This is a genomic window from Klebsiella sp. K47, from assembly GCF_051858335.1.
Classification (GTDB): Bacteria; Pseudomonadota; Gammaproteobacteria; order Enterobacterales; family Enterobacteriaceae; genus Klebsiella; species Klebsiella pneumoniae.
This window is the reverse complement of the sequence record NZ_JBPYUI010000007.1, coordinates 112,561-227,903: the sequence shown is the minus strand read 5'-3', so window position 1 is coordinate 227,903 and position 115,343 is coordinate 112,561. Positions and strand designations below refer to the sequence as shown.

105 protein-coding genes and 3 pseudogenes (2 of these 108 only partly in view) are annotated in these 115,343 nt (G+C 59.3%); 31 read left to right on the top strand and 77 right to left on the bottom strand.

Annotated features, from left to right (window positions below):
* Together narX and narL are read left to right on the top strand one after the other, a co-directional pair.
* A protein-coding gene (narX, locus tag RRF55_RS09510) for a nitrate/nitrite two-component system sensor histidine kinase NarX (protein ID WP_087791187.1) crosses the window boundary here: on the top strand, positions 1–52 show its end. The gene continues 1,727 nt to the left of window position 1, outside the view; 52 of the gene's 1,779 nt are visible here — the last part of the coding sequence; its start codon lies beyond the left edge, outside the window; it ends in the stop codon at positions 50–52.
* 10 nt (positions 53–62) lie between these two features.
* Positions 63–713: a two-component system response regulator NarL gene (gene narL / locus RRF55_RS09505; RefSeq protein WP_032438267.1), complete on the top strand. Its 651-nt coding sequence runs from the start codon at positions 63–65 to the stop codon at positions 711–713.
* On the opposite strand, the gene RRF55_RS09500 is transcribed toward narL, so the two are convergent.
* From RRF55_RS09500 to nasR, 7 genes are all read right to left on the bottom strand, one after another.
* Positions 710–2,092 (bottom strand): YchO/YchP family invasin, encoded by a 1,383-nt coding sequence (locus RRF55_RS09500; RefSeq protein ID WP_002910201.1) that lies wholly within the window; start codon positions 2,090–2,092, stop codon positions 710–712. The genes narL and RRF55_RS09500 overlap by 4 nt on opposite strands.
* 151 nt (positions 2,093–2,243) lie before the next feature.
* Positions 2,244–4,844 carry a nitrate reductase gene (locus RRF55_RS09495; RefSeq protein WP_032415127.1) on the bottom strand — a complete coding sequence of 867 codons (2,601 nt, stop codon included), beginning with the start codon at positions 4,842–4,844 and terminating at the stop codon, positions 2,244–2,246.
* On the bottom strand, positions 4,844–8,911 hold the full coding sequence (nirB, locus tag RRF55_RS09490; protein WP_077254435.1) for a nitrite reductase large subunit NirB: 4,068 nt from the start codon (positions 8,909–8,911) through the stop codon (positions 4,844–4,846). The genes RRF55_RS09495 and nirB overlap by 1 nt, the downstream gene beginning before the upstream one ends.
* A gap of 10 nt (positions 8,912–8,921) precedes the next feature.
* Positions 8,922–9,710, bottom strand: a complete 789-nt coding sequence (locus RRF55_RS09485) for an ABC transporter ATP-binding protein (RefSeq protein ID WP_004145418.1) — start codon at positions 9,708–9,710, stop codon at positions 8,922–8,924.
* 9 nt (positions 9,711–9,719) lie between these two features.
* Positions 9,720–10,604 carry a nitrate ABC transporter permease gene (gene ntrB, locus RRF55_RS09480; RefSeq protein ID WP_004152255.1) on the bottom strand — a complete coding sequence of 295 codons (885 nt, stop codon included), beginning with the start codon at positions 10,602–10,604 and terminating at the stop codon, positions 9,720–9,722.
* A gap of 1 nt (position 10,605) precedes the next feature.
* Positions 10,606–11,862: a CmpA/NrtA family ABC transporter substrate-binding protein gene (locus RRF55_RS09475; protein ID WP_004175561.1), complete on the bottom strand. Its 1,257-nt coding sequence runs from the start codon at positions 11,860–11,862 to the stop codon at positions 10,606–10,608.
* Between the two features lie 242 nt (positions 11,863–12,104).
* Positions 12,105–13,286, bottom strand: a complete 1,182-nt coding sequence (gene nasR / locus RRF55_RS09470) for a nitrate regulatory protein NasR (protein ID WP_032415128.1) — start codon at positions 13,284–13,286, stop codon at positions 12,105–12,107.
* A 67-nt stretch (positions 13,287–13,353) separates the two neighbouring features.
* On the opposite strand from nasR, the gene RRF55_RS09465 reads away from it, so the two are divergent.
* Positions 13,354–13,707: a DsrE/DsrF/TusD sulfur relay family protein gene (locus RRF55_RS09465; RefSeq protein WP_002910380.1), complete on the top strand. Its 354-nt coding sequence runs from the start codon at positions 13,354–13,356 to the stop codon at positions 13,705–13,707.
* A gap of 237 nt (positions 13,708–13,944) precedes the next feature.
* Complete coding sequence (locus tag RRF55_RS09460; protein WP_002910387.1) at positions 13,945–14,187, top strand: DUF1883 domain-containing protein; 243 nt, start codon at positions 13,945–13,947, stop codon at positions 14,185–14,187.
* A 217-nt stretch (positions 14,188–14,404) separates the two neighbouring features.
* Here RRF55_RS09460 and RRF55_RS09455 read toward each other — a convergent pair whose 3' ends face one another.
* Both RRF55_RS09455 and chaB read right to left on the bottom strand, forming a co-directional pair.
* Positions 14,405–15,085: a gamma-glutamylcyclotransferase gene (locus RRF55_RS09455; RefSeq protein ID WP_023280258.1), complete on the bottom strand. Its 681-nt coding sequence runs from the start codon at positions 15,083–15,085 to the stop codon at positions 14,405–14,407.
* A gap of 136 nt (positions 15,086–15,221) precedes the next feature.
* Positions 15,222–15,452, bottom strand: coding sequence for a putative cation transport regulator ChaB (gene chaB / locus RRF55_RS09450; RefSeq protein ID WP_002910389.1), 231 nt, complete (start codon positions 15,450–15,452; stop codon positions 15,222–15,224).
* Between the two features lie 263 nt (positions 15,453–15,715).
* Here chaB and chaA point away from each other — a divergent pair, with 263 nt between their 5' ends.
* Positions 15,716–16,816, top strand: a complete 1,101-nt coding sequence (gene chaA / locus RRF55_RS09445; protein ID WP_002910392.1) for a sodium-potassium/proton antiporter ChaA — start codon at positions 15,716–15,718, stop codon at positions 16,814–16,816.
* An 86-nt stretch (positions 16,817–16,902) separates the two neighbouring features.
* Here chaA and kdsA read toward each other — a convergent pair whose 3' ends face one another.
* Genes kdsA through hemA form a run of 6 tightly spaced genes read right to left on the bottom strand, consistent with a single transcriptional unit; the run spans position 16,903 to position 22,234 of the window.
* The gene (gene kdsA, locus RRF55_RS09440; protein WP_002910393.1) at positions 16,903–17,757 is read right to left on the bottom strand and encodes a 3-deoxy-8-phosphooctulonate synthase; all 855 of its coding nucleotides are present in this window, start codon (positions 17,755–17,757) and stop codon (positions 16,903–16,905) included.
* A 39-nt stretch (positions 17,758–17,796) separates the two neighbouring features.
* Entirely contained in the window at positions 17,797–18,609 is an 813-nt protein-coding gene (sirB1, locus tag RRF55_RS09435; RefSeq protein ID WP_002910395.1) for an invasion regulator SirB1, read from the bottom strand.
* 3 nt (positions 18,610–18,612) lie between these two features.
* A complete protein-coding gene (gene sirB2 / locus RRF55_RS09430) occupies positions 18,613–19,005 on the bottom strand; it encodes an invasion regulator SirB2 (protein WP_004145428.1) in 393 nt (130 codons plus the stop codon).
* On the bottom strand, positions 19,005–19,853 hold the full coding sequence (gene prmC / locus RRF55_RS09425; RefSeq protein ID WP_004215201.1) for a peptide chain release factor N(5)-glutamine methyltransferase: 849 nt from the start codon (positions 19,851–19,853) through the stop codon (positions 19,005–19,007). Before prmC ends, sirB2 begins: the two co-directional genes overlap by 1 nt.
* Positions 19,853–20,935, bottom strand: a complete 1,083-nt coding sequence (prfA, locus tag RRF55_RS09420) for a peptide chain release factor 1 (protein ID WP_002910403.1) — start codon at positions 20,933–20,935, stop codon at positions 19,853–19,855. Before prfA ends, prmC begins: the two co-directional genes overlap by 1 nt.
* 42 nt (positions 20,936–20,977) lie before the next feature.
* Positions 20,978–22,234 carry a glutamyl-tRNA reductase gene (gene hemA, locus RRF55_RS09415; protein WP_002910404.1) on the bottom strand — a complete coding sequence of 419 codons (1,257 nt, stop codon included), beginning with the start codon at positions 22,232–22,234 and terminating at the stop codon, positions 20,978–20,980.
* Positions 22,235–22,504: 270 nt separating this feature from the next.
* On the opposite strand from hemA, the gene lolB reads away from it, so the two are divergent.
* The 4 genes from lolB (at position 22,505) to dauA (ending at position 26,899) form a co-directional block, all read left to right on the top strand.
* Positions 22,505–23,116 (top strand): lipoprotein insertase outer membrane protein LolB, encoded by a 612-nt coding sequence (gene lolB, locus RRF55_RS09410; protein WP_002910405.1) that lies wholly within the window; start codon positions 22,505–22,507, stop codon positions 23,114–23,116.
* Complete coding sequence (gene ispE, locus RRF55_RS09405; protein ID WP_004898981.1) at positions 23,116–23,964, top strand: 4-(cytidine 5'-diphospho)-2-C-methyl-D-erythritol kinase; 849 nt, start codon at positions 23,116–23,118, stop codon at positions 23,962–23,964. The genes lolB and ispE overlap by 1 nt, the downstream gene beginning before the upstream one ends.
* Positions 23,965–24,147: 183 nt before the next feature.
* Complete coding sequence (gene prs, locus RRF55_RS09400) at positions 24,148–25,095, top strand: ribose-phosphate diphosphokinase (protein WP_002910407.1); 948 nt, start codon at positions 24,148–24,150, stop codon at positions 25,093–25,095.
* 124 nt (positions 25,096–25,219) lie between these two features.
* Positions 25,220–26,899: a C4-dicarboxylic acid transporter DauA gene (dauA, locus tag RRF55_RS09395; protein WP_064152596.1), complete on the top strand. Its 1,680-nt coding sequence runs from the start codon at positions 25,220–25,222 to the stop codon at positions 26,897–26,899.
* Here dauA and RRF55_RS09390 read toward each other — a convergent pair whose 3' ends face one another.
* Positions 26,900–27,946, bottom strand: a complete 1,047-nt coding sequence (locus RRF55_RS09390; RefSeq protein ID WP_004175547.1) for a MerR family transcriptional regulator — start codon at positions 27,944–27,946, stop codon at positions 26,900–26,902.
* Positions 27,947–28,168: 222 nt separating this feature from the next.
* Entirely contained in the window at positions 28,169–28,444 is a 276-nt protein-coding gene (ychH, locus tag RRF55_RS09385) for a stress-induced protein YchH (RefSeq protein ID WP_002910437.1), read from the bottom strand.
* 272 nt (positions 28,445–28,716) lie between these two features.
* On the opposite strand from ychH, the gene pth reads away from it, so the two are divergent.
* Both pth and ychF read left to right on the top strand, forming a co-directional pair.
* The gene (gene pth, locus RRF55_RS09380) at positions 28,717–29,301 is read left to right on the top strand and encodes an aminoacyl-tRNA hydrolase (RefSeq protein ID WP_040225724.1); all 585 of its coding nucleotides are present in this window, start codon (positions 28,717–28,719) and stop codon (positions 29,299–29,301) included.
* Between the two features lie 117 nt (positions 29,302–29,418).
* Positions 29,419–30,510 (top strand): redox-regulated ATPase YchF, encoded by a 1,092-nt coding sequence (gene ychF, locus RRF55_RS09375; RefSeq protein ID WP_002910443.1) that lies wholly within the window; start codon positions 29,419–29,421, stop codon positions 30,508–30,510.
* Positions 30,511–30,592: 82 nt separating this feature from the next.
* On the opposite strand, the gene RRF55_RS09370 is transcribed toward ychF, so the two are convergent.
* The 24 genes and pseudogenes from RRF55_RS09370 to RRF55_RS09255 form a co-directional block, all read right to left on the bottom strand.
* Positions 30,593–30,922 (bottom strand): DUF1869 domain-containing protein, encoded by a 330-nt coding sequence (locus RRF55_RS09370; RefSeq protein ID WP_016530916.1) that lies wholly within the window; start codon positions 30,920–30,922, stop codon positions 30,593–30,595.
* An 84-nt stretch (positions 30,923–31,006) separates the two neighbouring features.
* The gene (locus RRF55_RS09365) at positions 31,007–31,921 is read right to left on the bottom strand and encodes a sugar ABC transporter substrate-binding protein (RefSeq protein ID WP_032415129.1); all 915 of its coding nucleotides are present in this window, start codon (positions 31,919–31,921) and stop codon (positions 31,007–31,009) included.
* Between the two features lie 131 nt (positions 31,922–32,052).
* A complete protein-coding gene (locus RRF55_RS09360) occupies positions 32,053–33,468 on the bottom strand; it encodes a VasL domain-containing protein (protein ID WP_021314025.1) in 1,416 nt (471 codons plus the stop codon).
* A gap of 19 nt (positions 33,469–33,487) precedes the next feature.
* Positions 33,488–33,931, bottom strand: a complete 444-nt coding sequence (tssE, locus tag RRF55_RS09355) for a type VI secretion system baseplate subunit TssE (protein ID WP_004152261.1) — start codon at positions 33,929–33,931, stop codon at positions 33,488–33,490.
* Positions 33,932–33,933: 2 nt separating this feature from the next.
* Positions 33,934–34,470 carry a type VI secretion system lipoprotein TssJ gene (gene tssJ / locus RRF55_RS09350; RefSeq protein WP_020806091.1) on the bottom strand — a complete coding sequence of 179 codons (537 nt, stop codon included), beginning with the start codon at positions 34,468–34,470 and terminating at the stop codon, positions 33,934–33,936.
* A complete protein-coding gene (gene tssG / locus RRF55_RS09345) occupies positions 34,451–35,467 on the bottom strand; it encodes a type VI secretion system baseplate subunit TssG (RefSeq protein ID WP_074184326.1) in 1,017 nt (338 codons plus the stop codon). Before tssG ends, tssJ begins: the two co-directional genes overlap by 20 nt.
* 29 nt (positions 35,468–35,496) lie before the next feature.
* Positions 35,497–37,260: a type VI secretion system baseplate subunit TssF gene (tssF, locus tag RRF55_RS09340; protein ID WP_021314028.1), complete on the bottom strand. Its 1,764-nt coding sequence runs from the start codon at positions 37,258–37,260 to the stop codon at positions 35,497–35,499.
* Positions 37,261–37,393: 133 nt separating this feature from the next.
* Positions 37,394–40,789, bottom strand: a complete 3,396-nt coding sequence (locus RRF55_RS09335; protein WP_064153508.1) for an ImcF-related family protein — start codon at positions 40,787–40,789, stop codon at positions 37,394–37,396.
* A gap of 105 nt (positions 40,790–40,894) precedes the next feature.
* Positions 40,895–42,040 (bottom strand): hypothetical protein, encoded by a 1,146-nt coding sequence (locus RRF55_RS09330; protein ID WP_021314030.1) that lies wholly within the window; start codon positions 42,038–42,040, stop codon positions 40,895–40,897.
* A gap of 119 nt (positions 42,041–42,159) precedes the next feature.
* On the bottom strand, positions 42,160–42,423 hold the full coding sequence (locus tag RRF55_RS09325; RefSeq protein WP_004216433.1) for a PAAR domain-containing protein: 264 nt from the start codon (positions 42,421–42,423) through the stop codon (positions 42,160–42,162).
* An 87-nt stretch (positions 42,424–42,510) separates the two neighbouring features.
* On the bottom strand, positions 42,511–43,488 hold the full coding sequence (locus tag RRF55_RS09320) for a hypothetical protein (RefSeq protein ID WP_021314031.1): 978 nt from the start codon (positions 43,486–43,488) through the stop codon (positions 42,511–42,513).
* Positions 43,489–43,702: 214 nt separating this feature from the next.
* Positions 43,703–44,767 (bottom strand): SEL1-like repeat protein, encoded by a 1,065-nt coding sequence (locus tag RRF55_RS09315; RefSeq protein ID WP_032415133.1) that lies wholly within the window; start codon positions 44,765–44,767, stop codon positions 43,703–43,705.
* A gap of 37 nt (positions 44,768–44,804) precedes the next feature.
* On the bottom strand, positions 44,805–46,001 hold the full coding sequence (locus RRF55_RS09310) for an SEL1-like repeat protein (protein ID WP_021314033.1): 1,197 nt from the start codon (positions 45,999–46,001) through the stop codon (positions 44,805–44,807).
* Positions 46,002–46,075: 74 nt separating this feature from the next.
* A complete protein-coding gene (locus RRF55_RS09305; protein WP_048332882.1) occupies positions 46,076–47,947 on the bottom strand; it encodes a phospholipase in 1,872 nt (623 codons plus the stop codon).
* A 169-nt stretch (positions 47,948–48,116) separates the two neighbouring features.
* Positions 48,117–49,184, bottom strand: a complete 1,068-nt coding sequence (locus RRF55_RS09300; protein WP_021314035.1) for an SEL1-like repeat protein — start codon at positions 49,182–49,184, stop codon at positions 48,117–48,119.
* 37 nt (positions 49,185–49,221) lie between these two features.
* On the bottom strand, positions 49,222–50,502 hold the full coding sequence (locus RRF55_RS09295; RefSeq protein WP_032415136.1) for an SEL1-like repeat protein: 1,281 nt from the start codon (positions 50,500–50,502) through the stop codon (positions 49,222–49,224).
* 37 nt (positions 50,503–50,539) lie between these two features.
* Complete coding sequence (locus RRF55_RS09290) at positions 50,540–51,736, bottom strand: SEL1-like repeat protein (protein WP_223411784.1); 1,197 nt, start codon at positions 51,734–51,736, stop codon at positions 50,540–50,542.
* A 77-nt stretch (positions 51,737–51,813) separates the two neighbouring features.
* The gene (locus tag RRF55_RS09285; RefSeq protein ID WP_032415138.1) at positions 51,814–53,691 is read right to left on the bottom strand and encodes a phospholipase D-like domain-containing protein; all 1,878 of its coding nucleotides are present in this window, start codon (positions 53,689–53,691) and stop codon (positions 51,814–51,816) included.
* Positions 53,688–56,387, bottom strand: a complete 2,700-nt coding sequence (locus RRF55_RS09280) for a type VI secretion system Vgr family protein (protein WP_439419120.1) — start codon at positions 56,385–56,387, stop codon at positions 53,688–53,690. The genes RRF55_RS09285 and RRF55_RS09280 overlap by 4 nt, the downstream gene beginning before the upstream one ends.
* Before the next feature lie 150 nt (positions 56,388–56,537).
* Positions 56,538–56,662: pseudogene (locus RRF55_RS09275) on the bottom strand (hypothetical protein).
* Positions 56,663–56,848: 186 nt separating this feature from the next.
* A complete protein-coding gene (locus RRF55_RS09270; protein WP_064153302.1) occupies positions 56,849–58,546 on the bottom strand; it encodes an OmpA family protein in 1,698 nt (565 codons plus the stop codon).
* Positions 58,547–58,549: 3 nt separating this feature from the next.
* Complete coding sequence (gene tssL, locus RRF55_RS09265) at positions 58,550–59,203, bottom strand: type VI secretion system protein TssL, short form (RefSeq protein WP_032415141.1); 654 nt, start codon at positions 59,201–59,203, stop codon at positions 58,550–58,552.
* Entirely contained in the window at positions 59,200–60,540 is a 1,341-nt protein-coding gene (gene tssK, locus RRF55_RS09260) for a type VI secretion system baseplate subunit TssK (RefSeq protein ID WP_032415142.1), read from the bottom strand. Before tssK ends, tssL begins: the two co-directional genes overlap by 4 nt.
* Positions 60,541–60,777: 237 nt before the next feature.
* Positions 60,778–61,022, bottom strand: a pseudogene (locus RRF55_RS09255) (hypothetical protein).
* Between the two features lie 86 nt (positions 61,023–61,108).
* Between RRF55_RS09255 and RRF55_RS09250 the strand changes: the two are divergent.
* Both RRF55_RS09250 and RRF55_RS09245 read left to right on the top strand, forming a co-directional pair.
* Positions 61,109–61,438, top strand: coding sequence for a gamma-glutamylcyclotransferase family protein (locus RRF55_RS09250; protein ID WP_040089289.1), 330 nt, complete (start codon positions 61,109–61,111; stop codon positions 61,436–61,438).
* Between the two features lie 114 nt (positions 61,439–61,552).
* The gene (locus RRF55_RS09245; protein WP_002910652.1) at positions 61,553–62,092 is read left to right on the top strand and encodes a DUF2058 domain-containing protein; all 540 of its coding nucleotides are present in this window, start codon (positions 61,553–61,555) and stop codon (positions 62,090–62,092) included.
* Between the two features lie 25 nt (positions 62,093–62,117).
* Here RRF55_RS09245 and RRF55_RS09240 read toward each other — a convergent pair whose 3' ends face one another.
* Complete coding sequence (locus RRF55_RS09240; RefSeq protein WP_016530143.1) at positions 62,118–62,816, bottom strand: RluA family pseudouridine synthase; 699 nt, start codon at positions 62,814–62,816, stop codon at positions 62,118–62,120.
* Positions 62,817–63,006: 190 nt separating this feature from the next.
* Between RRF55_RS09240 and RRF55_RS09235 the strand changes: the two genes are divergently transcribed.
* Both RRF55_RS09235 and RRF55_RS09230 read left to right on the top strand, forming a co-directional pair.
* Positions 63,007–63,489, top strand: coding sequence for a cold-shock protein (locus tag RRF55_RS09235; protein WP_002910657.1), 483 nt, complete (start codon positions 63,007–63,009; stop codon positions 63,487–63,489).
* A 109-nt stretch (positions 63,490–63,598) separates the two neighbouring features.
* A complete protein-coding gene (locus RRF55_RS09230) occupies positions 63,599–64,498 on the top strand; it encodes a LysR family transcriptional regulator (protein ID WP_004152315.1) in 900 nt (299 codons plus the stop codon).
* On the opposite strand, the gene RRF55_RS09225 is transcribed toward RRF55_RS09230, so the two are convergent.
* From RRF55_RS09225 to RRF55_RS09215, 3 genes are all read right to left on the bottom strand, one after another.
* Positions 64,473–65,282 carry a substrate-binding domain-containing protein gene (locus RRF55_RS09225; RefSeq protein ID WP_004899032.1) on the bottom strand — a complete coding sequence of 270 codons (810 nt, stop codon included), beginning with the start codon at positions 65,280–65,282 and terminating at the stop codon, positions 64,473–64,475. The two genes, RRF55_RS09230 and RRF55_RS09225, sit on opposite strands and share 26 nt — an antisense overlap.
* Positions 65,283–65,293: 11 nt before the next feature.
* The gene (locus RRF55_RS09220; protein ID WP_004152313.1) at positions 65,294–66,589 is read right to left on the bottom strand and encodes an MFS transporter; all 1,296 of its coding nucleotides are present in this window, start codon (positions 66,587–66,589) and stop codon (positions 65,294–65,296) included.
* 303 nt (positions 66,590–66,892) lie between these two features.
* Positions 66,893–67,819, bottom strand: a complete 927-nt coding sequence (locus tag RRF55_RS09215; protein ID WP_002910715.1) for a LysR family transcriptional regulator — start codon at positions 67,817–67,819, stop codon at positions 66,893–66,895.
* A gap of 98 nt (positions 67,820–67,917) precedes the next feature.
* On the opposite strand from RRF55_RS09215, the gene RRF55_RS09210 reads away from it, so the two are divergent.
* Positions 67,918–68,394: a GNAT family N-acetyltransferase gene (locus tag RRF55_RS09210; protein ID WP_004189338.1), complete on the top strand. Its 477-nt coding sequence runs from the start codon at positions 67,918–67,920 to the stop codon at positions 68,392–68,394.
* A gap of 49 nt (positions 68,395–68,443) precedes the next feature.
* Here the strand turns inward: RRF55_RS09210 and pckA are convergent, their stop codons facing one another.
* A complete protein-coding gene (gene pckA / locus RRF55_RS09205) occupies positions 68,444–70,087 on the bottom strand; it encodes a phosphoenolpyruvate carboxykinase (ATP) (protein ID WP_004148802.1) in 1,644 nt (547 codons plus the stop codon).
* A 283-nt stretch (positions 70,088–70,370) separates the two neighbouring features.
* Between pckA and RRF55_RS09200 the strand changes: the two genes are divergently transcribed.
* Positions 70,371–71,264 carry a LysR substrate-binding domain-containing protein gene (locus tag RRF55_RS09200; protein ID WP_002910720.1) on the top strand — a complete coding sequence of 298 codons (894 nt, stop codon included), beginning with the start codon at positions 70,371–70,373 and terminating at the stop codon, positions 71,262–71,264.
* Positions 71,265–71,269: 5 nt separating this feature from the next.
* On the opposite strand, the gene RRF55_RS09195 is transcribed toward RRF55_RS09200, so the two are convergent.
* From RRF55_RS09195 to RRF55_RS09175, 5 genes are all read right to left on the bottom strand, one after another.
* Positions 71,270–71,989, bottom strand: coding sequence for an ABC transporter ATP-binding protein (locus RRF55_RS09195; RefSeq protein ID WP_004175491.1), 720 nt, complete (start codon positions 71,987–71,989; stop codon positions 71,270–71,272).
* Positions 71,986–72,861: an ABC transporter ATP-binding protein gene (locus RRF55_RS09190; protein ID WP_004148803.1), complete on the bottom strand. Its 876-nt coding sequence runs from the start codon at positions 72,859–72,861 to the stop codon at positions 71,986–71,988. The genes RRF55_RS09195 and RRF55_RS09190 overlap by 4 nt, the downstream gene beginning before the upstream one ends.
* Entirely contained in the window at positions 72,858–74,144 is a 1,287-nt protein-coding gene (gene livM / locus RRF55_RS09185) for a high-affinity branched-chain amino acid ABC transporter permease LivM (RefSeq protein WP_021440350.1), read from the bottom strand. Before livM ends, RRF55_RS09190 begins: the two co-directional genes overlap by 4 nt.
* Before the next feature lie 9 nt (positions 74,145–74,153).
* Entirely contained in the window at positions 74,154–75,068 is a 915-nt protein-coding gene (locus RRF55_RS09180) for an ABC transporter permease subunit (protein ID WP_004175489.1), read from the bottom strand.
* A gap of 109 nt (positions 75,069–75,177) precedes the next feature.
* Positions 75,178–76,236 (bottom strand): branched-chain amino acid ABC transporter substrate-binding protein, encoded by a 1,059-nt coding sequence (locus RRF55_RS09175; protein ID WP_004189329.1) that lies wholly within the window; start codon positions 76,234–76,236, stop codon positions 75,178–75,180.
* 289 nt (positions 76,237–76,525) lie between these two features.
* Between RRF55_RS09175 and RRF55_RS09170 the strand changes: the two genes are divergently transcribed.
* Positions 76,526–76,672, top strand: coding sequence for a hypothetical protein (locus RRF55_RS09170; protein ID WP_004225356.1), 147 nt, complete (start codon positions 76,526–76,528; stop codon positions 76,670–76,672).
* A gap of 51 nt (positions 76,673–76,723) precedes the next feature.
* Here the strand turns inward: RRF55_RS09170 and pflB are convergent, their stop codons facing one another.
* The 5 genes from pflB to tdcA form a co-directional block, all read right to left on the bottom strand.
* Positions 76,724–79,018: a formate C-acetyltransferase gene (gene pflB / locus RRF55_RS09165; RefSeq protein ID WP_064153304.1), complete on the bottom strand. Its 2,295-nt coding sequence runs from the start codon at positions 79,016–79,018 to the stop codon at positions 76,724–76,726.
* Positions 79,019–79,046: 28 nt separating this feature from the next.
* Positions 79,047–80,255, bottom strand: a complete 1,209-nt coding sequence (tdcD, locus tag RRF55_RS09160; protein ID WP_002910759.1) for a propionate kinase — start codon at positions 80,253–80,255, stop codon at positions 79,047–79,049.
* A 27-nt stretch (positions 80,256–80,282) separates the two neighbouring features.
* Entirely contained in the window at positions 80,283–81,614 is a 1,332-nt protein-coding gene (gene tdcC / locus RRF55_RS09155) for a threonine/serine transporter TdcC (protein WP_004145486.1), read from the bottom strand.
* 25 nt (positions 81,615–81,639) lie between these two features.
* Positions 81,640–82,629, bottom strand: a complete 990-nt coding sequence (gene tdcB / locus RRF55_RS09150; protein WP_002910762.1) for a bifunctional threonine ammonia-lyase/L-serine ammonia-lyase TdcB — start codon at positions 82,627–82,629, stop codon at positions 81,640–81,642.
* A 93-nt stretch (positions 82,630–82,722) separates the two neighbouring features.
* On the bottom strand, positions 82,723–83,664 hold the full coding sequence (tdcA, locus tag RRF55_RS09145) for a transcriptional regulator TdcA (RefSeq protein ID WP_002910764.1): 942 nt from the start codon (positions 83,662–83,664) through the stop codon (positions 82,723–82,725).
* 176 nt (positions 83,665–83,840) lie between these two features.
* Here tdcA and RRF55_RS09140 point away from each other — a divergent pair, with 176 nt between their 5' ends.
* Both RRF55_RS09140 and RRF55_RS09135 read left to right on the top strand, forming a co-directional pair.
* Positions 83,841–83,984 (top strand): hypothetical protein, encoded by a 144-nt coding sequence (locus tag RRF55_RS09140; RefSeq protein ID WP_004219597.1) that lies wholly within the window; start codon positions 83,841–83,843, stop codon positions 83,982–83,984.
* Positions 83,985–84,281: 297 nt separating this feature from the next.
* The gene (locus tag RRF55_RS09135) at positions 84,282–84,404 is read left to right on the top strand and encodes a nitrilotriacetate monooxygenase (protein ID WP_004145488.1); all 123 of its coding nucleotides are present in this window, start codon (positions 84,282–84,284) and stop codon (positions 84,402–84,404) included.
* Positions 84,405–84,441: 37 nt separating this feature from the next.
* Here the strand turns inward: RRF55_RS09135 and RRF55_RS09130 are convergent, their stop codons facing one another.
* From RRF55_RS09130 to RRF55_RS09100, 7 genes and pseudogenes are all read right to left on the bottom strand, one after another.
* On the bottom strand, positions 84,442–85,242 hold the full coding sequence (locus RRF55_RS09130; RefSeq protein ID WP_016531139.1) for a phosphate/phosphite/phosphonate ABC transporter substrate-binding protein: 801 nt from the start codon (positions 85,240–85,242) through the stop codon (positions 84,442–84,444).
* Positions 85,235–86,221, bottom strand: coding sequence for a fatty acid desaturase (locus tag RRF55_RS09125; RefSeq protein WP_439419119.1), 987 nt, complete (start codon positions 86,219–86,221; stop codon positions 85,235–85,237). Before RRF55_RS09125 ends, RRF55_RS09130 begins: the two co-directional genes overlap by 8 nt.
* Before the next feature lie 438 nt (positions 86,222–86,659).
* A complete protein-coding gene (locus RRF55_RS09120) occupies positions 86,660–87,406 on the bottom strand; it encodes a proteasome-type protease (protein WP_032415180.1) in 747 nt (248 codons plus the stop codon).
* A 16-nt stretch (positions 87,407–87,422) separates the two neighbouring features.
* Entirely contained in the window at positions 87,423–88,238 is an 816-nt protein-coding gene (locus RRF55_RS09115; RefSeq protein WP_004145495.1) for a transglutaminase family protein, read from the bottom strand.
* Entirely contained in the window at positions 88,235–89,164 is a 930-nt protein-coding gene (locus RRF55_RS09110; RefSeq protein ID WP_004184646.1) for an alpha-E domain-containing protein, read from the bottom strand. Before RRF55_RS09110 ends, RRF55_RS09115 begins: the two co-directional genes overlap by 4 nt.
* The gene (locus RRF55_RS09105) at positions 89,158–90,597 is read right to left on the bottom strand and encodes a circularly permuted type 2 ATP-grasp protein (RefSeq protein WP_004180417.1); all 1,440 of its coding nucleotides are present in this window, start codon (positions 90,595–90,597) and stop codon (positions 89,158–89,160) included. The genes RRF55_RS09110 and RRF55_RS09105 overlap by 7 nt, the downstream gene beginning before the upstream one ends.
* A 71-nt stretch (positions 90,598–90,668) precedes the next feature.
* Positions 90,669–90,797 (bottom strand): annotated as a pseudogene (locus RRF55_RS09100) (biopolymer transporter TonB); the annotation flags it as partial.
* Between the two features lie 184 nt (positions 90,798–90,981).
* On the opposite strand from RRF55_RS09100, the gene RRF55_RS09095 reads away from it, so the two are divergent.
* Complete coding sequence (locus RRF55_RS09095) at positions 90,982–92,727, top strand: alpha,alpha-trehalase (RefSeq protein ID WP_032438235.1); 1,746 nt, start codon at positions 90,982–90,984, stop codon at positions 92,725–92,727.
* 251 nt (positions 92,728–92,978) lie between these two features.
* A complete protein-coding gene (locus RRF55_RS09090) occupies positions 92,979–95,099 on the top strand; it encodes a TonB-dependent siderophore receptor (protein WP_064153307.1) in 2,121 nt (706 codons plus the stop codon).
* Between the two features lie 41 nt (positions 95,100–95,140).
* Here the strand turns inward: RRF55_RS09090 and emtA are convergent, their stop codons facing one another.
* Positions 95,141–95,752, bottom strand: a complete 612-nt coding sequence (gene emtA / locus RRF55_RS09085; RefSeq protein ID WP_002910846.1) for a membrane-bound lytic murein transglycosylase EmtA — start codon at positions 95,750–95,752, stop codon at positions 95,141–95,143.
* A gap of 175 nt (positions 95,753–95,927) precedes the next feature.
* Here emtA and ldcA point away from each other — a divergent pair, with 175 nt between their 5' ends.
* Positions 95,928–96,842, top strand: coding sequence for a muramoyltetrapeptide carboxypeptidase (ldcA, locus tag RRF55_RS09080; protein WP_009484352.1), 915 nt, complete (start codon positions 95,928–95,930; stop codon positions 96,840–96,842).
* A 92-nt stretch (positions 96,843–96,934) separates the two neighbouring features.
* Complete coding sequence (locus RRF55_RS09075) at positions 96,935–98,668, top strand: potassium/proton antiporter (protein ID WP_002910885.1); 1,734 nt, start codon at positions 96,935–96,937, stop codon at positions 98,666–98,668.
* Positions 98,669–98,684: 16 nt separating this feature from the next.
* On the opposite strand, the gene dadX is transcribed toward RRF55_RS09075, so the two are convergent.
* The 3 genes from dadX to RRF55_RS09060 all read right to left on the bottom strand — a co-directional run bounded on the left by dadX (position 98,685) and on the right by RRF55_RS09060 (position 101,308).
* Positions 98,685–99,755: a catabolic alanine racemase DadX gene (gene dadX, locus RRF55_RS09070; RefSeq protein ID WP_002910887.1), complete on the bottom strand. Its 1,071-nt coding sequence runs from the start codon at positions 99,753–99,755 to the stop codon at positions 98,685–98,687.
* A gap of 9 nt (positions 99,756–99,764) precedes the next feature.
* Positions 99,765–101,063: a D-amino acid dehydrogenase gene (locus tag RRF55_RS09065; protein WP_064153309.1), complete on the bottom strand. Its 1,299-nt coding sequence runs from the start codon at positions 101,061–101,063 to the stop codon at positions 99,765–99,767.
* Between the two features lie 98 nt (positions 101,064–101,161).
* Entirely contained in the window at positions 101,162–101,308 is a 147-nt protein-coding gene (locus RRF55_RS09060; protein ID WP_064153333.1) for a hypothetical protein, read from the bottom strand.
* 76 nt (positions 101,309–101,384) lie between these two features.
* On the opposite strand from RRF55_RS09060, the gene RRF55_RS09055 reads away from it, so the two are divergent.
* Positions 101,385–102,917 carry a SpoVR family protein gene (locus RRF55_RS09055; RefSeq protein ID WP_002910889.1) on the top strand — a complete coding sequence of 511 codons (1,533 nt, stop codon included), beginning with the start codon at positions 101,385–101,387 and terminating at the stop codon, positions 102,915–102,917.
* Between the two features lie 74 nt (positions 102,918–102,991).
* Here RRF55_RS09055 and fadR read toward each other — a convergent pair whose 3' ends face one another.
* Together fadR and RRF55_RS09045 are read right to left on the bottom strand one after the other, a co-directional pair.
* Positions 102,992–103,711 (bottom strand): fatty acid metabolism transcriptional regulator FadR, encoded by a 720-nt coding sequence (fadR, locus tag RRF55_RS09050; protein ID WP_002910890.1) that lies wholly within the window; start codon positions 103,709–103,711, stop codon positions 102,992–102,994.
* Positions 103,712–103,791: 80 nt separating this feature from the next.
* On the bottom strand, positions 103,792–103,923 hold the full coding sequence (locus RRF55_RS09045) for a hypothetical protein (RefSeq protein WP_004163532.1): 132 nt from the start codon (positions 103,921–103,923) through the stop codon (positions 103,792–103,794).
* Positions 103,924–103,959: 36 nt separating this feature from the next.
* On the opposite strand from RRF55_RS09045, the gene nhaB reads away from it, so the two are divergent.
* The 3 genes from nhaB (at position 103,960) to RRF55_RS09030 (ending at position 106,677) form a co-directional block, all read left to right on the top strand.
* Positions 103,960–105,510 carry a sodium/proton antiporter NhaB gene (nhaB, locus tag RRF55_RS09040; RefSeq protein ID WP_004151442.1) on the top strand — a complete coding sequence of 517 codons (1,551 nt, stop codon included), beginning with the start codon at positions 103,960–103,962 and terminating at the stop codon, positions 105,508–105,510.
* A 128-nt stretch (positions 105,511–105,638) separates the two neighbouring features.
* Positions 105,639–106,169, top strand: coding sequence for a disulfide bond formation protein DsbB (gene dsbB / locus RRF55_RS09035; RefSeq protein ID WP_002910894.1), 531 nt, complete (start codon positions 105,639–105,641; stop codon positions 106,167–106,169).
* Positions 106,170–106,332: 163 nt separating this feature from the next.
* The gene (locus RRF55_RS09030) at positions 106,333–106,677 is read left to right on the top strand and encodes a DUF1971 domain-containing protein (protein ID WP_002910895.1); all 345 of its coding nucleotides are present in this window, start codon (positions 106,333–106,335) and stop codon (positions 106,675–106,677) included.
* Between the two features lie 6 nt (positions 106,678–106,683).
* Here RRF55_RS09030 and RRF55_RS09025 read toward each other — a convergent pair whose 3' ends face one another.
* The 3 genes from RRF55_RS09025 to RRF55_RS09015 form a co-directional block, all read right to left on the bottom strand.
* Positions 106,684–107,130 carry a YcgN family cysteine cluster protein gene (locus RRF55_RS09025; RefSeq protein WP_002910896.1) on the bottom strand — a complete coding sequence of 149 codons (447 nt, stop codon included), beginning with the start codon at positions 107,128–107,130 and terminating at the stop codon, positions 106,684–106,686.
* Between the two features lie 94 nt (positions 107,131–107,224).
* Positions 107,225–107,884 carry a fumarylacetoacetate hydrolase family protein gene (locus RRF55_RS09020; protein ID WP_004189297.1) on the bottom strand — a complete coding sequence of 220 codons (660 nt, stop codon included), beginning with the start codon at positions 107,882–107,884 and terminating at the stop codon, positions 107,225–107,227.
* A 16-nt stretch (positions 107,885–107,900) separates the two neighbouring features.
* Entirely contained in the window at positions 107,901–108,182 is a 282-nt protein-coding gene (locus RRF55_RS09015; protein ID WP_002910898.1) for a YcgL domain-containing protein, read from the bottom strand.
* 126 nt (positions 108,183–108,308) lie between these two features.
* On the opposite strand from RRF55_RS09015, the gene minC reads away from it, so the two are divergent.
* Genes minC through minE form a run of 3 tightly spaced genes read left to right on the top strand, consistent with a single transcriptional unit; the run spans position 108,309 to position 110,116 of the window.
* Positions 108,309–109,007 (top strand): septum site-determining protein MinC, encoded by a 699-nt coding sequence (minC, locus tag RRF55_RS09010; RefSeq protein WP_002910899.1) that lies wholly within the window; start codon positions 108,309–108,311, stop codon positions 109,005–109,007.
* A gap of 23 nt (positions 109,008–109,030) precedes the next feature.
* The gene (gene minD, locus RRF55_RS09005) at positions 109,031–109,843 is read left to right on the top strand and encodes a septum site-determining protein MinD (RefSeq protein ID WP_002910900.1); all 813 of its coding nucleotides are present in this window, start codon (positions 109,031–109,033) and stop codon (positions 109,841–109,843) included.
* A gap of 3 nt (positions 109,844–109,846) precedes the next feature.
* Complete coding sequence (minE, locus tag RRF55_RS09000) at positions 109,847–110,116, top strand: cell division topological specificity factor MinE (protein ID WP_002910902.1); 270 nt, start codon at positions 109,847–109,849, stop codon at positions 110,114–110,116.
* Positions 110,117–110,193: 77 nt separating this feature from the next.
* Here minE and rnd read toward each other — a convergent pair whose 3' ends face one another.
* The 5 genes from rnd to RRF55_RS08975 all read right to left on the bottom strand — a co-directional run.
* Positions 110,194–111,309, bottom strand: a complete 1,116-nt coding sequence (rnd, locus tag RRF55_RS08995) for a ribonuclease D (RefSeq protein WP_004148826.1) — start codon at positions 111,307–111,309, stop codon at positions 110,194–110,196.
* A gap of 81 nt (positions 111,310–111,390) precedes the next feature.
* Positions 111,391–113,076, bottom strand: a complete 1,686-nt coding sequence (fadD, locus tag RRF55_RS08990; RefSeq protein ID WP_064153335.1) for a long-chain-fatty-acid--CoA ligase FadD — start codon at positions 113,074–113,076, stop codon at positions 111,391–111,393.
* A 205-nt stretch (positions 113,077–113,281) separates the two neighbouring features.
* The gene (locus RRF55_RS08985; RefSeq protein ID WP_002910905.1) at positions 113,282–113,863 is read right to left on the bottom strand and encodes a Slp family lipoprotein; all 582 of its coding nucleotides are present in this window, start codon (positions 113,861–113,863) and stop codon (positions 113,282–113,284) included.
* Positions 113,864–113,901: 38 nt separating this feature from the next.
* Entirely contained in the window at positions 113,902–114,597 is a 696-nt protein-coding gene (gene tsaB / locus RRF55_RS08980) for a tRNA (adenosine(37)-N6)-threonylcarbamoyltransferase complex dimerization subunit type 1 TsaB (RefSeq protein WP_004151443.1), read from the bottom strand.
* Positions 114,598–114,742: 145 nt separating this feature from the next.
* Positions 114,743–115,343, bottom strand: partial view of an ATP-dependent DNA helicase gene (locus RRF55_RS08975; RefSeq protein WP_004175456.1) — the 3' end only. Its footprint extends 1,310 nt past the window's final position; the window shows 601 of its 1,911 coding nt (coding positions 1,311–1,911); its start codon lies beyond the right edge, outside the window; it ends in the stop codon at positions 114,743–114,745.

The following is a 115,343-nucleotide window of genomic DNA, read 5'->3' as shown; positions in this document are numbered from 1 at the left end:
AACCGAAGTGATCGTCACGTTTATCCCGGAAAAAACGTTTTCCATCCAATAAGGAGACCCTCATGAGTCAACAGGAACGGGCAACTATCCTTCTCATTGACGACCATCCGATGCTGCGCACCGGCGTGAAACAGTTGATCAGCATGGCGCCGGACATCCAGGTGATTGGCGAGGCCAGCAATGGCGCGCAAGGTATTGAGCTGGCCGAGTCACTGGATCCTGACCTGATCCTGCTGGACCTTAATATGCCGGGCATGAACGGTCTGGAGACTCTGGATAAGCTGCGTGAGAAATCCCTTTCTGGCCGGGTAGTGGTCTTCAGCGTCTCCAACCATGAAGAGGACGTTGTCACCGCCCTGAAGCGCGGCGCCGATGGCTATTTGCTGAAGGACATGGAACCGGAAGATCTGCTGAAAGCGCTGCAGCAGGCGGCCGCCGGAGAGATGGTATTAAGCGAAGCGTTAACGCCGGTGCTGGCCGCCAGCCTGCGCGCCAACCGCGCCACCTCCGATCGGGACATCGGCCAGCTGACCCCGCGCGAGCGCGACATTCTCAAGCTGATAGCCCAGGGACTGCCGAACAAAATGATCGCCCGTCGCCTGGATATCACCGAAAGCACCGTCAAAGTACACGTGAAGCACATGCTGAAGAAAATGAAGCTCAAATCCCGCGTGGAAGCGGCGGTATGGGTCCACCAGGAGCGAATCTTCTAAGGCGAGTCCGTCCAGGAGACGCCTGGCGTGGTAAACTTGACCAGCGGCTCGGTCAGCGCCAGGGCGATCTCATTGGAGGAGACGCGCTGCCCCTGTTTATCCTCCACCACCACCGACAGGCGCCAGCGGTTCGCGGCGCCCGGTTCACTGTTCCACACCGGCATAATGATGCTCCAGCCATCGGGGCTGCTGGCATCTACCGGCGGCGTCAGGCTGAGGGCCTGGGTGTCTCCCTGCCAGTGCAGCGCCTTGATGCCATGCAGACTATGGATCTGCAGCTTCAACTGCACCGTCTCCCCGGACTGCAGATCCCAGGGCGGCGTGGCCAGATAGACCGTCAGATTTTTGCGCTGACGATACTCCACCACCGGCAGATTATCCCGCTCCGGACTATCGAAGCGGCTCCCGCGCAGCGAGTTGCTGATCGCCACCTCGTCTGCCGCAAGCTGCTGCTTAAGGGGTACGCCAAAGCGATAGTTTAGCTTCAGTCCCACATTGTTCTGGCTGACGCCATTTTCCCCCTGCTTATGCTTAGCGGTCACCGTGACCAGCGGGACCGGGGTGTAATTGAGCCCAACGGAGACGGCCACCGGATTATGGTAGCCGGTGCCGGAGTGAAACAGATCGACGCTATCGCCGAAATACTGTTCGACGCTGACGCTGGTGTTGATGTGCTGGTAGAACGGCAGCCGCGCCTGGGCGGTGACGTCATACCCTGCGGCCATCCGCTGCTCCTGAGTCTGATTATCGCGTAGCTGCCAGTCGCCCAGCGGATGGTAATAGTTTGCCGACAGGCGGAGATATTCTCCCCACGCTTCGGCGCCAACGCTGCCGCGCGCCAGGCTTTCGCTCAGCACTTTATCGTAAAACGAGTTATAGCCCAGCAGCCAACCGCCAACCCGCCAACGCTGGCCAAGCCCGATGTTGCCCACCAGATCGTGCTCGCGCCGGGTCACCGAGTACTGGTTCCACGTCAGATAACGGTCGTTATCCTGCAACGGCACGAACCAGCTCCCTTTACTGCCGGTGAATTTCCCCTCTTTATCGACCAGCAGGTCGACATTGGCGTTGCCCCACGGCGAGAGCCAACTCTCCAGCTGATGACTCACTTCATTGCCGATTTTACTGATGGCAAACAGCTGCGCCTGTTCACCCGCCGTCAGACCATTGTCGCTCATGCTGGCCTCGCCAAACTTCTTCGCCACTTCGGCAAAGTGCCGGGCGTCGTCATCAACCTGGGGAGCAATCCCCATATCGGGCAGCGGATCTTGCGCTTGCGCAGGGCGGGTGGTGTCGCTGGCGGTCAGCGCCCAGACGGGAACGCCCGGCAACAGCAGGAGAAAGGTCAACGTTGGCAACAAACGGAACGACACAGGCATTAACAGAGTTTGCGCAAGCTCACAAAAATGGATAGAAGTGTTAGTTTATCGTTTTTTCCCTGCTCCCGCAGCCCTGTGGGCAATTCCAGGAATAAGCTGAAACCGGTTGGGTAAGGTGCCGCCCAACCGGAGGCGTCGCTGCGCGCCACCGTTACGCCCGGGTTCGTTGCGCCGCCAGCAGCGCGTTGAGCTCCGGCACGCAAGAGCCGCAGTTGGTCCCGCATTTCAGCTTCCCACCCAGCGCCCCGACGCTGGCGCAGCCGCTGGCGATGGCCTCGTTAATTGACCATTCCCCCACCCCAAAGCAGCTGCAGACGATCCGCCCCCGCGGCGCGACTGCGGCGCCCGGTCGGCCGCTAAGCAAGGCATGTCGTTGGGCAGCATCGGACGGCGGCGCGGCAAAGGCAGCGCTTATCCATGCGCAATCCACCGCCGGCTCGCGCGCATCGCTCCACCAGCCGAGCATCAGCCTTCCCTGATGCCAGGCCAGCAGGTTCCACACCGCGCCGCCGTCAGCCACCTGTAACTGCCAGCCGCGCCGGGCGCACCACGCGCTGAGCCACTGTCGGGCAGATGCCTCCCCGGCCAGCGAGTAGTGCAGCACGCCTGGCGCCGCCCGCCGCCGCCAGTGCCAGGTCGCAGGAAATGGTAGCGGTTCGCGGCAAAAAAGCTCGCTGTGCCAGGCCGGTTGCCAGGCGGCAATCGCCACCGCCGCCTGTTTACTTTCCGGCTGGCCGGAATACGGGTCCGTGACGGCGGCCAGCAGGTTATTCACCCGCCCCTGACGGGCAAACTGGTTGTTCCAGTGCATCGGAACAAACAGCGAGCCGGGGCGCTGCCCTTCGCTGATCGCCACTTTCGCCACCATCACCCCATGCCGCGACCAGATCCGCGCCAGCCCGTCAGCGGGAAGCTGATAGCGAACGGCATCCTGCGGCGCCACCTCCACCATTGGCTCCGCGATATGCTGCATCAGCCGCGGCACTGCGCCGGTACGGGTCATGGTGTGCCACTGATCGCGGATCCGCCCGCTGTTGAGGATCAGCGGATAAAAGGCATCGGTTGTCGCCCGGGTCGGTTGAGGCGTCACCGGCACCATCCGCAGCCTGCCATCGCCATGCCAGCCGCGCGTGATATCCCAGGCGGCCTCGCTGCGGCTGACCGGCCAGCGCACAGGCGGCATGGCGTCCCACGCCTCACGGCTGAGATCCGCCAGCGCGCCGATATCAAACGCCCGCTGGCCGTCGTTTTCGAAACCGGACAGCGCCGCATGCTCGCGGAAGACGTCATGCGGATGCTGCCAGGCAAACGCCTCGCGATACCCCAGCGCCTGGCCCACTCTGGCGATGATCCACCAGTCCGCTTTCGCCTCCCCCGGCGGCGGCAGAAAGCTGCGCTGACGGGATATCCGCCGCTCCGAGTTGGTGACCGTGCCATTCTTCTCGCCCCAGGCCAGCGCTGGAAAGCGGATGTGGGCGAAACGTCCGGTATCGGTCTGGGCGGCGACATCTGAGACGATCACCAGCGGACAGGCGGCCAGCGCCTGGCTCACCGCGTGGCTGTCAGGGAGCGACACCACCGGGTTGGTACCCATGATCCAGACCGCTTTGACCTCGCCGCGGCCAATGGCGGCAAACAGCTCCACGGCGGTCAGCCCGGGGGTCTGCGCCAGCCGTTCCGTCCCCCAGAAGCGGGCCAGCCGCTGCAGATCGTCTGGCACAAAATCCATGTGCGCCGCCAGCATCGTCGCCAGCCCGCCGACTTCGCGGCCGCCCATGGCGTTGGGTTGACCGGTCAGCGAAAAGGGGCCGCAGCCGCGGCGGCCATACTTCCCGCTGGCCAGATGGACGTTGATGATGGCGTTACATTTGTCGCTGCCGCTGGCGGATTGATTGATTCCCATGGTGTAGAGGGTGATCGCCCGCGGGGCGGCGATGAACTCGCGATAGAATCCCGCCACCTCATCGGCAGGCAGACCGCAAAAGGCCGCCACCCTCGCCACGTCCCAGCCGCGGGCGGCGGCCAGCGCCTGCGGGCCGTCGCGAAAGCCATCGACGCAGGCTCCTGCCTCAGCCAGGGCGTTAAGCAGCCCCACAAACAACCCGCCGTCGCTTCCCGGGGCCAGCGCCAGATGGCGGTCGGCGATCTCGCAGGTAGCGGTGCGTCGGGGGTCGATCGCCACGATCCGCAATCGGGGATTATCCCGCTTCGCCTGCGCCAGCCGCTGGAACAGCACCGGATGCGCCCAAGCGGCGTTCGAGCCGACCAGCACCACCAGATCGCTGTTTTCCACATCATCGTAGCTGCAGGGCACCACGTCGGCGCCAAAGGCCCGCTTGTAGCCAGTGACCGCTGACGACATGCACAGCCGTGAATTGGTATCGATGTTCGCCGCGCCGATAAACCCTTTCATCAGCTTATTGGCGGCATAGTAATCCTCGGTTAACAGCTGGCCGGAGGCGTAAAAGGCCACCGCTTGCGGTCCGTGCTGGTCGATGATCTGTCGCAGGCGCGCAGCGGTTTCCGCCAGCGCCTGAGGCCAGGCTACCTGCTGGCCGTCGACCTCCGGCGTCAGCAGCCGCCCCGCCAGGCCCGTGGTCTCCCCTAAGGCGGCCCCTTTGACGCACAGACGGCCGAGGTTCGCCGGGTGCTGATCGTCGCCACGCACGCTCACCTGCCCCGCGTCGTCCACGCTCGCCAGCACCCCGCAGCCTACGCCGCAGTAGGGGCAGGTCGTTCGGATGGTATTCATCAGGAGGCCTCCGCGCGGGCCAGCAGCTGCTGGTTACCCACCCACACTTTGCCGTTTTCTACTTTCACCGGCCAGGCGCGTACCGCCTGTTCGTCGCCGTCGCACGGCCAGCCGTCGCGCAGGCGTATCCGCTGTTTGTACAGCGGGGAGATCACCACCGGCTCGCCGCCGACGTCCCCTAACAGCCCACGCGACAGCACGTTGGCCGCGCTGCCCGGCTCGCGGTTGTCGAGGGCGTAGACCCGCTCGCCGAAGCGGAACAGGGCAATCTGCCGCTCCCCTAAGCGGGCGCCGATCCCCGCCTGCGCCGGAATGGCGTCAAGGTCGCATACCGCCTGCCACGGTCGGGATGGGAGTTCGCCTTCGGGCAACGTCTCAGTCAGCAGCGGCTGCGGCTGACCGCGCAGATCGCGGCGCTGCACAGCCTCGTCGGGCTGGTCGCTATTAACGAAGGAGCGGAACAGCGCCAGACGCTGCGGATCGTTGAGGGTGGTCTGCCACTCGCACTGGTAGCTGTCGACGATCCGGGCCATCTCCTGCTCCAGCTCCTCGCCAATGCCAAGACTATCCTCCAGCACCACCTGCCGCAGATAGGTGACGCCGCCCTCCAGGTTATCCATCCAGGTGCTGGTTCGCTGCAGGCGATCGGCGGTACGGATATAGAACATCAGCAGACGATCGATGCTGCGGATCAACGTCGCTTCGTCGAGATCGCTGGCAAACAGGTCGGCGTGACGCGGTTTCATCCCGCCGTTGCCGCAGACGTACAGATTCCAGCCTTTGTCGGTGGCAATCACCCCGATATCTTTCCCCTGGGCTTCAGCGCATTCGCGGGTGCAGCCGGAGACCGCCATCTTGATTTTGTGCGGGGCGCGTAGCCCTTTATAGCGATGCTCGAGCCGTACCGCGAGCCCGGTGGAGTCTTGCACGCCGTAGCGACACCAGGTTGAGCCGACGCAGGATTTCACCGTGCGCAGCGACTTGCCGTAGGCGTGGCCGGTTTCAAACCCGGCGTCGGCCAGCTCGCGCCAGATAGCCGGCAGCTGTTCCAGCCGCGCGCCAAACAGGTCGATGCGCTGGCCGCCGGTCACTTTGCTGTAGAGCTGGTAACGTTTGGCGATCTGCCCGATGGCGATCAGTCCGTCCGGCGTCACTTCCCCTGCCGCCATCCGCGGCACCACCGAATAGCTCCCGTCCTTCTGGATATTGGCGAAATAGCGGTCGTTGGTATCCTGCAGCGGCAGGTGCGCCGGCTTCAGCAGGTACTCGTTCCAGCAGGAGGCCAGCACCGAGGCCACCAGCGGTTTGCAGACATCGCAGCCGTGCCCCTGGCCGTAGCGGCTAATCAACTGCTCGAAGGTATGGATATGGTTAACCCGCACCAGGTGGTAGATCTCCTGGCGCGACCACGGGAAATGTTCGCAGACGTCTTTTTTCACTTCGACGCCCTGCTCCGCCAGCTGATACTCCATCACCTGTTTCACCAGCGCGCTGCAGCCGCCGCAGCCGGTAGCCGCTCTGGTGCAGCTTTTTATCGCCGACATATCCCTCGCCCCATTGTTCACCGCCTGGCAGATATCGCCTTTGCTGACGTTATGGCAGGAGCAGATCGGCGCGCTGTCCGGCAGCGCCGCGACGCCGAGCGCCTTCGGCGCGGCTCCCTCCAGCGCGGGCAGGATCAGACTCTCCGGACGCGGCGGCAGCGCCATGCCGTTCAGCATCATCTGCAGCAGCGTGGCATAGTCGCTGGCATCCCCCACCAGCACGCCGCCAAGCAGGGCTTTGCCGTCCTGACTGACGACGATTTTTTTGTAAATCTGCTGCGGACCGTCGGTCCATTGATAGCTCTGACAGCCCGGCGTGCGCCCCTGCGCATCGCCAAACGAGGCCACGTCGACCCCCAGCAGCTTCAGTTTGGTGCTCATGTCGGCGCCGCTAAAGCAGGCGTCCTCTCCTGCGAGAGTAGCCGCGGCGATGCGCGCCATCTGATAGCCCGGCGCCACCAGACCGTAAATTTTATTGTCCCACAGGGCGCATTCGCCTATCGCCAGCACGTCCGGGTCAGAGGTGCGGCACTGGCCGTCGATGTGAATTCCCCCGCGTTCGCCCACCTGCAGTGCGCAGCCGCGGGCCAGCGCGTCCTGCGGGCGGATCCCCGCCGAGAAGACCACCATGTCGGTCCGCAACGCGCCGCCGTCGGCAAAGTTCAGCCGCAGGCCGTCGGCCTCGCGCACGATGGCGGTGGTCGCTTTGCTGGTATGCACCCCCACGCCGAGGGCGACAATCTTCTCCCGGAGCATCGCCGCCCCGCCGTTATCCAGCTGGACGGCCATCAGGTTCGGGGCAAACTCCACCACCTGCGTCTCCAGCCCCAGCTGTTTCAGGGCGTTGGCCGCCTCCAGCCCGAGCAGCCCGCCGCCGATAACCACCCCGCTCTTCGCCGCGGCGGCATGGGCGGCGATACGGTCGAGATCGTCAAGAGTGCGGTAGACAAAGCACCCCGCGAGATCGTTACCGGGGATTGGCGGAACAAAGGGATACGAGCCGGTCGCCAGCACCAGTTTATCCCAGTGGATTTCATGCCCCTCGGCGTCCCGTACCAGCCGTGCTTCGCGGTCGATGGTCGCCACCGCCTCGCCGAGGCGGAGTTCAATACCATGTTCAATAAAGAAGTCCCCGGCCGCCAGCGACAGCGACTCGGCGCTGCGTCCGGCAAAATACTCGGAGAGATGTACCCGGTCGTAGGCGGGATAACGCTCTTCGCCAAACACCACGATTCGATATTGCTGATGCAGATTGCGGCTCACGCATTGCTCGAGAAAATGGTGGCCGACCATGCCATGTCCCACCAGCACTAATACAGGTTTCGTCATCGTCATTATTCCTGCAGCCTGCGGCTGCGTTGAAGAGGGGTCAAAAAGCCAGTCCACGGTGACAGGCTCATCGCTTTCCAGGCGCGCGGTAAGCGCGGCGGCGGCGGTGCAGTCGCCCATCAGCAGCACGCCGCGCAGGCGGCCATCGCGCAGCAGCAGGCGACGATAGTGGCGGTCGATGGGGTCCCAGCTGGTATAAATGTCATCCTGTTCGCCGGGCTGCTGCTCGCCAGCGCTAAAGAGTTCAATGCCGGTGACCTTCAGGCGGGTCCCGGCATCCTGCCAGACAAAGCCCTCGCCGGGGGCGCCGCACAGGCGATCCGCCAGCACCTCGGCCTGACGCAGGCAGGGAGCCACCAGCCCCCAGGTCTGGCCGTCAATTTCGCAACATTCGCCGATGGCGCTGATCCCCGGCAGCGAGGAGGCCATCTGACGGTCGACCACGATCCCCCGCTGGCACAGCACGCCGGACTGCGCCGCCAGACGGCTGTCGGGCTGCACGCCGGTAGCCAGCACCACTCTGGCGGCGCGGAATACGCGCCCGTCCGCCAGCCGCACGCCATCGGCGTCGATGGCGGCGATGCGGCACTCCAGCACGCAGCGAATGCCGCGCGCTTCAAGCTGCTGCCTGAGCTCATCGGCGGCAAAAGCGTCGGTCAGCGGCGCCATTAATCCGCTGCCGCGATGCAGAAGAGTGACCTCTCCGCCGTGACGACGCAGCGCCGCCGCCGCTTCCACCCCCAGCACCCCGCCGCCAATCACCACCGCCGGGCCGGGTATCGCCAGAATACGTTCCACGTCCGCCAGGGTGCGGAAGGGCATAACCTGCGGACGATCAATGCCCGGCAGCGGCGGGATAAAGGGCCGCGAACCGGTGGCGAACACCAGTTCATCCCACGGCAGCCAGGTTTCCGCGATGCGCAGCCGCCGTTGCTGAATATCGACTTCATCGACCGCCTCGCCAGACCGCAGGCACACCCCGTGCCGGGTATACCACTCCGCCGGCAGCAACGGGATCTGCGCCGCCGTTTTTTCACCTGCCAGCAGCGGCGAGAGCTGAATGCGGTTATAGGCCGGGTGCGGCTCGTCGCCGACGACGGTAATGGCAAACCGCGCGGGGTCGCGCTCAACCAGCCGCTGCACCAGCCGGGTGGCCGCCATGCCGTTACCGATCACCACCAGTCGCCGCGTCATGACCGCCTCCTTACGCCGCTTTCGGCTGTTTTTCATACAGGAAATGGAGGATCTGCTGGCGCAGATGGTGATACCGGCTGTCGTCCGCCAGCTGAACGCGGTGGCGCGGACGCGGCAGATCGACCGCGAGGATCTCGCCGACCGTCGCCGCCGGACCGTTGGTCATCATCAGCACCCGATCCGAGAGCAGCACCGCTTCATCAACGTCGTGGGTGATCATGACGATGGTGGTATTGAGCTCCTGCTGGATATGCATCACCGTGTCCTGGAGGTGGGCGCGGGTCAGCGCATCCAGGGCGCCGAAGGGCTCATCAAGCAGCAACACTTTCGGCTTCATCGCCAGCGCCCGGGCGATACCCACCCGCTGCTTCATGCCGCCGGAGATCTCCCCGGGACGTTTGTGCAGCGCATGACCCATCTGTACGCGCGCCAGGTTGTGTTCGATCCACTCCCGGCGCTCACTCTTGCTCATGGTGCGACGGAACACCTGATCCACCGCCAGCGCCACATTGTCGAAACAGCTCAGCCACGGCAGCAGCGAGTGGTTCTGGAAAACCACCGCCCGCTCCGGCCCGGGACCGGCGATTTCCCGGTTATCACACAGTAGTCCGCCCTCGGTAGGGGTGGTGATCCCGGCGATCAGGTTTAGCAGGGTCGATTTTCCGCAACCCGAGTGGCCGATCAGGCTAATGGTCTCCCCTTCGACGATATCGAAGGAGACATTCTGCAGCGCCAGGAACTCGCCGCTGGCGGTGTTGAAGCGTTGGCTGACGGCCTGCACCTGAATTAATGGTTTCATGTTGGCTCCTTATTTTTCCTGCCAGCTAAAGCGGCGAGCGAGCAGCATCAGGCCCTGCTCCAGCAGCAGGCCGACGACGCCGATAATGACGATGGCGATGATGATGTTTTCCACATTGAGGTTGTTCCACTCGTTCCAGATCCAGAAGCCGATCCCCAGCCCGCCGGTAAGCATTTCCGCCGCCACGATCACCAGCCAGGCGATGCCGATGGAGAGGCGCACGCCGGTAAGCACCGCCGGCAGCACCGCCGGAAAGAGGATTTTGCGCATCACCGTCCACTCCGAGAGCTGGAGGACGCGGGCGACGTTGAGATAGTCCTGCGGGATCCGCCGCACACCCTCCGCGGTGTTGATCACCATCGGCCAGATGGAGCAGATAAAAATGGTCCAGCTGGAAGCCGGCTCCGCCTTCTGGAACAGCAGCAGGCCAATCGGCAGCCAGGCCAGCGGGCTGACCGGGCGCAGCAGAGCAATCAGCGGATTAAACATGCGGGCGAAGAACAGCGAACGGCCGATCAAAAACCCCAGCGGAATGCCCGCCAGCGCCGCCAGGCCGAAGCCCACCGCCACGCGCTGCAGGGAGGCCAGCACGTTCCAGCCGATGCCCATGTCATTGGGCCCGTCCTGATAGAACGGATCGGCAAACAGGGTCAGCGCCGAGTCCAGCGTGCTCAGCGGCGTGGGAAAGCCTTTGCTATGCATCGCCGCCAGCTGCCAGGCCAGCAGCAGCACACCCAGCCCCAACAGCGGGGGCAGCAGGCGCTGGGTGAGCTCACGCAGCCAGCGCGTGACGGTCGGCGTGGTGCGCCGGACCTGCACCGGCGGCAGGATAATCACTTCGCCAGGCGCGTTGTCCACGCTGACGACCGGTTGCTTACGTTGTGCCTGCTTCATCTCATGCCCCCTTACGTTGAATAGAGAAATGACGGGCGTAGCCTTCCGGGTCGGACCCGTTCCAGACCGTCCCGTCCATTAGTGTGCTGCTGCGCATCCTGGCTGCCGGCGCGCTGATCCCTCCTACCGCCTGGGCGGCAGCCTGCCAGACATCGATGCGGTTAATGCGCGACGCCACCGCGAGGTAATCCGGAGCCTGCTTCAGCAACCCCCAGCGGCGGAACTGGGTGAGGAACCACATCCCGTCCGACAGCCACGGGAAACTCACCTCGCCCCCGGCCCAGAAGCGCATCGGATGGGCATCCTGCCAGCGGCGGCCAAGGCCGTTGTCATACTCTCCAAGCATCCGGCCGGTGAGGTATTGCTCCTTGGTATTGAGCCAGCCGCGTCTGGCGAGCAGGCGGGCCGTCTCCCGGGTGTTCTCCGGCGAGGCGGCGATCCAGCGCTGCGCCTCCATCAGGGCCGCCACCAGCGCGCGGGCGGTGTTCGGGTTGCGTTCCACCCAGTCGCGACGGGTGCCCAGCACCTTTTCCGGATGCTCGGGCCAGATATCCTGGGAAGTGGCCGCGGTGAAGCCGATACGGTCGTTAATAGCGCGGGCGTTCCACGGCTCGCCGACACAAAAGCCGCTCATATTGCCGATGCGCATGTTCATCACCATCTGCGGCGGCGGCACCACGACGGTGCGCACATCGTTGAAGGGATCGATGCCGGCGCTCGCCAGCCAGTAGTAAAGCCACATGGCATGGGTGCCGGTAGGAAAGGTATGGGCGAAGGTGTAACTGCCCGGCGCGCTGCGGTCGATCAGCCGCTTCAGCCCGCCGAGGTCGGTCACCCCTTTCTCCTGCAGCTCGCTGGAGAGGGTAATCGCCTGCCCATTGCGGTTGAGGGTCATCAAATTGGCCATCGCCTGCGGCTTGCTGGCGATCCCCAGTTCGAGGCCGTACAGCAGGCCATAGAGAATATGCGCCGCGTCGAGCTCGCCGGCCACCAGCTTGTCGCGCACCGCCGCCCAGCTGGCTTCCTTACTCGCCACCAGGGTGATGCCATATTTTTGGTCAAACCCCTTCGCCGCGGCGATGGCCAGCGGCGCGCAATCGGTCAGCGGAATAAATCCGACCCGCACGCGGGTTTGCTCCGGTTTGTCCGAGCCGCCGGCCCAGGCGGCCTGCATCACGCCCGGCAGCAGCATCGCGCCGCCCAGCGCGGCCCCTGCCTGCAGCAAGCGCCGCCGGGAAATTGAAAATTTGTCGCCCATATCCGCTCCACCATGCGCAAAAAAAAAGCGCCCGACAGTGCATACGCACTGCAGGACGCCTTTATCCACGGGCCCCCGAACCGCCATTGGTTCGTTGCCCGGACTTTTATTCACTTAATAAGTAATGCAAACGGGATGCCAGCTTTGGCAATAGCGCGCTGGCGGGCTTTTTCCCAACGCTGGCCGGTTTTTCACCTAAAAGTGCACCGCCGGCAGGCAAAGAATGCCCATCGATTGTGCATCTACTCCTTTGGTGTTAGCGGCCAAATCGCCTTCACCATCAGCAGCGCGCGGGCTATCTCAACCATGCGCTGATTTTTGTCCATGGCCATCTTGCGCAGCGTCTGCCAGGCCTGCTCCTCCTGCATTCCCTGGTGCGTCATCAGCAGACTTTTCGCTTTTTCGATCAGCTTGCGCTCTTCGAGCGCGTCTTTCAGCGAGGCCAGCTGGCTGGAGAGCTGCTGCAGCTCATAGGCCTGCTGGCGCACCAGCGGCAGTAGCTGTTTATCGAGCCGTAGCGTCACGCTATCGTCTTCCTCTCCGGCCTGCCAGCCAGGCGCGTCGTCTGCTAACAGCGCGTCGGTGGCATCCAGCAGATCGTCGATCAGTTGCTCTTCCACTTCGCGCAGTTGCTCAAGCCGTTGGGTTTGCAGACCAAACCAGCGCAGCGCCGTTTCCCCGCCGTCGGCAGCCGGCTGGCGGGTACAGGCGATCCGCCGCAGCTGTTCAATATCCAGACCGGCGTGGCACTGGGTTCTGAACAACTGGACGGTCGCCGGGCTGCCCAGCGCCTGAAAGCTGTCGAAGCAGGGCTGCTGACCGTCAATACGGTCCACCAGCTGCTGGCGCAGGCTGTCGCTGAACTCGCCGCGGGTAAAGCCCAATGCTCCCAGCGCGCGCTCCTGGCCCACCAGCTCTTTTCCCTGCATAAAGCTGTACAGGGCGACCATCCGACCAGCCACCGGCGGATCGTCAATGCTGTCATTGAGCTGCGGGGCGATGTTCAGCAGATGGCGGATGACGCGGCTGAACTGCTCCGTCGCGGCTTCAGCGGCAATTTGCCGGCGGCCGATCTGCGCGCGTAGCGCCGGGAGCTGCGCCAGCTCGTCAACCGCTCTGGCGATACGCCAGCACAGCGCGCTGCCGGCTACCGCGCGCGCCCGTTCGAGGCTGGCATAAAACAGGGCTAGCCGCTCGTCAACCAGCGCCCCTCCCGCCCGACACTCCGCTGTATACAGCAAGCCGCCCGAGCAAAGATAGATATTTGACGCCCCGCGCTCACACTGCAGCATATGCACCAGCGCGCTGAGCTGGCTGGCCAGTTCCCCCAGTTGGCTAAACTGCTGAAGCTGTTGTTTTTGCAGGCGACGCGCCAGCTGCAGCCAGGCCGTCGCATCGTGCGCATGACCAGTCGTATTATTCATACCCCTCCTCCGGGTTAACGCTTTATACTGCCTAAAGCAATAACCGTGCCTTTAAGAAGGAGTTTGTATGCAACGTATTGTGATCATCGCCAACGGCGCCGCCTACGGCAGCGAATCCCTGTTCAACAGCCTGCGCCTGGCCATTGCCCTGCGCGAGCAGCAGTCCGACCTCGATCTCAAGCTGTTTCTGATGTCCGACGCCGTCACCGCCGGGCTGCGGGGGCAGAAGCCGGCAGAAGGGTATAATGTGCAGCAGATGCTGGAGATCCTCACCGCCCAGCAGGTTCCCGTGAAGCTGTGTAAAACCTGCGCGGACGGCCGCGGGGTCAGCGCACTGCCGCTGGTTGACGGCGTGGAGGTTGGCACTCTCGTTGAGCTGGCCCAGTGGACCCTGGCGGCAGATAAAGTGCTGACCTTCTGAATCTGGGGCGCCAAACGGCAGGAAATATCAGGTTTCGCCGCCTGCAGAGGTAAAAAAAACGTTAGCTGAATGCTTTCAGGAACAACGTCATTTTTGTTTAATCTTTATCCCTTTTTTTGATCAAAATCAGCATCCCGACCCGCGCCGTTTGGTGTGATGCACAGAGCAAAGTGTGAACAATATCACGCGAGGACTGGGTGGGCAGGATGCTGTAGCGGGACAGAAACGGGGTATAAAATGGCGATGGTTAAAGCAAGTTTGACGTTATTTGGTGGTGACACGCTGGTGGTGCGGTGCTCAGAGCGCTGCCATATTCATCTGATGAGCGCGAAGGTCCCGGGCGACAGTCATGCGGATATTCTGAGCGTGCAGGATCGGGACAGCGCCTATCTGACGGTGCCCTACAGCGGCACCTGGAACGTGCTTATCGACAGTCACAGCCAGTCGCTGGAGCACTCCATCAGCTACGTGCCGGCCTGACCGTCACTGCCAGAACACACGCCCGGTCATGCCGGGCGTGGGATTCATGACAAACCTCATGCAATCATTGTACTTGCAGATTGCACCAGAAAAATAACAAGGAAAATCAATTTATTGATTTTCGGCTGATAACCACCAGTAAGGAAAAACCACGCTTTTTCCTTACTGGTCAGCAATCGGACGCCCGGTCATGCCGGGCGTTTTCTTTTGCGCGCGCTCAGGCCAGGCCCGGCGTCGGACTCTCGCCCAACAGCGCGCGGACGCTGGCCACCAGGTCATCGAGACTGGCATCGTGCATGCCCAGCTTGCGCAGCGCCTGCTCAAGCGAAAACAGATACTGGGCGTTGGTGCCGAGCGGCCCGCTGGCCCGGGCGATCAGCGGGGCGATAACCTTGGCACTGGTATCCGGTTCAAACAGTGGATGGCGCGGATCCATAATAAACACCAGGGCATTCACCGTCCGTCCGTCGTCCAGCTCCAGCTTGCACCAGGTGGGCAGATAGCAGCCGGTGATCATCTCCCGCTTCCACAGCAGGGTCAGCTCCTCCTCCAGCGTGTCGTCAGGCAGACGATAGGCGACGCCGGTGGTTCGGCCGCCCTCTTTGAGAGCCAGCATGCGTCCCGGCTGGCAGGCACTACCGCGCCCGGCGGTCAACCGCAGGCAAAACGCGCGGTGCCAGCCCGGCAGCGTGCCGGTGCAGGACTCGCGATAATTGAGCGCCGGGTTCCAGATAAGCGAACCGTAGCCAAAGATCCATACTGAGCCATCATCCGGGCGGCAGGCCAGCGTCGCCGCCAGCGAGGCTGCACGTTGTTCTGCCGACCAGAGTAGCGATTCCTCAATAGCGCCAAACGCTGTCTTACAATCCGCATTCATTAAGAAATCACGAGTTAACACTGTTTACTACCTCCGCCACTGCCCGCTTCCCGGCGTTCGTCTCATGCATCCGTCAATATTGCTGAAATATTATCCAGCTTTATCTTTCAATAAGCAATCAGCGGGGCGCTGGCAAGCGAAAAAGCGGCGTCAGCGATTATTTTTTCTTATGCCACTTATCATCATCGCCTTTCTCATAGCTGTTCTTCACCGCCGCCCAGGCGACTTTGTGCGCCGTCTCTTCGCGGCTGGCGTCATCGCGCCGCTCGTCTTTATCTTTATATTGATCCCAGGCGCTGTTAAACGCTTCTTTATAAATTTCCTGCGCATGGGCAGGCAGTACATGCTGAACGCTGTCGGGGAGTTCTTGTTTACTGCGATAGGGCATACTGACCTCCTGTTTGAGCATTAAGTTTAAGTCTGGTACGCAGTCGGCTGGCTATCAAGGTTAAAATGAGTAGAAAAATTATTTTAGTAATTATCTGAATAATAAGAACTAAATATAAGTAAACATAAATTATAATAAACTAATCAAGATATCCCTCGATACCCGTAAATTTAAGTAAAAAACCAGCGGTAATTTAGCAAGATCTGTTACTTTACCGCCCTACGTTTTTATAATTATAACACCTGCATAAATGGAGATGGTTCATGACCCATGCACATGAGGCGGTAAAAACCCGCCATAAGGAGTCTTCCCTCGTCTTTCCGGTGCTGGCGCTGGCGGTGCTGTTTTTCTGGGGCAGCAGCCAGTCACTGCCAGTGGTTATCGCGATCAATATCCTCGCGCTGGTCGGCATTTTGAGCAGCGCCTTCAGCGTGGTCCGCCACGCCGACGTCCTCGCCCACCGCCTGGGCGAACCCTATGGCTCCCTGATTTTAAGCCTGTCGGTGGTTATCCTTGAGGTCAGTTTGATCTCTGCCTTAATGGCCACCGGCGACGCCGCGCCGACCTTGATGCGGGATACCCTCTACTCCATTATTATGATCGTCACCGGCGGTCTGGTCGGTTTCTCTCTGCTGCTGGGCGGGCGTAAATTCGCCACCCAATATATGAATCTGTTCGGCATTAAGCAGTATCTTATCGCCCTGTTTCCGCTAGCGATTATCGTGCTGGTCTTTCCGATGGCGCTGCCGGGCGCGAACTTCAGCACCGGGCAATCGCTGCTGGTGGCGGTAATTTCGGCGGCCATGTACGGCGTTTTCCTGCTTATTCAGACCAAAACCCATCAGAGCCTGTTTGTTTATGAGCATGAAGACGACAGCGACGATGACGACCCGCACCACGGTAAACCGTCCGCCCACAGCAGCGGGTGGCATACCGCCTGGCTGCTGGTGCACCTGGTGGCAGTGATCGCGGTTACCAAAATGAACGCTAACCCGCTGGAAACGCTGTTGACCAGCATGAATGCCCCGGTGGCCTTTACCGGCTTCCTGGTGGCTCTGCTGATCCTGTCGCCGGAAGGCCTTGGCGCCCTGAAAGCGGTGCTCAACAATCAGGTTCAGCGGGCGATGAATCTGTTTTTCGGCTCCGTGCTGGCCACCATCTCGCTGACGGTCCCGGTGGTCACCCTCATCGCCTTCCTGACCGGCAATGAGCTGCGCTTTGGCCTTGGCGCCCCGGAGATGGTGGTGATGGTCGCCTCGCTGGTGCTGTGCCATATCTCCTTCTCCACCGGACGCACCAATGTGCTGAACGGCGCGGCCCACATGGCGCTGTTCGCCGCCTATCTGATGACCATTTTCGCCTGACCCCGTTTTCCCACCCGGCGGAGTCCGGGCGAAAAAAAGCCTGCCGGTTTTGACGCCGGCAGGCTTTTTTACTGATGCAGTCAGGCTTACTTGCTGGTATCCAGCTCGTCGAAGCTTTTCACCAGATCGTCAATCGCTTTCATCTGTTTGAGGAACGGCTCCAGTTTATCCAGCGGCAGCGCGGACGGGCCGTCGCATTTCGCGTGGTCCGGATCCGGATGCGCTTCAATAAACAGACCGGCGATACCTACCGCCATACCGGCGCGGGCCAGCTCGCTCACCTGCGCACGACGACCGCCGGAGGCTGCGCCAAACGGGTCGCGGCACTGCAGCGCGTGGGTGACGTCGAAAATGACCGGCGAGTTGTTGGAGGCTTTCTTCATCACGCCGAAGCCGAGCATATCCACGACCAGGTTGTCGTAACCGAAGTTAGCGCCGCGGTCGCAGAGGATTACTTTGTCGTTACCCCCTTCGATAAACTTATCGACGATGTTGCCCATCTGACCCGGGCTGACGAACTGCGGCTTCTTGACGTTGATCACCGCCCCGGTCTTCGCCATCGCTTCCACCAGGTCAGTCTGGCGCGCGAGGAAAGCCGGAAGCTGGATCACGTCCACCACGTCAGCTACCGGCTGCGCCTGGCTGGCTTCATGAACGTCGGTGATGATTTTCACGCCAAAGGTCTGCTTCAGCTCCTGGAAAATCTTCATCCCTTCTTCCAGACCCGGCCCACGATAGGAGTGGATGGAGGAACGGTTGGCTTTATCAAAGGAGGCTTTGAAGACGTAGGGAATACCAAGCTTCTGCGTAACGGTGACATAATGTTCGCAGATACGCATCGCCAGGTCGCGCGACTCCAGCACGTTCATCCCGCCGAACAGCACGAACGGCAGGTCGTTCGCTACGTTGATATCACCAATGCTAACCACTTTTTGTTTCATAAGTTCGCCTTATCAGGGTGTAACCGGAATGGTTCCAGACTAATGCAATGTAATTTGTTTATGCGAAATCGTGTTGATCTGCGCGCGGATCATCTCGCTGATCGGATCCTCCGGGCACTGCTCAACGAAATAGCTCAGATCCAACAGCGCCACGTGATCGCAGTCCAGCTGGGCGTATATCAGCCCGCGGTCGCGGATCTCATACGGATCTTCCGGATTAAACTGCAGCAGCGCTTCGCTGGCGCGCAGGGCCAGCTCCATCTGCCGCTCTTCCATCAGCGCCGACTTCAGGGTGTCCAGCAGCTTGCGGATCACCTCGGCGTTATCCGCTTCGTCGAGATCTTCATTAAACAGTTCCGCCACCGGCCCGATGTTGCCCTTCAGCCATACCTCCAGGGTATGCTCGTCGAGGGTCTCGCCGTTAAACGGATTAATCAGCCACATCTCTTCGCTGGTTTCCGGGTCCGCACGCAGCAGCATCTGGGTCGGGAAGATCACCGGCACCACCGGCAGCGCCAGGCGCTGGGCGATCCACAGCAGGATCGCGCCTAACGACACCGCGCTCCCCTGGCGGTTAACCAGCACTTTATCCAGCCATAGCGCGTCGGAAAGACGATACACGCCCTGCGAGGCGCCAAAGCCCCACTCGTCATAAAACAGCTCCAGCAATCGTTCTATCTGGCGCTCCTGGTCCCACGACGGCGCAATCTCCTCCTGCGCGAGGCGCAGCAATCGCTGCAGCTCTTCCTCGACAAAACGCGACGGAAAATCGTCGCGGACCTGTTCAGAAATGAGGACCATGCCATCACACAATGGCGCTTTGTTAAATTCGAAATCCGCTAATGACCCCATGACCTACCCCAGTATCGGTATTCTTGTGATGGCGAGTTGAATGATGATAAACAACACCACCAGCGCCAGCAGGAACGCGATAAAACGGCTCTGCTGGCTGCGCGGACGACGACGGCCCAACGCGATAAAACCTAATGCGATGTAAATGATAACGCCAAACAGCTTTTCAGTCAGCCATGCGCCGTCTTCTGTGAACGGCAGGTAGTGCGTTATCGCCATTAACCCTGCGCCGCTGAGAAATAGCAGCGTATCGCTGCAGTGCGGCGCAATTCGCACCCACCGCTGGTTCAGCAGCGGGCTCTGGTGATACATCCACCAGTAACGTAAAACGAACAATCCTACCGACACCGCCACTGTGGCAATGTGCAGGTAGAGGACAGCCGTGAATAAGTTCATCAGCCAACATTCTCCATGTCGGGTAAACGTCCGAGGGTCAGACGCTCATTGTCGCCATAGTCGCGACAGGTCGCGACGTCCAGATAGCCCGCTTCGCGGAACAGCGCGCGAACCGCCTCGCCCTGAGTCCAGCCATGCTCCAGCAGCATCCAACCGCCGGGCTGCAGATACTGCCGTCCCTCGCGGATGATATGCGCCAGATCGGCCAGCCCCTGGTCGCCTGCGACCAGCGCCGTCAACGGCTCAAAGCGCACATCGCCTTCGGCGAGATGCGGGTCGGCGGCGTCGATATAGGGGGGATTGCTGACGATCGTGGCGAAGCGCTGCCCGTCCAGCGCGCTAAACCAGTCGCTTTGACTTATCGTCACGTTAGCGATGCCCAGATGTTCGGCATTGCGCAACGCCAGCGCCACGGCGTCCGGCATCACGTCCACCGCGGTGACCTCACAGTCCGGACGTTCGCTGGCCAGCGCCAGGGCAATGGCGCCGGTCCCGGTGCCGAGGTCGAGAATACGGCACGGCGCGGTTGGCAGACGCGCCAGCGCCTGCTCTACCAGACATTCGGTATCCGGGCGGGGGATCAGCGTCGCCGGGGAGACGAACAGCGGCAGCGACCAAAACTCGCGCTGCCCGACCAGATGAGCAATAGGTTCCCCGCGCTGGCGTCGCACCAGGAGCGCCTCCAGCCTCGCCGCCTCGTCAGCAGAAAGCGTCGTTTCACCGAAGGCCAAAATCCAGGTTCGCGCCCGGCCGGTAACGTGTCCCAGCAAGATCTCGGCGTCGCGTCGCGGGCTGTCGCTCTCCGCCAGGCGGGCGATCGCCTGCTGCAGCCAGGCCTGAAAGGTCATCATTCCTGCTCGGACAGCGCCGCCAGCTGATCGGCCTGATGTTCCTGGACAATCGGCTCAATCAGCATGTCGAGTTTGCCCTCCATCGCCTCATCCAGACGGTAGAGCGTCAGGTTGATGCGGTGGTCGGTCACGCGGCCCTGCGGGAAGTTATAGGTGCGATTGCGGTCGCTGCGGTCGCCGCTGCCCAGCAGGTTGCGGCGCGTGGAGGCTTCCGCCTGCTGACGTTTGGCCACTTCGGCGGCGCGGATGCGCGCGCCCAGCACCGACAGCGCCTTGGCTTTGTTTTTATGCTGAGAACGCTCGTCCTGGCACTCCACCACGATGCCGGTGGGCAGGTGGGTAATGCGGATAGCCGAGTCGGTGGTGTTAACGTGCTGACCGCCTGCCCCGGAGGAACGGAAGGTATCGATGCGCAGATCCGCCGGGTTAATGTCCGGCATTTCGGCTTCCGGCAGCTCCGGCATCACCGCCACCGTACAGGCGGAGGTGTGGATCCGCCCCTGCGATTCGGTGGCCGGCACACGCTGCACGCGATGGCCGCCGGATTCAAATTTCAGCCGACCGTAAACGCCGTCGCCGCTGATCTTGGCGATCACCTCTTTAAAGCCGCCGTGCTCACCTTCGTTGGCGCTGAGGATCTCTACCTGCCAGCGGCGCGATTCTGCGTAACGGGTGTACATGCGGAATAGATCGCCGGCAAACAGCGCTGCTTCGTCGCCGCCGGTCCCGGCGCGCACTTCCACGAAGGCGTTACGCTCGTCATCAGGATCTTTCGGCAGGAGGAGAACCTGCAGCTGTTGCTCCAGCTGGTCGCCTTTTTCTTTGGCGTCACGCAGCTCTTCCTGCGCCATTTCGCGCATTTCCGGATCGTCGAGCATCATCTGCGCGGTTTCAATATCCTCCTGCACCTGACGCCAGTCGGTATAGCAGCGCGCCACATCGCTCAGTTGAGCATACTCCCGCGACAGCGCGCGGAATTTATCCTGATCGGCAATCGTCGCGGCATCGCCGAGCAGCGCCTGCACTTCTTCATGGCGCTCGTACAACGCTTCCAGTTTGGCAACAATAGAAGACTTCATAGGCGTGAATTCACCCTGTCCTGAAAATAAGAGAAAGGTGCGCTATTCCAGCCCGAGGCTGTTGCGCAGAATATGCAGACGTTCGTCGTCCCCGTCACGGGCGGCCTGCTGAAGAGATTTGGTTGGCGCGTGGATCAGGCGGTTAGTGAGCTTGCGCGCCAGATCCTGCATAATTTCCTGGGCATCACCGCCCTGCTCCAGCGCGGCCAGCGCTTTCGCCGTCAGCTCCTCACGGACCTGCTCAGACTGAGAACGGTATTCGCGAATGGTCTCGCTGGCGCTCTGCGCGCGCAGCCAGGCCATAAATTCGCTGGTTTCCTGCTCGACGATCGATTCCGCCTGCACCGCGGCAGCCTTACGCTGCGCCAAGTTATGCTGAATAATGTTTTGCAAATCGTCGACGCTGTAGAGGTAGGCGTTAGCCAGTTTGCCGACCTCTGGTTCAACGTCGCGCGGGACGGCGATATCCACCAGCAGCATCGGCTGGTTACGCCGCGCCTTAAGCGCACGCTCCACCATGCCTTTGCCGATGATCGGCAGCGGGCTGGCGGTGGAGCTGATAATGATGTCGGCCTCTTTCAGCCGTTCGTCGATATCGCTGAGGGCTATCACCTCGGCGCCCACTTCCTCCGCCAGCGCCTGGGCGCGTTCACGGGTGCGGTTGGCGATCACCATTTTGCGCACGTGATGTTCGCGAAGATGGCGCGCTACCAGCTCAATGGTTTCCCCGGCGCCGACCAGTAACACGGTGACGCTGGAGAGCGATTCAAAGATTTGCCGCGCCAGGGTACAGGCGGCGAAAGCCACAGAGACCGCGCTGGCGCCGATATCGGTTTCGGTACGCACGCGCTTAGCCACTGAAAAGGATTTCTGGAACATCCGCTCCAGCTCGCTGACGTTAAGATGGCCGCGGCTGGAGTCGGCGAAGGCTTTTTTCACCTGGCCGAGGATCTGCGGCTCGCCCAGCACCAGCGAATCGAGGCCGCTGGCGACGCGCATCAGATGGCTGACGGCGTCATTATCCTGATGCCAGTAAAGGCTTTTTCGCAGGTCTTCTTCGTTGAGGCCGTGGTAGTTGCACAGCCAGCGGATCAGCGCTTCCTGCAGGTTATCCTGCTCTTCGACGCTGAGATAGAGTTCCGTGCGGTTGCAGGTCGACAGCACCACCCCACCCTGCACCATCGGCTGAGCCAGCAAGCTCTCCAGCGCCTTATCGAGCGTTTCCGGCGAAAACGTGACGCGTTCTCGCAGGGCGACCGGAGCTGTTTTGTGATTGATGCCAAGAGCTAAAAGGGTCATTGTGAGGGAGTAGTACCAGCGTTGCTAAGGTTAGTCTGAGTGCATCATACAGGATGCGCGTAATCAATAAAAGAGAGGCTCCCCTTTTGGAGTAATAGTTAAAGCAAGACCGCCATTAAGGTTAATTTTTTGATTTCAGACAACTTGAACGTAGACGCTATCGCCCGGCGACGCTAGCATTAAGGGTTATAAATGTAACCTGCTACACAAATCGGCCCGCTGTTCCCTGTCGCCGTTTTTCCCTGTAGACATCAAGGATTTGTCATCATTATGAATCGACTGTTCCGCCTGCTGCCGCTGGCCAGCCTCGTCCTCACCGCCTGTTCTCTTCATACGCCGCAAGGGCCTGGCAAAAGCCCGGATTCGCCGCAGTGGCGTCAGCACCAGCAGGCTGTCCGCAGCCTCAATCAGTTCCAGACCCGCGGGGCGTTTGCCTATCTTTCCGATGAGCAAAAAGTCTATGCCCGCTTCTTCTGGCAGCAAACCGGCCAGGACCGCTATCGCCTGCTGCTGACCAACCCGCTGGGCAGCACCGAGCTGTCGCTGACCGCGCAGCCGGGCAGCGTGCAGCTGATCGATAACAAAGGCCAGACCTATACCGCCACTGATGCCGAAGAGATGATTGGCCGTCTGACCGGGATGCCGATCCCGTTGAACAGCCTGCGCCAGTGGATCATCGGCCTACCGGGCGACGCCACCGACTATTCGCTGGACGATCGGTACCGTCTGCGTGAACTGAACTATACGCAAAACGGCAAAACCTGGCACGTGACCTACGGCGGCTACACCAGCGATACCCAGCCAGCCCTACCGTCCAATGTCGAGCTGAACAATGGCGCTCAGCGCATCAAGCTGAAGATGGATAACTGGATCGTGAAATGATGACCCGCTGGCCCTCTCCTGCAAAACTGAATCTGTTTTTATATATCACCGGCCAGCGGGCCGATGGTTACCATACCCTGCAAACGCTGTTTCAGTTTCTCGATTACGGCGATACGTTGACCATCGAACCGCGTACTGACGGCCAACTGCGCCTGCTGACGCCGGTGGCCGGCGTGCCGGACGAGGAGAATCTGATCGTTCGCGCCGCGCGTCTGCTGATGCATGCCGCCAGCGAAAGCGATCGCCTGCCGGCGGGCAGCGGCGCCGATATCAGTATCGATAAGCGCCTGCCGATGGGCGGCGGCCTGGGCGGTGGCTCCTCCAATGCTGCCACCGTGCTGGTGGCGCTCAACCATCTGTGGGGCTGCGGTCTCTCGGAAGATGAGCTGGCGACTCTTGGCCTTCAGCTGGGGGCCGATGTGCCGGTTTTCGTGCGCGGCCATGCCGCCTTCGCCGAGGGGGTGGGTGAAATACTGACGCCGGTAGAACCCGAGGAAAAATGGTACCTGGTGGCCCACCCGGGGGTCAGTATTCCGACGCCGATCATTTTTCGCGATCCTGAGCTACCACGAAATACCCCGCGCCGGTCAATTAATACGTTATTAAATTGTGAATTCAGCAACGATTGCGAGCTTATCGCAAGAAAACGTTTTCGCGAGGTTGATGCCGCGCTTTCCTGGCTGTTAGAATATGCGCCGTCACGCCTGACCGGCACAGGAGCCTGTGTGTTTGCTGAATTTAACACCGAATCCGCTGCCCGTCAGGTGCTGGACACTGCCCCGGCATGGCTAAATGGCTTTGTGGCGCGCGGAGTTAACCTTTCGCCGCTCAAGCAGGCCCTGCTCTGAATCCTGCGCCGTGATGGCACATTGATAATGAGTCAGCCGGGGAAATTGAGTTACGGTGACAACGTCACCCTGTTCCAGACGTTGCATCGTGCTCTTTAAATACACCGACTGGATCGAATGGCGCCATCCCGCACATTATTGGCCCATTCATCCACCACTGGACGCATGCCTGAGGTTCTTCTCGTGCCTGATATGAAGCTTTTTGCTGGTAACGCCACCCCGGAACTAGCACAACGTATTGCCAACCGCCTGTACACTTCTCTTGGCGACGCCGCTGTAGGTCGTTTTAGCGACGGCGAAGTCAGCGTACAAATCAATGAAAACGTACGCGGTGGTGATATTTTCATCATCCAGTCCACTTGTGCTCCCACCAATGACAACCTGATGGAACTGGTTGTTATGGTTGATGCTCTGCGTCGTGCTTCGGCAGGTCGTATCACCGCCGTTATCCCTTACTTCGGTTATGCTCGTCAGGACCGTCGTGTTCGTTCTGCTCGTGTGCCAATCACCGCGAAAGTGGTGGCGGATTTTCTGTCCAGCGTCGGCGTTGACCGCGTGCTGACCGTTGACCTGCACGCAGAACAGATCCAGGGCTTCTTCGATGTGCCAGTCGATAACGTGTTCGGCAGCCCAATCCTGCTGGAAGATATGCTGCAGCTGAACCTGGACAACCCGATTGTGGTTTCTCCGGACATCGGCGGCGTCGTGCGTGCCCGCGCTATCGCTAAACTGCTGAATGATACCGATATGGCTATCATCGACAAGCGCCGTCCGCGCGCCAACGTCTCCCAGGTGATGCACATCATCGGCGACGTTGCCGGTCGTGACTGCGTGATGGTCGACGATATGATCGACACCGGCGGCACCCTGTGTAAAGCGGCAGAAGCGCTGAAAGAGCGTGGCGCGAAACGCGTATTCGCTTACGCAACGCACCCAATCTTCTCCGGCAACGCTATCCAGAACATCAAAAACTCTGTCATTGATGAATTTGTCGTCTGCGATACCATTCCGCTGGCACCAGAAATTAAAGCGCTGGATAAAGTGCGTACTCTGACGCTCTCCGGTATGCTGGCTGAAGCTATTCGCCGTATCAGCAATGAAGAATCTATCTCTGCTATGTTCGAACATTAATCGAGCCCAGCACAAAAACCCGCTGCGGCGGGTTTTTTTGTCTCCGCACCTTATTTGTATGATCAATGCCTCCTTCACCTGCCATTTAGTTGACAGATGATGCGCTCATGGATGAAACATTATTGTGAACAGATTATTTTCCTCACATGTGATGCCTTTCCGCGCCCTCATCGACGCTTGTTGGAAAGAAAAGTACACCTCCGCCCGCTTCACGCGTGACCTGATCGCCGGGATCACCGTCGGGATCATTGCGATTCCGCTGGCGATGGCGCTGGCGATTGGCAGCGGTGTGCCGCCGCAGTACGGCCTCTATACCTCAGCGGTGGCAGGGATTGTGATCGCCTTGACCGGCGGGTCACGCTTTAGCGTTTCCGGTCCGACCGCCGCCTTTGTGGTGATCCTCTATCCGGTTTCCCAGCAGTTTGGTCTGGCGGGACTGCTGGTGGCGACGCTGATGTCGGGGATCTTTTTAATCCTCTTTGGCCTGGCGCGCTTTGGCCGCCTGATCGAATATATCCCGCTGTCAGTCACCCTCGGCTTCACCTCGGGGATCGGTATCACCATCGGCACCATGCAGATTAAAGATTTCCTCGGCCTGCAGATGCCCCATGTGCCAGAGCATTATCTGCAGAAAGTGGCGGCGCTGGCGATGGCCCTACCGACCATTAACGTTGGCAATGCCGCCATCGGCGTCGTTACTCTTGGCATTCTGATCCTCTGGCCGCGGCTGGGTATCCGCCTGCCGGGCCACCTCCCGGCGCTGCTAGGCGGCTGCGCGGTCATGCTGGTGGTCAACTTGCTCGGCGGCGATGTCGCGACGATCGGCTCACAGTTCCATTATCAGCTGGCGGACGGCACTCAGGGCAATGGCATTCCGCAGCTGCTGCCGCAGCTGGTATTGCCCTGGGATATGCCGGGCTCAAACTTTACCCTGAGCTGGGCCTCGCTGCAGGCTTTGCTGCCTGCCGCCTTCTCAATGGCGATGCTCGGCGCCATTGAATCTCTGCTGTGCGCGGTGGTGCTTGATGGCATGACCGGCACCAAGCACAAAGCCAATAGCGAGCTGATTGGCCAGGGGCTGGGCAACATTGTCGCGCCGTTCTTCGGCGGGATCACTGCCACCGCGGCGATTGCCCGCTCGGCGGCGAACGTCCGCGCCGGCGCCACATCGCCGGTTGCCGCCGTGATCCACGCCCTGCTGGTGATCCTGGCGCTGCTGATCCTCGCCCCACTGCTCTCCTGGCTGCCGCTGTCGGCGATGGCCGCCCTGCTGCTGATGGTGGCATGGAATATGAGCGAGGCGCATAAAGTCATCAATCTGCTGCGCCACGCGCCGAAGGACGACATCGTGGTGATGCTGATGTGCATGTCGCTAACGGTGCTGTTTGACATGGTGATCGCTATCAGCGTCGGGATCGTGCTGGCTTCGCTGTTGTTTATGCGCCGTATCGCACGCATGACTCATCTGGCGCCGGTCAACGTCGAGGTGCCAGACGATGTGCTGGTGCTGCGGGTAATTGGGCCGCTGTTCTTTGCCGCCGCCGAAGGCTTGTTCAACGATCTGGAGACCCGGATCGCCGGCAAGCGCATCGTGGTGCTGAAATGGGACGCGGTGCCGGTTCTCGACGCCGGTGGTCTGGATGCCTTCCAGCGCTTTGTGAACAAGCTGCCGGAAGGCTGTGAATTGCGCGTATCTAACCTCGAGTTTCAGCCGCTACGCACGCTAGCGCGCGCCGGCGTCAAGCCGCTGCCCGGACGCCTGAGCTTCTACCCCGATCGTCAGGCCGCGCTGGCTGACCTGTGATCACCCGGCGGCAGGTCCCTGCGCCTGCCGCATCAAGGATCCGGTCGCCTGCTGCAGCCAGCTCAGCACTGCCGGCGTCATCCAGGTGCCCTTCATCAAATGCGGCTCCTGCTCCATTGCCCGACGAAACTTCTGCAACGTCTGCGGCCGGGTACCGGCGTAGGACTGAAACAGTTCAAGCCACGCACGGGCCAGCGCCTGACCCGACGCCGAGTCCGGCGCTACGCCCTCCCGGCACGCCTGATGCAGCTTAGCCACCAGCGCAGGCCACTCCTGTAGCCGGTCAAAATAGTGCTGGCGGGTGAACGCCATCTCTTCTTCGTCAAGGTACCGCGCCCAGATGGCCAGTTTGCTTTCGGCAAAGGCCTCGGTGATATAAGCGATGATTGCCGGCGTGACGCCGGTCTGTTCAACCATCTGCGGCTCGGCGGCATGCATCTCGTTCAGGCGGGTCAGAAACTCCGGACGCCCGGCCGTATCCTGCTCCAGGCGCTCCATCCAGCGCGTCGCCAGACGCATCGCCTGCGGACTGTCCGTCGGGCAGCCGCTCGCCATCAGCGTCTGCACCTCCTCCGTTAGCTCGCGCCACGCCTGCGCCCGCTGTTCATCCTGTGCCGCAAACGGCAGCGCGGCTAACTCCTGTTGACTAAACCAACGATCGTACATTTTCATTAACTCCAGCGTCTGTAGCCAGGACTCCAGATCGGGTTCATTGCCGCTCGCCAGCGCCTCGCGCAGCACCAATAGTCGGTCGCGCAGCCTGCCAACATCGCGTAGCTGGGCGTTGAGCATATCTATCTGCTGCGTCAGCAGCTCGGGCAGCGACAGCGTTTGCCGATCGAGATAGTCCTTGATTGTGGCGAGCGTTAGCCCGGCCTGCGCCAGCGCCTTTATCATATGCAGGCGCTGAACCGCGGACAGGTTATAGAGCCGATAGCCCGCCTCGCTTCTGGCCGAAGGCGTTAACAGCCCCGTCTGTTCATAATGATGCAGCGTACGTACCGTCAGTCCGGCACGCTTCGCCAGCTCTCCCACCTGAATTAACATGACTGCTCCTCTCTGTGGCCAGGTCCGCTACTCTGCAGCCTGACGTAACGTCAGGGTCAAGCAAAAACCGCGCTTGCTATTCATTTTATGCTGGCAACCATAGCAGCACGAAGGCCAGGACGGAATGGGGGCGTAATATGGCGGGAAAAAGAGGAAGAGATAAAGTGAGACACAGAAAAGCGCATCGGCCTTCAGCGGCCGATGCGGGAAATCATGCTACGGTTAGCTGTGACGATGCTGGTTACGACGGCAGCGTTTATCGTAGTGGCGCACCCACCAGTAGCGGTCGCTGACCTGCTCGTGGCCGCCAATACGGGCACCGGCCAGCCAGAGCACTGCGCCAACGAAGATGCTTAGGATTGCGCCATGCGCAAAGAACTGTGGCAGGTTAAGCTGCGGAAGCTGGTTCAGAATGGAGTAACCTACCCCCACAACCATCACCACCAACCCTAACCCCATGAGTACGTTACCGAGTAACGAAGCGTTTTTGCGTTTCATGTGTCACCTCCGGACTTTGGGTTGCCAGGGAATGTCCCCAAATCTTATAGGTGTAGTATAGACAAGGTCTCTTCTGCGGAGTGCGTCCACGATCACATTAGTGAACAGCGAATAGACAAAAATTTACAAATAAGTCTATGAACCATATCAAATTCTAATGATTTAGTGAGTAAATCATCAATGCGGGTATTGTCTAATAGCCAGAATTTTGTCAAGCGCGCCCGCAGACAGTACACTACGCGGCAGAGAATGCCCCATGCAGGATAGAAAACGTGACCATTAAACTAATTGTCGGCCTGGCCAACCCCGGTGCGGAATATTCCGCCACCCGGCACAACGCTGGCGCCTGGTATGTGGATTTACTGGCGGATCGCCATCGTGCGCCGCTGCGCGAAGAGAGCAAATTCTTCGGCTACACCTCGCGCATCAACCTGGCGGGCGAGGACGTCCGCCTGCTGGTCCCCACTACCTTTATGAACCTCAGCGGTAAAGCCGTGGCCGCGATGGCGACCTTTTATCGCATCAACCCGGATGAAATTCTGGTCGCCCATGACGAGCTGGATTTACCGCCGGGCGTGGCGAAATTTAAGCTTGGCGGTGGCCATGGCGGCCACAATGGCCTGAAGGATATCATCAGTAAGCTCGGCAATAACCCGAACTTTCACCGTTTACGCGTCGGAATCGGCCATCCGGGTGACAAAAACAAGGTTGTCGGCTTTGTGCTTGGCAAACCACCGGCCAGCGAGCAGAAACTGATCGATGACGCTGTCGACGAAGCGGCGCGCTGTACCGAAATCTGGTTAAAGGACGGGCTGACCAAAGCGACCAACCGTTTGCACGCCTTTAAGGCGCAATAAGCCGTTGTCGTGCGGCATTTTTGCCGCGCACCGTGTATAATAGGCAAAGCTATTCAATTTTCTGCAATCTGTTCCTTGTAACAGATTGATTATCCAAAGATTAAGGTGATTTAAATCATGGGATTCAAATGCGGTATCGTCGGTTTGCCCAACGTCGGCAAATCCACCCTGTTCAATGCGCTCACCAAAGCGGGTATTGAAGCGGCCAACTTCCCCTTCTGTACCATTGAGCCGAACACCGGTGTCGTACCGATGCCCGATCCGCGTCTGGACAAGCTGGCTGAAATCGTCAAACCGCAGCGCATCCTGCCGACCACCATGGAGTTCGTGGATATCGCGGGGCTGGTGAAAGGCGCGTCCAAAGGTGAAGGTCTTGGCAACCAGTTTCTGACCAACATCCGTGAAACCGAAGCCATCGGCCATGTGGTTCGCTGCTTTGAAAACGATAATATTATTCACGTCGCGGGGAAAGTGAACCCGGCGGAAGATATCGACGTTATCAATACCGAACTGGCGCTGTCTGACCTTGATACCTGCGAACGCGCGATTCACCGCGTCTCCAAAAAAGCCAAAGGCGGCGATAAAGACGCGAAGGTTGAGCTGGCCGCGCTGGAAAAATGCCTGCCGCAGCTGGAAAACGCCGGTATGCTGCGTGCGCTGGATCTGACCAAAGAAGAGAAAGAGGCCATCCGCTATCTGAGCTTCCTGACCCTGAAGCCGACCATGTACATCGCGAACGTCAATGAAGACGGTTTCGAGAACAACCCGTACCTCGATCAGGTTCGCGCCATCGCCGAGCAGGAAGGGTCTGTGGTGGTGCCGGTGTGCGCCGCCGTTGAAGCGGACATCGCCGAGCTGGACGATGAAGAGCGTGACGAGTTCATGGCTGAGCTGGGCCTCGAAGAGCCGGGCCTGAACCGCGTGATCCGCGCCGGTTACGCTCTGCTGAACCTGCAGACCTACTTCACCGCGGGCGTGAAAGAAGTTCGCGCATGGACCATCCCGGTGGGAGCGACCGCGCCGCAGGCAGCCGGTAAGATCCACACCGACTTCGAAAAAGGCTTTATCCGCGCGCAGACCATCGCTTATGAAGACTTCATTGCCTACAAAGGCGAACAGGGCGCGAAAGAAGCCGGTAAAATGCGTGCTGAAGGTAAAGACTACATCGTGAAAGATGGCGATGTGATGAACTTCCTGTTCAACGTCTAATCCCGCTGGCTGGCGTTTTCGCCGCCACCGCGCAAAAAAAATCCACGCAGCGGCGTGGATTTTTTTTTCCCCAGGCGACACGCTACTCCACAATATGGGTATCTTCTGCCGCCTCGTAGCCATCAACGATCTGCACAATTTTCTTTAACTCAGCCTCAATAAAAGCCGGGGTGGCGCTTTCCCCAGAGGCCGGGTGATGAAGCTCCACCGAGATGCCGCTGGCGGCATTGGTCAGCGACAGGCTGATCTCCAGCTGGCCCCGCGAGGACGAAGAACGCCCGATATGCTGCATGATAGCCGTCGCCGCCGCGCGCGTATCAACGTCTGCGAGATGCCCCCATCTCATTTCAACATGCCCCTGCTGTCCTGCCTTTATCACCTGCAGCGTATAGCCGCTTCTTGCCGTTGCCATGCCTTTTTCCTCCGATTTAGTTGCCCGGGCGTCGCATTATCAGCCCGGTTTTATCAGCCAGGTTCGCGCACCTGTGCCTTGCCGTTAATGACTCTTTTCCACATAGGTCTGCATGTTTTCTTTGGTCACTAACTCAAACGGGATCCAGACATGAGACTCGACCTTTTCTCCTTTAATCAGCTTCAGCGCTACCGCTAAGGCCGTTTTGCCCTGACCGACGGCGTCCTGGAAAACCGTCACCTGAATCTTATCGCTGGCCAGGGCTTTCAGCCCGTCCGGGGTGGCGTCGATCCCGCCGATCAGCAGCTTCTTCTGGCTTTTCTCCAGCGCCATCGCCGCGCCAATCGCCATCTCATCGTTGTTCGCCGCCACAATATCAATCGCTTCTCCGTTGCCCGTCCAGTTCTGCATCAGATCCATTCCCTCGCTGCGGGAATAGTTGGCCGGCTGTTTCTGCACCACTTTCATTGCCGGATACTTGGCCACCACCTGCTCCACATCTTTGGTGCGCTGCAGCGCGCCGGCGTCGGTGAGATTGCCGATCATGATGGCGACGTTGCCTTTGTAGTTCGCCAGCTTCGCCAGCGCCTCCATCTGCAATGTGCCAGACTCCCGCTCGTCCGAACCGACAAACACCACGCCGGGCGGTAACGTTTTATCCCCCGGCGTCCGGTTCACATACACCAGCGGCATTTTGGCCTGCTGCGCCATCTTCGTCAGCTGCGGGGTGCTGGCGGAGTCCACCGGGTCGACGATGATCGCGTCCACGCCGGAGGCGATGAAGCTCTGCACCTGATCGGCCTGGCGTCCGGTGTCGCCGCGGGCGTCTTCAAACTGTACGTCGACGTGGCGGGCTTGAGCTTCTTTCTCAATGGACTGGCGGATAATAGTGAGAAAGTTTTGATCGAAGTAGGCCATTGCGACGCCGATCTTCTCCGCTAATGCCGAAGCGGAACTGGCCAGAAGGCCTACTAACAGGATGATTTTACAGTGCTTCATAGTATGCCCTCAGAGATCGAAATAAAATTTTCAATACAACTACAAACGGTATATTTAAATCATTTTCAGACTACGAAGGGCGTTCGGTTCTTGCAATATTGATGTAAAGAAAATGTTGCCATGCGCACACTTTATTTCACCGCCTCACTCACCGAGGGCTCACCGGTTGCGGGGAGCGCAGCGGTCGGCGACGCCGGCTGTTTTCGCTTCAGCAGGGCATACTCCACTATCAGCTGTTGCAGATGCAGCTCCGCGAGGCTTCCCCGCGCGGCTGGCCAGGGTTGTTCAACGGGAAGCGCGGCCAGCTGGCGCAGCTGCTCCTCCAGCGGAACAGCGCGGTTAAACGACTGTGTGATGGCAAATACTGCGGTTTTCAGTTCGCTCACCGTCAGGTACTTCCCCTTCTGCTCGTCGAGGGCATTGAGCTGGTCGGCGAGCCGCTGCAGCTGCTGCATGCCCTCCGACCAGCCGGTAAGATTTTCCGCGGGCAATGCGCCAGCACTCAGCTGCTGCCGCCACTGCTGCGCCAGCGGTTGCGCCTGATCCGGCCAGCGGATAAGGGCCTGGTGGACCAGCTGGTCGCCGTAGCTGACCGCCCAGTCCGGCGCCAGGCGGGCAAGCTCGCCAAGCTGGCGCTGCGTCTGTGGCAGATCAACCGGCCCCGGGGGCGTTGTCGCCGGCAGGCCCGGTATCGGTCCGGCATTTTGGGTGACCGAAATGGGCGGCAAGTCGGACTGACGCAGCGCCAGCCATCCGCCGACGGCGATACCCGTTACCGCCAGCATGGTAACCATTCCGGCGATAAACGGCTTCCAGCGCGGCGCGGCTGCCGGAGTAGACGCCGCCACCGGCGCGGGCCGCTTTGCAGGTGAAGGCGGAGCCAGCGGCTCAGCCTTTGGTCTACGTTTTAGGTCTGGCACTGGCTCAGCCTTCGCCGCATCCTCTTCGCTGACCAGAGTGCCGGGAAGTTCCGCGTCAGACACCGCCACCGGCGGCGCGGTGGGAAGCGCTGGCGCAGGGTCGAGGCTCTCGAAGCGAGTTGCCGTGCTGTACAGTAGCGCCCGCAGGTCGCTCAGCTGGTTTTCAGGAGCGATCTCAAGGCGCTGGAGCACTGCGTCGAAGCTTTGCAGCGAACGTTCAGCCTGCTCAAGCGAATCAACATCCTCTGGGGTAAGATTCAGGGTACGGATCACCTGCCGCAGCCGCTTGCTCAGGGTGCGGAAGATCTCTGTCCGGGCCGGGAGCGCCTGTGGCCACAGGTTTTTCCCCTGACGAACCAGCAGCGACTCCATCAGCGTCAGCCCCTCATTGATCCCTGCCACCCCGCCCAGCCGGGCGCGGGCCAGGGTATACCAGGCGACAGTCTGCAGGTCCGCGCCGTGATGCTCCAACAGCCCGCGGGCAAGCTGCTCGGCATACGGCCAGTTAATATCCGGCCGCGCCGGGTGGCTGAGCTTGTTCATTTCCGCACGCAGGGCCATAAAATCAGCCAGCGTGCGCGGGTCGCCACCGGCTTTATAGTGACGGTCGTGGTGTGTTGTCATCATGATGTCTTTCAGCGAGAGATTAGAGGGCGGAGCGGGCGTCAAGGTACTGCTGACGTTTGAGGTGGCGGATCAACACCCTGCCCTCGGGCATAAACTCCGTGCCGTAACGCACCAGGCCAATATCCTTCAGCTCCGCATCAATGGCATAGCGCAGTTCGCCGGGCGCATGCTGATCGAGCATCACCACCGCGATCCGCTGCAGGCGCGGTTCGTATTTCAGCAACACCGCCGACAACGTGCTCATCAGCTGGTGCGCCGACGCTGGCATCCCCTGGAGGATAGCGGTCATATCCGGCAGGCCGTAGTCCGGCAGATGCGCCAGCGTTCCGGCCCGACAGTTGAGGATACGCTGCATGTTATCGAGCACCGACAGGATGACCTGATCCGTTTCGCTGACAGTATTCAGGTCAAGCCCGCCGGCGAAATTGCCGTACAGGATGTCATACAGGGAGGGACGAGGCATTTTCACTTCTCCTTAAACGGGTGCAGCGTCAGTTGATTTTGGCTGGCTTCGATAATGCGCGGCCTCGCCGGATCAAGTTCGTCCCGGGTGAGTACCAGCCGCCAGCTGTTTTGCGTCAGGTCTGGATCGATAAACATGGCCGCCACCGCCACAAACTGCGCGCTGGTTTCCATGGGCATATCGACGGTCACCGATTCGCCCGGACGCAGGCGAACATCTTTTTCCGCCACCCGGTCCGTCTGCAGCGCCTGGCCATCGCCGGCAAACAGCGACGGGTAGTCAGTATTGTCGAACGCTTGCCGGTCCTTCAGCTGATAAATACGCACCACCGTCGCCAGGGAGGCGCCTTTGGCGTTGTTATTCACGCCTTCCCGGGCGCGAAGATCCAGATGCAGGGTTTTCACCTGGGGGTAAAAAATGGACTGGGTCACGGAAACGGCGCCGTCTTTCACGGTCTGCGTCAGGCCGCAGCCGGTTAAGACGGTAACCATGAGGAATGCCAGCAACCTGGCGGAGGGTTTAACTGCGGTAATCGCCATCTTCATCGCTCTCCCTGCGGTGGATATTTTCCCGGACGCGCTGATAGCGCCCCAGATAAATCGTGACTCTGTCGTCAGCCTGTTTCTGCGCATCCAGAGGACGCAGCACAGCGGTACGGCCGAGCTGGACGGCATGCTCCTGCTGGCAGCAAAGTTGCGCATCCGGCAGTAAATGGCGGGCGACGCAAAGCTGCAGCCGCACGTCAAGATGAGATCCGAGCCAGACGTGCAGAAGCGCCATCAGGTCGCTGAACAGTTCGCCGCCGGGCAGCCAGCCGCGAACCTCATCAGGCTTTTCCGTGGCCAGCTGCAGCAATACCTGACCGTTCACATCCGTGGCGTGGGTTCCCATCACTGGCCTATGTTGCAGGCTAACCGGCTGACGGACGCTCATCGTTAACGGCTGCGACAAGGGGATCCGGCAGGGATCGTGGTGGTACACCGTCGCCCGGGTCCCCGGGGCCAGGAGCGCCACCAGCGCCTCCATGCCTTCCCCGGATCTCCCCGGCAGCATCATCACCGGCAGCAGCGCCAGAAATCGCGACAGCGGCGATGCGGCAACGGCGGCACATCCCGGTATGCCCAGCCCCGCCAGGCCCAGCAGATACTGCGAGATGTTGTCCGTGCCGCCCGCCCGAAAGGTTGCCGGGTAGGAATATTTGCGCCAGATACGGTAATACTGGGCGATCAGCCGATGGTTAAAGATATCGAGGAAATCCTCGGTGGCCTCGACGCCTTCCCGCCGTTGCGCAATGTCATCGCTATAGTGGGTCGGCAGCGGGGATTCCACGCCGTAGAGTCCCATAAAAGTCACGCGAACCGCCGGCGGACGGGGCGGTTCAGGATCGTCCATTCCACGGATTTCGCCAGCCGGAAAGCCCATCCCCGGATGCGGGCGAAAGCGTATGGGTTCATCACCTAATAGCCAGCCGCTGCCGATGATCGGCGCCTTCGGATGGTTCTTCTCCAGCAACTGGCAGAAGCGGTAAAAATTCATGTACGGCAACTGAGGCCGGAGCTGCGCCATCAGCCGGGCAGGCGCAGACTGTGATTCTCTTTCCACCGGATACATTTCCCTTCAGGTTGAACAATGAGCGTCAGCTGGTTGAACTGATTCATATCGGCATATAGTGCGAAAAAGCGGTTGAGCATATCGCCAAACAGGTGGACATCGCCCGCACCGGTAAATCCGCTACCGTCGAGCGTCACTTCGATATCCAGCCCGCGCAGCAGGAAGCCCTGCTCGAAACGCTGAATTCGGTGATGGCTGACCGCCAGAATGGCGTCCAGACGGCGATTATTGAGCTCATCCTCCCGCCAGTTGTAGAGCGACAGCGTGCCGCGCAGCACCTCGGCGCTGCTCATCATGTTGAGAAAACGGGTGCCCAGATGGCTCATGACCCGCCAGTGGTAGCGGTCTTCCGCCGGGGGATAGGCCGGCAGCGTGGGCTTACAGAGATTGCAGACGGTAAGCGGCGTGGCTGATATCGACTCACAGCGATCCAGCAGCGTGCTCTGTAGCGCCCGGCGCGGCAGCTGGCCGTTAGTGCCGGTGATGCGTAAGGAGACCGTTTCCCGCGCCAGCTCCCGGTCAGCCTCCCATTGCTGTCCGCCGAGGATAAGCCAGGTATCGTGCATGCCGGTTACGCCCCGTTTTACGCGGGTGTGGTAGTAGCGCTCCGGCGCATGGCGACGCATCATTCCCCCCTGGTGACGAAAGCGGGTGAAAGGCACATAGCGTGCCTCCCCGGTGCGCCCGGAGCCGGTCACGCTGTCAACAGAATAGATTTCGGTATGCCCGTCCTGCAGGCGCTTCGGACGCAGGAGATATTCGCTCTCCAGCCCGCTGATGGTCAACGGATCGGCCTCAAGGGTAAACAGGTTAATCACCGGCACACAGTGCAGGCGCAGGCTGCTTGCGCTGACGGGTAAATCACTTTGCCAGACCTCGCTGAACACCACCTCAAGCGTGAAATGCGATATCCCCGCCGGCAGGGTGATGTTTTCCAGGCCATTTAGCTGCACGAACATAAATTTTTCGCGAAAGGTGAAATACTCGAGCAGCAGCTGATAGCCGCTGAAAGCGCTCTCCCCCTTCGGCCATAAACGATCCTCCTCGCTGAATCCCCCCGGGGAAAAATAGCCGTCGAGGCTTACCCGCTCTGTCTGACCCGGCAGACGCAGGTACAGCGCGGCCTGGCGTCGGGTCAGCCACAGATGGAGGGCGCTGCCGGTAACGGCGTCTTCCCCCAGGTACAGCGCCAGGCGGCGGAGATCGGTCTGCGACCAGTCAGCCAGCTCGCTACAGGCGAATCGTAGTCGCAGGGCCGAACGTCCGTCCGGCTCCGCCGTCATCACCGCCTCCTCTATCGCCAGCGGGTTAAGCGTCAGATCGCGGGTGGTTCGGTACCGGCACACGGTATTTTTCGGCCCCAGTGGGCGGGAGCTAATCTCAAACCCGGCGGGCACCGTTTCCGCTATCTTCATCGCCGGCAGCGTTGGGGTCAGCGCCACGATCGATAGCGATGGAATAGTGCGCAAATAGTGCGGCCACAGCATGCTGACCAGCCCCTCGGTCAGCTCCGGCAGATCATCATCAATTTTTTCGCGCAAGCGACCTACGGAAAAGGCAAAGCCTTCAAACAGGCGCTCAACGTAAGGGTCCGGCGTACCGGCTTTATCGAGATCCAGCATCGCCGCCCGATCGGGGTGAGCCTGCGCGAACGCTTTTGCCGCCTCGCGCAGGTAGCGCATTTCAGCATCAAAATATCGCAGGGTTAAATCGTCCATTATGAATATTCCCTTATTCGTCTACAGGGAGACACGCAGCATGGCTGCGCGGTCAGATTAGTTGGCCGTCGGGCGGCCATGAGCGAAGGAGGCCTGGCGTTGCAGGTTAACGCCAATCAGTGAGGGAGAAGGTTCAGTATCCCTCTTCGCCGGGTATATCGTCGGTCAGCGGAACACGTTCAGCAGACGCGCGCACGCTGAATATCGTCTCCGGTAGCGTAAAGTTTCGCAGCGCCAGCAGCGCCAGCGGTCCTTCCCCCGCCTCGGTACGCAGCGTGTAGTTCAGCAACAGACCATCCGGCGCTTTCCAGCTCAGGCTCCAGCTGCTGCTCGTTCCGGGATAAGCGCTGACCACCGCCTTATCCAGCAGACGGATCCACCCCCAGGCGCCCGGGAAATCGCCATACTGGCGGGTGCCCGCCCGGGTACTGATCCAGCTCAGACTGGCGCCCGGCGCTTCGGTGTCAGCGGGCCAGCTGAACCGCCGCCAGACCGGCATCTGGTTCATATAGACAAGTTTCTGATTGTCGATGACCAGCTCCGTCTGCATCACGCCGTCCGCCGTGCCGGGGCGAAGCGCAAAATGCAATCCCGCTTCGCCGTTGGCGAACGCGACGTCGGAGAGATGGCTCAGGGTATTCATCGCCTGCAGAAAGGCCGGGTTAAACGTCAGCCCCTGAGCATTGATACTGTCCGCCATCCAGCGGCTCCCCTCTTTATGCAACACGCCGTTCAGCCGGGTCTGCAGAAAGCGGGCGATGCGCCCGGTCTCGCTGTCGAGGTATTTTGCCAACAGCGGCAGAGAGACTTCACTGCTGGTATTTTTAAAGGGGTAGCGGCCGCCAAAGGCGCTATTCCAGTCCTCCACCACCGCGCTGCGCCACTGGGCGTTGAGACTTTCCGCCGCCGGGGTCAGCACCTGCTGCCAGGCCTGTTCCATCGGGCGAACAAAAAGCGTTTGCCCAAATCCACTCCACTCCTGGCCCAGCCCCGCCGCCACCAGGCTGCCGTAGTCGCGCGTTTCGGTTAAATCCACGGCCTTGCCCTGGAATACCGTCTGCGCAAGCAGGCGGGTCATCGCCTGCGGGTCGGTGGCGTTGGTGACCTGCTGCAGGCGCAGACGCACCTGGGTGACGCGGGTCAGGAAGGTCTGCAGGCTAAGACGGCTGGTGGGCGTCCCGCCGTCGCGATTGTCCAGCAGCGCCAGCACGGGTCCGAAGGTGGCATCCACAGGACCGCGCGCGCCGGACCGTTGATCGATGACGGGCGAGTTATCACGGTTAAACAGCTGCCTGGCCGATTTGACCAGCGAATCGGCGATGGCTTCCCCGGTCTGGCCGGTTCGCCCCTGCACGCTCAGGGTGTTCATCAGCGCCACCAGCGGCGACTGGCGCACATCGGCCATCAGGGTCAGCTGGTCGATAGCATCGGAGAGGGTCGCCGCGCGCTGCCAGCGCAGACTGTTGAGGAAATCCAGCCAGGCGCCGCTAAAATCAGCGAAATAACGCTCCGCCAGCCTGGCTCGCAGAGCTTCCGGCGACGTCGACTGCGCGGCAGTCTGCTTCGTATCGCTCAACACCCAGTCCATTTCATCGCGGCGTTCCGCGACCACTTTCTCAATGGCCGGCTGCACGGCCTGCTCCCAGGCCTGACGGGTAAACATGCCCGGCACCACCTCATCAGTGCTGAACAGACGCGAAGCATCGGTGTCGGCAGTCATATCCGCCAGGCGCATATCGGCATACTGATTCGCCACCTGCGCGAGCATCTTCTGGTAAAGCGTGGACTCACTGTTGCGCTGGCCCATCTGTCGAATTAACCGTGTGCGCACCTGGCTGACCAGACCGTCATCGACAGGCAGACGCCACTGCGGATGCGACGCCAGACTGGCGGCATAAAATGCCAGCAGCGAAGGGCCGCTGCCCTGCCAGACGGCGTCGGCGATGCCTGAGCGCTGCGGCCAGTCCTGCATTAGCGTAGTGGCGAACCACGCGGCGTCCATTTTTTCCGGGCGGGTCAACATCAGATATTGTTTCAGTTGTCCGTAAGCGGTCTTCGTCATCTTCTCACGCAGTGGGCTGTCCGGCGGCAGCTGCACGAAGGCGGTGAGCTGCTCTTCCAGATGATGCGCCGCCGCATCGCGCAGCAGCGGCTGCACCCTCTCTCCGTAGCGCGGGAACAGCGCCGCCAGCAGGTCATCGTTCTGACTGAGGCCAGCGCGGAGGTACCACGGCGCGCCGTGCTGCGAGCGGTATTCCAGTTGAGAAAGCGTTTTCTGTAACGCGGAGAGCGCATGCAGGCGTACGGCCAGCGGCTGTTTCTCCGCTGAGGCCAGCCGCACCTGCTCCTGTGCGATCGCCACCAGCTCGCGGTTGGCGATAAAAGAGACTGTCATTGAGGCGGCCCAGAGTAACATCAGGGCGGCAGTGGAGGCAGAGACAGCTCTTCGCCAGGGAAAGCCGATCTTTCGTGCTTTTAAGCCGGATGGCCTGAGAGATTCCAGTAGCACGTCCCAGCGTTTATCGTGGCGCCAATGATGCTTCAGGCTGTGCGACGCCTGCGGCGATGACGGGCTGAACACAACGCCGGCTAACGGTAAAGCACGATGAGGTTCCAGAAACGTCGACAGGGGAACACTAATCCGCTCCGGCTGCCGCGTGAGTTGGTCCGCCAGGCCCAGAAGAAAATGATGCTGCGGATTACCCGTGACCTGTTGTACTCCAGTCTCTAACAGTCTTGAGGGCAACGCCGAAAGTAACTGGCGCATCTGCGACGACTGACAGTCTGGCGGGAAGAGACTGCCGACAGATTGCACGATGCGCCCGGCCTGATCATCCGCCTGGGGATGCAGCGACCAGACATACAGTGGTACAGCCCACCCTAGCAGTGAGAAACGTTCAGCCAGATCATGGGCAATGTTATCTATATCCTCCATGGACAACAAAGCGGGGGATACGTGCTGATTGGCTGCGGGCAGATGATCAAACGCAGAAGTGACCCACACCAGCCCATTCACTGGGGGGCAAAAGCGTTTACGCAAAGCAAAAAGCCAGTCATTATCCGACGCGCTCTGGGGTTCCCCACCCCAAAGCAATAATGTGTCTCCATTCTCCTGCCAGTACTGGCTACTCAGGCCCGGTGCAAGGCGTTCAACATCCGCCACGCTTCCCGTGAGCATCAGAATGTTCATTTTGCCAGCCCCAAAGCGACCATACTGGCGACGCAATGTCTGCCTCATCTCAATAACTGCGCGGTGACTCTGGGAAGCCGGCTTCAGATGCTGACCACTTGTCAATGGCGCCCCCTGCCCCTTCAGATGGCGGCCGAGTATGAACTGCACAATACGGCCGCCATAACGAAAAAGCAGAATAAGGATCCCTAAGCCCAGGCAGAAATAGAGTTTCGCTTGCAGCGTATTCAATCCAATCTTGTCGCCATAGTGATATATCCCCCACAATATTGCGCCAGCTATCAGCATCAGCACCCCAAAACGGCTACCTAAGCGCAATATGCTATCCGTTGCATTCATCCTTATTTCCTGCAGTAAGAAGATTCGAGAAAGATTCAGACCCACCACCAGGGGCTGATATGACCGTCTGATGAGATAGTGTGTAGTCACGAGGCTTGCCGCCTCTCAGGCAGCGCGAACGGGCCTGGCCTGGTGAAGCTCTGATGATAGTGGTAATGGGGTGATCACCGTGGCCCATAATGGTTGGTCGGCAAAACCGTCACCACTTACAATGAGTTGAGATTTATCGTCACCGCACCGCAGGATTGCTCCAGCGATCGCGACCCAGGGTGCTGCGACGCCTGGATAACCCAGGCTACTGTCCAGGTTGTAGAAATCACGACCGATATTGATCGGGCTCGACAACGCGATCAATCCCGTTGCGATGGGCTGATGATAGTTCATCTTGATACCCACCAACCAACCGGCAGGCACGGCCTCCGCGGGTAACGCGGCCCAGTCAAACGCGCGCGCAAAGGCATAATGAAACGCCTCGTGGCTTATCCCCTTCACCTGCTCTGGTCGGTGGAGAAGCGCCAGTGGCATAAGATCCGCCGCGACCTGAGGACTGGCAAGCAACAGGCTAACCACCGTTTCTGCCGTTCCCTCAACCTGTTTGGGAGCAACCTGTAGCGCCACAATCAGCATCAGGGATGGCTCTGTCATCGGCTGATCCAGCCAGTGGTCTATCATCTGCAGTCCTTTGCCTTCCAGATACGTCACCGGTTGCCGGATGTGACTGTTCGCCAAACACTGGCGCCAGATCGACTGTATCTCGCTGACGGGCATACTGCCGTCGCTCTCTATGATTAATGACAGCGGTATCTCTGCAGGAACAGATGCCAGTACAGAAGTCAGCTCATTCAACGTATTGCTCATGATGCGCTTAACCAACTGTTCGGGCGTTTCGTCGCCGATACGCAACAGCCGACTATGTCGTATACCTTCGTCACTCCACCAGGAAGGCTGCGTTTTTAAAGCCGGGGTATTGTTTCGTAATGCCTCTCTCTGCCCCTTACCGTCCTGATCATCAGGGAGACGTAATGCGGTGTGTAAGCTTACGCCCAGGATTGCCAGGTGGCGCCGCCCTCTCTGGATTTCACGACTCCAAATCTGTTCACGATCGTTATCCCAGCCATCAGCCATTGACTGTAACCCTTTATACCAGGCGATACGCAACGCCAGCAGAATAAGCCAGAGTAATGCCGGTAATATCAACGCCGTTTGCCAAAAATCCGCGGTGTTTATTTGGAGTTTATCTTTATTGCTCATAATGGCCCAGCAGGTGCCCGCTGCCAGCCAACACAGCAAAAACAGCAACCAAACCCACCACGCCGGTGCTCGAGGCCGTTGGGCAGGCGGGGGAATACGTTTTAAATCGACAGGCATCGTTAGCGCACCCTGGCTTGTGGCAGGCTCGACAGCAATACACAACCACAAGCACAACGGTGGCCATGGAACGCAACCGGTATGCCATGATCGCTAAAAGTAGGATGCCCTTCGGCAATCACCGTCGGACCATGGCCTTTGATCGGACAACTGACGGGATCGCCCAGCCGCGCCACGCCGATACCACCAAATTTCATATTACTGGAACCACGGAGCACTTTCCCGCCCCCGGTATGCGTATCGCCTGTACGAATAATTCCTTTCATAACTTTATTTACCTTGTAGCATTTAAGGAAAATAAATAGCTGCGATAATTAGCAATTTTTTGCGCAGCCATTTTCTCAATATCAGAGTTATAACGCGCGAGAAAGTTTCTCCAGCTTAAGCAGACTTAAAAGTTCGGAATCGTTTAGATGGAAAATCAGTTCATCCGGCAGACGACGATAGAAATCTGGCAATTCAGTCAATTGATAGAAGAAATTATTTTCATTGAATTCTTTAATCCTCGTGAGTTCGGGCATCAATTCCATCATCGGCACATCCGCAGAATAACCATGCCGAACTTTAGCCAGATTACTCATTTTTTTGATGCAGCCTTCACATCCTTCATTAATGCCTTTTTCCCACAAACGATAGGCATCTACTCTCCTGCCTTCCATATCGGCAAGCAACCCAAGATGATCATAAGCCTCTGCATAACCTTGCCCTACCGCACATGCCAGCAACTGCTTACCTAATGGGTGCAATTCCTGAACCCTGACAACAATAGTTCCCCCTACTGCTGACATGGCCTGTGGACTGCCACGCTTGATGGCTTCAGCATACAAGTAGTACATTGTTTCATCGTCTCGACCAAACAAATACGACGCATATTTGTAGGCAGCAATAGGGATGCCCCGAGAAACGAGTTCGTGGAGTTTGGTGGAAGCAACCTCTATCGGAGTCTCCGCACTCGGGTATTTTATTGCCCAGACACTATTTACATATGCGGCCTTCCAGCTTCCGGCTTTTATTGCTGTTGCAAGCAGTCCTTCACGTTTTTGCTTATGTTCAGGACTGTTCCAGAAACCCTTTATTTGATCTCCCTCAGAAGTATACTGAACCAGTTCACTGAACGCCTTTGCAGCACTCTTATTTTCTTCAGGTGTAAATCCAGACGCGTTATGACAGACAAATTTCATACTCTGAAAATACTTCATCAAACCCGGATCAGGATTTATTTGCCCAGCCGAATCCACCCACTTCGGCGAATGATTAAAATCTTCTAAATTAGACTGCCCCGCTGCTATCCCTGAGAAGAAAATAAAAAAGCCGATTAAAAATTTACGCATATGATTTGTCCTTAAATTTATAGGTATTAATGCCAGCGATAACTCGCCGTAAGAGGAGATTTATGCCTCGCCCGTCAGTCGCCAGAGCACCTGCCTCTCTCCCCGCAGCCATTTATCGCCAAGCGAGCAGGAGCGCAGGCGGACAAGATTTAATTTATCCAACGGTATGATGTCTCCCTCGCGGAAGAAACGGATGGCACGTTCGTTCAGTCCTTTACGGAGCCGCCACGCTGTCCTTCTCAAAGTCCGGTGACGTCGGCAGCGGCCTGCCCGTCGCCGGGTTCAGCTGTTTCGCTTTCGCCAGTTTCTCTATCAGCGCTGCATCAGGCACTGGCGGCGGGATATTTGCCTCCCATTCCTCCAGCCACTTCAGCTTGCCGTCCCACTCCGGCAGCGGGGCCGGCGGCAGCGGCACGATATCGTTGATTTCCGGGACGACAGGATGGGCCCATGAGTATTTCGCCAGCACAGCACCTATCTGCTCATAACGACGGGCACGCTCCGGGTCTTTCTCCAGTGCCAGATAGAACAACCTGTCCATTGGTTCAGGTCCGGAAAATCCGTGCATCAGGAAACCGGCTGAGGTTGAATCTCCCGCTGCCACACCCAACTGGAATGCCTCAGTTGCCTGCTGAAATCGCTTATTATTTTTCAGGTTAACACCCAGATCACTGGATACCTCTCTCTCTCCCTGTTCAGCAGCACAGCGACGCATCTGACGGGATATATCCGGCGCAATATCAATCGGAGCGAGTTTATCCCCCACATACGCCTGCGCCTGGGGATTCCCTTCATCTGCCGCCTTACGATAGTAACGCAGCGCCATCTCCGGGTCCTGCGCCAGTCCTGCCGCACCGTGCTCCAGATAGATGGCAATAAAGTAGTAGCCGGCGGCCACCTTCGCATCAATCAGTTGCTGACTCAGGCGCAGACGTTCATGGCTGCTCAGCGCAAAGCGCCCGCGCAGCGCACCGTTCTGCAGGTTAATACTGGCTTTGTAATGCCCGTTTTCCGCCGCGATGCGATACAGTCGCGCAATTTCCGCATCCACCGTTTTATCCCGGTTAATCAGGTTATTTTTTTGCAGCCAGCGGGCATATTTAAACAGGACATCGGTTTCAGCAGACGCCTCAGGAATGATCTGGTGTTTGCAGGTAAACGCCAGGCGGGTGTTAATATCGGTCAGCGGGTTCACCGGCACATCCTTGTGGATGCTTTTCTGGTCACAGCCTGACAGCAGCAGGCTGCCCAGCACTATCCATGTCGTTATCCCTTTCATTCCCTGACGCTCTCCTTTTCCTTATCTTCTGCAGAGCTTATGCCTCGCCGACCCGGCGCCACACCGTCTCCTGCTCCTCCACGACCAGTCTGTCGCGCAGCGGCCAGGGACGTGGCCGAACGAAGGTCACCTTCTCCACCGGCATGATGTCTCCCTCGCGGAAGTAACGGATGGCATGTTCGCTCATCCCTTCACGGGGCCGCCACGCCGGCTGCCAGTAGCCGCTTTGCGGGCAGGGCTCGCCGCTGCGGCACTGCAGCCGCGCCACGCTGTCCTTCTCAAAGTCCGGTGACGTCGGCAACGGCCTGCCCGTCGCCGGGTTCAGCTGTTTCGCTTTCGCCAGTTTCTCTATCAGGGTCGCATCAGGCGCTGGCGGCGGGATATTGGCCTCCCGTTCCTCCAGCCACTTCAGCTTACCGTCCCACTCCGGCAGCGGGGCCGGCGGCAGCGGCACGATATCGTTGATTTCCGGGACGACAGGCTGGGCCCATGAGTATTTCGCCAGCACAGCGCCTATCTGCTCATAACGACGGGCACGCTCCGGGTCTTTCTCCAGTGCCAGATAGTACAGCCTGTCGGTCAGTTCCGGGCCTGCAAATCCATGTTCAAGGAAACTGGCGGAGCCTGAATCTCCTGCTGCAACGCCCAACTGGAATGCCTCTACTGCCTCTTGGTATTTTTTGTCAACTGCAAGGCTATTCCCCAATGCATTAGCTGCACGCCCCTCCCCTTGCTCAGCGGAACAACGGCGCATCTGACGGGATATATCCGGGGCCATATCAGCAGGCGCGAGTTTTTTTCCTACATACGCCTGCGCCTGGGGATTCCCTTCATCTGCCGCCTTACGATAGTAGCGCAGCGCCATCTCCGGGTCCTTCGCCAGTCCTGCCGCACCTTGCTCCAGGAAGATGGCAATAAAGTAATAACCGGCGGCAACCTTCGCATCAATCAGTTGTTGGCTCAGACGCAAAAGTTCAGTGCTGCTCAGCGAAAAACGCCCGCGCAGCGCACCGTTCTGCAGGTTAATACTGGCTTTGTAATGCCCGTTTTCCGCCGCGATGCGATACAGTCGCGCAATTTCCGCATCCACCGTTTTATCCCGGTTAATCAGGTTATTTTTTTGCAGCCAGCGGGCATATTTAAACAGGACATCGGTATCAGCAGATGCCTCAGGAATAATCTGGCGTTTACAGGTAAACGCCAGGCGGGTATTGATATCGGTCAGCGGGTTCATCGGCGCGTCCTTGTGGGTATTATTCTGGTCACAGGCGGTCAGGAAAAGGCATAGTAAAATTAAGAGTCGTTTCATCAGTCCAGATCGCTCATCGTTGACTTGTTATAATAAAACTTAATCAGAGAAGCCTCAGGTTGTTCTTTCTTGGAATCCTGATGGCTCTCGTTTTTATCCAGTAGGTCACCCCAGGCCTTAAAAGCATCCTTCGCATCATCCTGCCCCCCTCGTCCGTTAGTATGCATATTCCATAACCGCCGTCGTAAATCCCGCGTCACGCTGGCCCATTCATGGGCAATATTCATTTCACTGTCCACCTGCATACTGCGCGTGTTGATATTCGCTGAACCGTGGGTGGTAAATACATCATTCACAATCATCAGCTTCGAGTGAATATATACCGGCACCCATTCCTCCGGTGGTGAGTCCGGAGCCACCAGCGAGCAGATATGAACCTTCAGTCCGGGGCGTTCCTCCGGCAGGATTTCACTGCTCTGAATTTCATCGGCCTTCTTTTTAAAATCAGCAATTTTCTCACTCATCTCGCGGTTACGTTTATTGATATCTCCGGGGTCGATATAACCCACAGAACCACCGAACGTTGCGTTGCTGAGTTGTCCGACCTTACGCAGTTTAGTCACTTCAGGGATAATGTTTGCCTGACCCAGCACCTCAAGCATCCGCTGGGTATTCACCGTACCCGCCCCAATGCCTTCATCGGTTACGTTAGTCACAACAAACAGATGCAGTTCTCGCCCCACTTTACTCTGTCTTTCCGCAACCTGATTAATTAACTCTGCCAGCGGCGGCCAGCGAAAATACTGATTTTCGATATAGATAAACTGCGTTGCATTATTTACGGCCTGCAGATAAAGCGTTTCAATATCATGCTTTCCTGCCTGCGCCTGAGTGCGCAACAGTTGCGCCATCACCGGCGTGCCGTGTAGCGCACGCAGTTTCAGCTTTTTCGCGATGGACACGCTATCACGGATAGTCAGCAGATCCTGACCGGTTTCCTTCTCCCACGCCATGGCAAAATTATGATGCAGATGCTCCAGAATCGGGCCGGTTACCCGACTGGAAATATCCTGCCGCGGCAGCTTACCGTTAGCGCCTAAGCGGGGATCCATATTGTTGCCCGGGCGAAACAGTGCTGAATGTTTATCCGTATCCCAGTACTCATCAAGCATGTTGTGACCCATAACAAAACCAACCGCAGACTCCGGCAGTTCGTAGTCAACCAGCACCGTTTTTTGATGATGGGTCACGGTACCCGCAAGAGTAAGCATCGTGTCAGGGCTGATATCCGGATCAAGCGCCATATTCGCAGCGCGATAGGCAATTTCAGCTCTCTCCAGGAAATTAAACCCACGCCCGACAAACAAAGGAGAAAGTGAGCTTAATTTTTCTTGTCGTTGCGCTATGGGTGCGGCAGCAATTTCCGCTATCCCCGCCTGTCCCTTTTTTAACTGATGATCGGACCATTCCCCTGACAGAGAATACTGACGGAACCATTGTCGGTCATAGGCATAACGTTCATCCGTAGTACTCTGGCCTTGCCGGTCCTTATAACGAATGACTCCCTTCCCCGGTAAATTGGCCTCTCCTCCCACACCTGCGGCATTACAGGGCATTTCCCAGCCCAGAATACGCACCTGGACTTTTTTTGTTTCCGCAATCTTGCAAAGTAATTCGCCGATACACAACGACTGACCATCACGGATAAAGTACATCGAAGGCTGAAATCCCCAGCAAATAATATCCACCGTTTTCTGTGCATTCATGATGGCATGATAAACGGCAGCAAACGCCTCTTCCCCGTTTACCAGCGGCTTATAGGTCGCCGGCATCGGTGAGTATTCTGTATTCTGCACAAACCAGGGAGAGGTGATCATACATTGACGGGTGGCAACCGTGGCAATCGGGGTAATAATGTCTTCCTGAGTCATTATATTTCATCCTTTTAAGTGAGACTTTTGCCATTCAGCGAGGAAATTACCGTACGTGGCAGTCTCCTTATTTTTATCTTTCCGTTATTAGTTTTGGTTTCATCGTCTTTACTGCAGGACTTTCTTTCTGTTTGTGATGGTTCAGGGACCGGGCAGGAAAAAACGCTTTTTACTGGCCAGCTGACCCGTTGTATTTCCCGGAGTCCGGTGATGTCGGCAGCGGCCTGCCCGTCGCCGGGTTCAGCTGTTTCGCTTTCGCCAGTTTCTCTATCAGCGCCGCATCAGGCGCTGACGGCGGGATATTGGCCTCCCATTCCTCCAGCCATTTCAGTTTGCCGTCCCACTCAGGGAGCAGCGCGGGTGGTAGCGGGACGATATCATTGATTTCCGGGATAACGGGGCTGGCATAGGAGTAATTGCTCAGTATTTTACTGATCACCTTATAGCGCCGGGCACGCTCCGGGTCTGGCTGCTGGGCCAGATAGTAAAGTTCATCCGAAGGTATAGGACCGTTAAACCCATTTGCTAAAAATCTTGCTGAACTTCCATCACCAGCCGCCACACCCAACTGGAAAGCTTCAACTGCTTCCCGGTACTTTCCATCAATAGCTAACATATTGCCCAACCCATTAGCAGCATCCCCTTCCCCTTGCTCCGCAGCGCAGCGCAACATTTGTAGGGCAACCTCTGGAGCCATTCTTGCTGGGGATAGTTTGTACCCCACATATGCCTGAGCCTGAGGATTGCCCTCATCCGCCGCCTTGCGGTAATAGCGCAGGGCAAGCACCGGATCCTGCTGCAGCCCCGCGACGCCCCGTTCCAGATAGATAGCGGTCAGATAGTAACCGGTCGCCACCCCGGCAGCGATCAGCTGCTGGCTCAGCCGGAACTGCTCATGGCTGCTCAGCGAAAACTGCCCGCGCAGTGCACCGTTCTGCAGATTAATGCTGGCCTTATAGTGCCCGTTCTCCGCCGCTATCCGGTACAGTCGTTCGGTTTGCGCATCGACGCTTTTGTCCTGCTTCAGCAGGTTATTTTTCTGCAGCCAGCGGGCGTATTTAAATAGGACATCGGTATCAGCAGACGCCTCAGGAATAATCTGGTGTTTACAGGTAAACGCCAGGTTGGCATTGATATCGGTCAGCGGGTTCACCGGCACATCCTTGTGGATGCTTTTCTGGTCGCAGCCTGACAGCAGCAGGCTGCCCAGCACTATCCATGTCGTTATCCCTTTCATTCCCTGACGCTCTCCTTTTCCTTATCTTCTGCAGAGCTTATGCCTCGCCGACCCGGCGCCACACCGTCTCCTGCTCCTCCACGACCAGTCTGTCGCGCAGCGGCCAGGGACGTGGCCGAACGAAGGTCACCTTCTCCACCGGCATGATGTCTCCCTCGCGGAAGTAACGGATGGCATGTTCGCTCATCCCTTCACGGGGCCGCCACGCCGGCTGCCAGTAGCCGCTTTGCGGGCAGGGCTCGCCGCTGCGGCACTGCAGCCGCGCCACGCTGTCCTTCTCAAAGTCCGGTGATGTCGGCAGCGGCCTGCCCGTTGCCGGGTTCAGCTGTTTCGCTTTCGCCAGTTTCTCTATCAGAGTCGCATCAGGCGCTGGCGGCGGGATATTGGCCTCCCATTCCTCCAGCCACTTCAGCTTACCGTCCCACTCCGGCAGCGGCGCCGGGGGCAGCGGTACGATATCGTTAATTTCCAGGACCGTGGGGCTGGCGTAGGAATAACGTCCCAGAACATCACCTATTTGCTCGTAGCGTCTGGCTCGCTCAGGATCTTTCTGCTGGGCTAGGTAATACAGTTCATCAGTGAATTCTGGACCACTAAATCCATGTTCTAAGAAACTCGCTGAGCTCTCATCACCAGCTGCAATCCCCATTTGGAAAGCTTCTATTGCTCTCCGATAATGACCTCCGCCCTGTAAGTTAACCCCCAGCATTACCGCCGCCTTCCCCTCTCCCTGTTCCGCGGCACAGCGCCGCATCTGGCGTGCAATATCGGGCGCCCTGTCCACCGGCGCCAGCTTACCCCCCACATATGCCTGCGCCTGCGGATTGCCCTCATCCGCCGCCTTACGGTAATACCGCAGGGCAAGCTCGGGATCCTGCTGCAGTCCCGCGACGCCCCGTTCAAGATAGATAGCGGTCAGGTAGTAACCGGTCGCCACCCCGGCGGCGATCAGCTGCTGGCTCAGCCGGAACTGCTCATGGCTGCTCAGCGAAAACTGCCCGCGCAGTGCACCGTTCTGCAGATTAATGCTGGCCTTATAGTGCCCGTTCTCCGCCGCTATCCGGTACAGTCGTTCGGTTTGCGCATCGACGCTTTTGTCCTGCTTCAGCAGGTTATTTTTCTGCAGCCAGCGGGCATATTTAAACAGGACATCGGTATCAGCAGACGCCTCAGGAATAATCTGGTGTTTACAGGTAAACACCATGGCGGCGCTTATATCGCTCAGCGGCTCTGATGATGCCTCCTTATGGGCGCTTTTCTGGTCACAGCCTGACAGCAGCAGGCTGCCCAGCACTATCCATGTCTTTATCCCTTTCATTCCCTGACGCCCTCCTTTTCCTTTTCATCTGCAGAGCTTACGCCTCACCGACACGGCGCCACACCGTCTCCTGCTCCTCCACGACCAGTCTGTCACGCAGTGGCCAGGGACGTGGCCGAACGAAGGTTACCTTCTCCACCGGCATGATGTCTCCCTCGCGGAAGTAACGGATGGCATGTTCGCTCATCCCTTCACGGGGCCGCCACGCCGGCTGCCAGTAGCCGCTTTGCGGGCAGGGCTCGCCGCTGCGGCACTGCAGCCGCGCCACGCTGTCCTTCTCAAAGTCCGGTGACGTCGGCAGTGGCCTGCCCGTTGCCGGGTTCAGCTGTTTCGCTTTCGCCAGTTTCTCTATCAGAATCGCATCAGGCGCTGGCGGCGGGATATTGGCCTCACGTTCCTCCAGCCACTTCAGCTTACCGTCCCATTCCGGCAGCGGCGCCGGGGGCAGCGGTACGATATCGTTAATTTCCAGGACCGTGGGGCTGGCGTAGGAATAATTGCTCAGGATCTTCGTTATCAGTTTATAGCGCCGGGCACGTTCCGGATCCTTCTGCTGAGCCAGATAATACAGTTCATCAGAAGATTCGGGGCCATCAAACCCATGACTTAAAGCAAGCGCTGAGGTGGTGTCTCCAGCCGCCACACCTAACTGGAAAGCTTCAAGCGCATCCTGATACCGCTTGTTGATTTTCATATCAATGCCAAGCTCACCTGCCGCTTTACCATCACCCTGTTCAGCAGCACAACGTAGCATCTGGCGTGCAATATCGGGCGCCCTGTCCACCGGCGCCAGCTTATCCCCCACATATGCCTGCGCCTGCGGATTGCCCTCGTCCGCCGCCTTGCGGTAATACCGCAGGGCAAGCGCCGGATCCTGCTGCAGCCCCGCGACGCCCCGTTCCAGATAAATAGCGGTCAGATAGTACCCGGTCGCCACCCCGGCAGCGATCAGTTGCTGGCTCAGCCGGAACTGCTCATGGCTGCTCAGCGAAAACTGCCCGCGCAGTGCACCGTTCTGCAGATTAATGCTGGCCTTATAGTGCCCGTTCTCCGCCGCTATCCGGTACAGTCGTTCGGTTTGCGCATCGACGCTTTTGTCCTGCTTCAGCAGGTTATTTTTCTGCAGCCAGCGGGCATATTTAAACAGGACATCGGTATCAGCAGACGCCTCAGGAATAATCTGGTGTGCGCAGGTAAACGCCAGGGCGGCATGAGTATCGGAAAGGGGATTCACAAATAAGTCCTTTTTAGCAGACGATGCGCTGTGCTGGATACAAGTTATCAGTATCACAATTAATATTAACTGGCGCATCAATCCAGATCCTTAAGTTCGTTTTTGGCGTAATAAAACGCAATCAGCGGGGCAATAGGCTTTTGATGGTTTTGCTGGCGTTTTTTATTTTCACTTAGAATATATTCCCATGCATCAAACGCATCAGAAGCATTGTCCTGCACGCCTTTCCCGCTGGTATGCAACCCCCACAGACGTCGCCTTAAATCCCGGGTCACACTGCCCCACTCATGTGCAATATTCATTTCACTGTCCACCTGCATACTGCGGGTATTAATATTCGCCGAACCATGTGTTGTGAAAACGTCATTAATGATCATCAGCTTGGAGTGGATATAAACTGGCATCCAGTTATCCACGGGAGAGTCCTGAGCCACCAGTGAGCAGATATGTATTTTCAGGCCGGGTATTGGTACCATTGGAATATCGCTATCTTTTAACTCTTCTGCTTGTTTTAGCTTTGCTTCATATTCTTTCTGCCGGCGGATAAACTCTTCATTAATCTGCGCCTGGGTGGCCGGATTGCGGGACCAGGCGAGAGAGGCGAATTTGCCTGGATCTTCCTCCCTGATCTTCTCTATCATTCGGGACCGGGTCACGCCTGGAATCGTATTGGCGCGCCCCAGGCTTTCCAGCATACGCTGGGTATTTACCGTACCCGCCCCAATCCCCCCTTCCGTGACATTGGTGATAACAAATAAATGTAACGATCCGTCTTTTTCTGGCGTTCGTCCTTTATCAATCTGCACGTGCGCCGCTTTTTTTATAACTTCCGCCAACGGTGGCCAACGAAAGTACTGGTTCTCAATATAGATAAACTGTGTGCTATTGTTGACTGCCTGCAGATAGAGTTTTTCGATATCACGTTTATTCTCCTGCGGCTGCGTGCGCAGGAGCTGGGCAAGTATCAGGGTACCACACTCTTTCCGCGGTTTAAGGCGTTTCGCCATCTCAAGGGCCTGACGCTTTTTGATAAGGTCCTCCCCGGTTTCCTTACACCATGCTTTGGCAAAATTTTCGTGCAGATGTTCAAGAATGGTTCCCGTCACCTGACTGGAAATATCCTGCCGGGGTAAAAAGCCGCGAGCGCCTTGATCAGGTCCCCAGGGGGCCGGGCCCCCGAACCGATTCTGGGAAGAGTGCGCATCGGTATCCCAATACTCATCGAGCATATTATGTCCCATGACAAAACCGATGGCGCTTTCAGGTAATTCATAATCCACCAGCACCGTTTTCTGATGGTGGGACGGCGCTAGCGTCATTATCCCCACCGCGCTGGCACTGAGCCCTTTATCGAGAGCCTGATATCTCGCCCGCCAGGCGATTTCCGCACGTTCTACTTTATTAAACCCGCGGCCCACAAATAGGGGATTGACAGTCCACTGATTGAACTGCTTATTGATTGTGCTGGCTAAAAAGTTGCTGGAATCCAGCAGATCGTCACTATATGAATGACGGGTAAACCAATCGCGGTCAAAAGCATATTGTTCGTCTGTCGCACTCTGCCCGGCGCGATCCTGAAGATGCAGGATCCCCTTTCCGGGAAGGTTTGCCTCGCCGACAACCCCGGCGGTATTAAAGGGCGCCTCCCACCCCAGTATACGCACCTGAACCTGTTTTTCCGCAAGCAGACATAGCAATTCCCCGATGCGCAGCGCCTGTCCGTCACGAATAAAATACATGGATGGTTGAAACCCCCAGCAGATAATATCCACCGATTTTTGTGCCTTTTCGATGGCTCGATATACCGCCGCAAAGGCCTCCTCGCCGTTTACCAGCGGCTTATACGTTGCCACTGCCGGTGGGTATTCCGTATTCTGAACAAACCAGGGCGAGGTGATCATACATTGGCTGGTATCAACCGTAGCAACCGGGGTAACAATATCATTGTGACTCATTGACTTTCGTCCTGTTCAATATGGCCATCGAGCAAATCCGCGTAAGTATTACGGTGCTCCGTATGTGAGGAGGGGGGGTTAATATCAGATGCAGCCTGCGAGGTATGGTGGTGAAAGCCGCGATTAGCGAGTTCCCCCTGCTCAGGGCGACTGTACGCTTCGGCAACGGGTATCTGATAGCTGACGCCATTAGCCATCTCCAGCTTGTAACTTCTGGTCACGACCTGGTGATCGACTGATATCTGACCTCTTTCATCCAGCACCCCTTGTTTCAACAATGCGCCATCGGCATACAGGGTATATGGCATTCCGGCCCAGCTGCTGTCCGACGCATTTGGCGACTGTGCCACGTTCAGTTTCAGCGATTGCCTTACGGTGGACTGAAGTGGCGGATAATCCGGATGATCGGCCTTCATGCTGGCGGGTCCGCTATAGGAAAAATCCGCGGCTTTGACGTCGACATCACCGCCAGTACCGAGCTCAATCCGATAGGGATCGAGGGTGATATAGCTTCCTCCAGCGTTAATGATGATTTTTTTCTTTGCCACAATGTGAATTTCGCTATCAGTACTGACAATCTCCAGATCCTTGCGCGCCAGGAGCTGCAACTGATCGTTTTGCGCCTGAATCGCCACGGGCCCCTGATTGGCGATTAATTTCATCCCCAGCTTGCGGACAAACAGGCTCAGCCCTTCCCCCACACCAATAAACAGCCGTTTCATTACGCCCATATCGGCATCTGCCCCGGCATTGAGCATCAGATTGCGACGTGCGGTTAGTTGCAGATGCTTGCCACTGGCGAGAGCCACACCATTTGGTGCGCTGAGCACGGCAACCGCCTCCCGTAGCTGATCAATTTGCTCACGCATAAAAGCTAACTGTTGTTCAACCTGGGCTGGGTCGGCTTTAGCCGACTGGGCATCACGCGATAGCGAGTCCATCTCATCACCTGCCTGCTTAAGCCTGTCCAGGGTATCCTGCATTGCAAGTATCTTGCCGCTGGCGGTTGACTGTTTATCTGCGGTGATAAAGATCCCTTTCCCCGCCCGTATCGCCCCCCATTTATCCGTCCGGAGCTCAAACCCCTCGCCCCGCAACTCCCTTTGCGCATTCACGTTATGCCCCAGGTTCAGCTGCGTCTTGCCGCCGTACTCGGTGCTGAGCTTGATATGCTCCTCGCCGCGCTTATCCTCCATTCGCAGCTTATTATTGGCCGGAGTACGAATCACATTGCGGGTGCTGTTTTTCTCCGTCACAGGGTCGACATGCCGCGAGTCGTGCAGCGCATGCGCAATATACGGCCGGTCAGGGTCGTCTTCGTGGAAAGCAATCGCCACCTCCGTGCCCTGGATCAGCGGGAAGTGAAAGCCGTACACGTCGCCGCCGTAGGGTTTGGCGAGACGCACCGGCATGCTTTCCTGCCCCTGCCCTTTCTCATCTCTGTCAGGGTCAAATTTCACCCGGTACAGGCCGGACGCATCTTGCCAGGCATAGATATCATTCGCCTTCGCGCTGGTCACCCGCGCCGTCATGGTGCCAGTCACCTTCGGGCGCGGCAGCAGCGGCGGACGCCAGCACAATGTTTCGCTGTAGGGCACCGCCAGCAGGGACACCCGCAGCGCCTCCCGGCGGCTGGCGGTAAAACCGGTGCCGGTGATTAACAGCGGATCCTGTACGGGCGCAGGCAGGGTCGACGGCAGGCTGTCGGTAACGGTCAGCACCTGGGCCGGCGCCAGCCAGGCTGCAGTACTGTTCGCGGTAATAAGCGTCTGGTGAGCCAGAAAACGCTCATGGTCGAGGCGGGCATAGAAGTTGGCGGTCTCCGTCTGCGGGTCGATTTTATCGCCACGCTCCCGGTGGCGAAGCTTATAGTGGTATACCTCATCGTAAGTGATGCCTTCACCATTTCCTCGGGTCATATCCGCTGTTGCCGACTGGAGAACGCTCTGCGCATCGCGGGGGTTATAATCCCGGGTAGTGACGTTCGCCTCTACGACATTGTGCGTGATGTTCAGACCCCATATCGATTCCGTACCGCTGTCGCTCATCCCGGACGGGCTGTTTACAGGAAGTGTTTTATCGAACATCAGCGCCCGCTGCGCGTCGGCGAAGTGGACTACTTCGCTCTGGGCCTCTTCCTGCAGGGTGAAGAAATAAAATATCCCCACCTCTGCCAGCAGGCGCTGGATAAACGCCAGGTCGCTCTCCTGATACTGATTAATTTGCTCGCGCCGCGGATAGTGTTGCTTGAGATTAAACTCATACTCCCAGTCATGGAGGTGATGTTCCTGCAATACCTGCTCCACCACCTCCGGTACCGATTTGTTGACGAAAAAACGATGGCTGCGAAACTGTTTATCCAGCAGGGAGAGAAACGGCTGGAGGGTTATCTGATAGGTCGACTGATCTTCAGAACGATTGACGCGCCGGAAGGTGGTAATCACACCATGGACGCGTTTGCAGTCCGCCAGCTGCTGCAGTGCGCCGCCGCCCATCGTCAGCATGGCGGGTTTGCTCAGGAGCTGTGCGGCATCAATATTTTTCTCTGCGCTGGTAAACGTAATAGTGTAATAATAAAGTTCACTCAGTTTTTCTGCCCCACTGAATTCTTCCACATCCAGCGATGCGGTACATGAAGGAATATCCAGCTGGTAACGGTTAAGGGTGGTGCCGGTAATTATTGAAGAGGTATCCATTATATTCCTGTTTTACTCCGCTGTAATGACTATCAAAAATCAATTCACAGGACGCCCTGTTTAATTTTGTTTAATGATAATCATCTCATTCATCATAAATATATTTATGTGCATATCGATATATCAGATACCCCACCAGGAGTTTCGTAACTAAAAGGTAACCCCAGGGATATTTATATTCACTGACTGAGAAATAAAAAAAGCAGCCAGAAACCGGAGCCTTCAACGTTTATCGCCGCCAGCATTTCTCTGCCACTGTCCTTAGCGCTATCCATAATGATCTCCTTTATCCATCCCCTTTCCCGAGCTTCATCCCCGCAGAGGCCCCGCTTTGCCGACAAGTTTGACTGGCTGCAGGCACGCTACCGCCCATCGCTGTTTCCTGTTTATCAGGGACCCGTAGCGCACAAGGTCAGACAGGCAGATTGTTGTTGTTCAACCTCCGCGATCGGGGTCGCGGATTACTCGGTTTCGCTTTTTAATCCGTTAGTCTCTGCTCCTGAGGTATTGGCCGTGCCCGGCGTCAGACAGGCGTCCTTCTGCGGGACCAGACTGATCTCCACCCGGCGATTTTGCGCCCGCCCCTCTGGCGTCTCGTTGCTGGCGACAGGACGACTTGCGCCGTAGCCCTGCACCGCAAAACAGCTCTCCGGCACATCGCCGGTATCGCGCATCCAGTCGCGGACCGCCTCGGCACGCTTCAGGGAGAGTTGTTGATTGGATTTATCGTTGCCGATGCTGTCGGTATGGCCTGCCACCACGATCAGCCAGCCGGGTTTGGCCTTAATGCCCAGCAGCGAGTTCACCAGCAGCTTTGTCGAACCCGGTTTCAGCGTCGATTTGCCGGTATCGAACAGCGCCATGCTATCGAGGCGGATCGTCTGCGGCCCCTGCACAACCTGCTTGATGACCGGACGCGGCGGCGGGGGCGGCGCCCAGTCATTGATAGCGGCTTCAACGAAGGGGATCAGCCGCCCCCCCTGATACAGCCCCAGCCGATAACGCAGCGGCTCCCCCCGGCGCAACCAGTCATCCAGCAGGCGGCTGTCGGCACGCAGACGCTGCTGCGCCTGCAGCTTCGGCGTCGGCGGCGTGCCGCTGAGGCGGTGATACACCGCCAGATGATCGCCGACGCTGCGCACCAGGCGCTGGTTGTTGATAAAGGAAGCCAGCATCGCCAGCGCCAGAAAGAGGAAGCCCACCCCAGCGGCAAGACCGGCATCGCGCATCCGGCGGCTGACCCCGTGGCGGTGCGGCAGTGACGACAGAAGAAGATCCGGCAGCGGGTGAGGACCTGGCGCCGCGTCGTTGCCCGGGGAGAGCGTGGTGATCGCGGCGATTTGCTGTTGCCAGAGGTTATTCGCCACCGCCGCCACCGGCGTAAGGCAGATGCCCGCGGCACACAGGTTCAGCGGAGGAAGTTCCGCCTGCCGGGCGCGGAATGGCCGGAAAAGAGCGTTTTCGGCCAAGGTCAGAATGCTCTCCAGCCACAGCGTCTGATGCAGGCGTGAGGCAGAGCTGCCCTCCCGCTGCCACCCGGCAACCGCCTGGGGCGCTTGTCCCTTCTGCTGCGCCTGGAGCCCAGGCCTCTCCGGCGTGATGGTAAACCAGCGGCTTTGCCCTGCCTGGCCGCCTGGCGGCGTCACCCAGAACACGCTCCACACCGGCGGCAGACCGTTTAGCCAGGTTCGGCACTCAACGATACTCCGCCGCCAGTCGCGCAGCGACTGCGCCAGATGCTCCCCGGAGGGGTGGTGCTCCGGTACCACCGCCAGCAGCACGGAAACCTGCGATACCAGCGCCGGACGCGCCGCCGCCAGGTACTGCGCCAGCCCCGGCAATTGCTCCGCGCTGTCTCCCCGTAGATACCAGCCGTGACGGGTTTCGCCGTGCGCCGAACGCCCGGGAAACAGACCGTCGGTATCCCCGCAGACCAGAACCACTGCCCCCTGAAAATCCTCGGGCGGCAGGACGATTTCCGATCGCTGACGGCTGACTGCCCGGCGACGCTGACGCCAGAGCGCCGCGCCGCCCGCCAGCAGGATGCACAGACTGAAGATCACCTGGTTGCCGATGGACAGCGGCCAGAAGCCCAGCACCAGCCACAGGGCCAGGATGACGGTCAGTAGCGTAAGCAGACGACGGGCGTTATCACGCATCTCTTATCCCTGCCCTGCTATCTGCGCCACCATCTGTGACAGCACGGAGGAGAAGGTCAACCACAGCGCCGCCAGCGCCACAATGCCAGCCGCCCAGCCGCACCAGTACATCCGCCGTCCGCTGCGCAGCCGGGAGGCACGAACCACCACCGGCGCCTCCTGGGTCAGGCTGAACGGCGGGACCCGCGCGCCAAGCGCTTGCGCCACGTCCTCACGCCGTTCGTCATCCTCGGCGCGGTACTGTCCGACAAACCCCAGTTGCAAAGTACGATAGAAACAAGTCAGCACTGCCGCATCCGCCGTGGGCTCTCGCAGCAGCTGGCGGATCCGTTCCCAGAGCTCTTCCCCGGCGTTGAGAGTGCTGAAAAAGCGCGCCTGCAGCGGATCCTTGCGCCACCTGCGGTAGCCATCATCCTGACTGGCGCGGTTGAGGACGCTCTCATCGAGCAGCGCGCAGTAGGCATAGAGCATCTGCTCAGCGCTGGCTTCACTGACTCCCCCCGCCGTCAGCGCCTCGCGCGCCTCGGTCACCCATCGACAGGCCTGGCGATAGAGCGCCTCGCCATCGGTCACCGGCTGGCCGCAGCGTAACTGGCTGACCATCAGCCAGCCCGGGTAAAAGGTTTTGTTGATCAGATCGCTTTCAGAGGTATTCATGAGCGCAGTACCGCAAAGAGTTCAAGTTTCACGTCGCCAAGCGATTCCGGGGTATAGAAGGTGCAGTTGCCGGCCTCCAGCATCGTGCGGGCGGCGTCGGTGGAGAGATCCAGAGCGAAATATTGGTTTTCCAGACGTAGCGGAATGGCCGCCGGCACATGGCTCAGCGGTTTGATCGCGATGCCGCTGAGGGCAATATTGACGACCTCGGCGACATCATCATGGCTACCCGCCTTACAGAGCTGCGGAAAGCGGCTCTGTAGCTGGTGAGGGGGGAGTGAAGAGCGCACCGACAGATAAAAATCCGCCCCCTCGCGCAGCCGCGCATCGTGCAGCCTGCCCCGCCAGATCTCCCGGTCGGCGCCCTGCTCCAGAGCGATGGCGATCACCCTTGAGGGCAGGCTGACTTCGAGCAGCGTATCCAGCAGGGCAAACAGCGGTGGGAATACCTGCTCTGGCGAGGCATGCCGGTAGCGGGGGATTGCTTCCAGATGATGTTCAAGGGAGAAAGTCAGCAGACTGCCGGCCAGCCTGGCCAGTTCGCGATAGAGCAGCTCCGGATGGCGCGAAGGGTCCTGATGCAGCTCGCTGAGCACCGGTTCAGCGCTGTTCAGCGCGTTGAGCAGCCAGAACAGGGAAACATCCGCCACGGCAAAATCAGCCATCCGCGCATTGCTTTCACGACGCATGGCCATCAGGCGTCTGCGTCGGGCCTGCAGGCGATGTAACAGCTCGCCCAGCTCGCTGACCAGCGTCGGGCTTGCCGCCAGCGACAGCAGCGGCGGGATGAATTCCGGGTCAACGATCCACTGCCCCTGGGCGTCGCGCACCAGACGCGCTACCGGGCAGGTGAGAAAGGCTGCATTTTCCTCGGTGGAGAGACGCAGCGTTAGCGCGTGCCGCAGAACGGCCAGCTCGCTGCGTTCATGGCCGGCCAGCTCCTGGACGGTCACCTGCTCGGCGCGCCAGCGGCGCGGGCGGGCGCTCTCCTGGCCGTCATCAAGATTGCCGCCGCTGGCGCTGAGCAGCGGCAGAGCGAGCAGAACCTCCACGCTGTCCTGCATCACGTCCGATACATCGCGGACCGGTGGCAAAATATCCGCCAGCTCGGTGTCAATCAGCGTTCCGTCGGCGAAACGCACGATCAGCCGGGTAGCGTTGAGCCGGGAAAGGGTGAGCGCGCTCGCGTCAAACTCCGCGCGCAATACCCCCCACGGGTGGGCGAGAGCCATGCGGGAGACCGTATCGGCGACGTGCGCGTCCCAGCGGGCCTGTTGCTGAAACTGCTGCGGGACCAGAAAAGCCCCGTCGCGCCATAATGGGCGGAAAATCTTCATTGCACCTCCTGTGCCTTTCACTTTCATTGGTCTGCAGACAGGACCAAATGCCCGGACGGATATCCCTCATCCGCCGTGTGTTCGGCTGGATTTATTACCTGCCGCTTCAGGGAAAGGAAATATCTCCCCTGCCCGCGAGAGTTTCGAAGTCAGATGGTATTTTTTGGTCAAGGGATGTTTATCATAAAGCGAAAGAGTCAGGGGGAGGTAACGCTTGGCCCTAAATAATATCTGAATTCAACCCAAGGTAGCTTTATTGCTCTCGGTCATCACATGTAGAAGGAATATTCCATAAGCGGCCCTTTTATTATTTTCCTGTTGAATATTAATTAGCGAATTAATCCCTCCGTCAGGAATATTTATATTTACCTTAAATATAAATAATAATAAAAATATCACCGCAATCGATATACCCTCAGTAGCGCTGAGTCCAGAGTCTCCCCGGCAACTGCCAGATGCCCGGAGGAGTGCCCCGCCCCCACCCGGCCATTGCCAGGCGCTGCATTACCCCGTATTTTGGTTTCCCGCTCCGCTGTGGGCGGGTATCAGGGCGAACGAGAGAGAGAAAATGAAACCGCTATTTGTCTATGGGACGCTCTGTCCCGGTCGCAGCAATGCGCATATTCTGGAGGCGATCGGGGGCGAGTGGCGTCCCGGCTACGTCACCGGCACCTTTTACGCGCGCGGCTGGGGCGCAGCCGCCGATTTCCCGGGGATCGTCCTCGACGCTCACGGCCCACGGGTCAACGGCTATCTGTTCCTGTCCGATCGGCTGGCGGTGCACTGGCCGATGCTGGACGACTTTGAGGAAGGGTACGATCGGGTGCCGGTGGAAGTGACCACCGACGATGGACAGCAGATCAGCGCCTGGATTTATCAGCTTCAGCCCCGGGGGTAATCCCCCGCCGCGCTGCGCGGCATGGTACAGCAGCCCAGCGCGATCGCGAGTCTGGCGTCGTTTCTGCCAATGCAGGTATACTTGCCAGATGTTTCCTCAGTTTCAGACACGCAGATGACAAAACTCACCTTACAAGAGCAGATGCTCAAAGCCGGCCTGGTCAGCAGCAAAAAAATGGCTAAAGTCCAGAGGACGGCGAAAAAATCCCGCGTTCAGGCCCGTGAGGCCCGGGAAGCGGTGGAAGAAAATAAAAAAGCCCAGCTGGAGCGTGATAAACAGCTTAGCGAGCAGCAAAAGCAGGCGGTGCTGGCGAAAGAGTATAAAGCCCAGGTGAAGCAGCTGATCGAGATGAACCGCATTACGGTCGCCCGGGGCGATATCGGCTTTAACTTTACCGATAATAATCTGATCAAAAAAATCATGGTCGACAAGCCCACCCAGACCCAGCTGATTAACGGCCGTCTGGCGATTGCCCGCCTGGCGGTGGATAACAAGCCCGAAGGTGAATATGCGATTATTCCGGCGGTAGTGGCTGAGAAAATTGCCCAGCGCGACGCCAGCAGCATCGTGTTGCACAGCGCCCTGAGTCAGGATGAGCAGGATGAAGACGATCCGTACGCCGACTTTAAGGTGCCCGACGATCTGATGTGGTAACCCCGGGCTTTCCCGCCGCGGGCGATCAAAACGGGCTCGCCTGCTGGATATGCATCGGCTCATGGCTGACGGGGTGGACAAAACGCAGTTCGCTGGCGTGCAGCATCAGCCGCGGAGCGCATTCCGTGCCGGGCAGCTCCCGGCCACCGTACAGATCGCAGCCAAGGATCGGATAGCCCAGCAGCTGGCAGTGAATACGCAGCTGATGGGTCCGTCCGGTCTCCGGGGTGAGCGTTACCCGGGTTAACGCCAGCGCCCTCTCGCCTTCTCGCGCCTGATACAGGCGGTCTATGACCCGATAGCGCGAACGCGCCGGTTTGCCGTGGCGGGCGCAGAGCGCCATGCGCGGGAAATGGGCCGGATCTTTGGCGATTGCCGCCTCCACTATCCCCTCGTCTTCCGCCAGGTGGCCGCACAGCAGCGCCGTATAGACCTTGCCCACCGTGCGCTGGCTGAACTGCTGGCACAGCAAGGCGTTAATGCCCTTGTTGCGGGCGATCACCATCAGGCCGGAGGTGCCGAAGTCCAGGCGGTGCACCAGGGTGCAGCCCGGAAAGCGCTGTACCAGCCGGTGATGCACGGAGTCGAGGTTGCGCGGATCTTTGCCCGACAGGCTCAGCAGCCCGGCGGGCTTATTGATCAGCACCAGGTGTTCGTCCTGATACAAGAGGGTGATCTGTTCGCGACACGGCGGCGCGACAAAGGTATCGATAATGGTGGACATCAGGCGGCCCGAAGAAGGAGTGGCTGGCGATAGTACCTCATTTTGCCCAGCGGCACGATGCTGGCGCACAATCCGCCCTCGCGGCGGCGTCATTTATCACCCACACTTATCGCAAAGGCATGGCCTGTACAGGCAATGTGCTTTACACTGCGCGCTGCAAAATTTGTGTTAACCAACGAGTAATACGGTAATGGCGATGAACGGAACAATCACAACGTGGTTTAAAGATAAAGGTTTTGGATTTATCAAAGATGAAAACGGCGAAAATCGTTATTTTCACGTGATTAAGGTCGCCAATCCTGATCTTATCAAGAAAGACGCGGCGGTGACTTTCGAACCTACCACCAACAATAAAGGGCTGTCGGCCTACGCGGTGAAGGTCATTCCGGAAAGCAAATATATCTATATTGCCGGCGAGCGGTTGAAGCTGACCTCCATCAAATCCTATGTGGTGTACCGGGAAGAAGAGCCGGTCGAGACCCGCGTCGATAAAGAAAACGCCGTGCTGTCGGTCGGGCTGCTGATGAACAGCATCCGGCCAAAAGCCACGGTGCAGCCGGGAGAGATGCGCTCGGTGAAAAAGCTGGCGATCACCACCTTTCAGGGGACAACCCTGATCTTTTCGGAAGACGAAATCGATATCGATGCCACGGTAAAACTGCTTAAGGTGTAAGCCCTGGCGCGCGGTTTCCCGCGCGCCCGAAGTCCTGCCCGATATGCTACCCGCCATCGCCCCTCGCCGGACGGGGCGATGGCGCCAGAGAGCCGATAAGGATGCCGCCATGCCCGTAAATTTTGACTTCAACGATCTCTACGCCTTTCGCGCCCTGATGGAATATGGCAGTTTTCGGCTGGCGGCCGAATCCATCTGCCTGTCGCAGTCGGCCCTTAGCCGACGCATCGAAAAGCTGGAGACGGCGCTGGGCAACCGGCTGTTCGATCGCACCACCCGACGGGTGACCCTCACGCTGTATGGGCAAAATTTTGCCGAACGTTCGGAGCAGCTGCTGGCCCATGTCGAGACGGTGCTGGCGGATATCAGCCAGGTCAGCAAGGCGCGCACCGGGCTGGTGACGGTGGCGACAGTGCCCTCCGCCGCCTACTACTTTATGCCGGAAATCATCCGCAGCTTTCAGGCGCGTTATCCCCAGGTGCGCATCCGGTTGATTGACAGCAGCGTCGGGAATGTGATCGAGGCGGTCAGCAGCGGACAGGCTGACTTTGGCCTCTGCTTTGCCAAAAACCTGCCAGCCAGTATCGAATTCACCCCTCTTGCCGACGACCGCTATGTGGCCGCCTGTCGGCACGATCATCCGCTGGCGCGCAAGACGCACCTAAGCTGGCAGGCGTATTTTGAACAGGATTATATTGGCCTGGATCGGGTCTCCGGCAACCGGACGCTGCTTGACCGGGAGCTGGCGCATCTGACGCCGGCGCGGCCAAGTATCTGCGAAACCCGCCACGTCACCACGATGCTGGGGATGGTGGAAGCGGGCATCGGCATTGCCGCCGTGCCCGCGATGTCGATGCCCGCCGGGGAGCATTCCGTTCTCCGCGCTGTGCCGCTCACCGACCCGGTGGTCACGCGTACGGTAGGCCTGATCCGCCTCAGCGGCCGTATTCAGTCCTACGTGGCGGCAGAGCTGGAGAAGCTGATTATTGAACAGTATCCTTCTGGCTGACCGGCGCGGCGGCGGCTACGCTTCGCATACCGGTGGCGTGGATGGTCTCCTGCGCCGCCGGTGACGCCAGATACGTCAGCAGCGCCTTGCCTTCCTGCGGGTGGTCGGCGCTGATGGTCACCGCCCCGGCAAAGCGGGTGATGTACTGCAGGTTATCCGGCAGTTCGCCGACGAAGGTTACGCCGGGCACCGGCAGCAGTTCGCTCACCTGCTGAAAACCGATCGCATACCGTCCCTTGGCCACTTCCGAGGCCACCGGAATGCGCTCCACCATCTGCGCTTTACTCTGCATCGCGTCATCAATGCCCAGGGTGTGGAACAGCGTCGAGCTGACATAGCGTCCGCTGGCGCTGTCGGAGTACGCGACCGATGGCGCCGCCAGCAGCGTCGCCCGCAGCTGGTCTGCGCTGTGGATAGCCGGCAGCGGCGCCCCCGCCTTCACCACCACGCCGATCGGCGAGTCGGCCAGCTCCCGGCGCGAATCCGGTTGCGTACGGCCCGCTTTCTCGAGGCTGGTCAGCGCGTCCCCGACCATGATCACCACGTCCGCGTGTTCGCCGCGCGCCAGACGGTTAGGGATCGCCTGCGGCGTTTTTCCCATCGACGGGCCAGGGATCACCACGAGGTGGTTGCCGGTTTGTTTTTCCCACGCCGGGGCCAGCTTTTCCAGCGCCGCTTTGAAGCCGCCGGAGATCATCACGGTGACCTCAGCGGACAACGCGCTGCCGCCGGTGGCGGCCAGCAGCAGCGTGGCCAGCAGGGTTCCTGTCGTTTTACGCATCATCTTCTCCCTGATTAACGTGCCGTCTGCAGCGCAACGGCGCTACGGCGATAGAGGTAGCAAGTGGCCAGCAGACCGCAGATGGCGGCAAAGCTCATCCAGTAGCCGGGAGACGCTTTATCACCGGTATACTCAATCAGCGCCGTGGAAATCACCGGCGTGAAGCCGCCAAACACCGCGGTCGCCAGGCTGTAGGCCAGCGAGAAACCTGCCACGCGCACTTCGGCGGGCATAATTTCGGTCAGCGCCGGGATCATCGCCCCGTTGTACATGCCGTAGATAAACGACAGCCACAGCAGCACGCTCAGCATCATCAAAAAGCTCGGGGCGTTCGCCAGCATGGTCAGCGCAGGCCAGGCGGTAGCCAGCGCCAGCAGGGTCATGGCGATCAGCACCGATCGGCGGCCAAAGCGGTCGGACAGCGCCCCGCCCACCGGCAGCCAGAAGAAGTTGGAAATCGCCACCAGCAGCGTGACCAGCAGGCTGTCAGAGGCGCTGAGCATCAGCACCTTTTTACCAAAGGTCGGGGCATAGACGGTGATCAGGTAGAACGCGGTGGTGGTCATCGCCACCATCATCATCCCGGCGATAACCACCTGCCAGTTCGCCAGCAGGGTGGCGAATACCTGGCGCATCGCCAGATGATGGCGGCGGGCAGTAAACTCCTGGGTCTCCTCCAGCTTACGGCGCAGGATAAAAATGAACGGAACAATCAGGCAGCCGAAAAGGAACGGAATACGCCAGCCCCAGTCGCTGATAGCGCTCGGCTCCAGTACCGCGTTGAGGGCAAAGCCCATCGCGGCTGCCACCATGATGGCAACCTGCTGACTGCCCGACTGCCAGCTGGTGTAAAAGCCTTTGCGGCCCGAGGTGGCGATCTCGGCCAGATAGACCGACACCCCGCCCAGCTCGGCGCCTGCGGAAAAGCCCTGCAGCAGACGGCCGATCAGCACCAGCAGCGGCGCCCACAGGCCAATGGTCTGATAAGAGGGGATCAGCACGATCAGGAAGGTGCCGGTGGCCATGATCGACAGGGTGACGATCAGCCCCTTGCGCCGCCCCACCTTGTCGATATAGGCGCCAAGTACGATAGCGCCGATGGGGCGCATCAAAAAGCCGGCGCCGAAGACCGCGAAGGTCATCATCAGCGAGGCGAATTCACTGCTCGCCGGAAAAAAGGTATGGGCGATGTAGGTGGCATAAAACCCGAACAGAAAAAAGTCGAACTGTTCGAGAAAGTTACCGGACGTGACGCGCAGAATGGCGCCGATCCGGTCACGGGTACTCATCTGTGAGGTTGTTGAATGCATGCAGGTCTCCAGTTTGTTATCCACGCGTTGTCGCGCGCCTGTCGCTGAAGACTGAAACAGAACCGGGAACGAAATAAGCGTAATAAACGCATCCACTAATGCATTTTACGCATGAATAACATTTAACTAATTAACATTACTTTTACATACAATCATTTAACACACACCGTCCTAACCACGCCGCGGGTGACGGCGAAAAAGTCAGTTTTCCGTTTTGTGACCGGGGCCAGGATATGTCGCCGTGGGTTGAAGGCATAAAACCTGGCCTGGGGTAACGAAATACCCTGCCGGCTGGAAAGCGCGTCAGGAAGCGGTGGACTCCCCCACCAGCGTCTGCAACAGGGAGATAAGCCAGCGGGTAGCCTCGCGTTTCCCGCTGCGTTGGTGGGCGTAAATCTTGACGTCAAACGGCGGAACCGGAAACGGCAGCGGGAAAATGGTCAGCCGGGCGGCGCGGGCCATCGTCTCCGCCGCCCGCCGGGGCAGCGCCATCAACAGGTCGCTCTGCTCAATAATAAAGGGCGCGCTCAGCATCGAGGGGGTTTTCATCGCCACCTGCCGCGAATAGCCCTGTCGCTCCAGCTCACAGTCCAGCACCCCCTGCCGCTCATTCCACGGGGTCACCACCAGATGACGGGCCGCAAGGTAGGCGTCCAGGGTCAGCGCCGTCCGGTTGGCCTGGCTGATGACCACATATTCGTCCCGCAGCCAGTTAATCTCCTCAAGATCGGGATGGGCTGGCTCGTCAGGGGTATTGAACCCGAGGGCCAGGTCGACCTCGCCCGCCAGCAGCTCGGTCAGCGCCGGGCTGTGGGGCAGATAACGGAGCTCAAACCGCAGCCCGGGCGCCTCACGCTGCAGGTGATGCATCAGCGTCGGAAAGACGCAGAACGCGGTGAAATCGGTGATCGCAATCTGCATGCAGTCGGTGCTGGCGGCCGGCACAAACGCCGCCGGCGGCGTCAGCTCCTGGTTGAGAAACTTCAGCGCCGAAGCGATAGAGGGCGCCAGCTGGCTGGCATAGACGCTGGGGCACATCCGGTGGCCTTCGCGGTAGAACAGCGGATCGTTGAGGGCGCTGCGCAGCCGGGAAAGCGCATGGCTCAGCGCCGAGGTGCTCATCGCCAGCTCTTCCGCCGCCAGGCGTACCGAGCGGGAGCGATAGACCGCGTCAAAGACCGGCAACAGGTTGAGGTCAATCCGGCGCAGGACAGGATGCATAATATTCATCGTTTGCTGATTTCATTGCACTTAATTCTTTTCACAATACCGCTTATCCTCAGGGTCAGCAATTTTGCTCTCTTTTGACTATGGATACAGGACAACCCATGAGCATCACAATCCGCCAGGCCACCCCGGACGACGCCACCGCTATCTACGACATGATTTATGAACTCGCGGTCTACGAGAAAGCCCCCCAAGAGGTAGTGACGACGCCAGAGGAGATCAGAGAGACGCTGTTTGCCAGCGGCAGCAAAACCGAAGCGCTGATCTGCGAGGTGGCGGGCAAAGCGGTGGGCTACGCGGTGTTCTTCACCAGCTACTCCACCTGGCTTGGACGCAATGGTATCTATATGGAGGATCTGTACGTCACCCCCGACTATCGCGGGATCGGCGCCGGAAAAGCGCTGCTGAAAACCATCGCGCAATATGCTGTACAACGTCAGTGCGGGCGTCTGGAGTGGAGCGTGCTCGACTGGAACCAGCCGGCGATTGATTTCTATCTGAGCATTGGCGCGCAGCCGCAGGATGAGTGGGTGCGTTATCGCCTCACTGGCGATGCGCTGCGGGCCTTTGCGGAGTAAAGCGGCTCGCCAGCAGGTCGGCGCCAGGCGTCGACCTGCTGGCCGCGGATCAGGCTTCGACCGCGCTCTTCTGCAGCTGCGGACCGGCCAGCGCCAGACGCGCGCCCGCTTCGGTATCGCTGTACTGCTTGAAGTTATCCATAAACAGCTGAGCCAGGCTCTCGGCCTTCTCCTGCCATTTATCCGCTGAACTCCAGCCATTACGCGGATCCAGCACCGCGCTGTCTACCCCTGGAATGCTCTGCGGGATCGCAAGACCGAACACCGGGATGGTCTCCTCGCGCAGCGGGCCGGTAGTGCCGTTGAGGATCGCGCTAATGATGCTGCGGGTATCGCGCAGCGACAGGCGTTTGCCCTCGCCGTTCCAGCCGGTGTTGACCAGCCAGGCTTCGGCACCGGATTCCGCCATCTTCGCCGCCAGGACGCTGGCGTACTGGGTCGGGTGAAGCAGCAGGAACGCCGCGCCATAGCAGGCGGAGAAGGTCGGCGTCGGCTGGGTAATGCCGCGCTCGGTGCCCGCCAGCTTCGAGGTGAAACCCGACAGGAAATGGTACTGCATCTGCTCGGTGGTCAGACGGGAGACCGGCGGCAGAACGCCAAACGCATCGGCGGCAAGGAAAATCACCTTCGACGGATGGCCCGCGCGGGACACCGGCTTGACGATATTGTCGATATGCGACAGCGGATAGGAGACGCGGGTGTTTTCGGTTTTGCTGCCGTCGGCATAATCCACGCTGCCGTCAGCGCGCACCACCACGTTTTCCAGCAGCGCATTGCGGCGGATGGCGCCATAAATCTCCGGCTCCGCCTGCGGATCGAGATTGATGGTCTTAGCGTAGCAGCCGCCTTCGAAGTTAAACACGCCGTCATCGTCCCAACCGTGCTCGTCATCGCCAATCAGCTGACGATGCGGATCGGTCGACAGGGTGGTTTTCCCGGTCCCGGAGAGGCCGAAGAACAGCGCCACGTCCCCTGCTTCGCCACGGTTGGCCGAGCAGTGCATCGACGCGATGCCTTTCTGCGGCAGCAGGTAGTTCATGACCGAGAACAGCCCTTTCTTCATTTCGCCGCCGTACCAGGTACCGCCGATGAGCTGAATACGCTCGCTGAGATTAAAGGCGACAAAGTTCTCGGAGTTCATCCCCTGCGCCTGCCAGTTGGCATTGGTGCAGCCCGCGCCGTTGAGCACCACGAAGTCTGGCGTAAAGCTGGCCAGCTCGTCGGCGCTTGGCACGATAAACATGTTTTTGACAAAGTGGGCCTGCCACGCCACCTCGGTGACGAAGCGTACGCCAAGACGGGTGTCCGGGCTGGCGCCGCACCAGGCGTCGATGACGTACAGTTTTTTGCCGCTCAGCTGGCCCGCGACCAGGCTTTTCAGGCTGCGCCACACGTCTGGCGATAACGGCTTATTGTCATTACGGCCGAGGCCGGAGTCTGCCCACCAGACGGTGTCGCGAGTCTGTTCGTCGCGGACGATGTATTTATCGCGCGGCGAACGGCCGGTGAAGATCCCGGTATCAACAGCCACAGCGCCAGAGTCGGTCATCACGCCGCGGGCCGCGCCGGTCAGCTCAGGAGAGGTTTCATGTGCAATAAGCAAATCGTAATCAGGGTTGTAAAAGAATTCGCCGCTTGCATTAATCCCCAGCTCCTGCAGAGCCATTTTTACTGATTCAATTTGTTGTGACATGGAACTCCTGACAAACTATTTAAGGTAAGAGGCCTGGGTTATTCATTGCTTTCGTCATCGTCGCCGGCTATTTAATAAGATAAGTCCTGGACAATGAAATAAAGCAATAAATAACCGTGAGTCGCGATTTCATATCGTGCTCATGTAGGGTCGCCGATATGCATTCATAAATCTCAACTTTCCAAAAAATGTTAACACCTGTCGATAATTATGTTAATTGCATAGTTTCTATGCGCTATGCTAAAATTGCATAGCCTTTATTGCGTTTTTGAGGACTGGATCGGTGTTGGCAAATCTGGAAGTAAAATGGCTGTATGATGTGATTGCCCTTGAGGAGTCGCGCAGCTTTACCCTGGCGGCCAAAGCCCGCAACATCTCTCAGTCTTCGTTCAGTCGACGCATCCAGTCGCTGGAGGCTTCCCTCGGATTCAGCATCTTCGATCGTAGCGCCAACCCTCTGCAGCTGACCAACCGCGGGAAAATTTTTGTCGGCTATGCGCGAAATATGCTCGATGACATGGATTTTCAGATCAGCCGTATTAAAGGCTTAAATAACACTACCCAGAAAATAAGAATCGACGCCGCCCCTTCGCTGTCGGTGTTATTACTGCCGGAGATCATCGCCGGTTACACCGACCGTAAAAATAAGACTTTTCATGTTGAATCGATTAACGTCAACGACGCCGTATTTAACCTGAAAGAGGGAAAAAGCGATTTTATCCTCTCCTTCTATAATGAAGAATTAATGAACTATCCGTTTATTAATCATAAAATTTTTGATTCTTACCTGCACCTGGTCTCCCCCTGCGACGAACATGGCCGCCCGCTGTTTCATTTACATCGCGGCGTGCTGCCGCTGATGAAATACGCCAACGACAGCTATATGGGGCGCCAGGTGAACCAGGTGATCGACCGCACGCCGGAGATCACCTTCTCTCTCACCTTTGTCTCTTCCATGAGCGAGCTGCTCAAGCGCATGATCCTCAATGGCGACGGCGTGGGCTGGCTGCCGCAATACTCTATTCAGCGCGAGCTGGACGAAGGCCGGCTGACGATCCTCGATGAGAGCCTGTCGCTGCCGATCGGCGCCTGGCTCTACCGCTCCGGCTCGCGGCTTAACCAGGCCGCCGAACGTTTCTGGCAGCACATTAAAACCCGTAACGAACCGCGGGAATAACCCCCTCAGCCGCTGATCCCCAGATATGCCTTACGCACCTCCGGGTCGTTGAGCAGCGTCTGGCCGCTACCGCTCAGGCGGATCTGGCCGTTCACCATCACGTAGGCGCGGTCCGACAGGTTGAGGGCATGGCGGGCATTCTGCTCCACCAGAAACAGCGTCATCCCCTGAGCCGTCAGCTCGCGCAGGATCTGAAAAATCTGCTTCACCACCAGCGGCGCCAGCCCCAGGCTCGGCTCATCCAGCAGCAGCAGGCGCGGTCGGCTCATCAGCGCCCGGGCGATGGCCAGCATCTGCTGCTCGCCGCCGGAGAGGGTCATCGCCCGCTGTCCCCGCCGCTCTTCCAGCCGGGGGAACAGCTGGTACATTCGCGCCTTGTCCTCGGCCTGATAGCGGTTGCCAATGGCAATGGTCCCCATTAGCAGATTTTCCTCGACGGTCATATCGGGAAAGATGCGCCGCCCTTCCGGGGCCTGGGCGATGCCGTTGCTGGCGATAAAGTGGGTCGACTTCCGGCTGATCGCCTCCCCGCGATAGAAAATCTCCCCGCCGGCAATGCGCGGCTGGCCGAAGACCGACATCAGCAGCGTTGATTTACCGGCGCCGTTGGCGCCGATCAGCGCCACCGTCTCCCCCTCGTTGACGGTGAGGGAGACCTGCTTCAGGGCCTGGATCGGCCCGTAGAAGACATCCACCTCATTAAAGGCAAGCAAAGGCTGGCTCATCGGCGCGTCTCCTCTTCCTCAGCGCCAAGATAGGCGGCAATCACACTGGCGTTGGCCTGGATCGCCTGCGGCGCGCCGCGGGCGATGACGTCCCCGTGATCGAGGACGATGATATGATCCGAAATCTCCATCACCATCCCCATATCATGCTCGATCAGTAGCACCGTAATGCCGTGCTGCTGGCGCAGAAAGCGAATAATCCGGCTCAGCGCCTGGGTTTCCACCGGGTTGAGGCCGGCGGCCGGCTCGTCCAGACAGATCATCTCCGGACGGGTGCACATGGCGCGGGCGATCTCCAGCCGCCGCTGCTGTCCGTAGGAGAGGGTCCCCGCCAGACGGTTGGCGCAGTCCACCATCTCCACCACCTCCAGCCAGTAAAAAGCGCGATCCAGCGCCTGACTCTCCGCCTGCCGATACCCACGGGTATTGAGGATCCCGGCCAGCAGATGGCGGTTGACCTGGGTATGCTGGGCCACCAGCAGGTTCTCGATCACCGACATCTCGCGGAATAAACGTATATTCTGGAAGGTGCGCGCCAGGCCAGCGCGGTTCACCAGATGGGTGCCACCGAACATCTTGTAATAGATCCGCCTCCCCAGCTGCGCCGGGTGGAGAAAATCGTCCGGGTGAAGCTTCTGCCCCAGCACCTGAATAACATCGGTGACCTTTTCCCGCGCCCGCAGCACGATACTGCCCCCCGTCGCCCGATAAAAACCGGTCAGGCAGTTAAACACCGTGGTCTTGCCCGCGCCGTTGGGGCCGATCAGGGCGGTGATCGACCCCCGCTCCACCTCCAGATTGACATCATTCAGCGCTTTGATGCCGCCGAAATGCATCATCAGATGCTCAACGCGTAAGATGCTGTCGGTCATGGCGCGACTCCTTTTCGCAATGCAACCCCGCTGCGGCTGGTGCGCACCAGGCCGCGCGGCCGCCAGATCATCATCATCACCATCAGCACGCCGAACAGCAGCACCCGATATTCGTCAAAACCGCGCAGCAGCTCCGGGGTGACCGTCAGAACAAACGCCGCCAGTACCACTCCCAGGGTGGAGCCCATTCCCCCGAGCACCACAATCGCCAGGATCAGCGCCGACTCAAAAAAGGTGAACGACGTCGGGTTAACAAACCCCTGATAGCTGGCGAAGAACACCCCGGCGATGCCGGCCGTCGACGCGCCGAGCATAAACGCCGAGAGCTTCACCAGCACGTGGTTGAGCCCCATCGCCCGACAGGCGATCTCATCCTCGCGCAGCGCCTCCCAGGCGCGGCCGATGGGCATCCGCGTCAGGCGATGCTTCACCAGCAGCACCAGCATCACCACCAGACACAGCACGGCGTAGAGAAAGATGAATTTCAGGTTGGGGTTGTAGCTGACGTGGAAAAACTCATGGATGGGGATGCCGCCATCTTTCGCCCGGCGGGTAAACTCGAGGCCAAACAGCGTGGGGGATGGCACCGGTACGCCGTTAGGGCCGCCGGTGAAGCTCACCCAGTTGTTGAGCACCAGGCGGATAATTTCGCCAAAGCCGAGGGTGACGATGGCCAGATAGTCGCCATGCATACGCAGCACCGGAAAGCCCAGCAACGCCCCGGCGAGAGCCGCCATCACCGCCCCCAGCGGCAGCATCGCCCAGAAGCCAAGTCCCAGGTACTGGTAGCCCAGCGCCAGGCCGTAGGCGCCGATGGCGTAAAACGCCACATAGCCCAGATCGAGCAGGCCCGCGAGGCCCACCACAATATTCAACCCCAGGCCAAGCAGAACGTAGATCAGCCCAAGAATGGCCACGGTCAGCAGATATTTTGTGGCGAGAAACGGAAAGACAATGGCCAGCCCCACCAGCAGCGGTATTATCCAGCGCAGCCGCGAGCGGTAGCCCGGCGGCCGGACGTACACCCCGTCATCCGCCCCCTCAAAGTGGGCAATAAAGGCTTTTCCCCTGTGGCTCTGCAGCAGCAGACTGAGCGCCAGCCTGCCGGCCATCACCACCGCCACCAGAATCGCCACCCGCGCAGGCGCGAGGGTAAAACCATACCCTTTGAGCACCACGCCGACGATCGGGCCAAAGACAATTAACGCGCAAAGGCCGGCCAGTACGCTGTCGATCAGCGCGTTTTGGATAGCCCGCGCAGGCTGGCGCGTAATTTCACCCATAAAGCCTCCTTAGACCTTGGCCACCAGCGGACGTCCCAGCAGCCCCTGCGGGCGAAAAATCAGGATCGCCACCAGCAGCGCAAAGGAAAAGACATCTTTGTAATCCGAATTCACCAGCCCGGCGAACTGGGCTTCGGCCACCCCAAGCAGCAGACCACCCAGCATCGCGCCAGGCAGCGAGCCGATCCCGCCCAGCACCGCGGCGGTGAAGGCTTTGATGCCGATAATAAATCCGATATAGAAGTCGAAGGTGCCGTAGTTCATGGTCACCAGCACGCCGGCCAGACCGGCCATCGCCGCGCCGATGACAAACACCAGGGAGATCACCCGGTCGGTATTGATGCCAAGGATCGCCGCCATGCGCCGGTCCTGCTGGGTGGCGCGGCAGATGCGCCCCAGCCGGGTATACTGAATAATCCAGGTCAGGATAAGCATCCCCACCAGCGCCGCGACGAGAATAAACACCTTGGTCCAGGTGATCTGCACCACCCCATCGCCCACCGTCATGCGCAACGCGCCGCTAAGCAGCGTCGGGATCCCCTGCTGGTTCGGCCCCTGGCTCAGCTGGACATAGTTCTGCAGGATCAGCGACATCCCGATAGCCGAGATCAGCGGCGCCAGCCGCGTCGAGTTGCGCAGCGGCCGGTAGGCGATGCGCTCGATCGCCCAGCCGTATACGCCGGTGACCACGATGGTGAACACCAGGGTGGCGAAAATCAGCAGCGGAAAGGAGTGGATCCCGAAGAAAGAGAGCAGCGCCAGGCCGATGGCGCACAGGTAGGCGGAGACCATATACACCTCGCCGTGGGCGAAGTTGATCATGCCGATGATCCCATACACCATGGTGTAGCCGATGGCGATTAAGCCGTACACTGCGCCCAGCGTCAGCCCATTGATCAGTTGTTGCAGAAAAAACGCCGTCATAGCCCCTCCAGCCGCCAGGCAGACGGCCGCCGGGTTCCGTTCCCGGTCAACCGCCGTCATGTGACAATTCGCAAGTCAAAAGGACAGAGCGTCCTCAGGTCGTGGCCGATCAGAGCTGGTGATATTTGCCCTTGTCGTCCCACTGATAGACCACGTAGTCGGACACCTTGAGGTCGCCTTTGCCATCCCAGGCTTTCTTGCCCATCACCGTCTCGACGTCGTGGCTCTTCAGCCAGTCGCTGGCTTTGGCGTTATCGGTACCGACGGCGTTCCAGGCCGCGGCGATAGCCTGAATGGAGGCGTAGGCGTAGAGGGTATAACCTTCCGGCTCAAAGCCGCTGGCGCGGAACTTCTCGATCACCGCTTTGCCGTCGGGGAGGGTGCGCGGATCCTGACCAAAGGTCATCAGCACGCCGTTGGTGAACTGCGGCCCGCCGGCGGCGGTGACCAGCTCCTCGGTGACGATACAGTCGCCGGAGAAGAATTTGGCCTGCACCCCCTGCTCGCGCATCTGGCGCACCAGCGGGCCCGCTTCAGGATGGCAGCCGCCAAAGTAGACCACGTCCGGCTTGAGGGCGCCGATCTTGGTCACCAGGGCGTTAAAGTCTTTTTCACCGCGGGAAAGGCCTTCGTACAACACTTCTTTGGTACCCCGCTTCGCCAGCGCCGCGCGGGTGGCATCGGCCAGCCCCTGACCATAGGTGTCTTTATCGTGGATGACGGCGATTTTCTTCGCCTTCAGCACGTCCAGCATATAGTTGGCGGCGATCGCCCCCTGCTGATCGTCACGACCACACATGCGGAAGAGATCTTTCATGCCGCGCTCGGTGATCTGCGGGTTGGTCGAGCCGGGGGTAATGGTCAGGATCCCGGCTTCGTCATATACCTCGGAGGCCGGCATCGTTGAGGAAGAGCAAAAGTGCCCCACCACGGCGGAGACTTTCGCTTCATCCACCAGCCGGTTGGCCACCGCCACCGCCTGCTTCGGTTCGCACGCGTCATCCCCCTGCACCAGCACAATCTTTTCGCCTTTGATGCCGCCGGCGGCATTGATATCGGCCACCGCCTGCGAGGCCCCCTTCCAGTACTGGGCGCCGTAGGTGGCGTTGGGGCCGGTAAAGGGCCCGGCGACGCCGATCTTCACGTCTGCCTGGGCGTAAAAGGCCATGCTCATACAACCTGCTATCACAACATGAAGCGTCATTGTTTTCAGTTTCAAAGACATTCGGATATTCCTCAGCGATGTAAAGCCTGGCGTCATGGAATGACGCAGAAAATATCACTTACCGTGTGGTGCCGACGTTGGCGCAGCGCCAGGACGGCCAGGGTGGAAGAAGCAAAAATCCCGCCAGGAAGGAGTGGAACACCGGAGAACAGTCGCCCCGGTCGGTACGCACGCGACGGCAACCCGTGCCGCATCCGGCAAGGGCGCATTCCCTTTCAGGTCAGGAGATCGGTTGCCATCACGTGGCGAGCCGGACAACGCGGTATCCGTACCGGCCCGTGAGCTAAACATAGATGCAGTTAGCGGTCGCTGCGCGCCGGCGTGGTGCAAAAATGCGAATATGATCAACAGTGGTGATTATTTTGTTGCGGTAATGTGAAGATGATAACAGGAGAGCCCATTAAAGGCTCTCCTGTGGCCCGGTGGCCGCTCAGAGTTGGCTGGTGAACGTTCGGGAGATCACATCCTGCTGCTGTTCGCGGGTCAGCGCGTTAAAGCGGACCGCATAGCCGGAGACGCGGATCGTCAGATTCGGATACTGCTCCGGGTGTTCTATCGCATCGAGCAGCTTTTCCCGGTTCAGCACATTGACGTTGAGATGCTGTCCCCCCTCCACCGTCTCCTCGTGGTGGAAGTAGCCGTCCAGCAGGCCCACCAGGTTGTTTTCCTGCGCTGACGGGGCTTTGCCGAGCGCCGCCGGCACGATGGAGAAGGTATACGAGATGCCATCTTTGGCGTAGGTAAACGGCAGTTTCGCCACCGAGGTCAGCGACGCCACCGCCCCTTTCCGGTCGCGACCATGCATCGGATTGGCCCCCGGAGCGAACGGCGTCCCCGCCCGACGTCCGTCCGGGGTGTTGCCGGTTTTCTGGCCGTATACCACGTTGGAGGTGATGGTCAGGATCGACTGGGTCGGCACCGCCTGACGCCAGGTGGGGAGCGCCTGAATTTTGCGCATAAAGCGCTCCACCAGGTCGCAGGCAATGGCATCGACCCGATCGTCGTTGTTGCCGTACTGCGGATAGTCGCCTTCAATGACAAAGTCCACCGCCAGCCCGTGGTGATCGCGCACCGGCTTCACCCGGGCGTACTTTATCGCCGACAACGAATCCGCTGCCACCGACAGGCCGGCGATGCCGCAGGCCATCGTGCGGTAGACGTCGCGGTCGTGCAGGGCCATCAGCGCCGCCTCGTGGCTGTACTTATCATGCATGCAATGGATGATGTTCAGCGCGCTGATGTACTGCACCGCCAGCCAGTCCATAAAGTGGTCGAGGCTGGCCATCACGGTGTCGTAGTCCAGCACCTCATCACGCAGAGGGTCGGTTTTCGGCCCCACCTGGATCTTCAGTTTCTCATCCACCCCGCCGTTAATCGCGTAGAGCAGCGTTTTGGCGAGATTAGCGCGGGCGCCGAAGAACTGCATCTGCTTGCCGATCACCATCGGGCTGACGCAGCAGGCGATGGCGTAGTCGTCGCTGTGAAAATCGCTGCGCATCAGATCGTCGTTCTCATACTGCAGCGACGAGGTGGCGATAGAGACCCGGGCGGCATATTTTTTAAACGCCGCCGGCAGCGCTTGCGACCAGAGCACGGTCAGGTTCGGCTCCGGCGCCGGGCCCATGGTGTGCAGAGTATGCAGATAGCGGAAGGTGGTTTTGCTGACCAGGGTGCGACCATCCAGCCCCATGCCGCCCAGCACCTCCGTCGCCCAGATGGGATCCCCGGAGAACAGCGAATCAAATTCCGGGGTGCGCAGGAAACGCACCATGCGGATCTTCATGATGAAGTGATCAATGAGCTCCTGGGCCTGCTCCTCATTCAATAAACCGGCGCGCAGATCGCGTTCGATATAGATGTCGAGGAAGGTGGCCGTGCGCCCCAGCGACATGGCGCCGCCGTTCTGCGACTTCACCGCCGCCAGGTAGGCGAAGTAGAGCCACTGCACCGCCTCCCGGGCAGTGCGCGCCGGGTGAGAGATATCGCAGCCGTAGCGGGCCGCCATCTCCTGCATCTGCAGCAGCGCGCGCCGCTGTTCGGCCAGCTCCTCGCGCAGGCGCAGGGTGGCCTCCAGCGCCTCGCCGCGCTCAAGGGCCGGCTGCAGGTCGGCAAACTGCAGCTCACGTTCGCGGACCAGGTAGCGAATGCCGTACAGCGCCACGCGGCGGTAATCGCCGATGATCCGTCCGCGGCCATAGCCGTCCGGTAGCCCGGTCAGCACCCCGGATTTGCGGCAGCGCAGCATATCCGGGGAATAGACGTCAAAAACGCCCTGATTGTGGGTCTTACGCAGCGCCGTAAACTGATACTCAAAGTCAGGATCCATTTCGCGACCATAGGCCTCGAAGGCGCTTTTGATCATCTTGATGCCGCCAAAAGGATGCAGGGCGCGCTTCAGCGGCTGGTCCGTTTGCAGGCCGACGATCTTTTCCAGCGGCTGGTTGATATAGCCCGCCGCGTGGGCGGTGATGGAGGTGGCGACATTGGTGTCGAAATCCACCGGCGCATGGGTGGCGTTCTCGACGCGGATCCCGGCCATCACCTGCTCCCAGAGGGCGGTGGTCGCTGGCGTCGCGTCGGCGAGGAAAGACTCATCGCCCTCGTAAGGGGTGTAGTTATGCTGAATAAAGTCGCGAACGTCGATCTGCGTTTGCCACGCCGTACCGCGAAAGCCCAGCCAGGCGTCAGCGTATCGTACATCCTGGGTATCGATATCTACTTTCATGAACATCGTCTCTCTACAGAATAAAAAGTCAGGCCAGCGCCGCCGCGGTGTGGATCCGGCCTAAGCGGATCGCATCGAGGGCAATCATGCGCTCTTCATTGGTAGGAATAACCGCGCAGCGCACCCGGCTGCCGTCGGCGGAGATCAGGCGCTCGCCGGCCGAATTGGGCTGCTGATTGCGGGCGGCGTCCATCGCAAGGCCAAAGACCGCCAGCCGCTCGCTCACCAGTCGACGGATCAGCACCGAGTTCTCGCCAATCCCGCCGGTGAAAATAATGCCGTCGAGACGCTGCAGCGCCGCGGCGTGGCCGGCAATATGGCGGGCGATACGATGGACAAAGGTTTTAATCGCCAGGCGGGCGCGGGCATGGCCCTCATGCCACGCCTGCTCCAGCACCCGCAGGTCGGAGGAAAGACCGGAGATCCCCAGCAGGCCGGAGGCGGTGTTGGCTACCCGCTCCAGGTCGCTGAGGGTCTGCCGGGTTTCCCCGGCAATCCACGCCATGGCGCCGAAGTCGACATCACCGCTGCGGGTGCCCATCATCAGCCCCTCCAGCGGCGTCATCCCCATCGAGGTGTCCACGCTGCGGCCGTTACGCACCGCGCAGATCGAGGCGCCATTGCCCAGGTGGGCGATCACCAGGCCGCTCTCCTGCTCCGGCAACCCGAGCAGCGCCAGGGCGCGCTGGGACACATAGCGGTGCGAGGTGCCGTGGAAACCGTAGCGGCGTACCCCGAGATTCTGGTAATACTCCCACGGCAGACCATAGAGAAAAGCTTCCGGGGCCAGGGTCTGGTGAAAGCTGGTATCAAAGACCGCCACCTGCATCACCTCCGGGAACAGCCGCTGCGCCGAGGCGATGCCGCTGAGACTGGCGTAGTTATGCAGCGGGGCCAGGGACGATACCTGGCGAATGTTATTGATAACCTCCTCGCTAATAATGACCGACTCGGTGAACAGGTCGCCGCCGTGGGCGACGCGGTGGCCAATCAGGGCCACGCTGTCGATGAGGTCGCGTTGGGCTAATGCTCCGGCAATCGCCTGCAGGGCGCCTTCGTAGCCGCGCTGCGCCAGCGCCACCGGCTCGCCGCCGTTGAGCGAGAGAGACGCCCGTTCCGCGTTGATGCCCTCGGCCACGCCGTTGAGCAGGCAGTCGCAGCTGGCGGCGTCCAGGACGGAAAATTTGATCGACGACGAGCCGCAGTTAATCACCAGTACTACCGGAAATTCAGTCATGTTGTACTCCGCGTGGCCTGAGCCGGATTAGAACAGTTTGTAAGCAATGTTGAGGATGGTCAGCAGACCGATAGCGGTCACAAAGAGGTTGTCGAGACGGCCACGGTATTTGGCCAGCGAAGGCGCTTTACGAATGGCGTACATCGGCAGCAGGCACAGCAGCGAGGCGATAATCGGCGCGCCCATGGCCTCAATCAGGTCGAGGATATTGGGGTTGGCATACGCCACCACCCAGGTCGAGCCCATGATGAACACCATGCTCAGGGTATTGAGCTTGCCGCTGGAGACCCGGGTTTTATCCCCTTTATAGCCAAAGCGCAGGATCAGACCGTTCAGCCCTTCGAGCGTGCCGAGATAGTGGCCGAAAAACGATTTGAAGATGGCCACCAGGGCGATGATCGACGCGCCATACTCCAGCAGGGTGGCAAAGGTGGATTTGGTGCCCGACATCGAGGCAAAGTGGTTTGCCAGATAGGAGAGCACCGGGATATTCTGCGCCTTGGCGTCCGCCATGTTCTGCGGTGAGAGGGTAAACAGGCAGCTGAAGGCGAAGAACATCACCACCGCCACCATCAGCATGCTGGCCCGGGAGATGATCTGTGAGCATTTGCGTTCGGTATACTCGCGGCCAAACTGCGCTTCATACTCTTCGCGTTTGGAGACCACAAACGAGGAGACGATCGGCGAGAAGTTGAAGGAGAACACCATGATGGAGATGCCCAGCCATACCGTCACCAGAATGCCGTCGTGACCGGTTAAGGCGATATCGCTGAGGTTGACCTGGTCAATCACCGCGCTATTCCAGTAGGGGATCAGGGACAGGGAGATCACCACCAGGCTGGCGATAAACGGCCACACCAGATAGCTCATCACCTTGACCATCAGGTCTTTACCAAACCAGATGACAAACGCCATCAGCAGCAGCAGGAGCAGCGCCACCACCCCGCGGTTGAGAGCCGGCATCTGCAGCTGGTTCTCCCAGAAAGTCATAAAGGTATTGGTGATCGTGACGCCATAAATCCACAGCAGTGGGCAGATGGCGAAGAAGTACAGAAAGGTGATCACCACCCCGCCGGTTTTGCCAAAATGCTCTTCCACCGTTTCGGTGATATTGCCGGAGGGGTTAGCCCCCGACAGGCATAGCCGGGCCAGCGCCCGATGGCAATAAAAGGCGATGGGATAGGCCAGCACCAGCATCACCAGGATCGGGATCAGCCCGCCGAAGCCGGCGCGGATCGGGAAAAACAGCACCCCGGCGCCGATAGCGGTGCCAAACAGGCCCAGGGTCCAGGTGGTGTCAGATTTACGCCAGGACGAAAGGCTTGTCTGGCTGGATGCAATGCTCTCAGTCGTACTCATATCCTGTCCTCACTTATGTATTGAATTAAGCGTCAACAAAACCGGTAATTTGCGATACCCGGGAGAGATCGATATTGCCCCCGGAAATCAGGCTGACCGTTTTGCGGTTCTGGATATAGCTGTCGAGTTTGCCGCTTAATAACGCGGCGCAGGCTAACGCCCCGGCCCCTTCGGTGATCACTTTATTGCGCTGAATTAAGGCGACCATGCTCTGGCGAATGTCATCCTCACTCACCAGGACGATGTCATCCACCAGCTGGCGGGCGATTTCATAGGTCAGTTTCCCCGGGCGGGCGACGTCGCAACCATCGGCTAAGGTGCCGGCGTGACGATGGCTGGTGATTTCCCCGGCATACCAGGAGGCGGCCATGCCGTGAACATTCTCCGACTGCACGCCGATAATGCGGATTGTCGGGTTAATGGATTTAATCGCGATCGCGATACCGGCAATTAAGCCGCCGCCGCCAATGGGCACGATGACATTATCCACGTCATACAGATCTTCTAATATTTCGAGTCCAATAGTCCCCTGCCCGGCGATAACCTGCGGGTCGTCATAGGGGGGAATAAAAATGCGGCCCTCAAGTTCAACAATATCGCTGGCTTTGGCGAGGGTATCGTTAAAGTTATCGCCATGTAGCACCACTTCCGCCGAATAATCACAGGTGGCGGCAACTTTCGATTTCGGCGCCCCTTTCGGCATCACCACTTTCCCGTCAATGCCGAGCATGGCGCAGGAGAGCGAGACGCCCTGGGCGTGGTTGCCCGCTGAGCAGGCCACCACCCCTTTGCGTTTTTCCGCCGCGGTTAAACCGCACAGTTTATTAAAGGCGCCGCGAATTTTAAATGAACCCGTGCGCTGCATATTTTCGAATTTAAGAAATATTTCGCCCTGGCAGCGCTCGCTAAAATAATTCGAACGGGGCATGCCTGTTTTATATATTTTTCCCGCGAGGCGTTGTTTCGCTTCGAGAATATCGTCAATAGATACCGGAAGATCGTAGGTAATATGCATTATGGCCTCTGTATCTTAATATAAAGTCAATGACCGGGCGTCATCCTGCTGATAACAGCGAGGACGTGTGTTGGATTATTTAACGACTTTCAGTTACGCAATAATTTGTAATGGCTGCCAGTGGCGGTTGCCCTGCCCCGAGGAATAGTGTTTCGCCATCTCCACCAGCGACGCCGCGGCGGTTTTTAACCGGTAATTTTTCGACCATACCGCCGCATAGCGCGCCACCGGCAAGGCCTCTTTAATGGGGATGGTGACAAACTGGCTCGAGCCAAACGGCGTGGTCATGTCGCAGGGGATCACCGTCAGAAAATCGGCATTGAGCACCAGGTTATAGATCGTCACCACCGAATCGGTATTAACGATATTTTCACGGCGGATACCGCTGCGCTGCAGGGTGGTCAGCAGTTCGCTGTAGTAGCCCATATTGGTCTCCGGCAGCACCCACTGCTCGTGCTGGAGCGAGGCCAGGCGGACGGTGCCGTTGCCGATCCGCGCCCGGTTCGCCACCAGCACAAACTCAGACTCAAACAGCGGCTCGACGTGCAGGTCCTGCAGTTTCATCTCATCGCTCAGCGTCCCGATGGCGAAGTCGAGGCGCCCGTCGCGGATTGCCGGCAAAAAGGCGGAGAGCTGCGCCTCATACATCGAGACCCGCGCCTTGGGGAAAGTCATTTTAAACTGATGCACCATCTCCGACATAAAGGTAAACCCGACCAGCGAAGGGAAACCAAAGGAGACATCCACCACCGCGCTGTTGGTCAGAGCATTCATTTCATTGACCATATTTTTCATTTCACGGGTGATCGCTTCTGACCAGTTGAGAAATACCTGCCCGGCCTCGGTGAGCGAGACGCCGGTATTTCGCCGGACGATTAATTCGCTGCCAAAATAACTCTCCATGTCGCCAATAATTTTACTGACCGCCGGCTGAGTGAGTCCTAACGCTTTTGCTCCGGCCCCGATTGACCCGCTGCGGATCACTTCCTGGAAAACTACCAGATGCTGTGTTTTAGGCAGAGAAAAAGTATTCATCGCGTCTCACTTTCATTCCTTTGTTGACGGCGGAAAGTGTAACAAATCGCAATTGCCGGGTTATGTGAGAGCTCTCACAAAGGCTCCGCCGCGGCGGATAAGCAGGATCCACGAGCCAGAATAAGTAAAGTAAAATCAATATATTAAAAGCATCATGACCGCTATTTGCGCGCCTTTTGCCGTGGCCGAATGCGGGGATAAAAATAATTGATGGCGATAACATCGACGGCGAAATGGCGATAAAAAATACGCCTTTTGTACGTTATTCGACCCGCGCTATCAGGGTGAGAAGAAAGCCGAAAATTAAATTAATGCTGTAAAGAATAAAAAGCAGACGTAATAAACGCCATTATTTAACGACAAGCCGGTCGGGCATCACATTTTATCCCCGGCGGTTGGGGAAAATGCACGGTCATTATTTACACCAAAGAAACATTAAATTCACAATTTTTCTTTTGGGTCGCGATAGGCAGCGATCTTTTTTCCGCCATAGCACAGTTGGTCATACTTTGATTAAAATCAACCCTGGTAATTTATCTTTTACGACGGCCATTGGAGAGTCATTTGTGTTGCCGATCACAAATCCATAAAACAACGACCCGGCCTATCGTGAAGAGATGATCCCGCGGCTGCGCCAGCAGCTTAACGAGCAGCTGATGAGCGACCAGCTGGCTGTCGACCTGCTCTCTTCCTATCTGCGAATGGATCTCAGCGCCCAGCCGTGGGACCAGCCGCTATAGCCCGCCCCGGCGCAGATCGCTGGCCCGGGCATTTCGCCTATAGCTGGCTGACCCCCAGCGCCGCGGCCTCATCCCGCCACGCCAGCAGCGGCGCATAGGCCTCCCGCGACATATCGCTATAGCCGCAGATCAGCAAGGCGTCGCACAGGGAACGATAGCGATCATCGCTTACCAGCTGCTGGAGCGCCTCGCGCAGGCTATTCAGCGTTGCCGCTGGGGTGACGCCGGCGGTGATCAGCGGCAGCCCTGGCGCGGCCGGGCTCCAGCCGATCGCCACCAGGCCAGCCAGAGCCTGCGGCTGATAGCGCTGCAGCAGCGCGTAGGTCACGCAGTCGATGGCGGCGATATCGGCGTTTTCCTGCTGCAGTTCGCGCAGCGACTGCCGATGGCTGCCGCTGAACATCACCGCTGAAAAAAAACGCCCCTCCCGGGAGAGCGGCGCGACCATTTTACGCAGTACGTTGTAGCCGGACTGCGAGTGCTCGGCATTGCACACCGCCCGACGGCCCAAAAAGTCCCCCAGCATCCGGTGGCTATCCGCTTCGCGGACCACCAGCAGGCTGCGATAGCGGCGCCCTTCGCAACCGGGCGCAGCGTAGTGGAAGCAGCCCACCGTCTGCACCTCCGGCAATTGGGTCACCAGCGGGTAGCCACAGGTCTGGCTCAGCAACAGCGTCGGCTGGCGCCAGTGAGCCAGCAGATCCCCGGGGTCAGCCGCCGGAGGGTCCCCCGCCACCATCACGCCGCGTTCGGCCAACAGCGACTGCACCGCCTGCCACAGGGCCTGGGTCTGTTGACGGTGGATGGCATACATCGGAAAGGTCATGCGTTCAGCCATGTTCTCCTCCCGCCTGCGCCTGCTCGCCAAAGCCCGGATGGGCGTTCACCGCCACCGCCCGGCGGCTAAAATGGCGTCGCCACTCGCCGTACCCGCGCACCAGGAACTCCTGATTACGCTGCAGATACGCCGCCTGGCGATGCAGATACAGTTGACGTAAAGCGTACCAGGGGACCCCTGGCAGATCATGATGCACCGCATGGTAGTTGAGATTGAGGAACAGCGCCCGCCAGGGGAGCCCGGCCTCGTTGATCACCGAGCGGGCCAGCGGGTCATCCGCGGCGCGGTGTTCGAGAAAAGAGCGTACTTTGGTCAGGGCCAGCGCCGGGTAGCTCACCGCCAGCACAAACCACAGCGGAGAAAAACCCTGCGCCGCCATCCAGGTCAGCAGGCCCGTCAGCAGCAACAGATGCAGACTCCACATGGCGATAGCGCGGCGGTCGCCCTCGTGGAAAGCCCACAGCGCGCTGTTCAGGGTGTGAATAATATCCATCATCGGCGCCAGCAGCAGACGCCCCCAGAAGGTGTTGCGCAGGTGGATAAGGCGGCGCTGCCAGGCTGAGAAGCGCTGCCAGCTTTCCGCCGTTACGTAGTACGATTCGGGGTCATCCTCAGGGTGCGTCAGCAGATGGTTGCGATGGTGCGCCAGGTGGCTGTCGCGGTAGACGCCATAGGGATACCAGACCGCCAGCGGCAGCGTCCCCAACAGCTGGTTAAACCATGCCAGCCGGGTGGGATGCCCATGGATCAGCTCATGCTGTAAGGACATATACCAGGCGGTAAACCAGATCAACAGCAGCGTGGCCGGAAACAGTCCCAGCGTCCGCCAGCCCGCCACGCAGGCAAACCAGCCGCCGTAAACCGTCACAATCAGCAGCCAGGTCGGCAGCTCGCTGCGCCACAGCCAGCTGCGCGCCAGCTGGCGGATCAGGATGCGCTGTTGGTCATCCACATAGACAGCCGTCTTCTTTTCCGCCACTTCCGATACCTTGCCGTGTTGCCTCATTCCCTCCGAAGATGTGAGATAACACGTTAAATAACAAAGTATTTAATTGACTTAGCTTTGCCAAAAAGCGCGTTTGTGTTCAACAGGGCAAAGAGAATACCGTCCATGGCGCAACAGGTTGGCGGTGTTTAAACAGGTCCATCGCCCGGCGGCGCTGCGCTTGCCGGGCCTACGGGATAACCCCTCCCCGGGCCATCCAGGCCGGTGCAGTCGCAGCGCCGCCGGACAAGGACAGCGGCGTCGCTTTTGTGCCGGGCGGCGGCGACACCTTGCCCGGCCTACAATCCGTGCGGCCTGTCGTTAATTTATTTACCGCTGTTGCTGAAATTTTACCGCCAGGTCGAGGATACTAAAGGACTCCAGCGCCTTACCCGCCTTCGCGCCGACGATACCGGCGGAGCGTCACAGCGACTACTCCTCTTCCCGCTCCACTGGCGTCCAGGTCGGCAGAGTCTGGAAGGTGTGCAACAGCCCTTCGGACCACGCCTTGCGAATGCGGTTGAAGTAGGGATCGCTGTCGGTGATGCGATGCTGCCCGGCACTGCTGAAGCTGCCGCTGCGGTAGAGCAGCGTATCCAGCGGCAGGCCGACGGACAGATTACTGCGCAGCGTCGAATCAATGGAGATCAACGCGCAGCACATCGCCTGCTCCAGCGGCGTGTCGATGGTCAGCACCCGATCGATGATCGGTTTGCCGTATTTGCTTTCGCCAATCTGGAAATAAGGCGTGTCGCGGGTGGCTTCAATAAAGTTGCCCTCCGGATAAATATGGAACAGACGATGAGTTTCGCCGGCGATCTGGCCGCCAAGCAGCAGGTTGCAGTTGAAGTTGGTGTTACTGCAGGTCTGCTGGTTGCTGCTGTCGCGCTGGATCACCTCCAGCAGCGTTTTACCGATCAGCATCGCGGCGTCGTAGAGGGAAGTGACCTGCATCAGATTCGGCTCCTGCTGGGTACGGATGCGCGCGCTGAGCAGGCTTATCACGCTCTGGGTGGTGGCCAGATTGCCGGCGGATTGCAGCACCAGCACCCGTTCCCCCTCCTGATGGAAAACGTGCAGCTTTTTAAAAGTGGCAATATGGTCGACGCCCGCATTGGTGCGGGAGTCGGAAGCAAACACCAGTCCATCCGCCAGGCACATGGCCACACAGTAGGTCATTGCGGTTATTCCCGTATTATTGCTGCTGCGCCTGCTGGCTGTGTTCGCGCACTTCAGCGTTAGTTAACATAATCTCCCCGCCGCCGCCCAGCCGGGTGCCCCGTACCGGGCAGGCGTCGAGATAATCCAGCCCGGTCGCCAGCCGTAAATGCTGATTCAGGCGACGGGTATTATTGGTGATATCAAACGACAGCCAGCGGCCGTCGAGCCAGACTTCCGCCCAGGCGTGCATCGCCACATGCTGGGCGTTATTGCTGTAGACATAGCCGCTGACGTAGCGCGCCGGGATCTCCAGCGCGCGGCAGCAGGCGAGAAAAACATGGGTATGATCCTGGCACACCCCCTTCGCGCGGGCGAAGGCGTCGGCGGCGGAGTCCTGCACCTGGGTCGCGCCGGGGGAGTATGGCATTCTTAACAGCAGATCCGCCATCAGTTGATTCAGACTCTCTTCCGCCGCATCGGGACGATAGAGGCGCTGGGCAAACTCACGGATCGCCGTATCGGCGCGGGTTAGCGGCGTACAGCGCAGAAAAACCAGCGGCGACAGCAGCTCGGCCTCTTCATCACGCGTCTCCTCCCCTTCGTCGGCGATATCGACAATCCCGCTGGCGCGGATGGTGATCTCCTTGTGCGGGTTATCCAGCGTCAGCACATGCAGCACATTGCCCCAGCCGTCGGTAGTGGTCACCGCCGCGCCGTCCGGCAGGGTCAGCGTCCAGGCGGTGATCGTCTGCCGGGCGGTACTGCGTGGCGTCAGGCGCAGATACTGGGTGGAAAACTTCACTTCTTCATCGTAGCCATAGCGGGTGAGATGATCGATGACCAGTTTCATAAGGCCTCCAGGTAGGTTTGTCTGATGCTGTCGGACAGCGCGTTAATTCTCGCCAGCAGCCCGTTAAGGGTGGTCTGCAGGTCCGCCTGCGCCAGGTCGTCACGGGTGCTGAAGCGCAGGTCAACGTTGAGCTGATGGGCGAGGCGCAGCGGTTGATAGGAGCGGTCGTTGGCGATCTTCTCCAGCTCGCCCACCAGGTCGGCAATGCTGGCGCGCAGCGAACGCGGAATATCGTTGCGCAGGATCAGCAGCTCCATCACCGTTTCGCGACTGACCGGCTGGCGGTAGAGGCTGTTGTAGGCTTCGCGGGCGCTGACCGCATTGAGCAGGGTATCCAGCCGGTAGTATTCCCGCACCGGATCCGGGTCGTTGGTCAGCTGTTGATCCTTAATCAGCAGCAGCTGGGTGGTGGCGAAGGCGCGCTCAATCAGGGTGCCGATACCGATAAAGCTCAGCGCGTCGTTGCGCAGCAGCGTGCCTATCACCGCTCCGCGAAACAGATGCACCCGCTCTTTCACCCACTCAAAAAAGCCGTCGCTCCCCAGCTCGCCCAGCCCCTGCTGGCGCAGGCTTCGCAGCTCAATGCGGGTGGCATTGATGCTCTCCCACACTTCGGCCGACAGACTGCCGCGCACGGCGTGCGCATTGTTCCACGCCATCTCCACGCAGCTGTAAATACTGCAGGGGTTGTTGCCATCAAGGGCAAAAAAGTTGAGCAGATTGCTCATGGTAAAGCGGGCATGGCGCGCCTGAAACAACTCGTGGGTCATCGACAAATTCAGCGGCAGAGCCAGATCCCGCGACTGCTGGCTGTGACGGGGGATCATCGATAATTTCCAGGTCACGTCCAGCACCCGGGCGTAGCTCTCCGCCCGCTCGAGATAGCGGGCCATCCAGAACAGTTCACTCGCCGTACGACTTAGCATGATGCGTCATCCTCCATCACCCAGGTATCCTTGGTTCCGCCGCCCTGCGACGAGTTGACCACCAGCGACCCTTCGGTGAGGGCCACGCGGGTCAGGCCGCCGGGCACCAGCCGCATCTCCTGCCCGGACAGCACGTAGGGGCGTAAATCGATATGTCGCGGCGACAGCCCTTCATCAACGAAGGTGGGGCAGGTCGACAGCGCGAGGGTGTCCTGGGCGATATAGTTGGCCGGATTGGCCAGCAGGCGCTGGCGGAAGGCCTCCCGCTCCTCTTTGGTGGAACGCGGGCCGACCAGCATGCCGTAGCCCCCGGCGCCATGGACCTCCTTGACCACCATCAGCTCGAGATTGCTCAGCACGTAGCGCAGGTCCTCCGCTTTACGGCACTGCCAGGTGGGGATATTGCTGAGGATCGGTTGTTCGCCGAGGTAAAAGCGGATCATCTCCGGGACGTACGGATAGATTGATTTGTCGTCAGCCACCCCGGTGCCGATGGCGTTGGCCAGCACTACGCCGCCGGCGCGATAGACGGACAGCAGCCCCGGGACGCCGAGCATCGAATCGGCGCGGAAGGCCAGCGGGTCGAGCCAGGCGTCGTCGATGCGGCGATAAATCACATCCACCCGCCGCGGCCCCTCGGTGGTGCGCATATACACCGCGCCGTTTTTAATAAACAGATCGGCGCTCTCCACCAGCTCGACCCCCATCTGCTGCGCCAGGAAGCTGTGCTCGAAGTAGGCGCTGTTGAAGCGACCCGGGGTCATCACCACGACGCAGGGATCATCCACCAGCGAGCTTTCGCGCAGGGTCTGCAGGAGGTAGCTTGGGTAGCGCTCCACCGGCGCAATGTGATGCTGCTCGAACATCTCCGGATAGAGGCGCATCATCATCTTACGGTTTTCGAGCATGTAGGAGACGCCGGACGGCGTGCGCAGATTATCCTCCAGCACGTAGTACTGACCGTCGTTATTGCGCACCATATCGACGCCGGTGATATGGGCATAGGTATTGTTTGGCAGGTTGATGCCCTGCATGCACGGCTGATACTGCTCGTTGGCCAGCACCTGCTCGGCCGGGATCAGCCCTGCGCGCAGGATATTCTGCTCATGATAGATGTCATAGAGGAAGGCGTTCAGCGCTTTCACCCGCTGGCGTATGCCGCGGTCAATGCGCTGCCACTCCCCGGCGGGTATGATCCGCGGCACGCTGTCAAACGGGATCAGCCGCTCGGTTCCCTCATCCTCGCCGTACACGTTAAAGGTGATGCCGATACGGTGAAAAAGCAGTTCCGCTTGCGCTTTTTTCTGCCGGATAGAGAATTGATCGGTGTTGCGAAACCATTGCCACCAGGCATTATAGTGCGGCCGCTGTTCACCCTGCGCGGTCAGCATCTCGTCATAATAATGCCCGTCAGGTAGCGTAATTTTAATCATGGCTATCCCCTCCGGTTGTACTCACTTTGTGGTAATCCCGATAAGAGATAAGCATTAATTATGCCAGGTCCTCTGCCGCCGCGGCGTTGTGCAAATCGGTTCAGCCCCGCCGTCTGGTTGTGCAAAAAATCGCCAAAACAGCCGCCCGCGCCCGGCGGCGGCTGCACCGTCGTGAGGCAGGGCGACGTTTTTTGCGCCATCGTGGACGCCAGCGCCCTCAGCCAGGCGGCCCAGCCCGCGGCGGTCTCAGGAGACCTGGCAGGTAAATCCTCTGTTTTCGCGCAAAATGTTACCCCTGACACGCGCAGCGGCAGATATTCGTCTAAGGTTTTTGGATGGCCAAACGTCGTGGCCCGCAGTCGATAATGATAAGGAGAACTCCCCATGACGAGTACTGATGCACGTCGTCCCGCTGCTTTGCCCTGTTCCCTGCGCCTGGCGATCGGCGGCGCTCTGATCGCCCTGATGAGCCTGAACGCTCAGGCGGAAGACGGCAAAACCGCGCCGCCCCCCTCGCCGGATATTCTGCTGGGCCCGCTGTTCAATGATGTCCAGAGCGCGAAACTGTTTTCTGATCAGAAAACGTTCGCTGACGCCATTCCGAACAGCGATCCGCTGATGATCCTTGCCGATTACCGGATGCAAAAAAACCAGGCCAGCTTCGACCTGCGCCACTTCGTCGAACTGAACTTCACGCTGCCGAAAGAGAACGACACCTATGTGCCGCCCAAAGGGCAAACTCTGCGTCAACATATCGATGGCCTGTGGCCGGTCCTGACCCGCAGCACCGTCGAGGTGGAAAAATGGGACTCGCTGCTGCCGCTGCCTAAGCCCTACGTGGTGCCCGGAGGACGTTTCCGCGAAGTCTATTACTGGGACAGCTATTTCACCATGCTGGGTCTTGCCGAAAGCGGTCACTGGGATAAAGTCGAGGATATGGTCGCCAACTTCGCCGCAGAAATTGACGCCTGGGGCCATATCCCCAACGGCAACCGCACCTATTATCTCAGCCGTTCGCAGCCCCCCTTCTTCTCCTTTATGGTGAGCCTGCTGGCGACGCACGATGGCGACCAGGTGCTGAAAACCTACCAGCCGCAGCTGGAGAAAGAGTATCGCTACTGGATGGCCGGAGCGGACGCGCTGGCTCCCGGCAGCGCCGACAAACGGGCGGTGCGGATGGCGGACGGCGCGCTGCTCAACCGCTACTGGGACGATAACGACACCCCGCGTCCCGAGTCCTGGCTTGACGACGTCAAAACTGCCAAAAGCAACCCGAATCGTCCGGCAACCGAGATCTATCGCGACCTGCGCTCCGCCGCCGCCTCCGGCTGGGATTTCAGCTCCCGCTGGATGGACAATCCGCAGCAGCTCGCCACCATTCGCACCACCTCGATTGTCCCGGTCGATCTCAATGCCCTGATGTTCCATCTGGAGAAAACCCTCGCCCGCGCCAGCAAGGCATCCGGGGACAGCGCTGGCGCTACGCAGTACGATGCGCTGGCTAACGCCCGCCAGCAGGCCATCGAGAAATACCTGTGGAATGATAAAGAGGGATGGTACGCCGACTACGATCTGAAAACCCACAAGGTGCGCAATCAACTGACCGCGGCGGCGCTGTTCCCGCTGTACGTCAATGCCGCGTCACGCGAGCGGGCGACGAAAGTGGCCGCCGCCGCCGAGTCGCGCCTGCTTAAACCCGGCGGGCTGACCACCACCACCGTCAACAGCGGCCAGCAGTGGGACGCCCCCAACGGCTGGGCGCCGCTGCAGTGGGTGGCGGTCGAGGGGCTGCAAAACTATGGTCAGCAGAAGATCGCCATGGAGGTCACCTGGCGCTTCCTGACCAACGTGCAGCATACCTATGACAGTAAGCAAAAGCTGGTGGAGAAGTATGACGTGAGCTCGACCGGCACCGGCGGCGGCGGCGGGGAATATCCGCTGCAGGACGGCTTTGGCTGGACCAACGGCGTCACCCTGAAGATGTTGGATCTGATCTGCCCGCAGGAGAAACCCTGCGATGCGCTGCCCGCTACCCGTCCGGCGACAACCCCTTCACCGCAGGACAAACCTGTTGCGGCGCCCGCGGCTAACGACCCCGCCCCTGCGGAACCGCAAAAGACCGGCTCCTGACGCTTCGCCGCCCCCTACCAAAATCGGTAGGGGGAAGCGGTCTCCCTGGTCACTACCGTCCCGTGCAGACCCATTCTGCGGCTCGCGGGAAACACTTCCCCACGCCCTCGCGTTGAACAGGTCACCTTTTCGCTTGATCGCACAAATACAAACAATAATAATTCGCATTACTTTTTAACGAATAATGACAGATTCGTTTTTCACGCGGCGGCGTACAGGAGTACCAGACCGCGTTGGTTCAGGATGATCTTATGAACGTGGCTATTTCTCGAAAACGCCCGGGGCTGCTGTATGCCCTTGCGGTCACACTCCCCTTCACCGCGCAAGCCGAAGAGACGGTGGTGGTCACTGCCACCCCGCCGGCGTCCGCCAGCGCGCCGACGGAGGGCTACAGCGCCAGCACCTCGCTCGGGGCGACGAAAACCGACCAGCCGTTAATCACTACCGCCCAGTCGGTGTCGGTGGTCACCCGCCAGCAGATGGCGGATCAGGGGGCGAATACCATCAGCCAGGCGCTGGAATATACCCCGGGGGTCTACTCCAGCTTCGGCGGCGGCGCCACCCGGTTCGACGCCATCTCCCTGCGCGGCTACCACGGCGGCGACGTCGATAACCTGTTCCTCGACGGCATGCGCCTGATGAGCGACGGCGGCAGCCATAACGTACTGCAAATCGACCCGTGGTTTATCGAACGCGTGGATGTGATCCGCGGCCCCTCCTCCGCGCTCTACGGGCAGAGCGTGCCGGGCGGCGTGGTCAACCTGACTTCCAAACGTCCGCAGTTCAGCCAGCAGGGCCACATCCGCCTGACCGGCGGCACGCAAAATACCAAAGGCGCGGCCTTCGATTACACCGACGCCATCAATGACCAGTGGGCATGGCGGCTGATCGGGATGACCCGCAGCAACGACACGCAGTATGACCATACCCGCGAAGAGCGCTACGCGATTTCGCCTTCCCTGCTGTGGCAGCCGGACAGCGACACCTCGCTGCTGCTGCGCGCCTATCTGCAAAAAGATCCTTCCGGCGGCTACCACGGCTCTTTGCCGCTGGAAGGCACCCGCTACGCGCACAATGGCCGTAAACTCTCCCCCAGCACCAACGAAGGCGATCCGGGAGATGGCTATCAACGCCGCCAGCAGATCTACAGCTATGAGTTTGACCACCAGTTCACCGACGTCTGGTCGGTCTATTCCGCCGGGAGCTACACCCATACCAACGTCTCCCTCGATCAGGTCTACCAGGTCGGCTGGATAGATGACAGCGACATGCTGGCCCGCGGCTACAGCGGTTCGCGCGGTTCGCTGGACGGCTGGTCAACCGATAACCGCCTGCGCGCCGATTTCAATACAGGCGACCTGGCGCACACCCTGATCCTCGGCGCCGAATATCATCGCTTCCGTAACGACCTGTGGACCGGCGCCGGCGGCGCGGCGCCCCTTAACCCGTTTAGCGGCTATACCGCGCAGACCGGACATACCGTTACCTACAGCGACGACAATAATCGCCGCTATTACCAGACCGGGCTGTATCTGCAGGATGAGATGGTCTGGAACCGCTGGCATGTGGATGTTTCCGCCCGCTACGACCGCATCGTTTCCCAGCAGGTCAGCGATACCCAGGGGACCTCAAACCGCCGTTCAGACGACCATATCAGCGGCCGCGCCTCGCTGTTGTACGCCCTGGACAACGGTCTGTCGCCCTACCTGAGCTACAGCCAGGCGATCACTCCGGCGATGCTGCCGGGCGCGGACGGCAAACCGTTGAAACCGACCACCGCCGAACAGGTTGAAGCCGGCCTGAAGTTCCAGCCGCCGGGCAGCAGCGATCTCTATAGCATCGCGATTTACGACCTGACGCAAAAGGATGTCGCCACTCGCGACCCGAACATCGCCACCGCCACCTATATTCCGGCGGGTAAGGTCCATTCCCAGGGCGTTGAGCTGGAAGCGCACCACCAGATCACCCCGCAGCTGAGTACTATCGCCTCGTATACCTGGAATCGTCTGCGTTTCCAGGACACCAAAGACGGGACCGACAATAACACGCCGCAGCTGACCCCGGATCAGATGGCCTCCTTCTGGGCGCGCTATCAGTTCCCGGCGGGGATCTCCGTTGGCGCCGGCGTCCGCTACATCGGTAAACAGTGGGCGGATGATGCCAACACCGCGCGGCTGCCGTCGGTCACGCTGATGGACGCCATGATGCGGGCCGACCTCGGCGTCTGGTCGCCAACGCTGAAAGGCGCTTATGTGCAGGTTAACGCCAACAATATCGGCGACCGCGAGTATATTTCCGGCTGCTATGGCACCGGCAACTGTTACTGGGGAGCAGAGCGCAGCGTTATAGCCACCGTGGGCTACGATTTCTGAGGACGTGGCCTCCGGGAGACTACCGGAGGCCAAACGAGGGATTACATGGCGTCCAGCGCTTTCTGTAGTTTCCAGATATAGCGCGGCGCCTGCGGTGCCGGGTGTTTTTTCACCACATGTTCGAAGAACTCATCGGCGTCGAGATCGTTAATCTCCTCGATGGCGTCCTGGCGGTTCGAGGAGAAGGTACGCAGCAGCGCGCCAGCGCCGTTGGCATAGGAGACCACCACCGCATAGCGCATCACCTGCGGGTCTTTGATCCCCGCCAGCGGACCGTTCTCCAGAATGCTCAGATAGGCGGCCCCCATCGAGATATTACGTTCCGGGTTTTTCAGCTCACTGACCGACGGCTCGCCGCGCCACCCCATCCGCCGATAGACATCGCGTCCGGAGGTCGACGGCTTGAGCTGCATCAGCCCGACGGCGCCGGATTTACTCACCACCGCAGGATTACCACCCGACTCGATGGCGATGATCGCCGTGATCAGCTGCGGATCCACGCCCCAGGCGGCGCCGGCTTTTTCACTGATCGGCATCCACTGCATCGCCCGCTTCACCGGGACCTCGGGGTTCCACGGCGGGTTAGTGTAATCATGTTTCGAACTACAACCGGCCAGAAAAACGACTAAAATAAGCAACCATCTCAATTTCACACATCTATCCTTATCTACCCAAACGCCATCATGCTGCAGAACGACGGCCGCGGTACGTCTCCCGCCTGCCGACAACCTGAAGGATGACGGGTGCGGACTGAAGTTAGCCACCTGGAGATGACAATCGCCATTCCAGGCGGCATCATAACCCTTTCATTCATAGCAAGGAATTATCATGTCTCAGTTTTATCTGGTCGCGCCATCCGGGTATTGCATCAACCAGCAGGCGGCAGCCCGCGGCGTCGAGCGTCTGCAGCAGGCCGGACACGAGGTGGCCCACCAGCAGGTCATTCCCCGCCGGCAGCAGCGTTTCGCCGGGACTGAACATGAACGGCTGGCCGATATTAACCAGCTGGCCCAGTTGCCCGGCCGCAACCGGATCGTCCTCGCCGTGCGCGGCGGCTACGGCGCCAGTCGCCTGCTGCCGCATATCGACTGGCAGGGGCTGGTTGCCCGCCAGCAGCGCGACCCGCTGCTGATTTGCGGCCACAGCGATTTCACCGCTATCCAGTCGGGCCTGCTGGCCATGGGCAACGTCATCACCTTCAGCGGGCCAATGCTCGCCGGCAACTTCGGCGCGGAGACCCTCGACCCGTTTACCGAGCACCATTTCTGGCAGGCGCTACGCCAGCCGGAATTCACCCTCGAATGGCCGGGCGAAGGGCCGAACTGCCGGGTGGAAGGCACCCTGTGGGGGGGAAATCTGGCGATGCTGACCTCGCTTATCGGCACGCCGTGGCTGCCGGCGATCCGCGACGGCATCCTGGTGGTGGAGGATATCAACGAGCACCCGTTCCGCGTCGAGCGCATGCTGCTTCAGCTGTTGCACAGCGGCGTGCTGGCGGCGCAGAAAGCGGTGATCTTCGGCAGCTTCACCGGCAGCGCGCCGAACGACTATGACGCGGGATACGATTTGCCGCAGGTTTTTGATTATCTGCGCCAACAGCTCCCCCTGCCGCTGATTAGCGGACTGGAGTTTGGCCACGAGCAGCGCACGGTGACCCTGCCGCTGGGCGCCCGCGCGCGCCTGGTGAATCAGGCGGCGGCCACCACCCTGACGATCGGCGGCCATCCGGTGCTGACAGAATAAATTTCCCGAACGCATAGGCGGATCCCCTGCGAATTGTTAAAATAGTGTCACTTTTAGCCATTTTTTCACGCCAGTCAGGGAGTACGTGAACATTGGACGCCGCTGCGGTCATTAGTCTGTTTATTCTGGGTTCTGTTTTAGTAACCTGCAGTATCTTATTGAGCTCCTTTTCTTCGCGCCTTGGCATCCCGATTCTGGTCATCTTTCTGGCCATCGGGATGCTGGCAGGCATTGACGGCATCGGCGGCATCCCCTTCGACAATTACCCCTTCGCCTATATGGTGAGTAACCTGGCGCTGGCGGTGATCCTGCTGGATGGCGGGATGCGCACCCAGGCCAGCTCCTTTCGCGTCGCGCTGTGGCCCGCGCTGTCGCTGGCGACGGTTGGGGTGCTGATCACCTCGGCGCTGACCGGGATGATGGCGGCCTGGTTGTTCAAGCTGGATCTGATCGAAGGCCTGCTGATCGGCGCCATTGTCGGCTCCACCGACGCCGCGGCGGTCTTCTCGCTGCTCGGCGGCAAGGGGCTCAACGAGCGCGTCGGCTCGACGCTGGAGATAGAGTCAGGCAGTAACGACCCGATGGCGGTCTTCCTGACCATCACCCTGATCGAAATGATCCAGCAGCACCAAACCGGCCTCAGCTGGATGTTCGCCGTGCATATCATTCAGCAGTTCGGCCTCGGGATCGCCATCGGCCTCGGCGGCGGCTACCTGCTGCTGCAGATGATTAACCGCATCGTGCTGCCCGCCGGCCTCTATCCGCTGCTGGCGCTGAGCGGCGGGATCATGATTTTTGCCGTCACCACCTCCCTCGACGGCAGCGGTATCCTCGCCGTCTATCTCTGCGGCTTTCTGCTGGGCAACCGGCCGATCCGCAACCGGCACGGCATCCTGCAGAACTTCGACGGCCTGGCGTGGCTGGCGCAGATCGCCATGTTCCTGGTGCTGGGCCTGCTGGTGACGCCCTCCGACCTGCTGCCGATCGCTATCCCGGCGCTGCTGCTGTCGATGTGGATGATATTCATTGCCCGGCCCCTGTCGGTGTTTGCCGGCCTGCTGCCGTTTCGCGGCTTTAACCTGCGCGAACGGGTGTTTATCAGCTGGGTTGGCCTGCGCGGCGCGGTGCCCATTATTCTCGCGGTGTTCCCGATGATGGCCGGCCTGGACAACGCCCGCCTGTTCTTCAATGTCGCCTTCTTCGTGGTGCTGGTATCGCTGCTGCTGCAGGGCACTTCGCTGTCGTGGGCGGCGAAAAAAGCCAAAGTGGTGGTGCCGCCCATCAGCTGGCCCATCTCCCGCGTCGGGCTGGATATTCACCCGGAAAACCCGTGGGAGCAGTTTGTCTACCAGCTGGGGGCCGATAAGTGGTGCATCGGCGCGGCGCTGCGCGACTTGCACATGCCACCGGAGACGCGGATTGCCGCGCTGTTTCGCAACAATGTCCTGCTGCACCCCACCGGCAGCACCCGCCTGCGGGAAGGCGATATCCTGTGCGTTATTGGTCGGGAGCACGACCTGCCGGCGCTCGGCAAAATGTTCAGCCAGTCGCCGCCGGTGGCGCTCGATCAGCGCTTTTTCGGCGACTTCATTCTTGATGCTGAGGCCCGCTTCGCCGATGTGGCGCAAATCTACGGTCTCGACGGCGGTGAGGAGTTCCGCGAGCATCAGCAGTCGCTCGGGGAAGTGGTGCAGCAGCTGCTGGGCGCCGCGCCGGTGGTGGGCGACCAGGTGGAGTTCGCCGGGATGGTGTGGACGGTAGCTGAAAAAGAGAACGATCACGTGCTGAAGGTTGGGGTGCGGGTCGCGGAAGACGAGGCGGAGTGATCCGCCCCGGAATAGGTTACAGGGTCACAACTGGCACCCGCGGCGCCAGGGCGCACATCAGCTCATAGCCGACGGTGCCGCTGCTGGCCGCCACGTCGTCGATTTTAATCTCTTTGCCCCACAGCTCGACCGGCGCGCCGATCCCGGCCTGCGGACAAGGCGTTAAATCGACCGCCAGCATATCCATCGACACGCGTCCCACGGTAGTGGTACGTACGCCATCCACCAGCACCGGCGTGCCGCTCGGCGCCACCCGCGGGTAGCCATCGGCATAGCCGCAGGCGACGATGCCGATCCGCTGCTCCTGGGTGGTGCGGTACAGGCCGCCATAGCCAATCGCCTCGCCGGGACGCAGGTTCTGCACGCCGATGATCTCGCTGCGCAGCGTCATGACCGGCTTCAGCCCGGTGTTGGCGATGTCCTGCCACTGCCCGGAAGGCGACGCGCCATACAGCACGATGCCTGGACGAACCCAGTCAAAATGCGCTTCCGGATGCCAGAGGGTCGCCGCCGAGTTGGCCAGCGAGCGCGGGCAATCCAGCCCCTCCGCCGCCTGTTCGATACGGCGCATCGGCTCGACAATTCCCTGCGGGTTCTCCGCCTCCGCGAAGTGCGACATCAGCGTCATCTCGCCGACGTTGCTTATCGCCCGCAGCTGCTGCCAGACGGTGTGGACCCGCTCAGGCATAAAGCCCAACCGGTTCATGCCGCTGTTCACCTTGAGATAGATATCCAGCGGCGCGCGCAGCTTCGCCTGCTGCAGGGCCTTAATCTGCCAGTTGCTGTGGACGCTGGTGGTTAAACGATATTGATCCAGCACCGCCAGCTCATCGGCATGGAAGAAGCCCTCCAGCAGCAGGATCGGGCCTTTCCAGCCCTGCTCGCGCAGCAGGATCGCCTCTTCCAGGTTGAGCAAGGCGAAACCATCCGCCGCGCTTAACGCACTCCATACGCGCGCCACGCCGTGGCCGTAGGCGTTGGCCTTGACCACCGCCCACAGGCGCGACCCGGGGGCCGCGCGACGCACTATCTGTAAATTCTGCCGCAAGGCCAGCAGGTCGATGCTGGCCACTACCGGACGGGTCATGCAAGCTCCTTAGTTGTGTGCGCCGTGCAGGTGCTGCGGGCGCGCCGGGGTAAAACCGGGGCTGTAGCGGGCAACCGCCAGATCGTCGTAAGGGATCGCCGGCGTGCGGCCGGAGATCAGATCGCTGATAAGCTGCCCGGAGCCGCAGGCCATGGTCCAGCCAAGCGTGCCGTGGCCGGTGTTGAGCCACAGATTTTTATACGCTGTGCGGCCGACCACCGGCGTGCCGTCCGGCGTCATCGGCCGCAGGCCCGTCCAGAACGTCGCCTGCTCCACGTGGCCGCCGCGCGGGAACAGATCGCGCACCACCATCTCCAGGGTTTCGCGACGCGGCTGCAGCAGCGCTTTGTTAAAACCGACGATCTCCGCCATGCCGCCGACCCGAATGCGCTGATCGAAGCGGGTGATGGCGATTTTGTAAGTCTCATCAAGGATAGTGGAAACCGGCGCGCCGTCCTCCTGAGCGATCGGAATAGTCAATGAGTAGCCTTTCAGCGGGTAGACCGGTATATCCACCAGCCCTTTAAGCATCGCCGTCGAGTAGGAGCCGAAGGCCATCACATAGGCGTCGCCCTTAATAATCTCATCGCCGCATTTCACCCGGGCAATGCGATCGCCCTCGTGCAGCAGCGCATCCACTGCGGTGTTGAAGCGGAAGGTCACGCCGGCCTGTTCCGCCATTGCCGCCAAACGGGTAGTAAACAGCTGGCAGTCGCCGGTTTCATCATTTGGCAGGCGCAGGCCGCCGGTCAGTTTGTGGCTGACCTCCGCCAGCGCCGGCTCCACCTCCGCCAACCGCTTCGCTTCCAGCAGCTGATACGGCACGCCGGCGTCCTCCAGCACCGCGATGTCGCGGGTGGCATTTTCATACTGTTTGGCGGTACGGAACAGCTGCAGCGTCCCGCCCTGGCGCCCTTCATACTGAATGCCGGTGGTGTCGCGCAGCGCCTTCAGGCAGTCGCGGCTGTACTCCGCCAGGCGCACCATACGGCCTTTGTTCTCCATATAGTGGCGGGTGTCGCAGTTGCGCAGCATCTGCCACATCCACTTCAACTGGAACGAGGTGCCGTCAAGACCGATCGCCAGCGGCGCATGGCGCTGAAACATCCATTTGATCGCCTTCAGCGGCACCCCCGGCGCCGCCCAGGGCGCCGCATAGCCGGGAGAAATCTGCCCGGCGTTGGCCGCGCTGGTCTCCTCTGCCGGACCGGGCTGACGGTCGATGACCGTCACGTCATGACCCGCCTGACTCAAATACCACGCGCTGGCTACCCCAACCACCCCACTTCCCAGTATGACGACACGCATAGCGACTCCGTAACAGTTAAAGAACAATCATCTAATTACAAATTGATAACTCAGTTGAAAATATTATTCAACATACGCTTTATTTATGGTGACTTAACTCACAGCAAACCGCACCAGCCCTGCGCTGTGAGATTTACGATCTCATGCTGCTCTTTATTTTTACCCAGCATTAAATTCTGCAAAAAAGGCAAAAAAACGGCTTTGAGATGGGGAAATCGCGAAGAAAAGCGATTGGCGTACAGCACAGTTTGCTGCACCGTGTTCTATGCTTGTTTAGAGGTTTTCCGTTCAGAGAAAACCAACAACAACGAGGGCGCGCTAATGGCTACGATTGACTCCATGAACAGGGACACCACCCGTTTAAGCGATGGACCCGACTGGACGTTCGAGTTACTGGAAACCTACCTGGCCGAAGTGGACCGGGTCGCCAAGCTCTATCGTCTTGACACCTACCCGCACCAGATCGAAGTCATTACTTCCGAGCAGATGATGGACGCCTACTCCAGCGTCGGCATGCCCATCAACTATCCGCACTGGTCGTTTGGCAAAAAATTTATTGAGACCGAGCAGGCCTATAAGCACGGTCAGCAGGGTCTGGCGTATGAGATAGTCATCAACTCCAACCCCTGTATCGCCTACCTGATGGAGGAAAACACCATCACCATGCAGGCGCTGGTGATGGCCCATGCCTGCTACGGGCATAACTCGTTTTTTAAAAATAACTATCTGTTTCGCAGCTGGACCGACGCCAGCTCGATCATCGACTATCTGATCTTTGCCCGTAAGTACATCACCGAGTGCGAAGAGCGCTATGGCGTCGACGAAGTAGAGAAACTGCTCGACTCCTGCCACGCGCTGATGAACTACGGCGTCGACCGCTATAAACGTCCGCAAAAAATCTCTCTGCAGGAGGAGAAAGCGCGGCAGAAAAGCCGGGAAGAGTATCTGCAAAGCCAGGTGAATATGCTGTGGCGCACCCTGCCGAAGCGCGAAGAGGAAAAAGCGATTGAATCCGCTCGTCGCTACCCTTCCGAACCGCAGGAGAACCTGCTGTACTTTATGGAGAAGAACGCCCCGCTGCTCGAACCGTGGCAGCGCGAGATCCTGCGCATCGTGCGTAAAGTCAGCCAGTATTTCTACCCGCAGAAACAGACCCAGGTGATGAACGAGGGGTGGGCCACCTTCTGGCACTACACCATCCTCAACCATCTCTACGATGAAGGGAAAGTGACTGAGCGCTTTATGCTGGAGTTTCTCCACAGCCATACCAACGTGGTGTTCCAGCCGCCGTACAACAGTCCGTGGTACAGCGGGATTAACCCCTACGCGCTGGGCTTCGCCATGTTCCAGGACATCAAGCGCATCTGTCAGTCGCCCACGGAAGAGGATAAGTACTGGTTTCCCGATATCGCCGGTTCTGACTGGCTGGAAACGCTGCATTTCGCCATGCGCGACTTTAAGGATGAAAGCTTTATCAGTCAGTTCCTGTCGCCGAAGATCATGCGCGATTTCCGCTTCTTTACCGTGCTCGACGACGATCACAACAATTATCTGGAGATCTCGGCGATTCACAACGAAGAGGGCTATCGCGAGATCCGCAATAAGCTCTCCGCGCAGTATAACCTCAGCAATCTTGAGCCGAATATCCAGGTGTGGAACGTTGACCTGCGCGGCGACCGATCGCTGACCTTGCGCTATGTGCCGCACAACCGCGTCCCGCTGGACAAAGGCCGGCGCGAAGTGCTGAAACATGTGCATCGTCTGTGGGGGTTCGATGTGCTGCTGGAGCAGCAGAACGCCGACGGCAGCATTGAGCTGTTGGACCGCTGCCCGGCGCGGCCGAACGCGCTATAGCATTGCGGGGCGAGTAAAATAACAAAGGGGGCCATTGGCCCCCTTGTTCTGTATATCGATCGCGAAAAGCCCGCTTAACGCATATTCATGGCTAAATCACCGGGCAGCGATTTCTGCATCCGGTGCCAGATCTCGCCGCTGTCATGGCCGTAGCGACGAACCAGCTCGTAAACCTGGTCATGCAGGCCAGCCTCACACACTTTCGCCAGCTGATGATAGAAACCGAGCGCCAGGCTGCGCGCTTCCGGGCTGGAGAAATAGTGGCGGCCGATGCGGGTATACAACCCCTTCATGCCGTTGAGGATCAGACCGTAGATCGGGTTGCCGGAGGCAAACGCCAGACCACGGAAAATATTATAATCAAGCTCGGCGAAGGCGTCGGCGTGATCCTCCACCTCCCGGGCGCTGTCCAGGACCGCCAGCGCTTTATCCGGATGCTGGCGAAACGCGGTGCGGATAAAAATCGTGGAAATGTTGGTGCGCACGGAGAGCAGATTATCAATCAACTGCGGTACGCTGTCGTGATCGAGGCGCGCCAGCGTTTCGAGGATATTCAGGCCTGAGGTTTCCCAAAAGTTATTCACTTTAGTGGGCTTACCATGCTGAATGGTCAGCCAGCCGTCACGGGCCAGACGCTGCAATACTTCGCGCAGGGTTGTGCGGGTGACACCGATCAGCTCAGAAAGCTCGCGTTCAGCGGGGAGAATCGATCCGGGAGGGAAGCGGTTATTCCAGATACTCTCAATGATGTACTCTTCCGCGAAACCCGCAGGGCTCTGCGCCTTAATGACCATAGTAAGATTTCCATTACACAGCGTTACAATTGCACTCATCATACCAGAGCCGCTATAGCGCAGATAGCATGGCAAGTGAATTAAAAAGGGATCGCCGTTTCATTTTCCGCTTTTACTTTGCGCTTTTCCTTATCTTCACAAACCGCCAGCGCGGCGCGAAGAAAGTTGCTTCTCATTTTGCTCAACTGGTACTCTTGCCAATCGTTATGCACAAAACCATGCACTCATTGACGGGGAAGGATTCTGTCGTGGAAATTTCTTATGGCCGCGCGCTGTGGCGCAATTTTCTTGGCCAGTCGCCGGACTGGTACAAGCTGGCATTAATCATTTTCTTAATCGTAAATCCGCTGGTGTTCGCCGTGGCGCCGTTTGTCGCCGGCTGGCTGCTGGTGGTCGAGTTTATCTTTACCCTCGCCATGGCGCTGAAGTGCTATCCGCTGCTGCCGGGTGGTCTGCTGGCTATCGAGGCGCTGCTGATCGGCATGACCAGCCCGGCGCACGTGCGGGACGAGATCGCCGGCAATCTGGAGGTGCTGCTCCTGCTGATGTTCATGGTGGCGGGTATCTACTTTATGAAACAGCTTTTGCTGTTCGTGTTTACGCGCCTGCTGCTGGGGATCCGCAGCAAAATGCTGCTATCGCTGGCCTTCTGCCTGGCGGCCGCCTTCCTCTCGGCCTTTCTCGATGCGCTGACGGTGGTGGCGGTAGTGATCAGCGTCGCCGTCGGGTTCTACGGCATCTATCACCGCGTCGCCTCGGCGCGCCCGGACGATAGCGACCTGCTCGATGACAGCCATATCGAGCAGCACTACCGTGAAGTGCTGGAGCAGTTCCGCGGCTTTCTGCGCAGCCTGATGATGCACGCCGGCGTCGGGACCGCGCTCGGCGGCGTCATGACCATGGTCGGCGAGCCGCAAAACCTGATTATCGCCAAAGCCGCGGGCTGGCATTTTGGCGAGTTCTTTCTTCGCATGGCGCCCGTGACCCTGCCGGTGATGGTCTGCGGTCTGTTAACCTGTCTGCTGGTCGAAAAGTATCGCCTGTTTGGCTACGGCGAACCGCTACCGCCGACGGTGCGCAAGGTGCTGCAGGAGTTTGACGATCGCAGCCGCGCCCAGCGCAGCCGTCAGGAGCGACTGCGGCTGATTGCCCAGGCGCTCATTGGCGTTTGGCTGATCGTGGCCCTGGCTTTTCACCTGGCTGAGGTCGGCCTGATTGGCCTGTCGGTGATCATTCTCGCCACCACCTTTACCGGCGTTACCGATGAGCACGCCATTGGCAAGGCGTTCACCGAGGCGCTGCCCTTTACCGCGCTGCTGACGGTCTTCTTCTCCATCGTCGCGGTTATCATCGATCAGCAGCTGTTCACGCCGGTGATCGAGTTTGTCCTGCAGGCCTCGCCGCACGCGCAGCTGTCGCTGTTTTATCTGTTCAACGGCCTGCTGTCGTCCATTTCGGATAACGTGTTTGTCGGCACGGTCTACATCAACGAAGCGAAAGCGGCGCTCGAACATGGCGCCATCAGCCTGCCCCAGTTTGAGATGCTGGCGGTAGCGATCAACACCGGCACCAACCTGCCCTCGGTGGCCACCCCGAACGGCCAGGCGGCGTTTCTCTTCCTGCTGACTTCCGCCCTGGCGCCGCTTATTAGGCTCTCCTATGGCCGTATGGTGTGGATGGCGCTGCCCTACACCATCGTACTGACGCTGGTCGGCCTGTTATGCGTCGAGTTCACCCTGATGCCAGTCACCGACTGGCTGCTGGCGCACGGCTGGCTGGTGACGCCCACCCTGCCCTGAGTCAGTTTTTGCCCGGGTTCGCCCGGGCGCATCAATAACCCGTTACGGAATATTTTCCGCCGCGCCTCTGGCGTCGGTTCGGTTTTCGTTTACACTGCCATGATTTAGCATCTTCCAGGGAAATGATTATGTTGCAATATTTAAACCAGTGCTCAAGAGGACGCGGTGCCTGGCTCCTGATGGCGTTGACCGCTTTTATTCTCGAACTAGTCGCGCTGTGGTTCCAGCACGTGATGCTGCTGCAGCCGTGTGTCATGTGTATTTACGAACGCTGCGCGCTGTTCGGCATCATGGGCGCGGGACTGGTGGGCGCTATCGCCCCCAAAACGCCGCTGCGCTATGTCGCCATGGCAATCTGGTTGTACAGCGCGATACGCGGACTACAGCTGGCGTGGGAGCATACGATGATCCAGCTGCACCCTTCACCGTTCCAGACCTGCGATTTCGCCGCCCGCTTCCCAACCTGGCTGCCTCTGGATAAATGGCTGCCGCAGGTTTTCGTTGCGTCCGGAGACTGTTCAGTACGTCAGTGGCAGTTCCTGTCGCTGGAGATGCCGCAATGGCTGGTGGGGATTTTCGCCGCCTATCTGCTGGTCGCTATTCTGGTGATCGTTGCTCAGCCTTTCAAAGCGAAAAAACGCGATCTGTTTGGTCGTTAAGCCGCGGCGAGTACAGCCCACAATGAAACGCCCTGCGGGGCGTTTTTTTATGCCTCCTGCGCATCGCTGAATCGTTTCCCGTCTATGGTTGACCTCTATGGTTGACCATAGCCATTAAAAGGTGCATATTAAATACATCTTTTAAAACCCCACAGGAGCTCACATGTCATCTTTACTGATCCCCGCAGACTGGAAAGTTAAACGCTCCACCCCATTCTTTACCAAAGAGAATGTCCCTGCCGCCCTGCTGAGCCACCACAACACCGCGGCTGGCGTCTTCGGCCAGCTGTGCGTCATGGAGGGCACGGTCACCTATTACGGTTTTGCCAATGAACAAGCGACGGAGCCGGAGAAAAAAGTCGTGATTCATGCCGGGCAGTTTGCTACCAGTCCGCCGCAGTACTGGCACCGCGTCGAACTCAGTGACGACGCCCGCTTCAATATTCACTTCTGGGTGGCGGAAGAAACCGACGGTGAAAACGGGCTGTTCCACGCGAAGAAAGCGTGACGGCGCTTAGCGCGCCCTGTCAGGCAGATTAAGGATATGGTCCTGCCAGTCGACCACCGTAGACTCAGGCACTGCAATATGGCGAACGGAGATGCGTTCGCCGTGCATCGCCGCTTTTGAGCCAGTCAGCAGCGGGTGCCAGGCCGGCAGAGGCTTGCCTTCCGCCAGCAGGCGATAGGCACAGGTCGGCGGCAGCCATTCGAAGGTCGGCAGATTTTCGCGGGTAAGCTTGATGCAGTCCGGCTCATACTCAAAGCGACGCGCGTAGTTACGACACTGGCAGGTTTTGATATTGAGCTGACGACAGGCGACGTTGGTGAAGTAGATCTCGTCAGTGTCTTCATCCATCAGCTTGTGCAGGCAGCACTGGCCGCAGCCGTCACACAGCGATTCCCACTCCGCGTCGCTCATGTCATCCAGTGTTTTTTGTTGCCAGAAAGGTTGTTCGCTCATCGGAGTGTCCGTCGTTGCCAGTTAAGGGTGCACCTTATAACCAGTCTGGCACGCCGATGCAAGTTTTGCCGCCCCAAAAGGCGGCAAATAGCGCTTACAGCACGCGGGTAGTGAGCGCCAGGCCGTTGAAGCCGACCTCCAGCTCGTCACCGCTGTGCAGCGGCCCCACGCCTTCCGGGGTGCCGGTGAGGATCACATCCCCGGCTTTGAGGGTAAAGAAGCGCGACATATAGGCGATCAGCGGCACAATCTTATGGATCATGTCGGCAGTGGTGCCCTGCTGGCGCACTTCGCCATTAATCTTCAGGCTTAACGACGTATTCTGCGGGTCGCCGTGGAACTCAGCGGCCGGGATAAAGCCGGAGATCGGACAGGCGTTATCGAAGCCTTTGGCCTTCTCCCAGGGTTGTCCCGCTTTTTTCATTTTCGCCTGCAGGTCGCGCAGCGTGAGATCCAGCGCGACGCCATAGCCGGCAATCCCTTTCAGCACATGCTCTTCCGTCGCCTGACGCAGCGTGCTGCCGATAAGCACCGCCAGCTCGACTTCGTGATGCACCGAGCCCAGCCCCTCAGGAAGCACCAACGGCTGACGAAGATCGCACAGCGCAGTCTCAGGTTTAATAAACAGCACCGGCTCTTCCGGCGTCGCACTGCCCATTTCCTTGATGTGTTTCGCATAATTACTGCCGACGCAAACCACTTTGCTTACTGGATAATCCAGAAGCGCACCCTGCCAGTTATGATGTTGGTACATTATTTTCCCTCGTGGGTTAATCGGATTGTTTCCCCTGTTCCGCCAGGTGTTTCTTTAGTAGATTTTCAGACGGCGGAGGCAGTTGCAGGTAATAGCCCTGTTCGCTTAACGCCTGTTTCACTTTTTCCAGATCGGCGTTAACCAGTTTTTTGCGCCCATCCAGCGGCAGCAGCATCGCCATTTGCGGCGTGCCAAAGCTGCGCATTAGCTCGTCAGGAACGCGCGAGAAATCGTCCTTTTTTTCGACGTATAAATAGGTTTGTTCACGTTTAGTACTTCGATAGATCACACAAAACATAGTTTTACTCGGAATTAGACCCGTGGTCACTTGCCTCAATATATGAGTGACTATAACATGCCTTTTAGTCTTCGGAATATCACCGCACTTCGGCGGTTGATAAACAGCAAATTGAGTAAGGCCAGGATGTCAAATACGCCAATCGAACTTAAAGGCAGTAGCTTCACGTTATCTGTCGTTCATTTGCACGATGCAAATCCCGAGGTTATTCGTCAGGCGTTAGAAGACAAAATCGCCCAGGCTCCCGCTTTTTTACGTCATGCTCCGGTGGTGGTGAATATCGCCAGCATCGAGGAGGAGGTGGAATGGCGCGCCATCAACGAGGCTATCGCCGCGACCGGTTTACGTATTATGGGCGTTAGCGGATGCAAAATTCCGCGCCTGAAAACCGAAATCGACCGCGCCGGCATCCCGTTATTAACCGAAGGGAAAGAAAAAGCCTCTCGTCCGGCACCGTCCGAACCCACCCCGCCGCCGCCAGTTGCTAGTCAGATCACAAAAACGCGTTTGATTGATCAGCCGGTACGTTCCGGTCAGCGCATTTATGCGCCACACTGTGATCTTATTGTTACAAATCATGTGAGTGCCGGTGCGGAACTTATCGCTGACGGAAATATCCATGTATATGGCATGATGCGAGGACGCGCGCTGGCAGGCGCCGGTGGCGACAGAGACGCCCAGATATTTTGTACCCACCTTGCGGCGGAGCTGGTCTCCATCGCCGGGGAATATTGGCTGAGCGATAACATCCCGGCCGAATTTTATGGCAAAGCGGCGCGCCTGCGTTTAGGTGAAAGCGCTTTGGCAATTCAACCGTTAAATTAATCCCTTTTTAACAAGGAATTTCTATGGCACGCATTATTGTTGTGACTTCGGGTAAAGGGGGCGTTGGCAAGACCACCTCCAGCGCGGCCATCGCTACAGGTTTGGCCCAGAAGGGAAAGAAAACCGTCGTTATCGACTTCGACATCGGCCTGCGTAACCTCGACCTGATTATGGGCTGCGAACGTCGCGTCGTTTATGATTTCGTCAACGTCATTCAGGGCGATGCCACACTGAACCAGGCGCTGATTAAAGATAAGCGCACGGAAAATCTCTACATTCTCCCGGCTTCCCAGACCCGGGATAAAGACGCTCTGACTCGCGAAGGCGTCGACAAGGTTCTCGAAGAACTGAAGAAAATGGAATTCGATTTCATCGTCTGTGATTCCCCGGCAGGCATTGAAACCGGTGCGCTGATGGCGCTTTACTTTGCTGATGAAGCCATCATCACCACTAACCCGGAAGTCTCCTCCGTTCGCGACTCCGACCGTATCCTTGGCATTCTCGCCTCTAAATCCCGCCGCGCGGAAAATGGCGAAGAGCCAATCAAAGAGCATCTGCTGCTGACCCGCTACAATCCAGGCCGCGTTAATAAAGGCGATATGCTGAGCATGGAAGACGTGCTGGAAATTCTGCGCATCAACCTGGTAGGCGTGATCCCGGAAGACCAGTCAGTCCTGCGCGCATCCAACCAGGGTGAGCCGGTGATCCTCGATGCCGCCTCGGACGCAGGCAAAGCCTATGCCGATACCGTTGAACGTCTGCTCGGAGAAGAACGCCCTTTCCGCTTCATTGAAGAAGAGAAGAAAGGATTCCTCAAACGCCTGTTCGGAGGATAAATTATGGCTTTACTCGACTTTTTTCTCTCGCGAAAAAAGAACACGGCTAATATTGCGAAAGAACGCCTGCAAATCATCGTCGCCGAGCGCCGCCGCGGAGACGCGGAGCCGCATTACCTGCCGCAGTTACGCAAAGATATCCTGGAAGTGATCTGTAAATACGTACAGATCGACCCGGAGATGGTCAGCGTGCAGCTGGAGCAGCGGGACGGGGATATATCCATTCTTGAGCTGAACGTGACCCTACCCGAAACGGAAGAGTCGAAATCCTGACCTGTCGCGCTATCGCGAAAAAAAACCGGCTACGCCACGCGCCGCCGGTTTTTTAATGGTCTGAACCTGGCCGCGAACTAGCGCGGATAGTCGTTTAACAGCCTCTTCAGCCGCTCGGCCATCAGCTCCCCGCGCCAACCGGAAATCAGCTCAGGTTCACCGGCTTGCGTTTTCAGCTGCCAGTGCCAGTTCAGCAGCTGGTTGATCTGCCGACGCGACGCCAGCAGCTCCGCGCTTACGCCCTTCTCCGTGCTCACTTCCTGCACCAGCGCTTTAATATCTTTAAAGGCTTTGCGGTAGCCCGGCATATCGATCAGGTTCTGCAGCGGCGCCGGCAGGGCCGACTCCGGCAGCGCCTGCGCTTTTTCGACCAGGCTAATCAGCGTTTTGCCGTGGAAGCGAATTTCGCTACCGGACAACCCGAGGCTGTCGAGCTCGCCCAGGCTGGTGGGCATATAGCGCGCCACGCTCCACAGATGCTCTTCCCGCACCACAAAGTTTACCGCCAGGTCGCGCTCGCGCGCTTTGCGCAGGCGCCACTCCGCCAACAGCTGCAGACAACCCAGCTGGCGGGTACGCAGCTGCCAGGCGTTGCCGATATCGCGCCAGGCCTCGGCCGGGTCGACCACCTCCTGACGACGCTGCTGCATCACGCGGCACTCGTCGAGCGCCGCCGGCAGCCAGCCAGCGCGATCGGTCTCCGCCATTAACTGGCTGGCGATCGGCAGCAGATACCAGACGTCGGCCGCGGCATATTCACACTGACGCTCAGTCAGCGGGCGCGCCAGCCAGTCGGTGCGGGATTCGCTTTTATCCAGCGCTACCCCGGAATACTCTTCCACCATCGAGGCGAAGCCCCAGGACATTGGGCGGCCGCAGAAGGCCGCCAGGATCTGGGTGTCAATCAGCGGCTGCGGCATCAGGTTAAATGCATTAAGGAAGACTTCTAAATCTTCGCTGCCGGCATGCAGGTATTTAGTCACATCCTGGTTGAGCAGCAGGTCGCGCATCGGCGCCCAGTCGTTAATCGTCAAGGGATCGATCAGAGAGACCTGCTGGCCGTCGAACAGCTGCAGCAGGCCCAGCTGCGGGTAATAGGTGCGGGTGCGGACAAATTCCGTATCCAGAGCGACGGCGGAGGCCGCGCTTGCCGCTTCGCAGACAGCGCGCAGGCCATCGTCGGTGGTGATCATCTGATAGTTCAAAGCATACTCTCTTAACTTGCGCCCATAAAAAACGCCGGCGTAGCCGGCGTCAGGCGACTCATTCGTTACTTAGCCTTTATTGTCCACTTTAGCGCGCGCTTCGTCACGCAGTTCTCGCCGCAAAATTTTCCCGACGTTGGATTTCGGCAGTTCGTCACGGAATTCCACCAGCTTCGGCACCTTGTATCCGGTCAAATGGCGACGGCAGAACGTAATCAGCGCCTCTTCGGTTAACGCAGCATCTTTCTTGACTACGAAAATCTTCACCGCTTCGCCGCTGCTGCCGGACGGCACGCCGATGGCCGCCACTTCCAGCACCCCGCTATGCTGCATGACCACATCTTCGATTTCGTTCGGATAGACGTTAAAACCCGACACCAGGATCATATCTTTTTTGCGATCGACGATGCGCAGGAACCCTTCTTCATCCATCACCGCGATATCCCCGGTATGCAGCCAGCCGTCTTTGATAATCTCATCCGTCGCGTCAGGGCGCTGCCAGTAGCCCAGCATCACCTGCGGCCCTTTAATACAGAGCTCGCCCGGCTGACCCGGCGCCACTTCGTTATCATCATCATCCACCAGTTTGGCTTCGGTGGAAGGCACCGGCAGGCCAATGCTGCCGCTGTGGTAGTCAATATCGTGCGGGTTAACGCTGACCAGCGGGGAACACTCTGTCAGGCCGTAGCCCTCCAGCAGATATTGCCCGGTCAGTTTTACCCAGCGCTCGGCCACCGCCTGCTGCACCGGCATCCCACCGCCGGCGGACAAATGTAGCGAGGAGAAATCAAGCTGCTGGAACTCTTTGTTGTTCAGCAAGGCGTTGAACAAGGTATTGACCCCGGTCATGGCGGTAAAAGGATACTTCGCCAGCTCCTTCACCAGCCCGGGGATATCGCGTGGGTTGGTGATCAGCAAATTTTGCCCGCCCAGTTCGATAAACAGCAGGCAGTTCATGGTCAGGGCGAAAATATGATACAGCGGCAGCGCGGTCACCACGAACTCTTTGCCGCGATGCAGCAGCGGGCCGTAGGTGGCATTGACCTGCTCGAGGTTAGCCAGCATATTGCGGTGGGTTAGCATCGCACCTTTGGCCACGCCGGTGGTACCCCCGGTGTACTGCAGAAACGCCAGATCTTCCGCAACGATCTCCGGCTTGACGTACTGCATGCGATAGCCGTGCTGCAACGCGCTGCGAAACGAGATGGCGTCCGGCAGGTGGTACTTCGGCACCAGGCGCTTAATGTACTTGACCACAAAGTTCACCAGCGTACCTTTGGCGGTGGAAAGCTGGTCGCCCATGCGCGTCAGGATCACATGCTGGACCTGAGTTTTCGCCACCACTTTTTCCAGGGTATGGGCAAAGTTGGAGACTATGATGATCGCCGCCGCGCCGCTGTCGTTGAGCTGATGCTCCAGTTCGCGCGGGGTATATAAGGGGTTGACGTTAACCACGATCATCCCGGCGCGCAGGATGCCAAACAGAGCCACCGGATACTGCAGCAGGTTAGGCATCATCAGGGCCACGCGATCGCCCTTCTGTAACCCCAACCCCTCCTGAAGATAAGCGGCGAAGGCGCGACTACGCTCCTCCAGCTTACGGTAGGTCATCACTTCACCCATATTGATAAACGCCGGTTGGTCGGCGTAGCGGGTGGTGGCATGTTCAAACAGTTCAACCAGGGATTGATAGCGGTCAGGATTTATCTCCGCCGGAACATCTGCGGGATAACGGTTTAGCCAAACCTTTTTCACTGCATCACCTCTGAAATAGTTATTCGTCGTCATCACAGCCCCTGGATAATACATTTTGTTAACATTATATTAACTCAGCGTACCAGTTTATTAATTAGGCAATGAGCAGGTTGCGAAGCGCGTCACTATTTTTTTTCTTATTCGACTGAAAACAAAGAAACAGCGGACCGGCCGCTGTTTCTTTGAACTAACATAAACAACAAAATCATTCGGTTACAACGTTTCTCACCTCAGCAGGGCCGGGATTGTACCAGCCCCAGCCGCCATAGCCGTAGCCCCAGGGGCGCGGACCCAGCATCCACGGGTCGATAGGTTGCGGAGGCATCACCACCTGCTGCACTACGTTCCAGCGCTTGTAGCCGGTGGCGTTCATTAGCATAAATTTATACGGCGTGCTGCCCACCTTGCCGTCAACCACCCCGGCGATCGGTCCGACCACGGTCACTAGTTGACCGCGGAAATCCACCGGATCGAGGAAGCCATTGACGTCAGCAAAAATCCTTCCGCGGGACGGCTCGCCCAGCACTGGCCGCGCGCCGCTGTCCAGCGGTACGGTGGCGATTTCTAAGCGGGTTTTCCCCTGCTGGTTTTGCACATTGACCACCTTACCGCCAAAGCGCGCTTCCTGGCCAACGTACAGCTGCGGGGCGTTCATCACCCGCACTAAATCCTGCTGCGGCGTCGGGCTGGTGCCTTTGATGGCATCCGGCACCGATACGCAGCCGCTTAGCGCAACGGCAACCGCTGCGGCCAGCAGCCAGCGAACGCCCTGTTTTTGACCCGCCATGATGCGACTCCTTTTCTCAGTCTTCTCATTACTGAGATTCACTCGCGGCCTGGAAGTTTCTTCCACGCCACCTCGTTTCGCAAATAAACCGGCTCCGCTTTCTCCACGGCCACGGTTTTCCCCGCCGCCAGCAGGTAACAGGCTAACGGCAGCATATCCTCCGCCGCCGGCAATTCAATTTCGCCGCTGCTTAAGGTCAGTCCGCTCGCTTTCGCCAGATCCGGCCACGCCTGCCATCCGGTGCCGACGGTGGCCCATTCGCCGGAAAGCTGTGCCAGTCGTTCGGCTACCGCGTCCGGTTTGAGCACCGCTTCCGTCTCTTCGCCATGCCAGACGCCCTGCTCGTCGCGCTGGTACTCGGCCCAGTAGACTTCGCCCATACGCGCATCAATGGCCGCCAGCACACGGGTGGCGCCGGTTTTGCGCCAGGCGCCCTGCGCCATGGTGGCCAGCGTGGAAACGCCAATCATTGGCAGTTCGGCGCCCAGCGCCAGCCCCTGGGCGATACCGATGCCGATGCGCACGCCGGTAAAGCTGCCCGGACCGCGGCCAAAGGCCAGCGCGTCCAGCTCGCTCAGCGTGGTGCCGCTCTCGGTGAGGACCTCCTGCACCAGCGGCAGGATACGTTGGGTATGTTCGCGGGGACAAATTTCGAAATGAGCACTAAGGGTGCCATCATTCCACAGAGCCGCGGAGCAGGCCTCTGTGGCGGTATCGATAGCCAAAATTCGCATGGGTGGTCACGCTCTCGTTACATAGTTCAGGCCTTCAGGCAGCCTGCTTTCCGGCAAACGGCCAACCCGCCGCCATGCCGCCCGAAGTCTATTGGGAACCGCTAATTAACAAAATGGCGCGCAGCTTAACACATTTTAGTGCGGATTACCTTGCCGGCGGTACGGCGAGAAAGCGCACCGCCCGACGGATATCGCGGGTTCGCGGCGCCGGCGGCAGACTGGCCAGGAACACCGCGCCGTAGGGGCGCATCACCAGCCGGTTGTCGCAGATCACCAGCACCCCGCGATCGTCGATATCGCGGATCAGGCGACCCACCCCCTGCTTGAGGGTGATCACCGCATCCGGGAGCTGCACTTCATCGAAGGGATCGCCGCCGCGCAGCCGGCAATCTTCCATCCGCGCTTTTAGCAGCGGATCGTCCGGCGAGGTGAACGGTAGCTTATCGATAATCACCAGCGACAGCGCGTCGCCGCGCACATCGACTCCCTCCCAGAAGCTGCTGGTAGCCACCAGCAGCGCGTTGCCGGCGCTGACGAACTGCTGCAGCAGCTGGCCTTTACTGGTCTCGCCCTGCAGCAGCACCGGTAGCGTCATGGTGGCGCGGAACTGCTCCGCCAGATCGCGCATCATGGCGTGCGAGGTGCACAACATAAAGCAGCGACCGTCGTTGGCCTCGATCAGCGGCTTGAGCATCGCCGCCAGGTGTCGCGCTGCGCCGGGCTGGTTCGGCAGGGGTAGGTTGCGC

Bases quoted from the DNA above. Each gene is read 5' to 3' on its own strand.
- RRF55_RS08985 (WP_002910905.1), bottom strand. From the start codon at position 113,863: ATGGCGGGTCAAAAACAGGGCGTTCGCTGGCTGCTGGCCGCAGCGGTT.
- RRF55_RS09330 (WP_021314030.1), bottom strand. From the start codon at position 42,040: ATGAGCAATAAAGATAAACTCCAAATAAACACCGCGGATTTTTGGCAA.
- RRF55_RS09300 (WP_021314035.1), bottom strand. From the start codon at position 49,184: ATGAAAGGGATAACGACATGGATAGTGCTGGGCAGCCTGCTGCTGTCA.
- RRF55_RS09235 (WP_002910657.1), top strand. From the start codon at position 63,007: ATGGCGATGAACGGAACAATCACAACGTGGTTTAAAGATAAAGGTTTT.
- RRF55_RS09175 (WP_004189329.1), bottom strand. From the start codon at position 76,236: ATGGCCTTTTACGCCCAGGCAGACGTGAAGATCGGCGTCGCCGGGCCC.
- rnd (WP_004148826.1), bottom strand. From the start codon at position 111,309: ATGATCACCACCGACGATGGCCTGCGCGCTGTCTGCGAAGCGGCAAGC.
- RRF55_RS09315 (WP_032415133.1), bottom strand. From the start codon at position 44,767: ATGAAAGGGATAACGACATGGATAGTGCTGGGCAGCCTGCTGCTGTCA.
- RRF55_RS09500 (WP_002910201.1), bottom strand. From the start codon at position 2,092: ATGCCTGTGTCGTTCCGTTTGTTGCCAACGTTGACCTTTCTCCTGCTG.
- RRF55_RS09285 (WP_032415138.1), bottom strand. From the start codon at position 53,691: ATGAGTCACAATGATATTGTTACCCCGGTTGCTACGGTTGATACCAGC.
- RRF55_RS09320 (WP_021314031.1), bottom strand. From the start codon at position 43,488: ATGCGTAAATTTTTAATCGGCTTTTTTATTTTCTTCTCAGGGATAGCA.
- RRF55_RS09390 (WP_004175547.1), bottom strand. From the start codon at position 27,946: ATGTTAATTCAGGTGGGAGAGCTGGCGAAGCGTGCCGGACTGACGGTA.
- RRF55_RS09030 (WP_002910895.1), top strand. From the start codon at position 106,333: ATGTCATCTTTACTGATCCCCGCAGACTGGAAAGTTAAACGCTCCACC.
- tssL (WP_032415141.1), bottom strand. From the start codon at position 59,203: ATGAATACCTCTGAAAGCGATCTGATCAACAAAACCTTTTACCCGGGC.
- RRF55_RS09180 (WP_004175489.1), bottom strand. From the start codon at position 75,068: ATGACGGCGTTTTTTCTGCAACAACTGATCAATGGGCTGACGCTGGGC.
- tssK (WP_032415142.1), bottom strand. From the start codon at position 60,540: ATGAAGATTTTCCGCCCATTATGGCGCGACGGGGCTTTTCTGGTCCCG.
- RRF55_RS09215 (WP_002910715.1), bottom strand. From the start codon at position 67,819: ATGAATATTATGCATCCTGTCCTGCGCCGGATTGACCTCAACCTGTTG.
- RRF55_RS09485 (WP_004145418.1), bottom strand. From the start codon at position 9,710: ATGAAACCATTAATTCAGGTGCAGGCCGTCAGCCAACGCTTCAACACC.
- prfA (WP_002910403.1), bottom strand. From the start codon at position 20,935: ATGAAGTCTTCTATTGTTGCCAAACTGGAAGCGTTGTACGAGCGCCAT.
- pflB (WP_064153304.1), bottom strand. From the start codon at position 79,018: ATGAAAGTAGATATCGATACCCAGGATGTACGATACGCTGACGCCTGG.
- chaA (WP_002910392.1), top strand. From the start codon at position 15,716: ATGACCCATGCACATGAGGCGGTAAAAACCCGCCATAAGGAGTCTTCC.
- RRF55_RS09360 (WP_021314025.1), bottom strand. From the start codon at position 33,468: ATGATGACAACACACCACGACCGTCACTATAAAGCCGGTGGCGACCCG.
- nirB (WP_077254435.1), bottom strand. From the start codon at position 8,911: ATGACGCGGCGACTGGTGGTGATCGGTAACGGCATGGCGGCCACCCGG.
- ispE (WP_004898981.1), top strand. From the start codon at position 23,116: ATGACCCGCTGGCCCTCTCCTGCAAAACTGAATCTGTTTTTATATATC.
- tdcB (WP_002910762.1), bottom strand. From the start codon at position 82,629: ATGCATATTACCTACGATCTTCCGGTATCTATTGACGATATTCTCGAA.
- tssJ (WP_020806091.1), bottom strand. From the start codon at position 34,470: ATGGCGATTACCGCAGTTAAACCCTCCGCCAGGTTGCTGGCATTCCTC.
- minD (WP_002910900.1), top strand. From the start codon at position 109,031: ATGGCACGCATTATTGTTGTGACTTCGGGTAAAGGGGGCGTTGGCAAG.
- fadR (WP_002910890.1), bottom strand. From the start codon at position 103,711: ATGGTCATTAAGGCGCAGAGCCCTGCGGGTTTCGCGGAAGAGTACATC.
- RRF55_RS09110 (WP_004184646.1), bottom strand. From the start codon at position 89,164: ATGCTAAGTCGTACGGCGAGTGAACTGTTCTGGATGGCCCGCTATCTC.
- RRF55_RS09310 (WP_021314033.1), bottom strand. From the start codon at position 46,001: ATGAACCCGCTGACCGATATCAATACCCGCCTGGCGTTTACCTGTAAA.
- sirB2 (WP_004145428.1), bottom strand. From the start codon at position 19,005: ATGAACTTATTCACGGCTGTCCTCTACCTGCACATTGCCACAGTGGCG.
- RRF55_RS09465 (WP_002910380.1), top strand. From the start codon at position 13,354: ATGCAACGTATTGTGATCATCGCCAACGGCGCCGCCTACGGCAGCGAA.
- RRF55_RS09250 (WP_040089289.1), top strand. From the start codon at position 61,109: ATGAAACCGCTATTTGTCTATGGGACGCTCTGTCCCGGTCGCAGCAAT.
- RRF55_RS09230 (WP_004152315.1), top strand. From the start codon at position 63,599: ATGCCCGTAAATTTTGACTTCAACGATCTCTACGCCTTTCGCGCCCTG.
- dadX (WP_002910887.1), bottom strand. From the start codon at position 99,755: ATGACCCGTCCGGTAGTGGCCAGCATCGACCTGCTGGCCTTGCGGCAG.
- narL (WP_032438267.1), top strand. From the start codon at position 63: ATGAGTCAACAGGAACGGGCAACTATCCTTCTCATTGACGACCATCCG.
- RRF55_RS09020 (WP_004189297.1), bottom strand. From the start codon at position 107,884: ATGTACCAACATCATAACTGGCAGGGTGCGCTTCTGGATTATCCAGTA.
- RRF55_RS09015 (WP_002910898.1), bottom strand. From the start codon at position 108,182: ATGTTTTGTGTGATCTATCGAAGTACTAAACGTGAACAAACCTATTTA.
- RRF55_RS09195 (WP_004175491.1), bottom strand. From the start codon at position 71,989: ATGAGCCAGCCTTTGCTTGCCTTTAATGAGGTGGATGTCTTCTACGGG.
- tssE (WP_004152261.1), bottom strand. From the start codon at position 33,931: ATGCCTCGTCCCTCCCTGTATGACATCCTGTACGGCAATTTCGCCGGC.
- ldcA (WP_009484352.1), top strand. From the start codon at position 95,928: ATGTCTCAGTTTTATCTGGTCGCGCCATCCGGGTATTGCATCAACCAG.
- RRF55_RS09090 (WP_064153307.1), top strand. From the start codon at position 92,979: ATGAACGTGGCTATTTCTCGAAAACGCCCGGGGCTGCTGTATGCCCTT.
- sirB1 (WP_002910395.1), bottom strand. From the start codon at position 18,609: ATGGGGTCATTAGCGGATTTCGAATTTAACAAAGCGCCATTGTGTGAT.
- ychF (WP_002910443.1), top strand. From the start codon at position 29,419: ATGGGATTCAAATGCGGTATCGTCGGTTTGCCCAACGTCGGCAAATCC.
- RRF55_RS09495 (WP_032415127.1), bottom strand. From the start codon at position 4,844: ATGAATACCATCCGAACGACCTGCCCCTACTGCGGCGTAGGCTGCGGG.
- nasR (WP_032415128.1), bottom strand. From the start codon at position 13,286: ATGAATAATACGACTGGTCATGCGCACGATGCGACGGCCTGGCTGCAG.
- lolB (WP_002910405.1), top strand. From the start codon at position 22,505: ATGAATCGACTGTTCCGCCTGCTGCCGCTGGCCAGCCTCGTCCTCACC.
- RRF55_RS09135 (WP_004145488.1), top strand. From the start codon at position 84,282: ATGATCCCGCGGCTGCGCCAGCAGCTTAACGAGCAGCTGATGAGCGAC.
- RRF55_RS09295 (WP_032415136.1), bottom strand. From the start codon at position 50,502: ATGAAAGGGATAAAGACATGGATAGTGCTGGGCAGCCTGCTGCTGTCA.
- prmC (WP_004215201.1), bottom strand. From the start codon at position 19,853: ATGACCTTTCAGGCCTGGCTGCAGCAGGCGATCGCCCGCCTGGCGGAG.
- RRF55_RS09460 (WP_002910387.1), top strand. From the start codon at position 13,945: ATGGCGATGGTTAAAGCAAGTTTGACGTTATTTGGTGGTGACACGCTG.
- RRF55_RS09120 (WP_032415180.1), bottom strand. From the start codon at position 87,406: ATGACCTACTGTGTGGCCATGTGCCTGGCGGATGGACTGGTGTTTGCT.
- tdcA (WP_002910764.1), bottom strand. From the start codon at position 83,664: ATGAATACTTTTTCTCTGCCTAAAACACAGCATCTGGTAGTTTTCCAG.
- RRF55_RS09270 (WP_064153302.1), bottom strand. From the start codon at position 58,546: ATGCGTGATAACGCCCGTCGTCTGCTTACGCTACTGACCGTCATCCTG.
- RRF55_RS09225 (WP_004899032.1), bottom strand. From the start codon at position 65,282: ATGATGCGTAAAACGACAGGAACCCTGCTGGCCACGCTGCTGCTGGCC.
- RRF55_RS09475 (WP_004175561.1), bottom strand. From the start codon at position 11,862: ATGGGCGACAAATTTTCAATTTCCCGGCGGCGCTTGCTGCAGGCAGGG.
- RRF55_RS09245 (WP_002910652.1), top strand. From the start codon at position 61,553: ATGACAAAACTCACCTTACAAGAGCAGATGCTCAAAGCCGGCCTGGTC.
- RRF55_RS09115 (WP_004145495.1), bottom strand. From the start codon at position 88,238: ATGAAACTGGTCATCGATCATCTCACCCGCTATGGCTACGATGAAGAA.
- hemA (WP_002910404.1), bottom strand. From the start codon at position 22,234: ATGACCCTTTTAGCTCTTGGCATCAATCACAAAACAGCTCCGGTCGCC.
- RRF55_RS09210 (WP_004189338.1), top strand. From the start codon at position 67,918: ATGAGCATCACAATCCGCCAGGCCACCCCGGACGACGCCACCGCTATC.
- RRF55_RS09305 (WP_048332882.1), bottom strand. From the start codon at position 47,947: ATGACTCAGGAAGACATTATTACCCCGATTGCCACGGTTGCCACCCGT.
- RRF55_RS09240 (WP_016530143.1), bottom strand. From the start codon at position 62,816: ATGTCCACCATTATCGATACCTTTGTCGCGCCGCCGTGTCGCGAACAG.
- RRF55_RS09105 (WP_004180417.1), bottom strand. From the start codon at position 90,597: ATGATTAAAATTACGCTACCTGACGGGCATTATTATGACGAGATGCTG.
- tsaB (WP_004151443.1), bottom strand. From the start codon at position 114,597: ATGCGAATTTTGGCTATCGATACCGCCACAGAGGCCTGCTCCGCGGCT.
- RRF55_RS09025 (WP_002910896.1), bottom strand. From the start codon at position 107,130: ATGAGCGAACAACCTTTCTGGCAACAAAAAACACTGGATGACATGAGC.
- RRF55_RS09190 (WP_004148803.1), bottom strand. From the start codon at position 72,861: ATGACCGACAGCATCTTACGCGTTGAGCATCTGATGATGCATTTCGGC.
- ychH (WP_002910437.1), bottom strand. From the start codon at position 28,444: ATGAAACGCAAAAACGCTTCGTTACTCGGTAACGTACTCATGGGGTTA.
- tssF (WP_021314028.1), bottom strand. From the start codon at position 37,260: ATGGACGATTTAACCCTGCGATATTTTGATGCTGAAATGCGCTACCTG.
- RRF55_RS09325 (WP_004216433.1), bottom strand. From the start codon at position 42,423: ATGAAAGGAATTATTCGTACAGGCGATACGCATACCGGGGGCGGGAAA.
- RRF55_RS09055 (WP_002910889.1), top strand. From the start codon at position 101,385: ATGGCTACGATTGACTCCATGAACAGGGACACCACCCGTTTAAGCGAT.
- RRF55_RS09335 (WP_064153508.1), bottom strand. From the start codon at position 40,789: ATGAATGCAACGGATAGCATATTGCGCTTAGGTAGCCGTTTTGGGGTG.
- chaB (WP_002910389.1), bottom strand. From the start codon at position 15,452: ATGCCCTATCGCAGTAAACAAGAACTCCCCGACAGCGTTCAGCATGTA.
- dsbB (WP_002910894.1), top strand. From the start codon at position 105,639: ATGTTGCAATATTTAAACCAGTGCTCAAGAGGACGCGGTGCCTGGCTC.
- pckA (WP_004148802.1), bottom strand. From the start codon at position 70,087: ATGTCACAACAAATTGAATCAGTAAAAATGGCTCTGCAGGAGCTGGGG.
- RRF55_RS09095 (WP_032438235.1), top strand. From the start codon at position 90,982: ATGACGAGTACTGATGCACGTCGTCCCGCTGCTTTGCCCTGTTCCCTG.
- RRF55_RS09370 (WP_016530916.1), bottom strand. From the start codon at position 30,922: ATGGCAACGGCAAGAAGCGGCTATACGCTGCAGGTGATAAAGGCAGGA.
- tssG (WP_074184326.1), bottom strand. From the start codon at position 35,467: ATGAATTTTTACCGCTTCTGCCAGTTGCTGGAGAAGAACCATCCGAAG.
- RRF55_RS09365 (WP_032415129.1), bottom strand. From the start codon at position 31,921: ATGAAGCACTGTAAAATCATCCTGTTAGTAGGCCTTCTGGCCAGTTCC.
- tdcD (WP_002910759.1), bottom strand. From the start codon at position 80,255: ATGACTGAATTTCCGGTAGTACTGGTGATTAACTGCGGCTCGTCGTCG.
- RRF55_RS09280 (WP_439419120.1), bottom strand. From the start codon at position 56,387: ATGGATACCTCTTCAATAATTACCGGCACCACCCTTAACCGTTACCAG.
- kdsA (WP_002910393.1), bottom strand. From the start codon at position 17,757: ATGAAACAAAAAGTGGTTAGCATTGGTGATATCAACGTAGCGAACGAC.
- RRF55_RS09065 (WP_064153309.1), bottom strand. From the start codon at position 101,063: ATGCGTGTCGTCATACTGGGAAGTGGGGTGGTTGGGGTAGCCAGCGCG.
- RRF55_RS09130 (WP_016531139.1), bottom strand. From the start codon at position 85,242: ATGGCTGAACGCATGACCTTTCCGATGTATGCCATCCACCGTCAACAG.
- minC (WP_002910899.1), top strand. From the start codon at position 108,309: ATGTCAAATACGCCAATCGAACTTAAAGGCAGTAGCTTCACGTTATCT.
- tdcC (WP_004145486.1), bottom strand. From the start codon at position 81,614: ATGAGTACGACTGAGAGCATTGCATCCAGCCAGACAAGCCTTTCGTCC.
- livM (WP_021440350.1), bottom strand. From the start codon at position 74,144: ATGGGTGAAATTACGCGCCAGCCTGCGCGGGCTATCCAAAACGCGCTG.
- minE (WP_002910902.1), top strand. From the start codon at position 109,847: ATGGCTTTACTCGACTTTTTTCTCTCGCGAAAAAAGAACACGGCTAAT.
- ntrB (WP_004152255.1), bottom strand. From the start codon at position 10,604: ATGAAGCAGGCACAACGTAAGCAACCGGTCGTCAGCGTGGACAACGCG.
- RRF55_RS09220 (WP_004152313.1), bottom strand. From the start codon at position 66,589: ATGCATTCAACAACCTCACAGATGAGTACCCGTGACCGGATCGGCGCC.